Source organism: Micromonospora jinlongensis, from assembly GCF_013410645.1.
Lineage (GTDB): Bacteria > Actinomycetota > Actinomycetes > Mycobacteriales > Micromonosporaceae > Micromonospora > Micromonospora zamorensis.
This window is the reverse complement of sequence record NZ_JACCHK010000001.1, coordinates 3,989,070-4,104,412: the sequence shown is the minus strand read 5'-3', so window position 1 is coordinate 4,104,412 and position 115,343 is coordinate 3,989,070. Positions and strand designations below refer to the sequence as shown.

87 protein-coding genes, 1 tRNA gene, 1 other RNA gene and 3 pseudogenes (1 of these 92 only partly in view) are annotated in these 115,343 nt (G+C 71.6%); 51 read left to right on the top strand and 41 right to left on the bottom strand.

Annotated elements, in window-relative coordinates; all coding sequences use genetic code 11:
• The first annotated feature begins 40 nt into the window (after positions 1 to 40).
• An RNA gene (ffs, locus tag HNR22_RS18140) (signal recognition particle sRNA small type) lies at positions 41 to 130 on the top strand.
• 178 nt (positions 131 to 308) lie between these two features.
• Entirely contained in the window at positions 309 to 3,386 is a 3,078-nt protein-coding gene (locus tag HNR22_RS18135; RefSeq protein WP_179781358.1) for a DNA polymerase III subunit gamma and tau, read from the top strand.
• Between the two features lie 60 nt (positions 3,387 to 3,446).
• On the opposite strand, the gene HNR22_RS18130 is transcribed toward HNR22_RS18135, so the two are convergent.
• A complete protein-coding gene (locus tag HNR22_RS18130) occupies positions 3,447 to 4,130 on the bottom strand; it encodes a DUF998 domain-containing protein (protein ID WP_179781357.1) in 684 nt (227 codons plus the stop codon).
• Positions 4,131 to 4,343: 213 nt separating this feature from the next.
• Here HNR22_RS18130 and HNR22_RS18125 point away from each other — a divergent pair, with 213 nt between their 5' ends.
• The 7 genes from HNR22_RS18125 to HNR22_RS18095 all read left to right on the top strand — a co-directional run bounded on the left by HNR22_RS18125 (position 4,344) and on the right by HNR22_RS18095 (position 11,498).
• Positions 4,344 to 4,652, top strand: coding sequence for a YbaB/EbfC family nucleoid-associated protein (locus HNR22_RS18125; protein ID WP_007466279.1), 309 nt, complete (start codon positions 4,344 to 4,346; stop codon positions 4,650 to 4,652).
• Between the two features lie 8 nt (positions 4,653 to 4,660).
• Positions 4,661 to 5,254, top strand: coding sequence for a recombination mediator RecR (recR, locus tag HNR22_RS18120; RefSeq protein WP_179781356.1), 594 nt, complete (start codon positions 4,661 to 4,663; stop codon positions 5,252 to 5,254).
• 244 nt (positions 5,255 to 5,498) lie between these two features.
• On the top strand, positions 5,499 to 7,172 hold the full coding sequence (locus HNR22_RS18115; protein WP_179781355.1) for an ABC transporter substrate-binding protein: 1,674 nt from the start codon (positions 5,499 to 5,501) through the stop codon (positions 7,170 to 7,172).
• A 97-nt stretch (positions 7,173 to 7,269) separates the two neighbouring features.
• Entirely contained in the window at positions 7,270 to 8,277 is a 1,008-nt protein-coding gene (locus HNR22_RS18110) for an ABC transporter permease (RefSeq protein ID WP_179781354.1), read from the top strand.
• Positions 8,278 to 8,342: 65 nt separating this feature from the next.
• Positions 8,343 to 9,302: an ABC transporter permease gene (locus tag HNR22_RS18105; protein ID WP_218908005.1), complete on the top strand. Its 960-nt coding sequence runs from the start codon at positions 8,343 to 8,345 to the stop codon at positions 9,300 to 9,302.
• Positions 9,303 to 9,414: 112 nt separating this feature from the next.
• Positions 9,415 to 10,401, top strand: a complete 987-nt coding sequence (locus HNR22_RS18100; RefSeq protein ID WP_179781353.1) for an ABC transporter ATP-binding protein — start codon at positions 9,415 to 9,417, stop codon at positions 10,399 to 10,401.
• Positions 10,398 to 11,498 carry an ABC transporter ATP-binding protein gene (locus HNR22_RS18095; RefSeq protein WP_179781352.1) on the top strand — a complete coding sequence of 367 codons (1,101 nt, stop codon included), beginning with the start codon at positions 10,398 to 10,400 and terminating at the stop codon, positions 11,496 to 11,498. Before HNR22_RS18100 ends, HNR22_RS18095 begins: the two co-directional genes overlap by 4 nt.
• Before the next feature lie 62 nt (positions 11,499 to 11,560).
• Here the strand turns inward: HNR22_RS18095 and HNR22_RS18090 are convergent, their stop codons facing one another.
• Positions 11,561 to 11,950, bottom strand: coding sequence for a hypothetical protein (locus HNR22_RS18090; RefSeq protein WP_179783604.1), 390 nt, complete (start codon positions 11,948 to 11,950; stop codon positions 11,561 to 11,563).
• Positions 11,926 to 12,582 carry a GmrSD restriction endonuclease domain-containing protein gene (locus tag HNR22_RS18085; RefSeq protein WP_179781351.1) on the bottom strand — a complete coding sequence of 219 codons (657 nt, stop codon included), beginning with the start codon at positions 12,580 to 12,582 and terminating at the stop codon, positions 11,926 to 11,928. The genes HNR22_RS18090 and HNR22_RS18085 overlap by 25 nt, the downstream gene beginning before the upstream one ends.
• A gap of 107 nt (positions 12,583 to 12,689) precedes the next feature.
• Between HNR22_RS18085 and HNR22_RS18080 the strand changes: the two genes are divergently transcribed.
• Positions 12,690 to 14,183, top strand: coding sequence for an MFS transporter (locus HNR22_RS18080; RefSeq protein ID WP_179781350.1), 1,494 nt, complete (start codon positions 12,690 to 12,692; stop codon positions 14,181 to 14,183).
• 25 nt (positions 14,184 to 14,208) lie between these two features.
• On the opposite strand, the gene leuA is transcribed toward HNR22_RS18080, so the two are convergent.
• Both leuA and HNR22_RS18070 read right to left on the bottom strand, forming a co-directional pair.
• Positions 14,209 to 15,960, bottom strand: a complete 1,752-nt coding sequence (gene leuA / locus HNR22_RS18075; protein ID WP_179781349.1) for a 2-isopropylmalate synthase — start codon at positions 15,958 to 15,960, stop codon at positions 14,209 to 14,211.
• 237 nt (positions 15,961 to 16,197) lie between these two features.
• Positions 16,198 to 17,469, bottom strand: coding sequence for an MFS transporter (locus HNR22_RS18070; protein WP_179781348.1), 1,272 nt, complete (start codon positions 17,467 to 17,469; stop codon positions 16,198 to 16,200).
• A 71-nt stretch (positions 17,470 to 17,540) separates the two neighbouring features.
• Between HNR22_RS18070 and HNR22_RS18065 the strand changes: the two genes are divergently transcribed.
• Complete coding sequence (locus tag HNR22_RS18065) at positions 17,541 to 18,533, top strand: ArsR/SmtB family transcription factor (RefSeq protein ID WP_343059860.1); 993 nt, start codon at positions 17,541 to 17,543, stop codon at positions 18,531 to 18,533.
• Positions 18,534 to 18,545: 12 nt separating this feature from the next.
• On the opposite strand, the gene HNR22_RS18060 is transcribed toward HNR22_RS18065, so the two are convergent.
• Positions 18,546 to 19,076 carry a nitroreductase family protein gene (locus tag HNR22_RS18060; RefSeq protein WP_179781346.1) on the bottom strand — a complete coding sequence of 177 codons (531 nt, stop codon included), beginning with the start codon at positions 19,074 to 19,076 and terminating at the stop codon, positions 18,546 to 18,548.
• Between the two features lie 84 nt (positions 19,077 to 19,160).
• Positions 19,161 to 19,949: a hypothetical protein gene (locus HNR22_RS18055; RefSeq protein ID WP_343059859.1), complete on the bottom strand. Its 789-nt coding sequence runs from the start codon at positions 19,947 to 19,949 to the stop codon at positions 19,161 to 19,163.
• A gap of 259 nt (positions 19,950 to 20,208) precedes the next feature.
• Here HNR22_RS18055 and HNR22_RS18050 point away from each other — a divergent pair, with 259 nt between their 5' ends.
• Positions 20,209 to 21,474, top strand: coding sequence for an aspartate kinase (locus HNR22_RS18050; RefSeq protein WP_088950592.1), 1,266 nt, complete (start codon positions 20,209 to 20,211; stop codon positions 21,472 to 21,474).
• A 5-nt stretch (positions 21,475 to 21,479) separates the two neighbouring features.
• A complete protein-coding gene (locus HNR22_RS18045) occupies positions 21,480 to 22,541 on the top strand; it encodes an aspartate-semialdehyde dehydrogenase (RefSeq protein WP_088950591.1) in 1,062 nt (353 codons plus the stop codon).
• A 135-nt stretch (positions 22,542 to 22,676) separates the two neighbouring features.
• On the opposite strand, the gene HNR22_RS18040 is transcribed toward HNR22_RS18045, so the two are convergent.
• On the bottom strand, positions 22,677 to 24,086 hold the full coding sequence (locus HNR22_RS18040; RefSeq protein ID WP_179781345.1) for a diguanylate cyclase: 1,410 nt from the start codon (positions 24,084 to 24,086) through the stop codon (positions 22,677 to 22,679).
• A gap of 222 nt (positions 24,087 to 24,308) precedes the next feature.
• Between HNR22_RS18040 and HNR22_RS18035 the strand changes: the two genes are divergently transcribed.
• Both HNR22_RS18035 and HNR22_RS18030 read left to right on the top strand, forming a co-directional pair.
• The gene (locus HNR22_RS18035; RefSeq protein ID WP_179781344.1) at positions 24,309 to 25,088 is read left to right on the top strand and encodes a phosphodiesterase; all 780 of its coding nucleotides are present in this window, start codon (positions 24,309 to 24,311) and stop codon (positions 25,086 to 25,088) included.
• Between the two features lie 11 nt (positions 25,089 to 25,099).
• Positions 25,100 to 25,825 (top strand): histone deacetylase, encoded by a 726-nt coding sequence (locus HNR22_RS18030; RefSeq protein ID WP_179781343.1) that lies wholly within the window; start codon positions 25,100 to 25,102, stop codon positions 25,823 to 25,825.
• A 141-nt stretch (positions 25,826 to 25,966) separates the two neighbouring features.
• On the opposite strand, the gene HNR22_RS18025 is transcribed toward HNR22_RS18030, so the two are convergent.
• Entirely contained in the window at positions 25,967 to 26,764 is a 798-nt protein-coding gene (locus HNR22_RS18025; protein WP_343059857.1) for an alpha/beta fold hydrolase, read from the bottom strand.
• A gap of 278 nt (positions 26,765 to 27,042) precedes the next feature.
• On the opposite strand from HNR22_RS18025, the gene HNR22_RS18020 reads away from it, so the two are divergent.
• Positions 27,043 to 28,749, top strand: a complete 1,707-nt coding sequence (locus HNR22_RS18020) for a bifunctional metallophosphatase/5'-nucleotidase (RefSeq protein ID WP_179781342.1) — start codon at positions 27,043 to 27,045, stop codon at positions 28,747 to 28,749.
• A gap of 593 nt (positions 28,750 to 29,342) precedes the next feature.
• Here HNR22_RS18020 and HNR22_RS18015 read toward each other — a convergent pair.
• Positions 29,343 to 30,629 (bottom strand): MFS transporter, encoded by a 1,287-nt coding sequence (locus HNR22_RS18015; protein WP_179781341.1) that lies wholly within the window; start codon positions 30,627 to 30,629, stop codon positions 29,343 to 29,345.
• Positions 30,630 to 30,715: 86 nt separating this feature from the next.
• Between HNR22_RS18015 and HNR22_RS18010 the strand changes: the two genes are divergently transcribed.
• From HNR22_RS18010 to HNR22_RS17980, 7 genes are all read left to right on the top strand, one after another.
• Positions 30,716 to 31,189: a hypothetical protein gene (locus HNR22_RS18010; RefSeq protein WP_343059856.1), complete on the top strand. Its 474-nt coding sequence runs from the start codon at positions 30,716 to 30,718 to the stop codon at positions 31,187 to 31,189.
• A gap of 247 nt (positions 31,190 to 31,436) precedes the next feature.
• Positions 31,437 to 33,899 (top strand): NosD domain-containing protein, encoded by a 2,463-nt coding sequence (locus HNR22_RS18005; protein WP_179781340.1) that lies wholly within the window; start codon positions 31,437 to 31,439, stop codon positions 33,897 to 33,899.
• Positions 33,900 to 34,077: 178 nt separating this feature from the next.
• The gene (locus tag HNR22_RS18000) at positions 34,078 to 36,696 is read left to right on the top strand and encodes a right-handed parallel beta-helix repeat-containing protein (protein ID WP_179781339.1); all 2,619 of its coding nucleotides are present in this window, start codon (positions 34,078 to 34,080) and stop codon (positions 36,694 to 36,696) included.
• A gap of 45 nt (positions 36,697 to 36,741) precedes the next feature.
• Entirely contained in the window at positions 36,742 to 39,342 is a 2,601-nt protein-coding gene (locus tag HNR22_RS17995) for a right-handed parallel beta-helix repeat-containing protein (protein ID WP_179781338.1), read from the top strand.
• A 118-nt stretch (positions 39,343 to 39,460) separates the two neighbouring features.
• Complete coding sequence (locus HNR22_RS17990) at positions 39,461 to 42,079, top strand: right-handed parallel beta-helix repeat-containing protein (protein ID WP_179781337.1); 2,619 nt, start codon at positions 39,461 to 39,463, stop codon at positions 42,077 to 42,079.
• 164 nt (positions 42,080 to 42,243) lie between these two features.
• A complete protein-coding gene (locus HNR22_RS17985; protein ID WP_179781336.1) occupies positions 42,244 to 44,832 on the top strand; it encodes a NosD domain-containing protein in 2,589 nt (862 codons plus the stop codon).
• Positions 44,833 to 44,979: 147 nt separating this feature from the next.
• Positions 44,980 to 47,709: a right-handed parallel beta-helix repeat-containing protein gene (locus tag HNR22_RS17980; RefSeq protein WP_179781335.1), complete on the top strand. Its 2,730-nt coding sequence runs from the start codon at positions 44,980 to 44,982 to the stop codon at positions 47,707 to 47,709.
• Between the two features lie 287 nt (positions 47,710 to 47,996).
• Here the strand turns inward: HNR22_RS17980 and HNR22_RS17975 are convergent.
• Together HNR22_RS17975 and HNR22_RS17970 are read right to left on the bottom strand one after the other, a co-directional pair.
• Positions 47,997 to 48,073 (bottom strand) — tRNA-Pro (locus HNR22_RS17975).
• Between the two features lie 190 nt (positions 48,074 to 48,263).
• A complete protein-coding gene (locus tag HNR22_RS17970; RefSeq protein ID WP_179781334.1) occupies positions 48,264 to 49,157 on the bottom strand; it encodes a metallophosphoesterase in 894 nt (297 codons plus the stop codon).
• A 25-nt stretch (positions 49,158 to 49,182) separates the two neighbouring features.
• Between HNR22_RS17970 and HNR22_RS17965 the strand changes: the two genes are divergently transcribed.
• Positions 49,183 to 49,638 carry a GatB/YqeY domain-containing protein gene (locus HNR22_RS17965; RefSeq protein WP_088950579.1) on the top strand — a complete coding sequence of 152 codons (456 nt, stop codon included), beginning with the start codon at positions 49,183 to 49,185 and terminating at the stop codon, positions 49,636 to 49,638.
• A gap of 118 nt (positions 49,639 to 49,756) precedes the next feature.
• On the opposite strand, the gene HNR22_RS17960 is transcribed toward HNR22_RS17965, so the two are convergent.
• The gene (locus HNR22_RS17960) at positions 49,757 to 52,192 is read right to left on the bottom strand and encodes a penicillin-binding protein (protein ID WP_179781333.1); all 2,436 of its coding nucleotides are present in this window, start codon (positions 52,190 to 52,192) and stop codon (positions 49,757 to 49,759) included.
• Between the two features lie 406 nt (positions 52,193 to 52,598).
• On the opposite strand from HNR22_RS17960, the gene HNR22_RS17955 reads away from it, so the two are divergent.
• Positions 52,599 to 52,919, top strand: coding sequence for a WhiB family transcriptional regulator (locus HNR22_RS17955; protein WP_007466209.1), 321 nt, complete (start codon positions 52,599 to 52,601; stop codon positions 52,917 to 52,919).
• A 6-nt stretch (positions 52,920 to 52,925) separates the two neighbouring features.
• Here HNR22_RS17955 and bagB read toward each other — a convergent pair whose 3' ends face one another.
• From bagB to HNR22_RS31875, 3 genes and pseudogenes are all read right to left on the bottom strand, one after another.
• A complete protein-coding gene (bagB, locus tag HNR22_RS17950; RefSeq protein WP_179781332.1) occupies positions 52,926 to 54,077 on the bottom strand; it encodes an ArsA family ATPase in 1,152 nt (383 codons plus the stop codon).
• A gap of 54 nt (positions 54,078 to 54,131) precedes the next feature.
• Entirely contained in the window at positions 54,132 to 55,109 is a 978-nt protein-coding gene (gene bagA / locus HNR22_RS17945) for an ATPase BagA (protein ID WP_179781331.1), read from the bottom strand.
• Positions 55,110 to 55,135: 26 nt separating this feature from the next.
• Positions 55,136 to 55,723: pseudogene (locus tag HNR22_RS31875) on the bottom strand (Rv0361 family membrane protein); the annotation flags it as partial.
• Positions 55,724 to 56,274: 551 nt separating this feature from the next.
• Between HNR22_RS31875 and HNR22_RS17935 the strand changes: the two are divergent.
• From HNR22_RS17935 to HNR22_RS17905, 8 genes and pseudogenes are all read left to right on the top strand, one after another.
• Complete coding sequence (locus HNR22_RS17935; RefSeq protein ID WP_179781330.1) at positions 56,275 to 56,757, top strand: hypothetical protein; 483 nt, start codon at positions 56,275 to 56,277, stop codon at positions 56,755 to 56,757.
• Between the two features lie 44 nt (positions 56,758 to 56,801).
• Positions 56,802 to 56,957, top strand: coding sequence for a Sp36 family protein (gene sp36, locus HNR22_RS17930; RefSeq protein WP_088950574.1), 156 nt, complete (start codon positions 56,802 to 56,804; stop codon positions 56,955 to 56,957).
• Positions 56,954 to 57,415 carry a RidA family protein gene (locus tag HNR22_RS17925; RefSeq protein ID WP_179781329.1) on the top strand — a complete coding sequence of 154 codons (462 nt, stop codon included), beginning with the start codon at positions 56,954 to 56,956 and terminating at the stop codon, positions 57,413 to 57,415. The genes sp36 and HNR22_RS17925 overlap by 4 nt, the downstream gene beginning before the upstream one ends.
• 133 nt (positions 57,416 to 57,548) lie before the next feature.
• Positions 57,549 to 58,385, top strand: coding sequence for an MBL fold metallo-hydrolase (locus HNR22_RS17920; protein ID WP_179781328.1), 837 nt, complete (start codon positions 57,549 to 57,551; stop codon positions 58,383 to 58,385).
• Positions 58,382 to 59,950: pseudogene (locus tag HNR22_RS32040) on the top strand (adenylate/guanylate cyclase domain-containing protein); the annotation flags it as partial. The gene HNR22_RS17920 and the pseudogene HNR22_RS32040, both read left to right, overlap by 4 nt.
• Positions 59,951 to 60,091: 141 nt before the next feature.
• Positions 60,092 to 62,113: pseudogene (locus HNR22_RS32035) on the top strand (ATP-binding protein); the annotation flags it as partial.
• A gap of 193 nt (positions 62,114 to 62,306) precedes the next feature.
• Positions 62,307 to 62,810 (top strand): hypothetical protein, encoded by a 504-nt coding sequence (locus HNR22_RS17910; protein ID WP_179781326.1) that lies wholly within the window; start codon positions 62,307 to 62,309, stop codon positions 62,808 to 62,810.
• 30 nt (positions 62,811 to 62,840) lie between these two features.
• On the top strand, positions 62,841 to 64,340 hold the full coding sequence (locus tag HNR22_RS17905; protein WP_179781325.1) for a protein kinase domain-containing protein: 1,500 nt from the start codon (positions 62,841 to 62,843) through the stop codon (positions 64,338 to 64,340).
• Here HNR22_RS17905 and HNR22_RS17900 read toward each other — a convergent pair.
• Complete coding sequence (locus HNR22_RS17900; protein ID WP_179781324.1) at positions 64,324 to 64,659, bottom strand: hypothetical protein; 336 nt, start codon at positions 64,657 to 64,659, stop codon at positions 64,324 to 64,326. The genes HNR22_RS17905 and HNR22_RS17900 overlap by 17 nt on opposite strands.
• A 176-nt stretch (positions 64,660 to 64,835) precedes the next feature.
• On the opposite strand from HNR22_RS17900, the gene HNR22_RS17895 reads away from it, so the two are divergent.
• Positions 64,836 to 65,777 carry a transporter substrate-binding domain-containing protein gene (locus HNR22_RS17895; RefSeq protein ID WP_179781323.1) on the top strand — a complete coding sequence of 314 codons (942 nt, stop codon included), beginning with the start codon at positions 64,836 to 64,838 and terminating at the stop codon, positions 65,775 to 65,777.
• A complete protein-coding gene (locus HNR22_RS17890) occupies positions 65,774 to 66,967 on the top strand; it encodes a hypothetical protein (protein WP_179781322.1) in 1,194 nt (397 codons plus the stop codon). The genes HNR22_RS17895 and HNR22_RS17890 overlap by 4 nt, the downstream gene beginning before the upstream one ends.
• A gap of 147 nt (positions 66,968 to 67,114) precedes the next feature.
• On the opposite strand, the gene HNR22_RS17885 is transcribed toward HNR22_RS17890, so the two are convergent.
• The 9 genes from HNR22_RS17885 to HNR22_RS17845 form a co-directional block, all read right to left on the bottom strand.
• Positions 67,115 to 68,278 carry an acyl-CoA dehydrogenase family protein gene (locus tag HNR22_RS17885; protein ID WP_179781321.1) on the bottom strand — a complete coding sequence of 388 codons (1,164 nt, stop codon included), beginning with the start codon at positions 68,276 to 68,278 and terminating at the stop codon, positions 67,115 to 67,117.
• Positions 68,275 to 70,329 (bottom strand): ATP-binding protein, encoded by a 2,055-nt coding sequence (locus HNR22_RS17880; protein ID WP_179783599.1) that lies wholly within the window; start codon positions 70,327 to 70,329, stop codon positions 68,275 to 68,277. The genes HNR22_RS17885 and HNR22_RS17880 overlap by 4 nt, the downstream gene beginning before the upstream one ends.
• A 14-nt stretch (positions 70,330 to 70,343) precedes the next feature.
• Positions 70,344 to 71,945, bottom strand: coding sequence for a carboxyl transferase domain-containing protein (locus HNR22_RS17875; protein WP_179781320.1), 1,602 nt, complete (start codon positions 71,943 to 71,945; stop codon positions 70,344 to 70,346).
• Complete coding sequence (locus HNR22_RS17870; protein WP_088950563.1) at positions 71,942 to 73,138, bottom strand: acyl-CoA dehydrogenase family protein; 1,197 nt, start codon at positions 73,136 to 73,138, stop codon at positions 71,942 to 71,944. Before HNR22_RS17870 ends, HNR22_RS17875 begins: the two co-directional genes overlap by 4 nt.
• Positions 73,135 to 74,751: an acyclic terpene utilization AtuA family protein gene (locus HNR22_RS17865; protein ID WP_246382427.1), complete on the bottom strand. Its 1,617-nt coding sequence runs from the start codon at positions 74,749 to 74,751 to the stop codon at positions 73,135 to 73,137. The genes HNR22_RS17870 and HNR22_RS17865 overlap by 4 nt, the downstream gene beginning before the upstream one ends.
• 56 nt (positions 74,752 to 74,807) lie before the next feature.
• Positions 74,808 to 75,605 (bottom strand): TIGR03084 family metal-binding protein, encoded by a 798-nt coding sequence (locus HNR22_RS17860; protein WP_179781318.1) that lies wholly within the window; start codon positions 75,603 to 75,605, stop codon positions 74,808 to 74,810.
• A 37-nt stretch (positions 75,606 to 75,642) separates the two neighbouring features.
• Entirely contained in the window at positions 75,643 to 76,248 is a 606-nt protein-coding gene (locus tag HNR22_RS17855; RefSeq protein ID WP_088950560.1) for a TetR/AcrR family transcriptional regulator, read from the bottom strand.
• Between the two features lie 429 nt (positions 76,249 to 76,677).
• Positions 76,678 to 77,421, bottom strand: a complete 744-nt coding sequence (locus HNR22_RS17850; RefSeq protein ID WP_179781317.1) for a metallophosphoesterase family protein — start codon at positions 77,419 to 77,421, stop codon at positions 76,678 to 76,680.
• A 108-nt stretch (positions 77,422 to 77,529) separates the two neighbouring features.
• Entirely contained in the window at positions 77,530 to 78,207 is a 678-nt protein-coding gene (locus tag HNR22_RS17845) for a Crp/Fnr family transcriptional regulator (protein ID WP_007466162.1), read from the bottom strand.
• 143 nt (positions 78,208 to 78,350) lie between these two features.
• On the opposite strand from HNR22_RS17845, the gene HNR22_RS17840 reads away from it, so the two are divergent.
• The 6 genes from HNR22_RS17840 (at position 78,351) to HNR22_RS17815 (ending at position 83,640) form a co-directional block, all read left to right on the top strand.
• Positions 78,351 to 79,013 carry an adenosylcobinamide amidohydrolase gene (locus HNR22_RS17840; RefSeq protein WP_179781316.1) on the top strand — a complete coding sequence of 221 codons (663 nt, stop codon included), beginning with the start codon at positions 78,351 to 78,353 and terminating at the stop codon, positions 79,011 to 79,013.
• Positions 79,014 to 79,069: 56 nt separating this feature from the next.
• Positions 79,070 to 80,248 (top strand): CapA family protein, encoded by a 1,179-nt coding sequence (locus HNR22_RS17835; RefSeq protein WP_179781315.1) that lies wholly within the window; start codon positions 79,070 to 79,072, stop codon positions 80,246 to 80,248.
• A gap of 40 nt (positions 80,249 to 80,288) precedes the next feature.
• Positions 80,289 to 81,077 carry an endonuclease III gene (nth, locus tag HNR22_RS17830; RefSeq protein ID WP_088950558.1) on the top strand — a complete coding sequence of 263 codons (789 nt, stop codon included), beginning with the start codon at positions 80,289 to 80,291 and terminating at the stop codon, positions 81,075 to 81,077.
• Complete coding sequence (locus HNR22_RS17825) at positions 81,074 to 81,709, top strand: redoxin domain-containing protein (RefSeq protein WP_179781314.1); 636 nt, start codon at positions 81,074 to 81,076, stop codon at positions 81,707 to 81,709. The genes nth and HNR22_RS17825 overlap by 4 nt, the downstream gene beginning before the upstream one ends.
• Positions 81,706 to 82,398, top strand: coding sequence for an NUDIX domain-containing protein (locus tag HNR22_RS17820; protein WP_179781313.1), 693 nt, complete (start codon positions 81,706 to 81,708; stop codon positions 82,396 to 82,398). Before HNR22_RS17825 ends, HNR22_RS17820 begins: the two co-directional genes overlap by 4 nt.
• A 63-nt stretch (positions 82,399 to 82,461) precedes the next feature.
• Entirely contained in the window at positions 82,462 to 83,640 is a 1,179-nt protein-coding gene (locus tag HNR22_RS17815; protein ID WP_179781312.1) for a MarP family serine protease, read from the top strand.
• 13 nt (positions 83,641 to 83,653) lie between these two features.
• Here the strand turns inward: HNR22_RS17815 and HNR22_RS17810 are convergent, their stop codons facing one another.
• From HNR22_RS17810 to eccCa, 4 genes are all read right to left on the bottom strand, one after another.
• On the bottom strand, positions 83,654 to 84,361 hold the full coding sequence (locus HNR22_RS17810; RefSeq protein WP_179781311.1) for a phosphatase PAP2 family protein: 708 nt from the start codon (positions 84,359 to 84,361) through the stop codon (positions 83,654 to 83,656).
• Positions 84,362 to 84,398: 37 nt separating this feature from the next.
• Positions 84,399 to 85,190 carry a phosphatase PAP2 family protein gene (locus HNR22_RS17805; RefSeq protein WP_179781310.1) on the bottom strand — a complete coding sequence of 264 codons (792 nt, stop codon included), beginning with the start codon at positions 85,188 to 85,190 and terminating at the stop codon, positions 84,399 to 84,401.
• Positions 85,191 to 85,242: 52 nt separating this feature from the next.
• Complete coding sequence (mycP, locus tag HNR22_RS17800; protein ID WP_179781309.1) at positions 85,243 to 86,583, bottom strand: type VII secretion-associated serine protease mycosin; 1,341 nt, start codon at positions 86,581 to 86,583, stop codon at positions 85,243 to 85,245.
• A gap of 74 nt (positions 86,584 to 86,657) precedes the next feature.
• The gene (gene eccCa / locus HNR22_RS17795; RefSeq protein WP_179781308.1) at positions 86,658 to 90,641 is read right to left on the bottom strand and encodes a type VII secretion protein EccCa; all 3,984 of its coding nucleotides are present in this window, start codon (positions 90,639 to 90,641) and stop codon (positions 86,658 to 86,660) included.
• A 101-nt stretch (positions 90,642 to 90,742) separates the two neighbouring features.
• Here eccCa and eccD point away from each other — a divergent pair, with 101 nt between their 5' ends.
• Positions 90,743 to 92,146: a type VII secretion integral membrane protein EccD gene (gene eccD, locus HNR22_RS17790; protein ID WP_179781307.1), complete on the top strand. Its 1,404-nt coding sequence runs from the start codon at positions 90,743 to 90,745 to the stop codon at positions 92,144 to 92,146.
• A gap of 32 nt (positions 92,147 to 92,178) precedes the next feature.
• Here the strand turns inward: eccD and HNR22_RS17785 are convergent, their stop codons facing one another.
• Positions 92,179 to 92,685: an inorganic diphosphatase gene (locus tag HNR22_RS17785; RefSeq protein ID WP_099849144.1), complete on the bottom strand. Its 507-nt coding sequence runs from the start codon at positions 92,683 to 92,685 to the stop codon at positions 92,179 to 92,181.
• 302 nt (positions 92,686 to 92,987) lie between these two features.
• Between HNR22_RS17785 and dacB the strand changes: the two genes are divergently transcribed.
• From dacB to tilS, 3 genes are all read left to right on the top strand, one after another.
• On the top strand, positions 92,988 to 94,724 hold the full coding sequence (gene dacB / locus HNR22_RS17780) for a D-alanyl-D-alanine carboxypeptidase/D-alanyl-D-alanine endopeptidase (protein WP_246380921.1): 1,737 nt from the start codon (positions 92,988 to 92,990) through the stop codon (positions 94,722 to 94,724).
• 103 nt (positions 94,725 to 94,827) lie between these two features.
• Entirely contained in the window at positions 94,828 to 95,898 is a 1,071-nt protein-coding gene (locus HNR22_RS17775; protein ID WP_179781306.1) for a zinc-dependent metalloprotease, read from the top strand.
• A gap of 10 nt (positions 95,899 to 95,908) precedes the next feature.
• Positions 95,909 to 96,901 carry a tRNA lysidine(34) synthetase TilS gene (tilS, locus tag HNR22_RS17770; protein WP_179781305.1) on the top strand — a complete coding sequence of 331 codons (993 nt, stop codon included), beginning with the start codon at positions 95,909 to 95,911 and terminating at the stop codon, positions 96,899 to 96,901.
• A 7-nt stretch (positions 96,902 to 96,908) separates the two neighbouring features.
• Here the strand turns inward: tilS and HNR22_RS17765 are convergent, their stop codons facing one another.
• Positions 96,909 to 97,871, bottom strand: a complete 963-nt coding sequence (locus HNR22_RS17765) for a GlxA family transcriptional regulator (RefSeq protein WP_179781304.1) — start codon at positions 97,869 to 97,871, stop codon at positions 96,909 to 96,911.
• Between the two features lie 150 nt (positions 97,872 to 98,021).
• Between HNR22_RS17765 and HNR22_RS17760 the strand changes: the two genes are divergently transcribed.
• The 4 genes from HNR22_RS17760 to folE all read left to right on the top strand — a co-directional run bounded on the left by HNR22_RS17760 (position 98,022) and on the right by folE (position 102,078).
• Positions 98,022 to 98,159, top strand: a complete 138-nt coding sequence (locus tag HNR22_RS17760; protein ID WP_179781303.1) for a hypothetical protein — start codon at positions 98,022 to 98,024, stop codon at positions 98,157 to 98,159.
• Positions 98,160 to 98,259: 100 nt separating this feature from the next.
• Positions 98,260 to 98,835, top strand: a complete 576-nt coding sequence (gene hpt / locus HNR22_RS17755; RefSeq protein WP_179781302.1) for a hypoxanthine phosphoribosyltransferase — start codon at positions 98,260 to 98,262, stop codon at positions 98,833 to 98,835.
• Between the two features lie 529 nt (positions 98,836 to 99,364).
• Positions 99,365 to 101,383 (top strand): ATP-dependent zinc metalloprotease FtsH, encoded by a 2,019-nt coding sequence (gene ftsH / locus HNR22_RS17750; protein WP_179781301.1) that lies wholly within the window; start codon positions 99,365 to 99,367, stop codon positions 101,381 to 101,383.
• Positions 101,384 to 101,418: 35 nt separating this feature from the next.
• Entirely contained in the window at positions 101,419 to 102,078 is a 660-nt protein-coding gene (gene folE, locus HNR22_RS17745) for a GTP cyclohydrolase I FolE (RefSeq protein WP_088950542.1), read from the top strand.
• A gap of 88 nt (positions 102,079 to 102,166) precedes the next feature.
• Here folE and HNR22_RS17740 read toward each other — a convergent pair whose 3' ends face one another.
• Positions 102,167 to 102,886, bottom strand: coding sequence for a hypothetical protein (locus HNR22_RS17740; protein ID WP_179781300.1), 720 nt, complete (start codon positions 102,884 to 102,886; stop codon positions 102,167 to 102,169).
• Between the two features lie 28 nt (positions 102,887 to 102,914).
• Positions 102,915 to 105,476: an FtsK/SpoIIIE domain-containing protein gene (locus tag HNR22_RS17735; protein ID WP_179781299.1), complete on the bottom strand. Its 2,562-nt coding sequence runs from the start codon at positions 105,474 to 105,476 to the stop codon at positions 102,915 to 102,917.
• A 196-nt stretch (positions 105,477 to 105,672) separates the two neighbouring features.
• Between HNR22_RS17735 and HNR22_RS17730 the strand changes: the two genes are divergently transcribed.
• Entirely contained in the window at positions 105,673 to 106,230 is a 558-nt protein-coding gene (locus tag HNR22_RS17730; protein ID WP_179783597.1) for a hypothetical protein, read from the top strand.
• Between the two features lie 3 nt (positions 106,231 to 106,233).
• Here the strand turns inward: HNR22_RS17730 and HNR22_RS17725 are convergent, their stop codons facing one another.
• The 7 genes from HNR22_RS17725 to HNR22_RS17695 all read right to left on the bottom strand — a co-directional run bounded on the left by HNR22_RS17725 (position 106,234) and on the right by HNR22_RS17695 (position 114,710).
• Positions 106,234 to 106,833, bottom strand: coding sequence for a hypothetical protein (locus HNR22_RS17725; RefSeq protein WP_179781298.1), 600 nt, complete (start codon positions 106,831 to 106,833; stop codon positions 106,234 to 106,236).
• A 13-nt stretch (positions 106,834 to 106,846) separates the two neighbouring features.
• Positions 106,847 to 108,007, bottom strand: coding sequence for a M23 family metallopeptidase (locus tag HNR22_RS17720; protein ID WP_179781297.1), 1,161 nt, complete (start codon positions 108,005 to 108,007; stop codon positions 106,847 to 106,849).
• Positions 108,004 to 108,561, bottom strand: coding sequence for a hypothetical protein (locus HNR22_RS17715; protein WP_179781296.1), 558 nt, complete (start codon positions 108,559 to 108,561; stop codon positions 108,004 to 108,006). The genes HNR22_RS17720 and HNR22_RS17715 overlap by 4 nt, the downstream gene beginning before the upstream one ends.
• Positions 108,558 to 110,513, bottom strand: coding sequence for an MraY family glycosyltransferase (locus HNR22_RS17710; protein WP_179781295.1), 1,956 nt, complete (start codon positions 110,511 to 110,513; stop codon positions 108,558 to 108,560). Before HNR22_RS17710 ends, HNR22_RS17715 begins: the two co-directional genes overlap by 4 nt.
• A 1-nt stretch (position 110,514) precedes the next feature.
• On the bottom strand, positions 110,515 to 113,949 hold the full coding sequence (locus tag HNR22_RS17705) for an ATP-binding protein (RefSeq protein WP_179781294.1): 3,435 nt from the start codon (positions 113,947 to 113,949) through the stop codon (positions 110,515 to 110,517).
• 70 nt (positions 113,950 to 114,019) lie between these two features.
• Positions 114,020 to 114,382: a hypothetical protein gene (locus HNR22_RS17700; protein ID WP_053654782.1), complete on the bottom strand. Its 363-nt coding sequence runs from the start codon at positions 114,380 to 114,382 to the stop codon at positions 114,020 to 114,022.
• Positions 114,383 to 114,395: 13 nt separating this feature from the next.
• Positions 114,396 to 114,710: a hypothetical protein gene (locus HNR22_RS17695; RefSeq protein ID WP_030327982.1), complete on the bottom strand. Its 315-nt coding sequence runs from the start codon at positions 114,708 to 114,710 to the stop codon at positions 114,396 to 114,398.
• 356 nt (positions 114,711 to 115,066) lie between these two features.
• Here HNR22_RS17695 and folP point away from each other — a divergent pair, with 356 nt between their 5' ends.
• A protein-coding gene (gene folP, locus HNR22_RS17690) for a dihydropteroate synthase (protein WP_179781293.1) crosses the window boundary here: on the top strand, positions 115,067 to 115,343 show its beginning. 623 nt of this gene lie beyond the right edge of the window; the window shows 277 of its 900 coding nt (coding positions 1–277); its start codon is at positions 115,067 to 115,069; the stop codon falls past the right edge of the window.

Below are 115,343 nucleotides of genomic sequence, written 5' to 3'. Positions count from 1 at the left end.
ACCCCCTGAAGATCGACGGGCGGTCGGGTAGGCTGGGCGGTACCTCCCGTGCGGCGGTATCTCGTGAACCTCCCCAGGGCCGGAAGGCAGCAAGGATAAGCGAGCTCTGCCGGGTGCACGGGAGGCCTTTTTGTCTGTGGGCCGGTTGATCCACTCGACTTCCGTGATGTCGGCTGTCCCGGCCACGCGGACACCGCGGTTTCCAGGAAGCCGAGTCGATCACGCCCGAAGGCCCAGGCGCCGGGGTGGTGGGTGGTCACCCGCGCCCGACCGGCGCAGAATGGCTCGGTCGAGAGGAGGCGGGACGAGTGACGCTGGCGCTCTACCGCAAGTACCGGCCGCGTACCTTCGCTGAGGTCATCGGTCAGGAGCACGTGACCGAACCGCTGTCGCAGGCGCTGCGCAGCGGACGGCTCAACCACGCCTACCTCTTCTCCGGGCCGCGCGGCTGCGGCAAGACCTCCAGCGCCCGGATCCTGGCCCGCTCGCTCAACTGCGAGCAGGGCCCCACTCCCGAGCCGTGCGGCAAGTGTGAGTCCTGCCGCTCGCTGGCCACCGACGGTGCCGGTTCGATCGACGTGATCGAGATCGACGCGGCCAGCCACGGTGGTGTCGACGACGCCCGCGAGCTGCGTGAGCGCGCCTTCTTCGCGCCGGCCAGCAGCCGCTTCAAGATCTACGTCATCGACGAGGCGCACATGGTCTCGACCCAGGGCTTCAACGCCCTGCTCAAGCTGGTCGAGGAGCCGCCGGAGTACGTCAAGTTCATCTTCGCCACCACCGAACCGGAGAAGGTCCTCGGCACGATCCGTTCGCGGACCCACCACTACCCATTCCGGCTGATCCCGCCGAAGGTGCTCCGCCCGTACCTGGAGCAGCTCACCCAGGCCGAGGGCGTCGCCGTCGAGCCGGCGGTCTTCCCGCTGGTGGTCCGCGCCGGTGGAGGCAGCGCCCGGGACAGCCTCTCGGTGCTCGACCAGCTCATGGCCGGCGCAGGCCCGGAGGGTGTCACCTACGCGCGGGCCGCCGCGCTGCTCGGGGTCACCGACGCCGCGTTGATCGACGAGATGTGCGACGCGCTGGCCGCCGGGGACGGCGCCGCCGCGTACGCCACCGTCGACCGGGTCGCCGAGGCCGGGCACGACCCGCGCCGGTTCGCCGCCGACCTGCTGGAACGGCTACGCGACCTCATCGTGATCCAGCAGGTACCGGACGCCGCCGCGAAGGGCCTGATCGACGGCCCGGCCGACCAGATCGAGCGGATGGCCGCCCAGGCGTCGCAACTCGGCCCGGCCACGCTCTCCCGCTGCGCCGACATCGTGCACGACGGCCTGGTGGAGATGCGCGGCACCACCGCGCCCCGCCTGCTGCTGGAGCTGATCTGCGCCCGGATGCTGCTGCCCGGCGTGGACGACTCCACCGGCGGCCTCCTCCAGCGGCTCGAACGGATGGAACGTCGGCTCACCCTGAGCGGCACCGACGCGCCGTCGGCCGCCGCCGGCTCCGCGCCAGCAGCCCACCCAGGGGTACGCCCACAGCAGGCCCCACCGGTTCCGGCTGCCGCAGGCCCGGCACCCACCAACGCCCCGACCTCCGCACCGCCGTGGGAGGTCGACCCGGCGGCGTCCCCGACCCGGAACGCCGCCGACCTGAGCGCCGCGGCGTCGAGCGCTCCGGCCTCGGCCGGCCGGATCCCGACCGCTCCGGCGTCGAACGCACCGGCTTCTGGCGTCCCGACCTCGGGCGCGCCAGTGTCGGGCGTGCCGGCCTCGGCCGCCGACTCGCCCATCCCGGCGTCACCCGGTGCCACCGTCGGGCCGGCATCCGCTGACCAGGGCGCACCTGTCCCGCCCACCGGGCCGGGCACCGGCTCGCCCGCCCAGCGTCGCGTGGTGCCGCCGTCGGCGGTGCTCCCCGACCCGGCCACGCCCGTGCCACCCCGGCCGGGTGCGCCGGCTGCCGCGTTGGACGCGGTCGCGGTCCGCCGCGTCTGGCCCGACGTGGTCGGCAAGGTCAACCGGACCAACAAGCGGATCGCGGCCCTGATGCGCGACGCGGTGGTACGCGAACTCGACGGCGACATGCTGGTGCTCACGGTGAAGTCGACAGTGCTGGCCAAGATGATGGCCGACCACGCGGCTGTGCTGACCGACGCGCTCTACGAGGAGTTGGGCGGGCGCTGGCAGATCCGCTGCGAGGTGGCCGGCGAGCGCGGTGGCGTGTCGATGTCCGGCTCGCAGCGCTCACAACAGGCCGCTCCGGCCCGACCCGCCGCGCAGCCTGCTCCGCCGAACGCGACTGCTGCCGCCAGCCCGACGAGCGTGCCGCCCGCCGCACCCATCGCTACCAGCCCGACGACCGTGCCGCCCGCCGCAACCGACCCCGCCACCGCGCCGGACCTCAACGCCGTCTCGGGGCGGGCGAGCGCGCCGCCCGTCGCACCGATTGCTACCAGCCCGACGAGCGTGCCGCCCGCCGCACCGACCTCGCCCGTCGCTGCCGGGCCGACTCATGCGCCGTCCGGCGCGGCGAATGCGACCGGCGCCACCGGCCCGGGTGCGCGTGGCGCTGTCGGCGTGAACGGGAGCGGCTCCGGTGGTCACGGTGCGGGTCAGCAGGGCGCAGCACCGCGCACCGCTGCGGATGACCACGGTGCGGGTCGGCAGGGTGGAGCCCAGCCCGCTGCCGCAGACGGTCAGGGCGCGGGTGGGCCGGGCGCAGCGCAGCCCGGCGCGGCCGATGACGAGGACGACTGGCCGGAGGCGGCGCGCCCCGGCGGCGGTGCCTCCGCCGCAGCGGCGACCGATGACGAGGACTGGCCGGAGGCCGCCCGTCCCGGCGGCGCGTCGGCCAACGGGTCAGGCGCGGACGCCGCGTCGGGTGGCTCTGGCTCGGCCCCCGCATCGTCGGGCGCGAGCGGCGGCACCGCGAACGGCGGCACCGCGAACGGCGGTGGACCAGGCGTTGCGGGTGGCGCCGGGGCATCGGCCGGTGGCGGTAAGCCGGGTGGACGGGACAACCCGACACCGGCGGCCCGGCAGCCGGCGACAGCCGGTAACGCACCGGTGAGCAGCGCCATCGCCGCGGCTCGCGCGGCGGCGGCGGGGCGGGGTGCGCGTACCTCAGCGGCAGCCCGGCCCGTCGCGGACGCCGAATGGGCCGGCGAGCCTCCCTACGACCCGGACTTCGACGGCCCGACGCGCGGTGGCCGGCCGGGCGGCGCGGCGCCGGCGACCCCGGTCTACGAGGGGTTCGACCCGGGCGACGAGCCGTTGGACGAGGTCATCGACGAGAAGACCGCCCGGGAGTCCAGCGAGGAGCAGGCGGTACGGCTGCTCCGGGAGACCTTCGGAGCGGAAAAGATCAACGAGGTCGACGCCCGCTAAGGTCCGCCCCCGCGCGTCGATCATGGAGTTGTGGTGGGTGACAAAGCGCCCGGCGTGCGTCTATTCGGGCACCACAACTCCATGATCGACACGATCGGGGGCGGGGTTCTGCTTTTCGGCTAGCAGGACGCCGAGGCAGCAGGCCCAGAGGGGAAAGGGGAGCACGGCGACCCGTTCCATGCCACCCACCCCGATCCCGATGCCCTGCTGGGCGAAGAACAACACCGTCCCGACCAGGGCGATGAGCCCGGCGGTGAGGGTGAGCGGTCGCCACCGGCCGAGCGTCGTGGTGCTCGGCGCGAAGCCGGCGAGGAGCAGGCCGACGTTGCCCAGACCCATGATCAGGAATGCGCCGAGGACGTGCAGGTTCTCGTCGACGTCGGCCGGGTAGAGCGCCGCCAGGGCGTACCCGCCGGTGGCCAGGAGCAGGAGCGTCTGGGCCGAGCGCACCACGCCGCCACGACCGAGGAGTCGCCAGGTCAGCAGGAGCCCGGCGGCGAGCAGCACGGCGGTGAGCAGCATCGCGGCGTTCATCAGCGGGTGCCAGGGTGAGCAGACGTAGCGGGGTCTGGTGGTGTCCCAGATGCCGCAATGGGCGTTGCCGAGGTCGCTGATGTTGTGCAGGGCCCAGCTGTAGGTCGGCTCGCGCCACCGCAGGCCGGTGACCAGACTGGCGACGAGGAAGATCGGTGCGGCAGCGGCCCAGCACAGCGCGCCGACCCGGCCGGTGGGGTTGAGATTCATGCCACGAGCACACCAGCGCGACGGGTCCCGGCGCACTACCGGCAGATGCCCGGTTCGGGGTAGTGGTAGCCGTACCCGTTGCGGGTGGACGGCCCCGGCGTGGGCGGACGCCTCCGAGCGGGGCGGAGTCGGTCCCAGCGGATAGGCTGGGCGGCGGCCGAGCAGACGAGTGCGAGAAGGAGCCATCCCGTGCGCCCAGGTGGACAGCCGAACATGCAGCAGATGCTGAAGCAGGCGCAGAAGATGCAGCAGCAGATCGCCGCCGCCCAGGCTGAGCTGGCCGAGGCCGAGCTGACCGGCACCGCCGGCGGTGGGCTGGTCACCGCGACCGTCTCCGGCTCCGGTGAGCTCAAGGCCATCAAGATCGACCCGAAGGCCGTCGACCCGGATGACGTGGAGACGCTGGAGGACCTGGTCGTCGCGGCCGTGCACAACGCCGCCGAGGCGGCCCGGGAGCTGACCGAGCGCAAGATGGGCCCGGTCGCCGGTGGCATGGGCGGCCTCGGCCTGCCCGGTTTCTGAGCCGGCAGATGTACGAAGGTGCCATCCAGGACCTGATCGACGAGCTGGGTCGGCTGCCGGGCGTGGGCCCGAAGAGCGCTCAGCGGATCGCGTTCCACGTCCTGTCGGCGGACCCTGCCGACGTCAACCGGCTGGCCGGCGCGCTGCGTAAGGTCAAGGAGCTGGTGCGGTTCTGCACGACCTGCTACAACGTGGCCGAGTCCGAGCAGTGCCGGATCTGCCGCGACCCGCGCCGCACCGACGAGGTGCTGTGCGTGGTGGAGGAGCCCAAGGACGTGGTGGCCATCGAGCGGACCGGTGAGTTCCGCGGTCGCTATCACGTGCTGGGCGGCGCGATCAATCCGCTGGAGGGGATCGGCCCGGACAATCTGCGCATCCGGGAGCTGCTGATCCGGCTCGGTGGTGGCGGGGTGCGGGAGTTGATCCTGGCCACGGATCCGAACACCGAGGGCGAGGCGACCGCCACCTACCTGGCCCTGATGGTGAAGCCGATGGGCATCGCGGTGACCCGGCTGGCCAGTGGGCTGCCGGTCGGCGGCGACCTGGAGTACGCCGACGAGATCACCCTGGGTCGGGCCTTCGAGGGTCGCCGGGCCGTCTGATTTGTACCCCCGGGGGGTGGTGTCGTCCATGACGATGCCACCCCCTTACGGCGCCTGGCCCGACACGGATCGATGTGTCGCCCTATGTATTCGCCGTGCCGTCGACTGTCAGACCCTCGCCTAAGGTGTCGGCTTGATAGCGATTGCCTAACGCCCGTTCCGCTGCACGTGTGACATGTCATAGCCTCCCGCACACGGACCGAGCCACAACTCGGTGTGGTCATCCGCATGACAGAGGTGAGAGATGCAGGCGAGAAGGCTAAAAACGGCTGTGGCCATCGCGGCCGTTGCCGCTCTGGCGGTCGGCGCGGCCGGCTGCGCGGAGAGCGAGCGCGACGGTGACACTGGCGAAGCCAAGACTGGCGGCACCTTCATCTTCGCGGGTGCCGGCGATCCGAAGAACTTTGATCCGATCTTCAACGATGACGGCGAGTCGTTCCGGCCGGTCCGGCAGATGTTCGACACCCTGGTGAGCCACAAGCCGGGTACGGCGGAGCTTCAGGGCGGTCTGGCCGAGACCTGGGAGCACGACCCGGCCGGCAAGGTCTGGACGTTCAAGCTCCGCCAGGGAGTGAAGTTCCACGACGGCACCCCGTTCAACGCTGCCGCGGTCTGCTTCAACTTCGACCGCTGGTACAACATGAAGGGCGCTGCCGCCCAGTCCCAGATGATCTACTACATGGACACCTTCGGCGGGTTCGCCAAGAACGAGGCCGAGGGCGCCGGCGAGTCGATCTACAACAAGTGCGAGGCCAAGGACGACGGGACCGCCGTCCTGACCCTGAACAAGTACAAGGGCGCCTTCCCGGGTGCCTTCGCGCTGACCTCGCTGTCGATCGCGAGCCCCGAGGCGCTGAAGAAGTACGACGCCGACGCGGTGAAGCAGAACGGCGACTCGTTCGAGTACAGCGCCTTCGCCACCACCAACCCGGTCGGCACCGGGCCGTTCACCTTCGGTGGCTGGGACAAGGCCAAGAACGAGATCACCCTGAACCGCAACGCGGACTACTTTGGCGACAAGGCCAAGGTGGACAAGATGATCATCAAGGTCATCAAGGACGAGAGCACCCGCAAGCAGGAGCTCCGTGCCGGCACCGTCCAGGGCATCGACTTCCCGGCCCCGGCCGACCGCAAGGCGCTTGAGGGCGAGGGCTTCCAGGTCATCAACCGCCCGGCCTTCAACATCCTCTACCTCGGCATCAACCAGAAGAACCCGAAGCTGAAGGACCTGCGGGTGCGCCAGGCGATCGCCTACGCGCTCAACCGTCAGCAGCTGGTGCAGACCAAGGGCCCGGGTGGCGCGAAGGTCGCTGACGAGTTCATGCCGGACACCGTGCTCGGCTACGCCCCGGACGTGCAGAAGTACGAGTACAACCCGGAGAAGGCCAAGCAGCTCCTCAAGGACGCTGGCGCCGAGGGTCTGACGCTCAACTTCTACTACCCGCCGGACGTCTCCCGGCCGTACATGCCGAACCCGCAGGAGATCTTCACCGTCCTCGCCAACGACCTCCAGGCCGTCGGTATCAAGGTCAACGCGACGCCGCGCCCGTGGAACGGTGGCTTCAAGGACGACGTGCAGCAGTTCGGCAAGCACGACCTGCACATCCTCGGCTGGACCGGTGACTACAACGACCCGGGCAACTTCGTCGGCACGTTCTTCGGCCGCGCCAAGGCCGAGTTCGGCGACCAGGCGATGACCGAGATGTTCGACGCCATCGAGAAGGCCGACGCCACCGTCGACGACGCGGGCAAGAAGGCGGCCTGGGAGCAGGTCAACCGGGACATCGCCGCCAAGTGGCTGCCGGCCGTGCCGGTCTGGCACGCCCCGCCGGCCATCGTCGTCACCAAGGATGTCAAGGGCCTGGTGGCCAGCCCGCTGACCGACGAGCGATTCAACACGGTCAGCATCAGCAAGTGACGTCCCTCGGCTGAGGCCGTAGGCGTGATCGGCCCGGGTCCGGGGTTCCTCCCGGCCCGGGCCGATCCGCGATCTTTGAGAGTCTGGTGTGTGAGAGATGTTGCGAGTCATAATCCGCCGCCTGTTGCAGCTGGTGGTGACCCTGATAGCGCTGTCAGCGCTGATCTTCATCTGGCTGCGGAACCTACCCGGCGGCACGGTTGAGGCGTTGCTCGGCGAGCGGGCCACGCCCGAGCGTCGTGAGCTGCTGACCAAGGCGCTCGGCTACGACCAGCCGATCCTGGTGCAGTACGGCAAGTTCATGCAGCGGGTGGTGACTGGCGATTTCGGCAACTCGATCCGGACCGGTGACCCGGTCACCGAGGTCATCAGCCGAGCCTTCCCGGCCACCATCGAGCTGGCCCTCGCCGCGATGATCATCGCCGTCGGCCTCGGAATACCGCTCGGTTACCTCGCCGCCCGCTGGCGCGGACGGTGGCCGGACAACCTCACCATCGCCGGCACCCTCCTCGGCATCTCCATCCCGATCTTCTTCCTGGGCTACCTGCTCAAGGACGTCTTCACCCAGAACATCCACTGGTTCCCGCCGTCCGGGCGGCTCACCACCGGCCTGGACAACACGAACGTCACCGGGTTCTTCGTCCTCGACGGCCTGTTGACCCGGGAGTTCGACGCCAGCGCAGACGCGTTGTGGCACCTGATCCTGCCCGCGATCACGCTCGCCACCATCCCGCTGGCGGTGATCGTGCGGATCACCCGGGCCAGCGTGCTCGACGTGCTCAACGAGGACTACGTACGGACCGCCGAGGCCAAGGGCCTGCGGCACCGCACCATCCGCGGTCGGCACATCCTGCGCAACGCGTTGCTGCCGGTGGTCACCACCATCGGCCTGCAGACCGGTGCGCTGCTCTCCGGCGCGGTGCTCACCGAGAAGGTCTACAACTGGGGCGGCATCGGCACGCTGATCACCGACTCGATCAGCGGCGGCCGGGACTATCCGGTGCTCCAGGCGATCATCCTGCTGGCCGCGCTGGTATTCGTGGTGGTCAACCTGTTGGTCGACCTCTCCTACGCCTTCATCGACCCGAGGGTGCGTGTGCGATGAGTGACCCGATCACCCAGGCCGGCACGCCGGCTCCCCGCCCCGGGGACGACAAGCCCCGCCCCGGCATGAGCGAGCGCAGCATCGGCCTGCTCGGCGACCGCAAGAAGGCACGGCTGGACGAGCTGGCGCAGGCGAGTGCGGCCGACCGGGGCGGAATCAGCCTCGTCCGCGATGCCGTACGCCGACTGCGGCGCAACCCCGTCGCCATCGTCGGGGCCGTCATCGTGGGGCTGTTCGTCCTGGTGGCGCTCTTCGCTCCGCTGATCGCGCCGCACGATCCGGTGCAGCGCTTCGACGAGCTGACGAAGGGCCTCACGGTGGACACCATCCCGGGGGCCAGCAGCGAGTTCCCGTTCGGCTCCGATCCGCTCGGCCGGGACTTCCTGTCCCGCATGATCTACGGCGCCCGGCAGACGCTCTTCGTGGGCGTGCTCGCCACCCTCATCGGTCTCGCGCTCGGCGTGCTGATCGGCGCGATCGCCGGTGCCTTCGGGGGCTGGGTCGACGTGGTTCTGATGCGCCTCACCGACGTGATGCTGGCCCTGCCGAGCCTGCTGCTCGCGATCACCCTGGTCGCGATGGCCAGCCGGTCGAGCCAGTGGACGGTCATCTTCGCGGTGGCCATCGTGAGCGTGCCGATCTTCGCCCGGCTGCTCCGCGGCTCGATGCTCGCCCAGCGGGAGAGCGACCACGTGCTCGCCGCCCGCGCGCTCGGCGTCAAGGAGCGCAACATCGTGCTGCGGCACATGCTGCCCAACTCGCTCACCGCGGTGATCGTGCAGGCCACCCTGACCTTCGCGGTGGCCATCCTGGACGCTGCGGCGCTCTCCTTCCTGGGCCTCGGTGACCCGGACATCAACCGGGCCGAGTGGGGCCTGATGCTCGGTGTCGACGGTCAGCGTTACTTCGAGGTCCGCCCGGAGCTGGCGTACTACCCGGCGCTCGCGATCATCGTGGTCGCGCTCGGCTTCACCCTGCTGGGCGAGGCGATGCGCGAGGCCATCGACCCGAAGAACCGGCGGTGACCGCCGTGCGCGCAACCAGCACGGCCGCACCCTGCCTCGGGCGAGCCCGAGGAGTGAGCTCGCGAGCCCCACAGTCGCGAGCGAAGGACCACAGCAGTGAGGAAGTGACCCGATGAGCCTGCTCGACGTCCGTGACCTGAGCGTCGTGTTCCAGCGGCGAGGCGAGCGACCCTTCACCGCCGTCGACAAGGTCAGTTTCACCGTGGAGCCTGGGCAGACCGTCGGCCTGGTCGGCGAGTCCGGCTGCGGCAAGAGCGTGACCAGCCTGGCCATCATGGGCCTGCTGCCCAAGCGGGGCAACAAGGTCACCGGGGAGGTGCTCTTCGAGGGCACCGACCTGCTGAAGCTGCGCCCGGACGACATGCGCGACCGGCGCGGCCGGGAGATCAGCATGATCTTCCAGGACCCGCTCTCCTCGCTGAATCCGGTCATCCCGATCGGGGTCCAGGTCGCCGAGGTGTTGGAGCGTCACCAGGGCCGGGACCGCAAGCAGGCGCTGCGGGAGTCACGGGACCTGCTCGATGCGGTCGGTATCCCCGACCCGCAGCGGCGGCTCTCGGAGTATCCGCACCAGATCTCCGGAGGTATGCGCCAGCGCGCGCTGATCGCCATCGCGCTGGCCTGCAAGCCTCGGTTGCTGATCGCCGACGAGCCGACCACGGCGCTCGACGTGACCATCCAGGCGCAGATCCTCACTCTGCTCAAGCAGTTGGTTGATGACACCGGCACCGCGCTGGTCATGATCACGCACGATCTGGGCGTGGTGGCCGGGCTCTGCGACACGGTCAACGTGCTCTACGGCGGCAAGGTGGTCGAACGGGAACGGCGGCACGAGCTGTTCGCGCACGCCCGGCACCCGTACACGCACGGGCTGCTCAGCTCGGTGCCCCGGCTCGACTCGCCCCGGGGTGAGCGGCTGCACGCGATCCGCGGGTCGGTCTCCGACAACATCCCCTGGGTCGAGGGGTGCGCGTTCGCGCCGCGCTGCGACAACGTCGTGGACGCGTGCCTGGAAGGGCCTCCGCCGCTCGAACCCACCGCCACCGGCGGCGACCTCCGCTGCAACAACCCCGTCTCCGAGGAGGTGGCGGTCCGATGACCGAAGAGACCACTCCGCTGATCGAGCTGCGCGACATCAAGGTCCACTTTCCGATCAAGAGCGGCCTGCTCTTCGACCGGACCGTCGGTTACGTCTACGCAGTGGACGGCGTGTCACTGAGCATCCGCAAGGGTGAGACGTACGGCCTGGTCGGCGAGTCGGGCTGTGGCAAGTCGACGTTGGGCCGGGGCCTGCTGCGACTCGTCGAACCCACCGAGGGTGAGATCGTCTTCGACGGCACCGACGTCCGTGCTCTCAAGGGCGAGGCGATGCGCCAGGCCCGCCGCCGGATGCAGATGATCTTCCAGGACCCGCTGTCCAGCCTCGACCCCCGACAGTCGGTGGAGTCCCTGCTGGTGGAGGGGCTCAAGGCGCACGGGCTGGCCGGCGACAAGGCGGAGACGAACCGGCGGCTGCGCGAGACGCTGGAGGCGGTCGGCCTGCCCGCGTCGGCGCTGGGCAAGTACCCGCACGAGTTCTCCGGCGGCCAGCGCCAGCGGATCGGCATCGCCCGGGCGCTGGTGCTCAACCCGGACCTGATCGTCGCCGACGAGCCGGTCTCCGCGCTGGACGTGTCGATCCAGGCGCAGGTGCTCAACCTGCTGGAGGACCTGCAGAACGAGCGTGGGCTGACGTACCTGATCATCGCGCACGATCTGGCGGTGGTCCGGCACATCGCCGACACGGTAGGCGTCATGTACCTGGGCGGGCTGGTGGAGGAGGCGTCCAGCGACGACCTCTACCGCGAGCCGATGCACCCGTACACCCGGGCTCTCATGTCGGCGGTGCCGGTGCCCGACCCGCTGGTGGAGGACCGCCGGGAGCGCATCCTGCTCGCCGGTGACCTGCCCTCCCCGACCAACCCGCCGTCGGGCTGCCGGTTCCACACCCGGTGCCCGTGGGCCCAGCCGACCCGGTGCTCCGACGAGCGGCCGGCACTGCGCGACGTGGTCGGCGGGCACCGGGTGGCCTGCCACTTCGCCGAGGACATCGCCGCCGGCCGGATCCGGCCGCACGAGGTCGAGGTCGAGTTGGTCCGTCCGGTGGAGGGCACAGGTCCAGTCGACCCCCCGGGCGAGCTGATCCCGACCCCGTGACACCGCCAGGGGCCGTCCCGTCCCGGGACGGCCCCTGGGCGGTTCAGCCGTGCGGCGGCGGTTCAGCCCTGCGGGCGGTTGAGCAGGCCCACCGCGACGCCGTGCACCGCGTCCAGCCCTGCCGGGTCGGCCAACGCCACCGACGCGCCGGTGACCACGTACCACTCGTCGGCGTCCTTGTACTGCACCCGCAGGGTGACCTTGCCGTCCGCGTACTCGGTGCGCAGGGTCAGGTCGCCGGTGACGACGCCGACCTCGTCGGTCATCACCCCGCCAGGACCGGGCACGATGTCGGCGGTGCGGCTCTGCGGGCCAGCCGCGCCGCCCGAATCGGCGACCATGCCGGCACCCGGCACGGCGGCGGGTGTCTCGGCGGTGCCGTCCGCGGTCATGCCGGCGGCGGCCGGGCCGCTCTCCTCGGCGGCCGTCACGACTCGTTTCCCACTGTGCAGCCCTCCAACATGTCGGTCAGGGCAGCCTTCTCGGCGCTGGTCACCGTCAGCCGCCAGTAGTGCTTGACCGTCACCCAGCTTTCGGCGTACTTGCACCAGTACTCGCGGTTCGCCGGCTTCCACTGGGACGGGTCCTGGTCACCCTTTGCCCGGTTCGAGGACGCGGAAACCGCGAGGAGCTGCGGACGTGTCGTGTCGTTGGCGAAGTCGCCGCGCTTGCGGTCATCCCACTCGTCGGCACCCGAGCGCCACGCGTTGGCCAACGGCACCATGTGATCGATGTCCACATCGGCGGGATCGGCGGCACTGCGGCCGTCGTACACGCTCTCCCAGCGACCACCGACCACGTTGCAGCCGGAGAGTTTCACGTCCTTGCCGTCGCGCTGGAGAATGCTGTCCCGCACGTCGCAGTTCTTGCCGGTGTCCCGCCAGTGCGGGAAGTGGTCCCGGCTGTAGCCCTTCATCGAGCCGGCGGTGGCGACGGTGAGCTGACCGAGCTGCTGCACGGCATTGCCGCCGTCACTCGACGGCGGAGTGTCCGGCTCGTCCTGCGGGACGCAACCGGCCACGCCGAGCGCCAGCGTCGCGGCGAGCGCGACCACCGCCGCTCGCGGTCCTGATGTGGTACGCACAGACGACACCTCTCCAGCTTGCGGTCTCCCGGCGATTGCGCACAGTACCCGGGGATGGTTTTGGCATTTCGTGGCGTCTCCCACATCATGCAGGGCAGATTGGTGGGATGACCGCACCCGTACCGGCGTCTGCCCTCCGGATGGGCACTGCCGCCGGCCGTGGGACGCTGCTCGCCGCTGTACTCGCCTCAGGCATGGTCTTCCTCGACAGCACTGTCGTCAACGTGGCGCTGCCGAAGCTCGGGCAGGATCTCGGCGCGAACGTGGCCGATCTCCAGTGGACCATCAACGGCTACCTGTTGATGCTGGCGGCGTTCGTGCTGCTCGGCGGCGCACTCGGGGACCGCTTCGGTCGGCGACGCATCTTCCTCATCGGCGTGGTCTGGTTCACCGCCGCGTCCGTGCTGTGCGGGCTGGCCCAGGGCACCGGTTGGCTGATCGCGGCCCGGTTCCTCCAGGGTGCCGGTGGCGCGTTGCTCACGCCCGGGTCGCTGTCGGTGCTCCAGTCCGGCTTCCACCCGGACGACCGGGGCCGGGCGATCGGCGCCTGGGCCGGGCTGTCCGGGGTGTCCACCGCGCTCGGCCCGTTCATCGGCGGCTGGCTGATCGACGCGCTCTCCTGGCGCTGGATCTTCTTCCTCAACCTGCCGATCGCCGTGCTGGTGGTGCTGGCCGCGATGCGCTGGGTGCCGGAGAGTCGCGACGAGAGCGCCTCCCGGACCGAAGACCCGGGGCGGACCCGACGGCGGTTCGACGTCGCGGGAGCCCTGCTCGGAGCACTCGCGCTCGCCGGCGTCACGTACGCCCTGATCGACGCCCCGGCGCGCGGTTTCGACTCCGCGCCGGTGCTCATCGCGGCGCTGGTCGGAGTGCTGTCGGCGGTGTCCTTCGTCCTGTTGGAACGGCGGCGTGGCGACGCCGCGATGCTGCCCACCGGGCTGTTCAGCAGCCGGCTCTTCTCGGTGCTGAACATCTTCACCGTGGTCGTCTACGCGGCGCTCGGCGGCTTCACCTTCTTCTTCGCCGTCTACCTGCAGAACGTGGTCGAGTGGTCGGCCTTCCGCACCGGCATCGCGCTGCTGCCGATGACCCTGCTGCTGTTGGTCGGGTCGGCCCGAGCTGGGGCGTTGTCGGCCCGGATCGGCCCGCGGCTGCCGTTGGCCATCGGGCCGGTGGTGGCCGCGATCGGTCTGTTGCTGCTGCGCGGCGTGCGACCGGGCGCGTCGTACTGGACCGACGTGCTGCCCGGGGTGCTGCTCTTCGGCATCGGGCTGACCCTGGTCGTGGCACCACTGACCGCGTCGGTGCTGGCCGCCGTGCAGGACCGGTTCTCCGGTGTCGCCAGCGGCTTCAACAACGCGGCGTCCCGGGCCGGTGGGCTGCTCGCGGTGGCGGCGCTGCCGCTGCTGGTCGGCCTGTCCGGGGGCGGGTACGAGCAGAAGGCCGAGCTGACCGACGCGTTCCGGGGCGCGATGGAATGGTGCGCCGGCCTGCTCGTGGCCGGGGCGGTGCTGGCCCTCGTGCTGGTGCACCGACCGCCCCGGGCAGCCCCGCCGTCGCAGCCCTGCCACTCGATGCCCGCCGCGACACCCCCGAAGTAGCTGCCCCGGGGGTGTCGCGCGTCGGTCAGCGGCGGGCGCGGTTGACGGCGCTGGTGACCGCCTTGATCGAGGCGGTGACGATGTTGGCGTCGGTGCCGACACCCCAGACCGTCCGACCGTCCACCTCGCACTCCACGTACGCGGCGGCCTGCGCGTCCCCACCGGAGGAGAGCGCGTGCTCGTGGTAGTCGAGCACCCGCACGCCCACCCCGATCGAGTGCAGCGCGTTGACGTACGCGTCGATCGGGCCGTTGCCGACCGCGGCGAGCGTGCGCCGCTCGTCGCCCACGCCGACCTGGGCCTCGATCTCGACCTTGCCGTCGATCGTGCCGATCGTGTAGCTGGCCAACCGGACCGCCGGGTCGGGCTGGTGGTCGAGCAGGTAGTGCGTCGCGAAGATCTCCCACATGGCGCCCGGGTCGACCTCGCCACCGTCGTGGTCGGTGACCTGCTGCACCACCCCGGAGAACTCGATCTGGAGCCGCCGGGGCAGGTCCAGTTGGTGCTCGCTCTTCATGATGTACGCGACGCCGCCCTTACCGGACTGCGAGTTGACCCGGATGACCGCCTCGTAGGTGCGGCCCAGGTCCTTCGGGTCGATCGGCAGGTACGGCACGGCCCAGGTGTGCTCGTCCACCGGTACGCCGGCAGCCTTCGCGTCGGCGGCCAGGGCGTCGAAGCCCTTCTTGATGGCGTCCTGGTGGGAGCCGGAGAAGGCGGTGTAGACCAGGTCGCCCGCGTACGGGTGGCGCTCGTGCACCGGCAGTTGGTTGCAGTATTCAACCGCGCGCCGGATCTCGTCGATGTTCGAGAAGTCGATCATCGGGTCGATGCCCTGGGAGAAGAGGTTGAGCCCCAGCGTCACCAGGTCCACGTTGCCGGTGCGCTCGCCGTTGCCGAACAGGCAGCCCTCGATCCGGTCCGCGCCCGCCAGCAGGCCCAGCTCGGCGGCGGCCACCCCGGTGCCCCGGTCGTTGTGCGGGTGCAGGCTCAGGATCACGCTGTCGCGGCGCGGCAGGTGCCGGTGCATCCACTCGATAGAGTCGGCGTACACGTTGGGGGTGGCCATCTCGACGGTGGCCGGCAGGTTGATGATCAGCGGCCGGTCCGGCGTCGGGTCGATCACGTCGATCACCCGGGAGCAGACCTCCAGCGCGTACTCCAGCTCGGTGCCCGTGTACGACTCCGGCGAGTACTCGTAGAAGATGTCGGTGTCCGGGGTGTGGATCTCCGCGTACTTCTGGCAGAGCCGCGCGCCGGTCGTGGCGATGTCGGAGATGCCGTCCCGATCGAGGCCGAAGACCACCCTGCGCTGGAGGGTGGAGGTCGAGTTGTAGAAGTGCACGATGGCCCGCTTCGCGCCGCGCAGCGACTCGAAGGTCCGCTCGATGAGGTGCTCCCGGCACTGCGTGAGCACCTGGATGGTCACGTCGTCCGGGATCATGTCCTGCTCGATGAGCTGCCGGACGAAGTCGAAGTCGGTCTGGCTGGCCGACGGGAAGCCGACCTCGATCTCCTTGTAGCCCATCTGGACCAGCAGCTGGAACATCCGCCGCTTGCGCTCGGGCGACATCGGGTCGATCAGGGCCTGGTTGCCGTCGCGGAGATCCACGGCGCACCAGCGAGGGGCGGCCTCGACGGCGCGGGTGGGCCAGGTGCGGTCGGGCAGTTCGACCCGGAACTGCTCCTGGTACGGCTGGTAGCGGTGGTACGGCATCCGGCTCGGGCGTTGCCGAGCGAACGGGTCGGTCTCGGCGTCGGTGACAGGTTGAGCCATCTCAGAGTGCTCCCTGGAACATGTGGCGTCAGCAGATCGGAAGGTGTCGGCGAGATGCCGGGCAACGGTGCGCGGCGGTGCCGAGAAGAAACTCGGATGTGCTGGACGGCGCGATGCAACTCCGCGACGAGGTGCCGGCCGGTCAGGCCTCGTCGCGGCGGCTAAGGAGAACAAGCGCCTGCCACATGACCAGGTCACCCTACGTGATGAAACGGGGGGTGGGAAGGTCGGTCCGGACTATGGGACCGGCGTCATGGTCCGCTCCGGCGCCGCAGCACCCAGCCGCGGTGTCCGCCCGGCCCAACCCACCACGGGTACGATCGCCAGCCCGACCAGCACGAAGATCGCTGCGGCCGGTAACCATCCCCACCCGCCGGTGGTCACCCCGAGCGCGGTCAGACCGACTGGGGCGATCAGGTACTGCACCTGGGAGCCGAGCCGGAACGCCCCCACGTACGCGCCGCGCTGGTCGGCCGGCGGCAGGGTGGCGGTGAGGCCCCAGGCGCCCGCCGACTCGATCAGCTCGGCCAGGATCAGCACCGTCGCGGCGGCCACCAGCACCACCACGGTGAGCGCGCCCCGGGTCAGCCCGGAGATCGGCAGGACCAGGCAGAACAGGGCGATCAGCAGGGCTCCCCGGCGAGAGGCCCGAGCCGCGCCCGACGCGGTGTCGGCGCCCCGGCTGGCGCGTACCTGGAGCAGCACGATCAGGACCGTGTTGAGCAGCACCAGCCCGGCGATGATCGTCTTCGGGGCGTCGGTGTGGGTGAGGATCCACAGCGGCATCACCGTCAGGTAGAGCGTCTGGTGCGCGGTGAGCAGCCCGGAGAGCAGGGACACCACCATGAACGGGCGGTCCCGCAGCACGGCGAGGCGACTCATCGGCTCCGTCGGCCGGGCCACCTGCGGCAGCCGGGGCAGTCGCCGCACGAAGATAGCCGTGACCAGGAAGACCATCGAGATGAACCACACCATCCCCCGGTACGCCTCGATGGTGTCCACAGCCAGCACCAGGCCGCTGATCACCGCTCCCAGCCCGAAGCCGACGTTCAGCGACGAGCGCTGGTACGCCATCGCCGTGACCCGTTCTTCCGGGGCCAGTGCGTTGATCGAGTAGACCTGCACCGCCACGCCGCTCGCCGATTCCACGGCGGCCAGCGCCACCACCACGGCGAGGAACCCGGCGAAGCCGCCCACGAACGGGTAGGTCGCGAAGAGCGCCGCGTCCAGAACCAGCCCGACGATCCAGACCCGCTGCGGTCCGTACCGGTCGGTGAGCCCGCCCAGCGGCACCGTGCCCAGCAGCGACACCCCCGCCGCGATGGACAGCCCCAGCCCGACCTGGGCGGCGCTGAGCCCCAGCGCCCGGGTGAAGAAGACGGCGCTGCCGGCGTGGAACAGGCCGCTGCCGACGGCGTAGACCATCGCCTGCACGGCCAGGGCGCGGGTCAGCCCGGCCGGCGGTACGACGTTTCGGACAGCGATGCGGATGGTTTCTCTGGCCCCCATGGCCCGGCAGTGAACCGTGCCCCCACGACCTCGGTCGAGCCTTTTAGGCTGAGTCAAATCCTGCGCCGGGGGTGCCCTTGTCCGAGTTGCGGTTCAGTCTGGCCGACGTTGCGGGAGTGCGACTCGCCGTGTCGCCGGTCAACGAGACGGTCATGAGCATGTGGGCGCTGGCCAGCCCGATTCACTACGCGGTGCATCTGCCCTGGATCGACCGGGCCCGGGCGACTCTGCGTCGTCCGGAGGTGGCCGACCGGGTCCGACCGCTGGTGGAGCTGGCCCGGCCACGTTGCTGGCTGCCCGACTTCCTCACCCCGGCGGCCCGTCCGAACGTGGAGATCGCCGAGCAGCTCGACCAGATCGCGGCGACGCCACCGGACGTGGTGGTCCAGGATCTGCTGGCGACCACCCCGCGTCGGCCGTTGAGCGCGTACGGGCGGGCACTGCTAGCCGAGCCCCGCGAGCTGCTGCCGCAGCTCGTCGACGCGGTGCGGGTCTGGTACGACGAGGCGATCGCCCCGGACTGGCCGCGGATGCGCGCGCTGCTCGACGCCGACGTGGCGTACCGCGCCGCTCAGCTCGCCGAGGGCGGAGCCGGTCAGTTCTTCGAGCAGCTCCACCCGAGTCTGCGCTGGCACGGTGACCGGGTGGTCAGCGACGACCCGTTCGAGCGGGACTTCGACCTCCGCGGTCGTGGGTTGGCGCTGAACCCGACGGTGTTCACCGAGCGGCGGGTGCTGTGGAACCTGCTGGAGGATTCCATGCCGGCCGGCGCGTATCCGGTCCGCGGGGTCGGGACGCTCTGGGAGGCGACCGGCACGCCGCCCGGCGACCCGCTGGCCCGGGTGATCGGCCCTGGCCGTGCCGCCCTGCTGCACCTGCTCGACGCCGCGGCCACCACCACCGGCCTGGCGCGACTCACCGGGATGTCCGCCGGGAACGTCTCCCAGCACCTGGCCGCGCTGCACGCCGCCGGGCTGGTCCACCGGTCCCGACAGGGTCGGCACGTCCTCTACCGCAACAGCGACGCCGCGAGGGTCCTGCTCCGGGCCAGTCGGGGCGGATGACCGACGGGTTGATCAGGCGAGCAGCAGGTCGGCGACCGGGCGGCGGCGGCGCAGGCCGATCTCCCGGGCACGCAGGTCGGGCGGGAGGGCGAACGGGTCCCCGAGCCGGCCCACGGCGGCGACCACCAGTGGACGGACGTCGCCGGGCAGGTCGAGCTCGGTCGCGAGGCTGGCCTGGTCGAAGCGGGTGAGCTGGCGCACGTGCAGGCCGAGCGCGGTGGCCTGCAACGTCAGGTGGGCGATCGCCTGACCGAGGTCGTACGCGGCCCGCTCGGCGTCGCCGCCGGTGTGTGCGCCGACCACCAGGGTGGCGGCGTGTCGAGCCCATCCCTGGTCGCTCCCCGGGAGGCTGATCAGGATGCGCTTCCATGTCTCGTCTTCCCGGTGGCCCACGGCGAACCGCCAGGGCTGCCGGTTCTCCGCCGAGGGCGCCCAGCGCGCCGCTTCCAGCAGCGAGGCCGCCTCGTCCGGGGTCAGCTCGGCGCTGGGGTCGAAGGCCCAGGGGCTCCAGCGGTAGGCGAGCAGCGGGGTCAGGTCAGCCATGGCATGAATCGTCCTGTATGGGTGATTCGCGGCTCAGGGCGGGTTTGCAAAATGTGGTCAAACGCACCCGTAACGGGACGAAGATCAGGACGTTCCCGCGCTCGGGCTCTCCGACGGGTCCGGGGTCGGCGGCGCCGCGGTGTCGAGCGGCTCCCGGTCGATCACCACCGGGCCGGCCAGCTGCACGGTGGCCGGTGCCGGGCCGGGTGCAGCGGCCAGCCGCAGCGTCCCGGCTCCGGTCCGCACGCCGGTCGGCGTGCCGTCCCGGTCGTAGCAGTAGATGCCCACGTCCAGCGGGGCGTTGAGCGACGCCGAGGTGGACTCCACCGAGTAACAGGTGCCGGTGACGCCCTCCGGCGCGCTGGCCGGGGCCACCGCCAACGGCGCGCGTCGGTCGGTGAGCACGTCCAGCCAGTCGGTGAGCGGATGCTGGATCCGGGGGTCCGACCGGCGCGGGATCGCGTCGTCGCGGTCACCGAGGCGTACGCAGCTCGCCGACTCCGGTCGGCCGGCCGACGGCAGGGCGCACTGGAACAGCCCGTCGGCCGTGGCGGCCATCGAGACGTCGGCGGCGCCACCCAGGGCGCCGCCCGGCACGTCGACCCGCCAGCTGCCGTCGTTCGCGCTGGTGAAGACGATGGTGCGGTCCGGTTGACCCGTCCGGCTGTACACGTACTGCGCCACCAGGTGGCGGTCCTGGGCGGCCGCGGCCAGCGCGGCAAGCTCGTCCCGGGCCGCCTCCACCTCGACCGCCCCGGTTTCCGTGGGCGTCGGGCTCGGGGGCTGCGAACTGGTGCAGGCAATCAGGAGTGCTGGCAGGGCGATCACGAGCGGCCAGAGCACGCGGCCGGTCGGGCGGATGAGGGCGGGCACCGGCCCATTCTGGTGGGTGCCGGCCGTTGGTGGGTGCCGACGCGTACCGGGCTCGTTCCGGCGTGTCGGACGGGGTCGTGCCCGCGTACCGCCCGACCTGGTGGGACCGGCCCTCGCCGGCCCGTGCGGGCCGGATGGTGGGATCACCTGACCCGCCGTCGTCGCCCGCCGGATACCCTCAAGGGGTCTGACACGCGCCGCCGGCCCCGGTTCCGGCGGCGTCGGCACGCTCAGGGTCACTGGGAGGGAGTGCACCGTCGTGGCACTCGTGGTGCAGAAGTACGGCGGGTCCTCCGTCGCCAACGCCGAGCGGATCAAGCGGGTGGCCGAGCGCATCGTCGCCGCCCGCAAGGCCGGCGACGACGTGGTTGTGGTGGTCTCCGCGATGGGGGATACCACCGACGAACTGCTCGACCTGGCCAACCAGGTCAGCCCGCTGCCGCCGGGCCGCGAGCTGGACATGCTGCTCACCGCCGGTGAGCGGATCTCCATGGCGCTGCTCGCCATGGCCATCCACAACCTGGGGTACGAAGCCCGCTCGTTCACCGGCTCCCAGGCCGGCGTGATCACCACCTCGGTGCACGGCCGCGCGCGGATCATCGACGTCACCCCCGGGCGCCTCAAGGGCGCGCTCGACGAGGGTTCGGTGGTCATCGTGGCCGGTTTCCAGGGCGTCTCCCAGGACACCAAGGACGTCACCACCCTGGGCCGGGGCGGCTCGGACACCACCGCCGTGGCGCTCGCCGCAGCCCTGCACGCCGACGTCTGCGAGATCTACACCGACGTGGACGGCATCTTCACCGCCGACCCTCGGATCGTGCCCAACGCCCGGCACATCAAGCACATCACCTACGAGGAGACGCTGGAGCTGGCCGCGTGCGGCGCAAAGGTTCTGCACCTGCGTAGCGTGGAATACGCCCGGCGGGCGGGGTTGCCGATCCACGTCCGTTCGTCATACTCGACCAACACCGGCACGATGGTCACCGGATCGATGGAGGACCTTTCCGTGGAGCAGGCACTGATCACCGGGGTCGCGCACGACCGCAGCGAAGCCAAGATCACGATCGTCGGGGTGCCCGACGAGCCGGGCGCCGCCGCGCGGATCTTCGACACGGTCGCCGGCGCCGAGATCAACATCGACATGATCGTGCAGAACGTCTCCACCGAGGGCACCGGCCGGACGGACATCTCGTTCACCCTGCCCAAGACCGACGGCCCGACCGCGATGGCCGCGCTCAGCAAGATCCAGGAGCCGGTCAAGTTCAAGGGCCTGCTCTACGACGACCACGTCGGCAAGGTCTCGCTGATCGGTGCCGGCATGCGCTCGCACCCCGGTGTGGCCGCCGGGTTCTTCGCCGCGCTCGGCGCGGCCGGGGTCAACATCGAAATGATCTCCACGTCCGAGATCCGGGTCTCCGTGGTCTGCCGGGACACCGACCTCGACGCCGCCGTCCGCGCCATCCACGACGCGTTCGAGCTGGGCGGCGACACCGAAGCCGTGGTCTACGCGGGGACGGGTAGGTAGCGCCGATGACGGCGCTGCCCACCCTCGCAGTGGTCGGAGCGACCGGTGCCGTCGGCACCGTGATGTGTGAGCTGCTCACCGGGCGTCGCAACGTCTGGGGCGAGATCCGGCTGCTCGCCTCCGAACGCTCGGTCGGGCGCCGGGTGCGCTGCCGGGGCGAGGAGATGGTCGTCCAGGCGCTGACCCCCGAGGCATTCGACGGGGTCGACGTGGCCATGTTCGACGTGCCCGACGAGGTCTCCGCCGAGTGGGCACCGATCGCCGTCTCCCGAGGCGCGATCGCTGTCGACAACTCCGGCGCGTTCCGGATGGACCGGGACGTCCCGCTGGTCGTGCCCGAGATCAACCCCGAGCAGGTCCGCAACCGGCCCCGGGGCATCATCGCCAACGCCAACTGCACCACCCTCGCGATGATCGTCGCGGTCGCGCCGCTGCACCGCGAGTACGGCCTACGGGAGCTCGTGCTCGCCTCGTACCAGGCGGTTTCCGGCGCGGGCAAGTCCGGCGTCGACATCCTGCACGACCAGCTCGCCAAGGTCGCCGGCGATCGGGCGCTGGGCTCGCGCACCGGCGACGTACGGCAGGCGGTCGGCGACGACCTGGGCCCGTTCCCGGCACCTATGGCGCTCAACGTGGTGCCGTGGGCCGGCTCGCCGGCAGACGGTGGCTGGTCGTCGGAGGAAATGAAGATCCGCAACGAGTCGCGGAAGATCCTCGGCCTGCCCGACCTCAAGGTGTCCGCCACCTGCGTCCGGGTGCCGGTCGTCACCGCCCACTCGGTGGCCGTGCACGCGGTCTTCGCCACCGAGGTGGACGCCGAGGGCGCCCGCGAGGCGCTGCGCAACGCACCCGGGGTGATCCTGGTCGACGACCCCGCCGCCGGGGAGTTCCCGATGCCGATCGATGCCGTCGGCACCGACCCGTCCTGGGTCGGCCGGATCCGCCGTGCCCTGGACGACCCCCGCGCCCTCGACTTCTTCGTGACCGGCGACAACCTCCGCAAGGGTGCGGCCCTCAACACCGCCCAGATCGCCGAGCTCCTAGCCAAAGAACTCCGCACCCCCTAACCAGCGCTCCCCGCCCCCGCCCCCGCCCCGCCCCCGCCTCCGGGGTCGATCATGGAGTTGTGGTGGGCGATTTAACACCGGCAGCGGCAAATATTCCCCACCACAACTGCATGATCGACGGGGTGGGGGTTGGGCTTACGCGGCGGACAGGTGGACTCCGTCTCGGCCTTGGCGTTTCACCGCGTACAGGGCCTGGTCGGCTCTTCTCAGGGTGCGGTCGGGGGTTTCGCCGGGGCGGGGTAGCGCGACGCCCACGCTGATCGTGCGGCCGACTCGCCGGGCCGCCTCGGTCAGCCGCTCGGCGATCCGGACCGCCTCCTCCGGGCGGCTCACCTCGATTACCGCGACGAACTCGTCGCCGCCGATGCGGTACAGCTCGTCACCGTGGCGCAGCGCCCCCTCCAGCGCCCGGGCCAGCCCGACCAGCACGCGGTCGCCGGCCTGGTGGCCGTACGTGTCGTTGACGGTCTTGAAGCCGTCCACGTCGATCGCCAACAGGGCCGTACGCCCCGGGGTGGCCGCCGCGATCCGCTGCCCGAACGGGCCGGTGTGCCGCAACCCGGTCAGCGGGTCGGAGCTGGCCTGCTCGCGCAGCCGGGCCAGGGTGCGCAGCCGGTCCAGGCTCGTCCAGGCCTGACCGGCCAGCAGTTCCATCAGGCTGACCGTGGTCGGATCCGGGCGCAGTGCCCGCTCGTCGGCGACCAGCAGCACCCCGCCGACGTCCGGCGGCCCGACCGGAACGGCGACCAGCGTGCGCACCCCCGCCCGGGTCAGCGGTCGATAGTCCTCGGTCGGCGGGTGCCCCGCCTCGCCCAGCGTGTACCCCGCGCCGTACCGGTGTGCCCGGTCGACCATCCGGACCAGTGCGGCCGGACCCGCCTCGGTCAGCTCGGCGCGGATCCGGGTCTCCAGGTCGCTCGGGACCGCCGGGGGTGCGCCGAGCTGCCCCGCGATCAGCAGCACCGCTGTGGAGAGGCCGGAGACCTCGCGCGCGGCGCAGGCCGCCACGTCCAGCACGTCCGCCTCGGTCGGTGCGGAGGAGAGGGCGGCAGCGTGCCGGAGAAGCTTCTCGCTGCGGCTCTCCGCCGGTGGGCCACCGAGGGCGGCGATCCGCGCGCCGAGCTGGTCGGCCAGCTGTTGCGTCGTCTCCCGCCACGGCTCCAGCTCGATCGGCTCACTCCACTGCAGGTCGAGGACGCCGATCGCCCGGCCCGTCGGGTCCAGCACCGGTACGCACAGCTCGGCGGTCACGTCCGGGCGTACGGGTAGGTAGTCCGGGTCGACGGTGACGTCCGGGACGACAGCCGGGGTGCCGGTGTCGTACACCCGGCCGACGATGCCGGTCCGCGCCGGCACGGTCGCGAAGACCTGCCAGGCCCCGGTCGCCGCGACGCAGCGCAGGCGGTCGTGGACCGCGAGCAGTACGGAGATGGTCGCCGGGGTGTGGCGGGACAGTGCGCTGACCGTCCACCGACAGGCCTCCGGCGTGCTCGACGCCATCGGCAGGCGGACGGTGACGTCACGGATGACTCGCTGATGATCCACTCGCACGTCGTTCCAGGTAGGGGAGGGAGCCCGGCGTCGCCGAGCCGCGCGATCAAGCGTACTTCCGGCTTCGCGGAGTCGACGGGCGTCGTACACATGTTCTATCCACAGGCTGTGGACGCAGCCTGTGGGCTTCGGGCTTCGGGCTGTGGGTCCTGGTCGCGGGCAACGCGAAACGGTGACCGGCGATAGCGTGGAGATCCCGGCGCGGAGGAGCGACCCATGATCATCGCCCAGCTCAGTGACCCGCACCTGACCACCGGCCTGCTCGCCGCCGCACCGGCTGCGGGCCTGCACCGTGCGCTCGGCCGGGTGCTCGCGTCGCGGCCCCGACCGGACTGCGTGGTGATCACCGGTGACCTGGTCGACCACGGGCGACCCGACGAGTACGCGGCACTGCGCGAGCTGATCGGCCGGTTCCCGCTGCCGGTGCACCTCGTTCCCGGCAACCATGACGACCGGGAGTCGCTGCTCGACGCCTTCGGGGGTACGCCGTGGCTCGGAGGCGGCTTCTCCGCCTACTACCACGTCGACCACGAGGCGGCGACGGTCGTGGTGCTCGATTCGCTCGTCACCGGCAGCGACGGCGGCCAACTCGGCGAAGAGCAGCTCGGCTGGCTCGACGGGGTGCTGGCCGGGCGACCCGAGGTGCCCGCCGTGGTCTGCCTGCACCACCCGCCGGTAGCTGTCGGTTTCCCCGCGGCCGACTCCATCCGGCTCGCCGACGGTGACGCGCTCGCCGAGGTGATCGGCCGGCACCGGCACGTCGTCCGGGTAGCCGCTGGCCACCTGCACCGCGCCGTCACCACGGCGTACGCGGGCACTGTGCTCACCGTGGCGCCCAGTACCTGGAGGCAGAGCGCCCTCACCATGAGCGCCGACGAGCAGTTCGGTTGGGTCGACGAGCCGACCGCCTTCCTGCTGCACCTGGTCGACGCGGGCGGCTGCGTGACACACACCGTGCAGGTGAGCCACGCCGCCGGCCAGACCGGCGGCTTCTGACGGCACCCCTCATGGAGGTCTGGTACGTCGCGTACGGCTCGAACATGCACGCCGCCCGGCTGGCGTGGTACATCGGGGGAGGCTGCCCGCCCGGCGGAAAGCGGACGTACCCGGGCTGCCGGGACCGACGCCCACCGAGCCGGTCGGTGCCGGTGTCGCTGCCCGGCGGCATCTACTTCGCCGGCGAGTCCGGCGCCTGGACCGGCGGGATGGCCTTCTACGACCCGCACCTGCCGGGCGAGGCCGCCGCACGCGCCTACCTGGTCACCCTGGAGCAGTTCACCGACATCGCGGCACAGGAGATGTACCGCCCAGTGGATGACGCCACCGACCTCATCCCGGCGACCGGCGCGGCCATCGACGCCGCCGTCTCCAACGGGCGGGCGACGCTCGGCCCCGGACGGTACGAGACGCTGGTCTGCCCCGGCAGCCGCAGCGGCCTCCCGATGCTCACCTTCACCGCACCCGAGGGCGCGTCCGGCGTGCGTTGTCGGCCACCCGCGCCGACCTACCTCGGCATGATCGCCCGTGGCCTGCGGGAGTCGCACGGCTGGTCGGCCGAGCGGATCGCGAGCTATCTGGCAGGCCGGCCCGGCGTGGCGGACGCCTGGTCGCCGGACGCCGTCGCGGCCCTGGTCGACGAAGCGCTGGTCAGCGAGGCGCTGGTCAGCGAGGTCCTGGTCAGCGAGGCGTTTCCCGAGGGCTCACCGTCGGCGTCAGGCCGGCCCGGCGATTGACGCTGCGTCGCGTGCCGGCCCGGCGGTTGGCCCTGCCGGCGTCGCGCCGGCCCGGCGCTTGAGCCTGCGGCGTCGCGCCGGCCCGGTGGTTGACCCTGCGTCGCGCGCGCCCGGCTGGCGGGCCGTGCGCCGGGGTGGTCGTCAGCCGAGCAGGAACTCGCGCAGTGCGGGAGCGAGCGTCGCGGGCGGCACCTCGTGGTTGCCACCGTCGAGGCTGATGGACCGGCCGCCAGGGACTGCCTCGGCTGCGGCCCGGCTCCCATCCCGCAACCACTGTGGACTGCCGGTGCTGTCCACCGCGAGGGTCGGAGCGGTGATCGCGGCCAGCCGGTCAGCCGGCAGTCGCCCTCCCGCGCTCACGATGGCGTCGTACGGCAACGTGTGCGCGATGGCGGTCAGTGCGCCCCACACCGGTTGTGCCCGCATCCCGGTGATCGCCTCGGCGGGCAGCCCGACCGAGACGCTGAGGAAGGTCTCCACAGCGCCGTCCCGGTCGTCGACGGCGATCAGCTCGATGAGCTGCGCGGTGATGTCCTTCCGGACGCCCAAATGCGAGCCCACCTGAAACGGCGGCTCGAACAGGACCAACCCGGTCACCGGCAGACCCTGCGCCGCGGCGAGGGCGGCCAGGATCGCCCCCGAGGAGACCCCGTAGACAGCGGCGGAACCACCTGCCGCCGCGATCACGGCGGCCAGGTCATCTATCTCGCGGCCGATCTCGTAGGGCAGGGTGTCGCCGCTCTGGCCCCGACCCCGGCGGTCGTAGCCGAAAACGGTGAAATCCGGTGCCAACGCCGCACCCAGTGCGCGGGTCGTGTTGCGGTCGTTGAACGCGCCGCCCACCAGAACCATCGCAGGCCCGGTCCCGGCCCGTTCGAAGGCGATGGGCGTGCCATCCGCGGATCTCACCTGCTCGACCACCGGTGCCGTTCCGCTCACGATGCCGCCTCCGTCCGCGCTGACCGTCCCGTCCTTTCTAGACCCTGGGTCCGACACTGTCTGGCAGACCCACCGAACGGCGGTCGATCCGTGGTCGAGGCGTACCCGCAGCTCTGATGTGCTGCCTGGGTCGACCGGGCGGCGTCCGGATGAGAGGCTGTCGGGGCGGGCGGCCAACCCCAACCGCCGCCAATCGCGACCCTTTCGACGGCGCTGGCCGGCGGCCCGGTCGACCCAGAGGCCGGGCACCGCACGCGCCGATTCTCACAAGGAGATCCATGTCCATAACCAGGATGCGTCGGGCCGCTGTCGGTCTGACCGTGCTTGCGGTGGCCGCGTTCGGCGCGGTCGCCACCAGCCCTGAGCAAGCCGACGCACGGCCGAAGCCGGTCGACGTCACCCTGCTGGCCCTCAACGACTTCCACGGCAACCTCGAACCGCCGAGCGGGTCCAGCGGCACCATCGCCGGGCAGACCGCGGGTGGTGTCGAATACCTGGCGACGCACCTGGCCGAGCTGCGCGCCGCCGCCAAGAAGAAGAACACCATCACCGTCGCCGCCGGTGACCTGATCGGGGCGTCACCGCTGCTCTCCGCCGCGTTCCACGACGAGCCGACCATCGAGGCACTGAGCATGGCGGGGCTGGACTACGCCAGCGTCGGCAACCACGAGTTCGACGAGGGTGCCGCCGAGCTGCTGCGGATCCAGAACGGCGGCTGCCACCCGGTCGACGGCTGCGCCGACGGCACCCCGTACCGCGGCGCCGGCTTCAAGTACCTGTCCGCGAACGCCTTCAAGACCGCGACCGGCAAGCCGCTGATGGCGCCGTACGCGATTCACAAGGTGCAGGGCGTCAAGGTCGGCTTCATCGGGATGACCCTGGAGGGCACCCCGCAGATCGTCAGCCAGCAGGGCGTCGCCGGCCTCAGCTTCGCCGACGAGGCGGACACCGCCAACCGGTACGCCCGTGAGCTGCGCCGCAAGGGCGTGGAGACGATCGTCGTGCTGCTGCACGAGGGCGGCACGCAGGCGGCGACCGGTGGGATCAACGACTGCGTCGGCATGACCGGCCCCATCGTGGACATCACCAACCGGATGGACCCGTCGATCGACGTGGTGGTCAGTGGGCACACCCACCAGGCGTACAACTGCGACATCAACGGCAAGCTGGTGACCAGCGCCAGCTCGTTCGGTCGCCTGGTCACCGACATCGACCTCAAGATCGACCGCCGGTCGGGCGATGTCATCTCCGCCGCCGCGAACAACGTGGTGGTCACCCGGGACGTCGCCAAGGACCCGAAGCAGACCGCGCTGATCGACCGGTACAAGACGGTGCTCGGCCCGGTCGCCGACCGCCAGGTCGGCGAGACCACCACCGCGATCACCAAGACCCAGGAAACCCTCTTCGGTACGAGTCTGGGTGAATCGCCACTGGGCAACCTGATCGCCGACGCGCAGCTCGCCGCCACCGACGACGAGCAGAATGCCGTGGCCGCCTTCATGAACCCGGGTGGGGTCCGGGCCGACCTCAACGCCGGCCCGGTCACCTACGAGGAGGCGTTCACGGTGCAGCCGTTCGCCAACAACCTGGTGACACTCGACCTGACCGGCGCGCAGCTCTACTGCGTCCTGGAACAGCAGTTCGTCACCGGCCGGACGCTGTACCCGTCGTCCACCGTGGCTTACGTGGTCGACCCGAACGGCACCACCGGCACGGTGGCCGACCCGTGCGCCGGCACCCGCGTGGTCCGGGGCAGCCTCACCATCGGCGGCACCGCCGTCGACACCGCCGCCACCTACCGGGTGACGGTGAACAACTTCCTGGCCGGCGGTGGTGACGGGTTCAGCGCCCTCACCGGCGGGACGAACCTGGTCACCGGCCAGATCGACCTGGACGCCTTCGTGGCGTACCTGACCGCCCAGTCGCCGGTCTCCGCGCCGACGCTGGACCGGATCCGCACCACCGCCGAGGTCCCCGCCGCCTGACGGCCGACCCCGCGCCACGTCGGGCCCCGGAGCATCCGCTCCGGGGCCCGACCCGTCCCCCGCCCCGGGCGGACACCCTGCCCCGCACCTGCCCCGCGCCTGCCCGCGGCCGCTCCGCGCCTGCCCGCGCCTGCCCGCGCCTGCCCCGCGCCTGCCCGCGGCCGCTCCGCGCCTGCCCGCGCCTGCCGCGCCTGCCCGCGCCTGCCGCGCCTGCCCGCCCCTGCCCCGCCCTGCCCCGCGCCCGCTCCGCGCCCGCCCGTCCCCGCCCTGCGCCCGCCCGTCCCCGCCCTGCGTCCGCCCGCGCCTGCCCGCGCCCGCTCCGCGCGCCAAGATCGCGCTCGAACGTGGATGTAGTGGTATCAGCGCCCGGGGATGCCACTACATCCCGGATCGAGCGCGATCTTGGCGAGCGGCGAGATGAATGGGGAAGATCCGCACAACATCAGGGATGTTGCTGTCTCCTGCGCGTCGGAGGCAGCAACATCCGGGAAGTTGCTCGGATCTTGGCGCGGGGGCGCGGGGGCGCGGGCGCGGGGGCGCGGAGGCGCGGGCGCGGGGGCTCGGGGTGCCACGGGCCCGTGGAGTGTTCGAGGTCAGGCGGGGGTTGGCGCCGGAGCGGGTGACGCCGGGGTGGTCGTCGTCGTTCGGCCGTCCTGTTCGGCGCTGAGCAGTCGGCGTAGGGAGAGCGCTACCAACGAGGCGACCAGGCAGCCGCCGACCACGGTCGCCACCCAGACCCTGCCGTTGGCGGCGCCGAGGAGCGGACCGGCGGTCACCGGCCCGATCACGCCGCTGATCCCGAAGATCATTGAACTCATCGCGTTGTATCGGCCGCGCAGCTCGTCGGTGGCCAGCGCGTTCGTCAGCGCGGGCATCACCGGCGACAGCATCGTCTCGCCGAAGCCGAAGATCGCCGAGCAGGCCACCACGCATAGTGCGGCAAAGACGGCGTTCTCGGCGCTGACCAGGCCGCCGGCACCGAGGACCAACCAGGCGGCGGCGAACACCGCCCCGACCACGGCGAGTGCGCCGGTGCGGCTACGCCCCTCGATGCGGCGGATCACCAGGAGTTGGGCGAGCACGATCATTACCGTGTTGGCCGCGAGTGCCCAGGCGACCACCTGGGGGGTCACCTCGACGACCCGCACCGCGTACGCGGCGAAGCCCACCTCGATCTGGGCGTACCCGCAGGTGGTGAGAATGAGACCGAAGATCACTAGTCGGCGGAACGGGCGGTCGCGGAGCACTGTCAGATAGCCGCCGGAGGACGGCTCGTCGCTGGCCCTGGGGCGGACGAGTCGGTGGCCGACACCCGGCAGGGTCAGCAGGATCAGCGCCGGCATCAGGTAGCTGACCGCGTCGAGTACGTAGATGATCTGGAACGTGCCCGGCCGGGCGGTGTCGACGATCGCGCCGGACGTCATGCCACCAATGCCGATACCGAGGTTGAGCAGGGCGAAGTTCAGCCCGAACACCCGTTGCCGTTCGTCGTCGGCGGTCAGCGAGGCGAGAATCGTGTTCTGCCCGGACCAGATCGCCGAGCTGCCGATGGCGACCACCGTCATCACCGCGAACGCGGAGGCGCTCGAATCAACCAGCGCGAGCGAGCCGGTGCCGATCGCCTCGATCACCAGGCACGGCACCACGACGCGGCGGGCACCGAATCGATCGATCAGCGTCCCGCCCAGCGGTGACAGCGCCAGGGTGACCGCGCCGTACCAGCCGATCACCAACCCCGCTCGGGTGTCGGTGAGTCCGCGTACGTCGGTGAAGTAGATGAACAGGAACGGCAGGGTCAGACCGCGCCCGATCGCCGACAACAGGGTGCCGATCAGGAGTCGGCGAGCTTCGGAACGGCGGGGCAGGGCGCGGCGCAGCATGTCCGGCATTCTGTTCGCTGGGTACGACACCGCGCGAACCGTTTACCGAGGCGGTGGCTGTCGGGGTGCTCTGCCATGCTGGCTCGGTGAGCGTGACCTGGCGACACCTGCCCGCATCCGCCCGCGAGATCGCCTGCGCCGCCACCGAGGCGGTCGAGACCGCAAAGAGCCAGGACACCGAGGCGTACGAGGTGGCCGTCGGCCGGCTCGCCATGGCCGAACGCTCGGGGCTGGTGCTCGGTGCCGTGGTGCGGCAGCTACTGGAGGCGACCCATCCGGACGGGCTGGACGGCGACGACGTACGGCAGGTGCTCCAGCGGTGCGTCCGCGCGGCGGCCCCCTGGCGACCGGACGTCGACCCGCACGTCGTGCTGGTCCTGCTGGCCGGGGCGCTCGGCGTGTACGACCCCGGTGAGGACGACTCCCCGCCCGGCCCGGCTGCGCTCGCCCGGCACGCCCCACTGCTCGTGGCCGACCTGCTGGCGGTGACGGGTCGGCCGCTCGACGGCTACCTGAGTGCGGCGTTCACCGAGATCGAGCGCACCGAACGGCACGACTGACACGCCCGGCCGAACGGGGGAAGGCGCCGACCGATCGGCGCTGATCACATCGCTCGGCATCACGCTATGCTCGCTCCCGCATGATCGACTTGCACGGGGGTGCGTGATGGAAAGACGGATGTGGGCAGGGCTGGCGGTCGTACCGCTGCTTGGTGGTGTTGGCCTGGTGGGGCCGGCGACGCCCGCGGTGGCGGTGGCCCCGGTGCCGGTCGCCTAGGCGGCGGCCAACCCGGCGAACGAGCTGTACGTGAGCGGCAAGGACTGCGCGTCGGGTGCCGACGGCAGTGAAGGGGCGCCGTACTGCACCATTTCGGCGGCGGCCGCGGTGGCGCAGCCCGGCCAGACGGTACTGGTACAGCCGGGCGACTACCCGGAGTCGGTGACCCTGACCCGGTCGGGTGCCGAGGGCGCTCCGATCACCTTCCGTGCCGTCAACAGCGTGAATGGTCGCATCACTGTCGGCAACATCGGTGAGACCGTCGTGGGTACGGTCTTCCGGTTCAGCGCTGTGCATGACGTCGTGGTCGAGGGCTTCGTCGTGGAGGACACCGACACGGTGGTGCCCGTCGTGGTCGACGCCTCGACGAGAGTCACCATCAACGACATCGCCGCGCGGGCTTATCGTGCTCCGGCAGCCGTGCACGTCACCGGTAACTCCACCGACGTCACGATCAGCCGGGCGTTCCTGACTCAGTCGGCGGCCCCCGCCATCCGGATCGATCCGGGTGTTCGCGGGACGGTGGTCGTCAACAACCAGCTGCACATGGGTGGTCTGCTGGCCACCGATGCTCCGGGCACGGTCATCACCAACAACACGGTGCTCACCAATTGCGTGCGGGGCATCGACGTGGTCGGCAACTCGACCGGGCTCTCGGCTCAGAACAACATCGTGCGCACGAGCGTGGGTCACTTCGCCTGCAAGACGCCGCAGGACGCCATCGCCATCGCGGTCGCCGCGCCGGCCACGGGAACCGTCAGCGACTACAACCTGATCGACCCGATCAGCGGCGGTCCCGTCTATCAGTGGGCGGGCACGGCCTACTCCGACCTGGCGTCGTTCCGGGCCGCGACCGGGCAGGGCGGCAACGACATCACCGCCGACCCGCTGATCGCCGGGAGCACGAGCGGAGGACCCAAGACCTTCTTCCCGGTCAATCCGACCTCGCCCGCCGTGGACTCGGCGAACGCCCTCGCGCCGGGTGTCACGCGTACCGACACGCTCGGCAACCCGCACAGCGACAACCCCGCCGTGGCGAACACCGGCACCGGATTCCACGACCGGGGCGCGGTCGAGGCTCAGGGCTACCCGGGGAACGGGCAGTACGACATCCGGCAGAAGCCCGGTGACGACTCGTTCGCCGTGACGGCGACGGTGACACCGCAGTTCGCCTGGCCGGTGGACGGAGAAGGTGGCACGATCTCCTACCGGTTTGACGGGAAGCGCTACCTCACTGTCACGTCGGCCCGCTCGGTGGCCTCGTCCTTCAAGGAGGCTGGCGAGGGCTGCGTCTCCATCGCGATCAGCTACACCGGGTTCCGGTGGGCCGAGGCGACGAGTGGCAGCGTCTGCACCAGGGTCGGAACGCGGTACACGCCGTCCGCCCCGACGCGGTTGCTGGACACCCGGGCGGCGATCGGTACCGCCACCACCACCCCGGTGCCGGCCAACGGCGAGGTCACCGTGCCGATTCCGGCGGTCAATGGCGTACCGGCGGCCGACATCATCGCGGTGGTGCTGAACGTCACCGTCACCGCGCCCACCATGCCCGGCTTCATCAGCGTCCGCGCCCCGAACGGGCAGCTCGGCTCCTCGAGTGTCAACTTCGTCGCCAACGAGACGGTTCCGAACCTGGTCATGACGCAGGTGAACGGTGGAGTGGTCCGGCTGGTCAACCGCAGCGGCGGCACCGTCCACCTGCTCGCCGACCTGCAGGGGGTCTACAGCCGGCAGGGCTCCGGGTTCAAGACGCTCGACCCGACTCGGGTGCTGGACACCCGTACCGGCACCGGCGGCCCACTGGCCGCGAACGGTGAGCGACGTCTGGACCTCTCCGGAAAGCTGCCGGCGGACGCCACCGCCGCGGTCCTCAACGTCACCGTCACCGCACCGACGACGGCTGGTGTCCTCAGCGTCTACCCGGACGGTTCCCCGGCGCCGCTGGCGTCGAACCTGAACTTCGTGGCCCGGCAGACCATCCCCAACCTGGTCGTGGTGCCGGTGGTGGCGGGCAAGGTGATGATCCGCAACGTCAGTTCGGGGACCACCCACGTGGTTGCCGACCTGGCCGGCTACTTCGGCTCGGCCGCGTCGGGTGCGGACCAGACCTACGTGCCGTCGGAGGGCCGGGTCGCGGACTCCCGCGACGACTCCGGGTGGCTCAGGGTGCTGCACCCCGGCCCGTTCCCCGCCTTCGCCGTGGGTGGTGCCCCGATCTCCAGCGGCTGGTGCGGAACGGGATGTCCACTGGTAACCGCCGGGGTGTTGAACCTGACCGTCACCGCGCCGACGGCGGCGGGTGTGCTGACCGCGTACCCGCGCGGGGCGACGAGGCCGACCGCGTCGAACGTGAACTTCGTGGCCGGGGAGACCGCCTCCAACCTGGTCGTGTCGAAGTCCGGCGGCGACTATGTGGATGTCTTCAACAACAGCTCCGGTACGGCTCACCTCATCGCTGACCAGGCCGGATACTTCATCGCCTCGGCCTACTGAGGCGCGGCGTCCCGCAGCGGCCGGGTATCGGATCGATCCGATACCCGGCCGCTGCGTCGATCGACCCGGATGTCCAGCCGATCGGCCAGCCCGGCGACCCAGTCGGGGACGTCCACATCGGTATTGGTCACGGTATTCTCCGCGAGCTTGAATGATCGACTTTGGCACGGGGGCCAATATGGACATCCGACGTTGGGCGCAGCTTGCGCTCGTACCACTGATGGGCGGCGCGGCCCTGGTGGGTCCCGCGGCGCCCGCCGCAGCAGCGCCCGCGGCCGCACCGCTCACCGCGGCCGCCACCGGCGATGAGCTGCACGTCAGCGAGCAATGGTGTCAGGGCAGCGGCGACGGCAGTGAGCTGCGCCCGTTCTGCACGATTTCCCAGGCGGCGGCGGTGGCCGGCCCCGGCCAGACGGTCCTGGTGCATGAGGGGAATTACAACGAGAAGGTGCGGTTCACCCGGTCCGGCACCGAGTCCGCGCCTATCACCTTTCGTGCGGTGAACGTCAACTACCGGATGGCGCAGGTCGGTGCCGTCAGCGGTGCCGCCAATACCGTCGCCAGCAACCCGGCCATCCTGGACTTCAGCGGTGTGCACGATGTGACGGTGGAAGGCCTGGTCGTCATCGGCGTCAGCTATGCCGACGCCGTGACGGTGCGGGACTCCCAGCGGGTGCGCCTCGACAAACTGACCGTCCAGACTGGTAGCTACGGTCCCAGTGGCGTACGGATCAGCGGCACCTCAAACCGGGTGACCCTCAGCCGGAGCTTCGTCCGCACCTGGCAGGGCCAGTCCGTGTCCGTCGAGCCCGGCGTCACCGACACGACGATCACCGCGAACCAGCTCGACAGCTCCGGACTGGCGGCAGCAGACGCCCTCCGACTCACGATCACAGGTAACACCCTTCACACCGACTGCAGCCAGGGCGTCGTTCTGGCTGGGCGTTCATCGGGTGCCTCGATCCGCAACAACATTGTCGTCACGACCCGGCGGCGCCATGTCTGCGAAACTCCGGCGGACGCCACCGGCATCCGGGTGTCCGCCGAGTCGGCGGAGGGAACCAGCACCGACTACAACCTCTTCGATCCCACCAGCGGTGGTAGGCCCTACACCTGGGCGGGCTCCGATCACCCGACCCTCGCATCGTTCGTGGCGGCGACCGGCCAGGGCACCCACGACCTGTGGGCCGACCCGAAGATCGTCTGGGTGGGCGGAATGAGCCGGAGCTATCTGGAGACCAGGGAGGGCTCGCCTGCCCGGGACTCGGCTGACGCGAGCGCGCCCGGTGTTCTGGACACCGACATGCTCGACGCCTCCTTCGCCGACGATCCGGCCGTCGCGAACACCGGCACCGGCAGGGGGTATCGCGACCGGGGAGCGGTGGAGGCTCAGGGACCCGTCACGCAGGACCCGCTGCGTGTCGAGCGCAAGGTCGGCGGAGGCCCGTTCGACGTGGTCGCGCGGTCGGGTGTGCACTCCGCCTGGCCCGTCGAGCGGGAGCGGGCCCAGTACGCCTTTCTCCTCAACGGCGAGAAATTCTGGCGGGTGAGCACCTCCGCCACTGCGGAGTACACGCTGCGGCGCGCCGGCGACGCCTGCGTCCAGGTGCAGGCATCCCAGACCGATTTCCGGCTGCCCAAGGAGTACGAAGAACCGGTCTGCACCCAGGTCGGCGCGCGTTTCGTCCCGATCACCCCGACCCGACTGCTGGACACCCGTGCACCGATCGGGGTGCCCGCCTCGGGGCCGGTGCCGGGCTTCGGGACGATCGAACTGGGGATCGGCATCATCGGCGGCGTCCCTGACACGGATATCAGCGCGGTCGTGCTCAACGTGACGGTGACCCAGCCGGCTTCCGCCGGCTTCATCAGTGTCTATCCGGGCGGCGACTCGAGTGACGCGTCCAGCGTCAACTTCGTGGCCGGGGAAACGGTGCCGAACCAGGTCACCGTGCCGGTCCGCAACGGTTCGGTGATGTTCCGCAACGCCGGCTCGGGAACCGTCCATCTGGTCGCTGACCTCCAGGGCTTCTACGCCGCGACCGGTTCCGGTCTCGCGTCGGCGCCACCGACGCGGGTTCTGGACACGCGGGACGGTGGGGGAGCACCGATCCCGGGCAAGGCCACCCGAACCCTCGACCTTTCCGGCCGGATACCCGCCACCGCCACTGCGGCCGTGCTCTCCGTGGCGGTCACCGCACCGACCACCAGCGGCGTGCTGACCGTCTACCCGTACGGCTGGACGGCGCCCGCCGCGTCCAGCCTCAACTTCGTCGCCGGGCAGACCATCCCCAATCTGGTCACCGTTCCGGTGGTGGACGGCCAGATCAACATCTTCAACAACAGCTCGGGCACCACGCACGTGATCGCGGACCTGGCCGGTTGGTTCAGTCCGGAGGCCACCCATACGTTCGTTCCGATGACGCCGAAGCGGATCGTCGACTCCCGGTCCAGCCTGGGCCTTCCCGGCCGTACTCCGGCTCCGCTCGCTGCCCGCCAGACCGTCCGGTTCGCGCCGTTCCGCGGCGAGGTGACCTGCAACCCTGCCTGCCCGGCTCCCACCGCCCTGCTGGGGAACGTCACCGTCACCGCGCCGACCACGCCGGGCGTGCTCACGCTGCACCCGGGCGGTGCGGCACGGCCCACCGCGTCGAACGTCAACTTCGTTGCCGGCGAGACGGCGTCGAACGCCGCCGTGGTCGCGGTGGGCTCGGGCGTCGACCTCTTCCACAACAGCGGGGGTACGTCCCACGTCATCGTCGACCAGGCGGGCTACTTCATCGCCGCCGCGTCCTGACCTGATCTGTCCGCTCTCAGAGCCATTTACCTTGGGAAAAGCTTGATGAACCGATCTGTGCTGGCGCGGTTCGCGCTCGTACCACTCACCGTTGGCGTGGGCCTGGTGGTCCCGGCGGTGCCGGCGGCCGCCGCTCCCGCGTCGGCTGCTGCCGCCACCACAGAGTGGTACGTCGACTCGGCCAACTGCCACAACAACGGCAGCGGCAGCGCCACCAGCCCCTTCTGCACCGTCTCGCAGGCCGCGGACGTGGCCCGACCCGGCCAGACGGTCCTGGTTCGGCCCGGTGACTACCGGGAGTCGGTGGTGGTCACCCGCTCGGGGACGGAGGGTGCGCCGATCACCTTCCGGGCCGTGAACGGGCCGGGCCGCAGCGCCACCGTCGTCAAGGTGGGCAAGCGACGCGGCGCCAACGGCAGCGAGAGCGCCTTCACTCTTCGCGGCGTACACGACGTGGTCCTGGATGGCTTCGTCGCGTCCGGTGACGGCGCGGCCGAGGCCGTCCTCGTCGACGGCTCGTCCCGCATCACCCTCGACCGGCTCGTCGCCTCCGAGTACGACGCCCCGGGTGCGGTCCGGATCACCGGCGCTTCCGTGGACGTGACGGTGAGTCGTGGCGCCTTCCGTCCGGGCAGCGGCCTGATGGTGGATCCGGGGGTGCGCGGTGCGCTGGTGACCGCGAGCACCTTCACCCAGAGCGGGATCACCGTGCGGGACGCGCCGGGCACGAAGATCGTCGGGAACACGCTGGAAACTGACTGCACCCTCGCCGTGGACGTCACCGGCACGTCGCCGGGGGTGTCGATCCGCAACAACATCCTGGAGACCGCCACCGGCGCGCTCAGCGACGCGGTGGCCTGCGAGGTGCCCTCCGAGGCGACTGCCATCGCCGTCTCCGCCGGCAGCGTGCCGCAGACCGTGGCGGACTACAACCTGATCGAGCCGGCCAGCGGCGGTCCGCTGTACCGGTGGGGTGGCACCGAGTACACCAGCCTGCCCGAGTTCGTCGCCGCCACCGGTCACGGCGCGCACGACATCGCCGCGACCCCCTGGCTGCGGTCGACGGACGCGTACGACCGGCCGTACTACGAGATCGCCCCGAACTCACCCGCCGTCGACTCGGCCGATGCCACCGCCGAGGGTGTGTCCCGGACCGACCTGCTGGACAACCCGCACACGGACGACCCGGCGAAGCCCAACACGGGCACCGGCTCGGGTTACCACGACCGGGGCGCCGTCGAGGCCCAGGGGCCGGTGACGGTCAAAGATCTGCCGATCCGACGGAAGGCGGGCGGCACACACCTGGATGTGACCGCCGAGCTTTCCATCACCACCGCGTGGACCACCGACGGTCCGTTGGGCAAGGTGTCGCGCAACTGGAGCGATGAGTACAACCGTCGGGTGCTCCCGCTCGGGTCGGAGGACCACCGTTTCCCCCGTGCCGGCCGGGTGTGCGAGGCCCACCAGGTCAGCCTCAACGACTTCCGCCAGTTCCGGGAGACCCCGGTGACGACCTGCCTGGTGCTGGGCGCCGCCTACACGCCGGTGCCGCCGCGGCGGGTGCTCGACACCCGTGCCGGAATCGGAAGGGTCGGTACCGTGCCGATCCCGCCGAAGCAGGCGGTCAACCTGGCGTTCTCGCCGCTCAACGGGGTGCCGGAGCAGGACGTCAGTGCCGTCGTGCTGAACGTGACCGCGACCGCGCCGACCACCGCCGGGTTCCTCCAGGTGTATCCGGCCGGCGGCCCCGCCGGTGTCTCCAGTGTCAACTTCGTCGCCGGTGAGACGGTGCCGAACCTGGTCACCGTGCCGGTCCTGAGCGGCAACGGGGTGGTGATCGTCAACAACTCCAGCGGCACCGTGCACGTCGTCGCGGACCTGCAGGGGTACTACGCGGCGAGTGGGTCGGGGTTCCGGTCGGTGGCTCCGTCGCGGGTGTTGGACACTCGCAGCGCCGGTGGTTCGGCGTTCGCGCCGAACACGGGTCGGAGTGTGGATCTGTCTGGTCGGATTCCGTCGGGCGCGACGGCGGTGGTGCTGAATGTGACCGTGACGGAGCCGACGACCAGTGGGGTGTTGACTGTTCATCCGTACGGCTCGGCGGTGCCGATGGCGTCGAATCTGAACTTCGTGGCGGGGCAGACCATTCCGAACCTGGTGATGGTGCCGGTGGTGGACGGGAAGGTGTCCATCCAGAACGTCAGTTCCGGCCGTACCCATGTGGTCGCCGACCTGTCCGGCTGGTTCGGCGGCGGTGCCACCGACGTCTTCGTGCCGTTCGGCCTACGCCGCATCCTGGACACCCGGGGAGCCGCTGGTGAGGGATGGCCGCAGGCGCCCATCACCTCGTCGGGTGTCCCCGTTCCGTACCTCGATTCGCTCAGCGGGACAGGGGCGAAGCCGACGGCCGTGGTGGCGAACCTGACCGTCACCGCGCCGACCCGGGCGGGCGTGCTCACCGCCTACCCGAACGGAGCGGACCAGCCGACCGCGTCGAACGTCAACTACGTCGCCGGTGAGACCGCCTCGAACCACGCCATCGTGGGCGTCGGTGAGGACGAGAACATCGTGCTGTTCAACAACAGTTCCGGCTACACGCACCTGATCGTCGACCAGGCGGGCTACTTCATCGCCGCGGCGTCCTGACTCCAACGCACCAGTTGCACGGCCGTCCATCGCCTCGGCGACGGACGGCCGTGTCATCCGCTCGGCGTCACACCCATCGGGTACGCCGGCACACGTTCACCACGGTTTGGGATGGTTGATGAGGACTTCTGTTCTGGCGCGTTTCGCGCTCGTACCACTGACCGTCGGTGGGGGCCTGGCGGTCCCGGCGGCGCCCGCGCTGGCGGCGGCAACCGACGCCACCGTGGCGCCGGTGCCGGCTGCTGCCGTCGGAGCCGAGTTGCACGTCAGCAACACGAGATGCGTGACGGGCGGTGACGGCAGCCTGGCAGCCCCGTTCTGCACCATCTCAGCGGCCGCCGCCGTGGTCGAGCCCGGCCAGACCGTCCTGGTCCACCCGGGAGTCGAATACCGGGAGTCGGTGGTCATCAGCCGCTCGGGGACCGAGGGCGCGCCGATCACCTTCCGGGCGGTGAACGGGCCGGGCGAGGCCGCCACCGTCGTCAAGGTGGGCAAGCGTCGTGGTCCCGGCGGCAACGAGAGCGCCTTCACCGTTCGCGGCGTCCACGACGTGGTCCTCGACGGCTTCCGGGCGGCCGGTGAGGGTACGGCCGAGGCGGTACTCGTCGACGGGTCCTCCCGGATCACCCTCGATCGGCTGGTCGTCACCGAGTACGAGGCCCCGGCCCGGGTCCGGATCACCGGTGAGTCCGCGGAGGTCACCGTGAGTCGTGGCTCCTTCGTGGGCGGAAGCGGTCTGGTGGTGGACCCGGGTGTGCGTGCCGCTCTGATCACCGCCAACACCTTCACCGTCAGTGGCGTCACGGTGCGGGACGCGCCCGGCACGAAGATCGTCGGTAACACACTGACGACCAACTGCACGTCCGCCGTGGACGTCACCGGCACCTCGCCGGGCGTGTCGATCCGGAACAACATCGTGGAGACCGCCGGCGGCCCGCTCGATGACGCGCAGCCGTGCAGGTGGCCGGCACTGGCGACCGCCATCGCCGTCTCCGCCGGAAGCGTTCCGCAGACCGTGGCGGACCACAATCTGATCGAGCCGGCCAGTGGCGGTCCCCTGTACCGCTGGGGTGCCACCGAGTACACGAGCCTGCCCGAGTTCGTCGCCGCCACCGGCAACGGCACCCACGACATCGCCGCGAACCCCCGGCTGTCGACGGTGCCCATGTATGACCGGCCGTACTACGAGATCGCCCCGAACTCGCCGGCGGTCGACTCGGCCGACGCCACCGCCGAGGGCGTCTCCCGTACCGACCTGCTGGACAACCCGCACAGCGACGCCCCGGCGGTGCCCAACACGGGCACCGGCTCGGGCTACCACGACCGGGGTGCGGTCGAGGTGCAGGGCCCGACGACGGTCACCGAGGTTCCGGTCCGGCGCAAGCCCGGCGGTAACCCCCTGGACGTGAGCGTCGGCCTCTCCGTCACCACCGCCTGGCCCACCGACGGCCCGCTGGGCAAGGTGTCCCGCAGTTGGAGCGACGAGCCGTTCCGCCGGATCGTTCCGCTCGGGCCGGAGGAGCACCGCTTCCGCCGGGCCGGCAGGGCCTGCGAGACCCATCAGGTGACGTTCACCGACTTCCGGTGGACCTACGGAGCGCCCAAGACCAGCTGCACGGTTGTCGGTGCCGCCTACACGGCCCTGACACCGCAGCGGGTACTGGACACCCGTGCGGCGCTCGGGGTGCCGGGCACCGTGCCGATCCCGGCGAACACCGAGGTCGTGCTGGCGCTGCCGCAGATCAACGGGATGCCGGCCGCGGACATCAGCGCCGTGGTGCTGAACGTGACCGCCACCGCGCCGACCACCGCGGGGTTCCTGCGGGTCTACCCGGACGGCACCACCCTGCCGGACGCGTCGACAGTCAACTTCGTACCCGGCGAGACGGTGCCGAACCTGGTCACCGTGCCGATGTCCAACGGCAACCTGCGCATCCGTAACACCGCCAGCGGTACGGTGCACGTCGTCGCGGACCTGCAGGGGTACTACGCGGCGAGCGGGTCGGGGTTCCGGTCGGTGGCTCCGTCGCGGGTGTTGGACACCCGCAGCACCGGTGGCTCGGCGTTCGCGCCGAACACGGGTCGGACGGTGGATCTGTCCGGTCGGATTCCGTCCGGGGTGACGGCGGTGGTGCTCAATGTGACCGTGACGGAGCCGACGACCAGTGGGGTGTTGACTGTTCATCCGTACGGCTCGGCGGTGCCGATGGCGTCGAATCTGAACTTCGTGGCGGGGCAGACCATTCCGAACCTGGTGATGGTGCCGGTGGTGGACGGGAAGGTGTCCATCCAGAACGTCAGTTCGGGCCGTACCCATGTGGTCGCCGACCTGTCCGGCTGGTTCGGTGGGGGCGCCACGGACGTCTTCGTGCCGTTCGGCCCGACCCGGATCTACGACACCCGTGACGGCGAGGGAGCGCTCGGGCCGAACGGCTGGGGTTCGCTGACCGTGCCCTACCTCGACCCAAGAGACGACAAGAGCGCACCCCAGCCGACGGCGCTGGTGGCGAACCTGACCGTCACCGCACCCACCAGGGCCGGCGTGCTCACCATCCACCCCAACGGACCGGACCGGCCGACCGCGTCGAACGTCAACTACGTCGCCGGTGAGACCGCCTCGAACCACGCCATCGTCGGCGTCGGTGAATACGGGATCGTCGTGCTGTTCAACAACACCTCCGGCTCCACCCACGTGATCATCGACCAGGCGGGACACTTCATCGCCGCCGCGTCCTGACCCGTCGAATACCAGAAGAGCCAGCGCCCTCCACACCCAGCGGGTGGGCGCCGGCTCTTCCTGCCGGAGGGTGACGGGACAGCCGGCACGACAGAGGTGAATATAGGCTGCGTCGAGAATTGCTCGACTTCCACGGGGGACAGTTGATGAAAAGACACAGATCAGTGCAGCTTGCGGTCGTACCGCTGCTGGCGGGTGTGGGCCTGGTCGGGCCCGCCGGGCCGGCGGTGGCGGCGCCCGCGCCAGCGGCGGCCAGGGCCGCGAGCGCCGGCACCGAGGTGTACGTCAGCCGCTCCAACTGCAAGCCGGCTGGCGACGGCAGCGAAGCCGCGCCCTACTGCACGATCGGCGCCGCTCTCGCGGTCGCCCAGCCGGGTCAGACGGTGCTCGTGCAGCCGGGGGACTACGCGGAGAATGTGACGGTCACGCGGTCCGGCACCGAGTCCGCGCCGATCACCGTGCGTGCGGTCAACACCTCGCGGGGCCTCGTCCGTCTCGGTCACTACACGCTCAGCGGTACGCCGCTGACGATCTCCGGCGTGCATGACGTCGTGGTCGAGGGCTTCACGCTCACCGGCCGGGGCGACGCGGTGCCGGTTCTGATCAGCGGAGCCCAGCGGGTCACCGTGGACGGCATCGCCACCGGCGTGGGGACCCTGCCCGCCGTCCGTGTGACGGGCTCGTCCAGCGCTGTCACGGTCAGTCGGGGCTGGTTCTCCGGCTCGGGCACGGCCGCCACCGGCGTGGCCGTCGAGGCGGGCGTCACCGGCGCGGTGGTCACCGCCAACACGTTCTTCAAGACCCGGGTCGCCGTGACCGACGCGCCGGGAGCCCGGATCACCGGCAACACCGTGGTGACCGACTGCACGACCGGGATCGTGCTGGCCGGTGCCTCGACCGGCGCGAGCATCCGGAACAACATCCTGCGTACCGGATCCGGTCCCGTCCCTGCCCCGGGGGCCTGTGCCGACCCGGCGACCGCACCCGCGATCTCGGTTGCCGCCGCCGCCACCGGCAACACGGAGGCCGACTACAACCTGGTCGACCCGGCCAGTGGTGGGGCCGTCTACCGCTGGGGCGACACCAATCACGCCGACCTGACGTCGTTCCGGGCGGCCACCGGGCAGGGCGGCCACGACATCCTGGCCCCGGTCCTGCTGGGAGAGCAGCAGGGCACCCAGCGCGGCTGGATCCCACTGACCGCCGCATCGCCGGCGGTCGACTCCGCCGACGCGACGGCACCCGGGGCCACCCGCACCGACCTGCTGGACAACGCACACGCCGACGCGCCCACCGTGCCCAACACCGGTACCGGTAACGGCTACCACGACCGGGGCGCGGTCGAACTCCAGGGTGGCCGGACGGTGAGCGGGTACGGGGTCCAAAGCAAGCCCGGCGGTTCTTCGCTGGACTACACCGCTCCTCTGACGGTCAGCCACGCGTGGCCCACCGATGGTCCGGTGGGCAAGGTTGCCCAGCGGTTCACCAACGATCGGTTCTACCGGGTGGGTCCGATCGTGCCGGCCGATCGCCAGCTCCAGCGTGCCGGCACCGCCTGTGTGAGCAACGACATCCGGTTCGACAACTTCCGGGTGCTCCCGCCGAGCGTGCTCGAGCCGCTGGGTGGAGACTGCGAGGTCCTCGGCGCGATGTTCACCCCGGTGGCACCGACCCGTCTGCTGGACACCCGCTCCGCCGTCGGGATCAGCACCACCGTTCCCGTCGCGGCCAACTCCGAGATCGTTCTGCCAGTCATGTCGGTCAATGGAGTCTCGGCCTCGAACATCACGGCTGTGGTGCTCAACGTGACGGCCACCCAACCGACCAGCGCCGGTTACCTCAGCGTCTACCCGGACGGGACGACCACACCCCAGGCGTCGAGCGTCAACTTCGTCGCCGGTGAGACCGTGCCGAACCAGGTCACGGTGCCGATGTCCAACGGCAACCTGCGCATCCGTAACAACGCCGGCGGGACGGTGCACGTCGTCGTCGATCTGCAGGGCTTCTACTCCGGCTTCGGTGACGGCTTCAAGCCGCTTGCGCCGACCCGCGTGCTGGACACCCGGGCCAACGGAGGCGCGCCGGTCCCCGCGAACACCTACCGGGTGCTGGATCTCTCCGGGCGGGTGCCGTCGGGTGCCAAGGCCGTCGTGCTGAACGTGACGGCCACCCAGCCGACGGCGAACGGGGTTCTCACCGTGTACCCGGCCGGTTCGCCCGTGCCGACGGCGTCCAACCTGAACTTCGTCACCGGCCAGACCATCCCCAACCTGGTGACGGTGCCGGTGGTGAACGGCCGGCTCGTCATCCAGAACGTCAGTTCCGGCACCACCCACGTGCTCGCGGACCTGGCCGGTTGGTACGGCAGCGGCGCCACCGACGGTTTCGTCCCGTTGGGCCCCCAGCGGATCCTCGACACCCGGTCCGGGAGCAGACTGGCACCGTTCGCGTCGGTCGACCGGATTGTGCCCTTCCTGGACCCGAACGGCAACGACAAGACGCCGAAGCCGACCGCGTTGGTCGCCAACCTGACGGTCACCGGGCCGACCGCTCCGGGTGTCCTCATCGCACAGCCCAAGGGCGAGGCGCCGTCGGCCACCTCGAACGTCAACTTTGTGGCCGGCGAGACGGCATCGAACGCCGCGGTGGTCCGAGTGGGCGCCGACGGTTCCGTGACGTTGACCAACAACAGCAGTGGCACTACGGATGTGATCGTCGACCAGGCGGGCCACTTCATCGCCACCACTCCCTGACCGAACCGATCCGACCCGGAGCCGGCACCACGTGATGGTGCCGGCTCCGGCCGTTCCGGCGACGGTGACCGATCGACTGACGTGACCGGCCGGGCAATGCCGGTAGTCTCCGGCCTGATCATGATCGATAGAAGACGGGGATGGTCCATGGGTGGTCGCTGGTTCGCCGGGTTCCTAGTCGTACCCCTTGTCCTGGGTGCCGGAGGCCTGGCCGGGCCGGCCGCGCCGGCCCACGCCGCCGTGCCGGCCCACGCCGCCGTGCCCGCTCGTGCCGCGGTGCCCGCTCGTGCGGCGGTGCCCGCTCGTGCGGCGGTGCCCGTGACCGCCCAGCCGGTCGCCCAGGCCGTCCCGCCGACCGAGCTGTCCGTGGACCAGAACCGCTGCTCCGCTGGCGGTGGCAGCGGCACCGGCAACGACCCGTTCTGCACGATCTCCGCGGCAGCGGCCGTCGTCCAACCGGGCCAGACCGTGCTCGTCGAGCCGGGGCACTACGAGGAGGTGCTGACGATCACGCGTTCCGGTACGCCCGAGGCACCGATCACGTTCCGCGCCTCGGCGGTCCGGGGCGACGTACGCATCGGCAAGGTCCGGTCCATGGCGGGGCCGACCACCGGCAGCGTCATCATCGTCGCCGGCGTGCACGACGTGGCCCTGCGGGACTTCGTGGTGGAGGGTGTGAGCGGGGCGCCTGCGGTGACGGTGGACGGCTCCACCCGGGTCACCATCGACGGCAACGGCGTACGGGGTGCGACAGCGTCCGGGGGCGTGCGGATCACCGGTGGATCCCGTGACGTCACGGTCAGCCGCCAATGGTTCCTGATCGGCGGCGGGCCCGTGGTGGCCGTCGGGGCCGGCACCGTCAACGCGGTGGTGGTCGGCAACCAGGGCTACAGCCGTGCCGGGATGGTCGTCACCGACGCCCCGGACACCGTGGTCACCGGCAACACCATCATCACCACCTGTGGGAGGGGCATCGACGTGGCCGGCGACTCGCCGGGCGCGAGCATCCGCAACAACATCATCGCGACGGCGGGCAGCGTCAGGCAGGTCTGCGCGGATCCGGCGGCCGCCGCCGCGATCACCGTGTCCGCCGGGTCGACCGCTCGCAGCGTCGTCGACCACAACCTGATCGATCCGGTCAGTGGCGGCCCGTTCTACGTCTGGGGCGGCACCGCGCACACCGCGCGGGACAGCTTCGTCGCGGCCACCGGCCAGGGCGTCCACGACCTGACGACGAACCCGGGGATCGACATCGTCGACATCAACTACTGGCGGAGCTGGATCACGCTCCGGCCGGGATCTCCCGCCATCGACTCGGCGGACGGCTCCGCCCCGGGTGCCCTGCCGAGTGACATTCTGGGCAACCCGTACAGCGACGACCCGGCGGCCGCCAACACCGGCACGGGCAGTGGTTACCGGGACCGCGGCGGCTGGGAGCGCCAGGGGACGCTGGACCCCGGTTCGATCGATATCCGGCGGGCGGCTGGCGGCGGTCCACTGGACACGGTGGCGACCATCACCCCGACCCACAGTTGGCCTGTCGAGCGTGAAGAGGGCCGGTACGCGTTCCGGTTCGGCGACCAGACCGCCCCGCGCATCAGCGACGTGCCGCGAGCCAGCTACACGTACCGCCGGGCGGGGGTGGCCTGCGTCGCCTACTACGTCAGCCCGAACGGATTCCGCCGTGTCAACGGCGGCGTCGGGCGCACCGATCAGGCCTGCACGGTGACCGGCTCGCACTACACGGCGGTCGCGCCGACGCGGCTGCTGGACACCCGCACCGCTCTCGGCATTCCGACCACGGTGCCGGTCGCCGCCGGCGGTCGGGTGACCCTCGACCTGCCCCAGGTGGGTGGCGTTCCGGCCGCCGACATCAGCTCGATCGTCCTGAACGTCACCGTCACCGGCCCCACCACCGCCGGATTCGTGAAGGTCTACCCCGACGCCGGCACTCCCACCACCACGTCGAGCGTCAACTTCGTGGCCAACGAGACCGTGCCGAATCTGGTCACCGTGCCGGTGCGCGATGGCCGGGTCTACCTGGAGAACGCCAGCGGGGGAACGATCCACCTGGTCGCCGATCTCCAGGGCTACTACAGCGCCCACGGCTCGGGCTTCGCGCCACTCGCGCCGAGGCGGGTGCTGGACACCCGCTCGGCAGCTCCGGTCGCCCCGAACGCCGACCGGCACGTCGATCTCTCCGGCGTCCTCCCCGCCGACGCGACCGCCGCGATTCTCAACGTCACGGTGACGCAGCCGACGACCGCCGGGGTGCTCACCGTCTACCCGGACGGAACGCCGGTGCCGGTGGCGTCCAACCTGAACTTCGTGGCCGGGCAGACGATCCCCAACCTGGTCACCGTGCCGGTTGTCGGCGGTAAGGTGGCGATCCGCAACGTCAGTTCCGGCACCACCCACGTCGTCGCCGACCTGGCCGGCTACTTCGGGTCCGCGGCCTCCGGGGCGACCCAGAGCTACGTGCCGTGGGGGCCGTCCCGGATCGCCGACAGCCGCACCGGCGACGGCCTGATCGGTCGCACCGCCGGTCCGCTGGAGAAGCAGGCGGTGGCCAGCCTCGAGGCTTGGTACTACGAGGCGTTCGACGGCGGTGACTGCGGGTCGGACTGCCCCGCCCCCACGGCCGTCGTGGCCAACCTGACCGTCACCGCGCCGACCACCGCCGGCGTTCTCACCGCCTTCCCCTACCGGACGACGCCCCCCACCGCCTCGAACGTCAACTTCGTCGCCGGCGAGACGGCCTCGAACCTCGCGGTGATCAAGACGAGTGACGCGAGCATCTCCCTCTACAACAACAGCTCCGGCAGCAGCCACGTGCTCGTCGACCAGTCGGGCTACTTCATCGGGCCCGCCGCCTGACGACTACCGCAGCGGCCGCCGCCGGGGCTCCGGCGGCGGCCCGTAGGGGTGAGGAACATGGGCACGCCGCACACGCCCGGGTGCGCCCTACTCGTGCCACGTGCTCACCACCAACGGCCGCTGGGCGTTCGACCACGATGGCTGGACGCCCCCGCCCGGGCTGCTGCGCGCCACCGCCGAGCACGATCCGGAGCCGGGGTGGGAACTGCTGCCGATTGCGCGGACCGTGGTCGCCCCCAGGACGCACAAGAGGGCACATCCATGGATCGGACGTGCCCTCTTACCTCTGGTCGGGGTGGCCGGATTCGAACCGACGACCTCTTCGTCCCGAACGAAGCGCGCTACCAAGCTGCGCCACACCCCGAGGCGTGCCGACAAATAGTAGCCCACCCGCCCCGATGGTCAAACTCGGTACCCCCGCGCCCTGACCCCCGGGCGGAGAGCCAAGATCCGCGCAACTTCCCCGATGTTGCTGCCTCAGCGCGGGGTGAGGCAGCAGCATCCCCGATGTTGCGCGGATCTTGAGGCCCGCGCGGCGCGGGAGGGCGGGCGGGTCAGCGGGGGTGGAGGGTGAGGATGCTGGCCTCCGGGGGGCAGGCGAAGCGGATCGGGGCGGTGGGGTGGGTGCCGAGGCCGGCGGAGACGTGCAGCCAGGAGTCCGAGCCCGGCCAGCGGTGCAGACCGCGCGCCATCGAGCGGGGCAGGCCGCAGTTGGTCACCAGCGCACCGAAGCCCGGTACGCAGACCTGACCGCCGTGGGTGTGCCCGGCCAGCATCAGTCCGAAGCCGTCCGCCGCCATCTGGTCGAGCACCCGTGGCTCCGGGGAGTGCGTCAGCGCGATGGACAGATCGGCCGACGACGAGACCGCGCCAGCCACCGAGGGGTAGTCGTCCCGTTCGATGTGGGGGTCGTCCACGCCGACCAGGTCGAGCTGCCGACCGCCGGCCTTCAACGTGGTCCGGACGTTGTTGAGGTCCGCCCAGCCGGCGCCGGTGAACACCTGACGCAGCTCCTCGTAGGGCAGCTCGACGCCCTCGGTGTATTCACGGTCGGGCAGGAAGTAGGTGAACGGGTTCTTCAGGACCGGCCCGGTGTAGTCGTTGGAGCCGAACACGAACGCCCCCGGATAGTCCAGCAGCGGCTGTAGGGCGCGCAGCACCCCGGGCACCGCGTCCGGGTGCGCCATGTTGTCGCCGGTCACCACCACCAGGTCGGGGTCCAGGGCGGCCAGCGACGCCACCCAGCGCTGCTTGCGCGCCTGGTCGGGCATCATGTGCAGGTCCGACAGGTGCAGCACACGCAGCGGTTCCGCGTCGGCCGGCAGCACCGGCACGTCGTACCGCCGCAGGGTGAACATGTTGCGCTCGATGAGCGACGCGTACGCGAGGGTGGCCGCGCCGACCGTGGCGGTTCCGGCGGCAAGCCGGAATAGTGTGCGCTTTCGCATGGCGTTCAGGGTAGTTTGACCGTCCATGAGCACGCTGAAGGACCGCCTCACTGCCGACATGCGTTCCGCGCTCAAGGCGCGCGACGAGCTGACCACCTCCACGCTGCGGATGGCCCTGGCCGCCGTCGGCACCGCCGAGGTCGCCGGCAAGGCCAAGCGCGAGCTCACCGATGACGAGGTGCTCGCGGTGTTGACCAAGGAAGCCAAGAAGCGCCGGGAGGCGGCCACCGCCTTCGCCGACGCCGGCCGCGCCGAGCAGGCCGCGAAGGAGTCGGCCGAGGGTGAGGTGCTGGACCGCTACCTGCCCAAGCAGCTCTCGGACGCCGAGCTGGCCGAGCTGGTGTCGGGGGCGCTCGCCGCGGGCGGCTTCACCGGCAAGGCCCAGATGGGCCCGGCCATGAAGGCGGCCCAGGCCGCGGTGGCGGGCCAGGCCGAGGGCGGCCGGGTGGCTTCCGAGGTACGCCGACAGCTCGGCCTCTGACCCACCAGCGGCACCGCGACTGCCGCCCTCGGAATCGGCGCCGGTAGCCGGTCGACCGGACAGACGAACGGGCGGGCACCCGAGAAGGGTGCCCGCCCGTCGTGTCCTGCTCGTCGGCTCAGCCGCCGGGACGACCACCGGGTCGACCGGGCGGGTTGCCGGGCTGCCCAGGGCCACCGGGACCACCGGTGTTGCCCGGCGTGGTGCCACCACCGCCGTTGCTGACCTGGATGGTGACCACGCCACCCTTGATGGTGCGCCCGTCCGGGCTGGTGCCGTGGGCGGTGCCCGGAGGACAGGAAGACTTGACCTTGGTGTCGGAGACCACCGGCTCGAAGCCGGCACCCTTGATCCGGGACTTCGCCTGATCCAGCGGGATGCAGCTCACGCTCGGGATGCTGCGCTGGTCACCCTCGGAGATCTTCTGGCCAGGCGGCTCGAACTGGATCGCCTTCTTGCCCTTCATCGCGTCCCGCAGCGTCTCCCACACCGGCGGGTTGATGCCGTCCTTCTCCCCGTGCTTCATCTTCACGTTGGTCTGCGGCCAGTCCGGGTCGGCCATGATGCCCGCCACCGCGTACTGCTTGGTCATCGCGACCAGTGCGGCGGTCTTCTCCGAGTCGGTGGTGCCGGACTTGCCGGCCACCGGGTAACCGACGTCGTTGCGGACGTTGCCGGCGGTGGCTCCCGAGCACCGGGAGGACGACGACTTGTCACCGACCGGGCATCGGGCCGCGTCCACCGCGGCGCGGGCCACGTCGGTGCTGAACCGCTTCTCGCAGCGCGGGTTGGCGATGTCGAGCTTGTTGCCCTCCGGGTCGCGGATCTCCTGCACCGGGATCGGTTCGCAGAACGTGCCGTCCGCGGCCAGGGTGGCGTAGGCGTTGGCCAGATCCAGCGGGGTGGTCTGCGAGACGCCCAGGGTGAACGCGCCCCACTGGTGCGCACCCTTCTCCAGGTCCAGGTCCTCCTGGGCCCGGAAGTTGATGCCCAGCCGCTTGGCGGCCTTGACCACGTTCTCCGCGCCGACCTGCTGTTGCAGAGGCACGAAGTAGGTGTTCACCGAACGGCCGAACGCGGTCCACATGTTGTGTGGGCCGGCCATGCTCTCGGTCGAGTTGGTGGGGCAGTAGAAGTTGGTGCCTGGGCAGGCTGCCGGGCCCGGCTGGATGATGTATTCCGATTTGAACTGCTTCTGCGCGTTGATCGGGTAGCTGAGCGGGATGCCCTTCTCCAATGCCGCCACGATCGTGAACATCTTGAAGGTCGAGCCGGCCTGATAACCGGTGATGCCGTCGCCACCGGTGAGCAGGGGGTTGACCGTCGCCGGGTAGTTGCCCCGGATCTTCTTCTTGCTCTTCGCGGGATCGCTGGAGATCTTGTTCTTCGGGTTCTTCGGGTCGTCCAGCTTGAACTGCCGGTTCACCGCGAGCGCCCGGACCCGGCCGGTGCCGGGCTCGACCACCGCGACCATGGCGGCTTCCTTGCTGTTCTCGCTCTTGGCCTTCCGGACCGCCTTGTCGGCGCCCTTCTGCGCCTGGACGTCGATCGACGTCACGACGGTGTAGCCGCCGCTCTTCAGCCGCCGCTCCCGGTCGTACGAGGTCGAACCGAACGTCTCCTGCTGCATCCACCAGCGGTAGAAGTAGTCGCAGAAGAAGCCCCAGCTGTTGACGTTGGCGGAGACGCAACCGTTCGGGGTGCGCTTGTCCTTCACCTCGAGCTTGACGGCCTTGGCCGCGTCGGCCTCCTGCTGGGTGATGGCCTTGATCTCGACCATGTTCTGGATGACGTAGTCACGGCGGTCCAGTGCGAGCGGGTAGCCGGCCTTGGTGGTCGGGTCGTTCGTCGTCGGGGCCTTGACCATGCCGGCCAGCAGTGCCGCTTCCTCGATCTTGAGCTTGCTCGGCGGCTTACCGAAGTAGACCTGGCTGGCGGCGAAGATGCCGTACGCGCCGTTGCCGAACGAGGCGAGGTTGAGGTAGCGGGTGAGGATCTCGTCCTTGGAGAATTCCTTGTCGACCTGGAGGGCCAGCCGCATCTCGCGGAGCTTGCGGGCGCTGGTGTCCTCGGTCGCCGCGACCACGTCGGCCGGGTGGGTGGCCGAGTAGGCGATGGCCAGCCGGACGTACTGCATGGTCAGCGTCGAGGCGCCCTGCCGGCCGGAGCCCTCGGCCTGGTTGTTGACGAACGCGCGTGCGACACCGTTGATGTCGACGCCGTTGTGCTTGTAGAAGTCGTGGTCCTCGGCCGCGATGATGGCCTTCTGCATGTAGGGAGAGATGTCGGCGAGCTTCACGTCGCGCCGGTTCTCGTCGTACATCGTTGCGAGCGGTGTCTTGCCGTCCGAGGCCAGCAGGTAGCTGATCTGCGGCGCTCGGGCCACCGTCAGCTCCGTGGGCAGGTTGCCGAATGTCTCGGCGCCCGCCTTCGCGGCCAAGCCGGACATCGCCACCGCGGGGAAGGCCGCCGCAGCGACCACTACGCCGGCCAACAGGCCACACACGAGTAGCGATGCGGCGTTGGTCAGCACATTGTGGTCACGTTTCCGCATCCAGGTCACCTCAGCAGGGTACGCGAGTAGGGAACGAGGTGCGCTGGGGCGTTCTTTCCCCATTTCCTGCGTGCGCTGCCCTCGTTGTGCTAAACGCACGACCCCCGGTGCTTGGTTGCGTGTGACCTGGCGTGAGTCTCCTCCGATTCAGGGAGGCGGCGCGGCGTTATCGCTGACCTCGGCGGGGTAACCGGCGGTCGAAGGCCCGGGAAGCCGGGAGTGTCCGGAATGATGGATTTCGCCGACAACGTTGCGTAATCGGGTGACTACAGAGCATGATGGGGGCGGCGACAGCGCCACATGTCGTCCGCGCCGCCTTGGGGAAGGCAGGCCGGGCGATCGGGGGGATTGCCGGCTGACGTGCATCGACGAGGTCGGTAGGTACTGCAAGGGGGGACGTGTACACATGGGCATGATCACTGACTGGCCGTCACTGGCGGCATGTCAGAACGGGGACCCGGACGCGTTGTTCGTACAAGGCGCCGAACAGAACGTGGCGAAGCGGATCTGCCGGAGCTGCCCAGTTCGGTACGAGTGCCTGGCCGACGCGCTGGACAACCGGATCGAGTTCGGTGTGTGGGGTGGCATGACCGAACGCGAACGGCGGGCGCTGTTGCGTCGTCACCCGCAGGTGACGAGCTGGCGCAAGATGTTCGAGGCAGCGATGAAGAAGAACAGCAAGGACAAGGCCGGCAAGGACAAGATCCTCGTCAGCGCGGCCACCTGACGCCGGTCACGGCCGGCTGATCGCCGCGCCGATCGTTCGCAGCCCGTCGACGTCGTGCACGTCGGCGGGCTGCGCCGTCACCGACACCGCCGGCACCGCCGGGAACGCCTCGGTGAACCGCGCGGCGACCTGCTGCTCGCGTACCGCCTGACGAGCCAGCGCCGCGTGCGCCCGCAGCACGTCGGCGGTGGCCTCGTGCCCACCCAGCTCGGTCAGCCGCTCGGCGGCGAGCCGGCTCTGCTCGGCGTCCAGCTTTGGCACCGCCGGTCGGTGCACCCGGTTGAGCACCAGGCCGGCGAGCGGCATCCGCTCGTCCCGCAGACGGCCCGCGAAGTAGGCGGCCTCCCGGACCGCGTCCGGCTCGGGCGCCGCGACCAGCAGGAAGGCCGTCTCCCCGGCCTGGAGGATGCGGTACGTCTGCTCGGCGCGCTGCCGGAAACCACCGAACATCGAGTCCAGTGCGGCCACGAAGCCGGACAGGTCGGTGAGCAGTTGTGCGCCGAGCACCTTCTGCACCACCTTCGAGAACATCCCGAACGAGGCCGTGACCAGGCTGAACATGCTCCGTCCGCCGGTGCGGGCCGGAGCCAGCAGCAGTCGCAGCATCCGGCCGTCGAGGAAACGGGAGAGCCGGGCCGGCGCGTCCAGGAAATCCAGTGCCGAGCGGGACGGAGGCGTGTCCACCACGATCAGGTCCCATTCGCCCCGGGCGTGCAGCTGGCCCAGCTTCTCCATCGCCATGTATTCCTGTGTGCCGGCGAAGGTCGAGCTCATCGCCTGGTAGAACGGGTTCGCGAAAATCTCCGCGGCCTTCGCCGGATCGGTGTGCTGGAGCACCACGTCGTCGAAGGTGCGCTTCATGTCCAGCATCATGGCGTGCAACTCCCCGCCGCTGCTCTCGACGTCGATGCCCTTGACCTGGCGAGGGGTGTTGTCCAGCTCGGTCAGGCCCAGCGACTGGGCCAGCCGGCGGGCCGGGTCGATGGTGAGCACCACGGTGCGTCGGCCGTGGTGCTCGGCGGCCCGCAGGGCCAGCGCCGCAGCCGTGGTCGTCTTTCCCACTCCGCCGGCACCGCAACACACGACGATCCGCACGCCGGGGTCGGCGAGGATCTGGTCGACGTCCAGCTGCGGCGCCGCGTCTTCGGAAGGCACCAATCGAGCGTATCGGGCCGCGTCGGTCCATGCGCCGGTGCTGAGCTCAGGTGTGAGTCAATCGGCGCTGACGAGGGCGCGGGCCAGTGTCGTGAGGCCCGCCCGGTCCACCCCGTCGGGCAGCAACGGCAGCTCGACCATCGGCAGCCCCAACTCCACCAGCTCAGCGCGGAGCGAATCTTCCAGTTCGCGACGGATGACCTGGTCCCGGGCCTCGTCGTGCAAACCGGCCACGATGTCCCGATCGGCCGGCAGGCCGGCGGCGACCAGCCCACGCCGCAGCTCAGCGGCGGTGACCGCCCGGCCGGCGGGCAGCGGGGGCCGGGCGCCGTTGACGATCACCTTCCCGATGCCGAAGCCGAGCGAGGTCACGTCGGCGATCGCGTCCACCGTCTCCTGTACCGGCATCTCCTCCAGCAACGTGACCACGTGCACAGCGGTCATCGGGGAGCGCAGCAGTGCGGCGACCCCCTCGCTCTGGGTCTTGATCGGGCCCACCTTGGCCAGCCGGGCGGTCTCGGCCGTGACGTTGAGGAAGCGACCGATCCGCCCGGTCGGCGGGGCGTCCAGCACCACCGCGTCGTACACCCGCCGCTGCCCGGAGGTGCGGGTGGTGGCCTCTTTCACCTTGCCGGTGAGCAGCACGTCCCGCAGCCCCGGCGCAATGGTGGTGGCGAAGTCGATGGCACCGAGCTTGCGCAGCGCCCGGCCCGCCGCGCCCAGCTTGTAGAACATGTCGAGGTACTCGAGCAGCGCCTCCTCGGCGTCCACCGCGAGAGCGCGTACCTCGCCGCCGTCCGGCGCGTCGGCGAGGTGCCGCTCCTCGTAGGGCAGCGGGTCGATGCCGAACAGCTGGGCGATGCCCTGCCGCCCCTCGACCTCGACCAGCAGGGTGCGCCGGCCGCCGGCGGCGAGCGCGAGGGCCAGGGCCGCGGCGACGCTGGTCTTGCCGGTGCCCCCCTTGCCGGTCACCACATGAAGGCGGGCGGACCATCCGGTACCGGCCGGCTCGATCGGCCGCTCAGCTGCACACACCCGTCGAGCCTATCCAGGCCCGGCGGTCACGCGACCTCGCAGACCCACCAACCCGTCTTCTGCACCACAGTGAAGCGCAGGTCCTGGTCGGCCACCTTCTCGTCGGAGGTGGTCATGGTGATCCGAGTGGAGACGGTGGCCCGGTCCCCGGTCTGGTTGTCCACCTTCGGGGTGGTCCACCGGAAACGAGGATTCTGGTGCGCTGAGGCGTATTTCTGCACCTCGGCGACCTTCGCGGCGATCTTCTCGTCGTCGCGGGAGGCGGCACAGACCCGATCGGCAGCCTTGGAGGCGTCGCGATCCTTGTAGACCGCGGTGAGGAACTCGTCGACGGCGATCGCCGGTTCCTTGGCGCCCTCGCCGGTCTCGGCATTGCGCAGGGTCAGGAACGCCACCACGCCGCCGCCCACGCAGAGCACCATGATCACGACGAGTGCGATCGCCGCGATCAGCAGGCCGCGCTTCTTCTTCGGCGCAGCCGTGCCCTGGTAGGGCGGGTATCCCGACGGCGGTGGCGGGATCTCCGGGCTGCCCGGCGGTGTCGGTGCCGCGGTCGACGTGGAGCCACCCGGTCCCTCCGGCTGCCCAGCACCGTCAGCGCCGCCCGACTGGCTGGGGAAGGCCGGTTGGGAGGGAGCGGCCGGCTCAGCGGGGGGCGCCGGCTGGGCCGGGGATGCGGGGAGGGCGAGCCGCCCGACCGGTGCGGCGGGGGCTGGCTGGGCGGGAATGGTCGGAGAGCCGGGCTGACCGGCGGGATCCGGGTGGGCCGGCGGGTGAGCGGGTGGGCCGGCCTGGTCGCCGCTGGGCGGTTGGGTCATGGTCTTTCCCCCGGGGGTGCGGCGCCCGCCGCCACCCCTGGCGCCGAGCGTGATCGAGCGGGCGTCCGGGCGCAGCGCGACCGTCCGACCGGAAGGGTAGCGGTCGGTGAGCGGATCGGCGTTGCCCCTGCCATGCCGCGGGGCTTGCCGGTTCGGGCGGCGATGCGCCTGGCAGCCCATCCCCCGACTGTCGATCTGTCGCATATGTGACTGTTAGTGACCGGTTGTGCGCGTCCTATTGGCGGGACTGCGGCCACCGACCTACCTTCGTCCCGGTGCGGGGGCCGGAACGGACGAACGGGTTCGGACCGGAAGCATGATCCGAGAGGTACGACCGGAGGCAGTGCATGCGCGACGCGGACAACATCCCTCGCACCCAGTTTCCGACCAACGACCGGCCGCGCCGGCCCGGGTCCGTGGTCGAGACCGGCGGGCCCGTCGGCACCCAGCCGGTCAACGAACGGTCGTACCGCCGGATGCCGGAGCAGACGGAGGCGGCTCGAGCGCCAACCCGCGCCGCCGAGCGGGCCCGCGACGACGACGAGGCGGGCTTCGTCATCCACCTGCCGATCCGGGTGCCGAGTCTGGCCGCGGCGACCGTGCTGGCCGGCCGGGTCGCGGTGTCCCTGGGCTTCCTGCCCGAGCTGGACGCCGGCGAGACCACCGTGTCCAACGCCGACGACCAGAACAACCGGCACCGGGTGTTCTGCGACCTGCTGCTGCCCGACCGGTCCCGCTGCCCCCAGGGATACGAGCACGAAGGGCTCTGCGGGGAGCTGCCGGCCGCGCCGGAGCAGCGTCCCGCACCTCGCCCCGCCAGCGGACCGTAGGCTGTCCCTCGAACAATTCCGCACCGAGAGGGAGCCCTTCAGCGATGCAGAAGTGGGAATACTCCACGGTCCCGCTGCTGGTCCACGCGACCAAGCAGATCCTCGACAACTGGGGCGAGGACGGGTGGGAGCTCGTCGCCGTGATCCCGGGGCCCAATCCGGACCAGCTGGTCGCCTACCTGAAGCGGCCCAAGGCGTGAGCAACGGTCCGCACGCAAAACTCGCCGAGCTGGGGCTGGAACTGCCCGAGGTCGTGCCACCGGTGGCCAGTTACGTGCCGGCCGTGCAGTCCGGGCAGCACGTGTACGTCTCCGGCCAGCTGCCGATCGCCGAGGGCAAGCTGCTCGCGACCGGCAAGGTCGGCGCCGGGATCTCCGCCGAGCAGGCGAAGGATCTGGCCCAGCGGTGCGCGCTCAACGCGTTGGCCGCTGTCGACTCGCTGGTCGGCCTGGAGAACGTCGTCAAGGTCGTCAAGGTGACGGGTTTCGTGGCCTCCGCGCCCGGCTTCACCGGTCAGCCGGCGGTGATCAACGGTGCCTCCGACCTCTTCGGGACCGTCTTCGGCGAGGCTGGCCGCCACGCCCGCAGCGCGGTGGGAGTGGCCGAACTGCCCCTCGACGCCCCGGTGGAGATCGAACTGATCGTCGAGGTCGCCTGACGCGTCGCCAGCACCCCGCGATCCGCGCTCAGGAGGGGCCCCTTCCTCGCCATCAGGCGTCGACGGGGCCCTTCCTCCGGGTTCGGTGGGCAAGATCGTGGGGTGTTGCGGGCGGGGTCGTACCATCGCAGCCATGAGCGGGCACGTGACGGCACCGGCTGCGGCGCTGGCCGACGAGCTGCCGACCTGGGTGACACTGCTGCGCGCACCGAATCCGGGGCCGATGACCCTCGACGGCACCAACACCTGGGTGCTGCGCGCCCCGTCGGCCGAGCACGCCGTCGTGGTCGACCCGGGGCCGGCGGACGAGGGACACCTGACCCGGATCGCCGAGCACGGCCCGATCGGGCTGGTTTTGATCACCCACGGCCACCCCGACCACACCGAGGGCTCCGCCCGGCTGAGCGAGCTGCTCGGCGGCGTGCAGGTCCTCGCCGTCGACCCGGCACACACCATCGGCGGCGAACCACTGACCGAGCCGGGCGAACGCCTCGGCGGTTTCGGCTTGGAGATCAGCCTGCTGGGCACGCCAGGGCACACCGCCGACTCGGTCTGCTTCCTGGTCGGGCACGGTGACGAGCGGGTGGTGTTCACCGGTGACACCATTCTCGGCCGGGGCACCACGGTGGTCGCCCATCCGGACGGGCACCTCGGTGACTACCTGACCAGCCTGGAGCTGCTGTCCGCGTACCGGGGGATCCCGGCGCTGCCCGGGCACGGCCCGGCGCTGGCCGACTGCGCCGCCGCCGCCGACTTCTACCTCGCGCACCGTCGCGCCCGGCTCGACCAGGTCCGGGCGGCGGTCGCGGCCGGCGCCCGCACGCCCGCCGACGTGGTGGCGGCGGTCTACGCCGACGTGGACCGCTCGCTCTGGTGGGCGGCCGAATGGTCGGTCCGTGCCCAGTTGGAGCATCTGGGTGTCGACACCGGGGAATCTGCGCCGGGGGTCAGTGGGTTGGAGCACATGTGACCTGCCCCGTGTGTGGAACCGTCGCCGTTCCCGGCGCGCGGTTCTGCCACAACTGCGGTGCCGCGCTGCCGGCCGCCGCAACGTTGCCGGCAGCCGAGCGCCGGGTGGTCACCGTGCTCTTCGGTGACCTCTCCGAGTTCACCTCCTGGTCGGAGGATCTCGACCCGGAACGGGTCGGCGCGGTCACCGACCGGGTGCTCGCCGCGCTCGCCGGCGCGGTGAAGACCTTCGGCGGGCACGTCGACAAGCTGACCGGCGACGGGATCATGGCGGTCTTCGGCGCCCCGGTGGCACACGAGGACGACGCCGAACGCGCCGTCCGGGCCGCCCTGTCCATGCAGCGGGCCGTCCGCCGGGTGCTCGACGACGAGCGGGGCGGCGGCGCGCCGCTCGGGCTGCGCGTCGGGTTGAACACCGGCGACGTCATCGCCGGCATCCAGGCCGCCATCGAATACACGGTCATCGGCGACACGGTGAACACCGCCGCCCGGCTGGCCGACGCCGCAGCGGTCGGCGCGGTCTACGCCGGCGGGCGCACCGCCGCCGCCACCCGACACGTGTCCTCCTGGCGGGCGCTGCGTCCACTGCGGCTCAAGGGCAAGCGGGAGCCGGTCGAGGCGTACGAGCTGCTGGGCCTGCTGGACGCACCGGGCACCCGCTCCGGGCTGGGCGACGAGGCCCCGTACGTCGGTCGGGAGACGGAGATCGGCCGGGTCGCCGGTCGGCTCGCCGAGGTGATCGACCAGGGTGACCCCCGGGTGCTGCTGATGACCGCCGAGGCGGGCATCGGCAAGTCCCGGTTCGCCGCGGAGGTCGAGCGCCTGGCCGCCGGATACGACGTGGGCGCCGGTCGGTACGCGGCGCACACGGGCGCGCGGGTGCTGTCGGTGCGGTGTGCCGCGTTCGGTGAGCGACGTCGGCTCGCGCCGCTGGCCGACCTGGTGCGTGCCGCCGTCGGCCTGCCCAGCGATGCCGCCACCGCACTGACCCGGCCGGCGGTGGACGAGAGGCTGCGGCGGCTCGGTCAGCGACTCGCCCGCTCCGGCGGCGAGACCGCCCCGATCGCCGTCGAGCAGTTGCTCGCCCTGCTCGGGTATGGCGAACTCCCGGCACACGGGGGCACCGACTCGGGCGAGTGGGGTGGGTCGGGCGTCCCGGCCGCGGACGCCGAGGCGGTGCCGAACGCGGTCGCCAATCTGCTCAGCGGGCTCGCCTCGGAAGCGCCACTGGTGATCGTGGTGGACGACCTGCACGACGCCACCGCCGAGACGATCAGTGCCCTCGGGTTGACCCTGTCCAAGCTCACCGGCCCGGTGCTGGTGCTGCTGCTCGGCCGGCCGGAACTGGTGCGTACGGCCGGCGCGCTGACCCGGGTCGCGGACGCCGAGGTGCACTCCCTGCCGCCACTGCGCGGTGCCGACGCGGCGCGGCTGCTCACCAGTTACCTCGGCGGCGGCAAGTTGCCGCAGGCCGACACGGACCGGCTGCTCGCCACCGCGCAGGGCAACCCCTTCTATCTGGCCGAGCTGGTCACCCTGCTCATCGAGCGCGGAGCGCTCACCACGGAGACAGCGCGCGGTATCCGCGCCTCGGAAGCAGCGCATGGTGTCCGCGCCTCGGAGTCGCCGCTCGGTGTCGGCGCCCCGGAGCCGGCGCGCGGTGCGCGTGCCTCGGTGGATCGTCCCGGCTCCGGCGAACGTGACCAGAGCCCGTCGACCGGTTGGCGGCTGGTGCCCGGGTCGCTGGGCAGCCGGCTGCTCTCCCGGGACCTCGCCGCCGTCCTCGCCGCCCGGATCGACGCGCTGCCGCCGGACGCCCGTTCGGTGCTGCGCGACGCCGCGGTCATCGGTGACACGGTGCCGACCGGGGCCCTGGAGGCGATGCGCGAGCAGCGCGCCGGCCGCGACGGCCGGCCGTCGGCCGTGGTCGCAGTGGAACTCGACCGGGCTGTCGAGGAGCTGCTGCAACGCCGGATGCTGCACCGCTCCCGCACCGGCTACTCGTTCGCGACCCCGCTGATGCGGGAGGCCGCGTATGCAGGGGTGAGCAAGGCGGAGCTGGCCGAGCGGCACGCCGCGCTGGCCCGCTGGGCGGCGCCCGCGAACGAGGCCGCCGCCGGTGCGCCGGGCGGGTTCACCGACGAGGCCCGGGACGACTTCGTGGCGATGCACGTCGAGCGGGCCGCCACGCTCGCCGACGCGGTGAAGCTGCGTCCGGACGCGCCGGCCCGGGCGGTGGTCCCGCTCGGCGTCGCCGCGCTCGGCCGGGCCGCACGTCGGTCGCTGTCCGCCGGTGAGCCGGTGCTGGCCGTCGAGTACGCCGAGCGCGCCACCGACCTGGCTCGCGACGGCATGCCGGCGGCCGATCGGGTGGTGCACGCACGGGCGCTGCTCCAGGTCGGCCGGGTCGCCGACGCGCTGGCGTACGCCGAGAAGATCGCCGCGAACGCGGGGGACGAGGTCACCCGGGTCAGCGCGCTGCTGCTCGCGGGGCAGGCCCAGGAGACCCTCGGTGACCAGGGTCGGGCGGTGACCGCCTGGCAGGAGGCGTTGCAGGTGGCCACGGCGGGCCAGTTGCCCATCCAGCGCGCCACGGCGATGCGCCGGCTCGGCATGGCCGACTTCGTGGCCGGCCGGCTGAGTCAGGCGAGCAGCCGGTTGGCTGCCGCGTACCAGGTCAGCCTCGGCGCACAGGACCGACGCGGGCAGGCCTGGTCGTTGCAGAACCTGGCCTGGGTGACCACCACCCGGGGTGACTTCGCCGGCACCGACGCGGTGCTCGGCCGGGCCGCCCGGCTCTTCGCCGAGCTGAAGGACCCGTACGGGCGGGCCTGGCTGCGCGGCACCACGGCGTTCGCCCGACTGCTCGCCGGCCGACTGCGCGAGGCGTGTCGGATGGCGCAGGTGTTCCTGCCCTTCGGGGAGCGGGTCGGTGAAGCGTGGGCGGTGGGCACGCTGCGTGCGGTGGCCGCCTTCGCCACCGCCGAGCTGGGTGACCTGGCCGAGGCGGACCGGGAGGCCCGGCGGGCGTACCGCGAGTTCGCCGCCGCCTCCGACGACTGGGGGCGCGGGTTCGCGCTGGTGGTGCGCGCGGTGGTGGCGCGTGGGCTGGGCGAGCCGGAGCACGCGGCGGACCTGCTCACCGACGCCCTGGCGTACGCGGAGCGCACCTCGCACCCGTTGCTCACCGGGATGGCCGGCACGCTGCGCGGTTTCGTCGCGTTGGACATGGGCGACTGCGAGACGGCCGAGCGGGTGGCCCGCGCCGTGCTGACCGCTGTGGAGCCGCACAACCCGCAGGCCCCGGCGCAGGTGGCGCCCCGGGTGCTGCTGGCGACGGCACGCCTCGCCGCCGGTGACTCGGCGACCGCGGTCGGGTTGCTCGCCCCGGTGGCCACGGCCGCCGCGAACGCGCCCTCGCTGCTCTTCTCCCGTCGCCAGACGATGGCCCAGTACGCGGCGGCGCTGCTCGCCCACGGTCAGCGGGAGCAGGCGTTGGACTGGGCCCGCCGGGCGGTCACCGCGCCGGCCGAGGACGTGCGCAGTCAGGTGATCGCCGCCAGCGTGCTGGCCGAGGCGCTGGCTGCCTGCGGCCAGCCGACGGAGGCTCTGGCCAGCGCAGACGAGGCGGTCCGCCTGGCGTACGCGACCGAGCAGCGCAGCGAACGCGCCGCCGCCGACGCCCTCCGCGCCCGCCTAACCCCCACCCCCACCCCCACCCCCACCTGACCCTCGGTGATCAAGAGGTTTGCGTCAGGAATCAGGCTCCCGGTGACCGAAACCTCTTGATCAACGGGGCAGGCGCGTGGGGGCACGGTTTTTGCCGGTTCTGGGGATGTGGCGGTCGGGGTGAGCGGCTAGCGTGTCACCACCGTGTGCCGGTCCGCCGTGTGACCGTCGCCGTGCCTGGGGGAGGCCCTTCATGAAGCTGCCGCGTTCCATCGCTGGCTGGACCATCGCGGTCTTCGGCGTGTTGGCGCTGGTGATGGGCACGGTCGGGCTGCTCTGGCCGGAGGTGCAGTTGCGCATGCTCGGGTTCGAGGTGCCGGAGACGCGTGCCGTCGGTGACCACACCGGCACGTTCCTGCTGGCGTCCTCGATGGCGGCGTTCAACATGGGCGTCTACTACCTGCTGGCCACGGTCACCGAGTGGCGGGTGTTCTACCGGTTCACCGTCGTCTTCCGGCTGGTCACGTTCACCGTGTTCACCATCGCGGTACTGGCCGACATCGCTCCTGGCCGGTTCTTCGGCGTAGCTGCCTGGGAAGGGCTGGGGGCGGTGGCCACCGCCGTCGGCCTGCGCCTGGACGCCCGCCGGGGCGTGTCGGCGGGCGACGTGGTGACGTCCGACGGTGCCGGGGCGACTGCGGGCGCTGAGGAGGGTACCGGTCCGGCCGGTGCCGCTCCGGCGGACGCGGTGCGCTGAGCCATCGGTCGGGTTGGGTATTTTCGAGCGGTGACCGACACCCCGACCGGCGGCTTGCGAGTTCCGATCGTGCCCGGTCTGACGGATTTGCGGGTATTTGCCCGGGGAGGCTACGCGACCGTCTACCAGGCCACCCAGATCTCGGTCGGTCGCGAGGTCGCCGTCAAGGTGGAGAACCGGACGTTGGACAGCGAGCGGGATCAGGCCCGTTTCCTGCGCGAGGCGCGGGCTGCCGGCCGGATGTCGTCACACCCGCACGTGGTGGACCTCTTCGACGTCGGGGTCACCGTCGACCAGCACCCCTACCTGATCATGGAACTCTGCGACGGCTCGTACGCCGAACGGATGCGTACGTCGCCGCTGGGCCCGGTGGAGGCCCGTGACCTCGGCATCAAGATCGCCGACGCGCTGGCCCACTCGCACGGGGCCGGAGTGCTGCACCGCGACGTCAAGCCCGCCAACATCCTCCACTCGCACTTCAACTCGGCAGTGCTCGCCGACTTCGGGCTGGCCGTGCTCGCCGAGCACCGGGACGCCTCGGTCACCCTGGAGGTGCTCACCCCGGCGTACGCGCCACCGGAGATGTTCAGCCACAGCCCACCGTCGCCGGCCGTCGACGTGTACGCGCTCTGCGCCACCCTCTACGCGGTGATGCACGGCCGGCCGCCCCGCTGGCAGTCCGAGCGCAACCCCAGCCTGGTCACCGTGCTGGAGTTGTTCAACCAGCCGCTTCCCGCCCTGCCCGGCGTACCGGACGAGCTGATCGACGTCCTGCGCCTCGGCATGGCCAACGACCCGGCCGAACGTCCCTCCGCCCTCGAACTGCACGACCTGCTCGCCAACCTGCCCCTCGGCTCACCGTCGGCACCGGTCAGCGGTGCCCCGGTCAGCGGCGGCGTGACCCTCTCCGGCCCGTACGCGGCCAGTCAGCCCGCGCCCCGCCCGCCCATTGAGGACACCCAGCAGGTGGTGACCGGTGGCCGGCGCTGGCGGCGCTGGTTCCTCGGCGGCGCGGGAGTGCTCGCGCTCGCCGCCTCAGCCACCGCCGGGGCCTGGGTCGCCGACCGGGCACCATCACCCACCCCGAGCCCGTCGGTCACCCAGGTCGCCGCCCCGGCCACCGGCCCGCTGCCCGGCTGCGTGACCGGTGCAGGCTCGCCGACCGCCCTGCCCGAGGGCGCCCGCTGCCTGCCCGAGCTGGAGTGCTTCGGCCCGGTACGGATCCGCGGGAGCCGCGCCGAGGCGGCGCGGCTGCCCTGCGCCGGCCGGCACACCTGGGAGACGTACGCCGAGGGGATCCTGCCGGTGGCGCTGGTCGGTGCCGACTACGACGAGGTGGTCGCCGCTGCGCCGGTGCGGCAGGTGTGCAGCGCCACGACGTTCCGGTTGACCACCGGGATCGCCGAGCCGACCGGCTGGCACCTGGAGGTGCTACCGCCGGTCGACGGCAGCATCGACCGGACGTACCGGTGCCTGGCCGGGCGGGGCGTGGACGCGCTTGCCGCGCCCACCCTCACCGGCCGCCGCTGAGCCCGTTCGACCCGCGCCGCCGGTCACGTACCGCATGCAAGGCGGCCCGGCTGTCCAGGGCGTCGAGGGTGTCCGCGTCGATCCCGTACGGCATCAGCTCGGGCGGCCCGACGGTCGCCGACCGGTCCGCCGGCTCCGGGTCTTCGACCTGACGGGCGGCGGAGACGGCGACCCCGGCCACCATGGTCAGCAGGACGCAGAGTAGCGCGAGGACCACGCCGACAAGATCTTGCCGGCGCCAGATGACCAGCATGACGAGCGGCGCGAGGGCTCCCAGCGCCGCGAGCACCGCCACCGTCCGCGCATCGGGTCTGGGCAATCGACTCACCTGTCCAGCATGTCGTCACGGGGCCGGCTGTCAACCGCAGAACCGACCGCCGCGCCGATCGACGTCGATCTGCCGGGCCCGCCGACATGGCCGATGACGTCCACACTCATTGGACAAGAGCCGCTACTCTCGGTGTCCCGCAGGCTCTTCCGGCAGCGAGGTCGCCCATGAACGTAGGCAGTTCGCAGTCCCGGCTCCGCTCGGTCGCGTCCACGCTGGCGGTGGCCCTCACTCTCACCCTTGCCGCCGCCGCTGGGTGCGACAGCCGGCAGGAACCGGACCTGTCCTCGGTGCAGGAGAAGATGCGCGAGACGCACATCTACGGTCAGTCGAAGTTGCGCATCGGCGTCGCCACGAACGAGCCGCTGATGGGTGAGCTGCGCAACGGCCAGCACGTCGGGTTCGACGTCGAGATCGCCAAGTACATCGCGGCCTCCCTCGGCTACGAGGGGGACCAGCGGCTGGAGTTCGTTCCGGTGGCCACCGAGGAGCGGATCCCCGCGTTGCAGGGCGGCACGGTCGACCTCGTGGTGTCCAGCTTCTCCATCACCGAGGAGCGTAAGAAGGTGGTGAGCTTCGCCGGGCCGTACTTCGTCACCACCCAGGAGGTGATGGTGCCGACCCGGCTGAGAGGCAAGATCAGCACCATTGAGGACCTCCGTAACCCGGACTACAAGATCTGCACCAGTGGCGGCTCCACCTCCGAGGCCGAGCTGGGAGGTCACCAGGTCAAGGCCCTGGTCGTGAAGACCGTCGGTGACTGCGTCGCCGGCATTCGGGCGGGCCGCTACGACGCGGTCAGCTCCGACGAGACGATCCTCGCCGGCTTCCTGGCCCGCCACCCGAAGGAGTTCGAGATCGTCGACATGCCGTTCGGCACCAGCGAACTGCTGGGCGTCGGCGTGCCGATCGGTGACCCGGCACTGCGCGACCTGGTCGCGTTCTTCCTGCAGAAGAGCTACCAGCAGGGGCGCGACGAGCAGGCGAGCCCGTGGCAGACCTCGTACAACCGGACGCTGGGTCCGTGGCTCAAGGCCGAGAAGCGCCAGCCGCAGCCGCTGGAGGTGCCGAAGCTGGTCGACTTCGACGACAAGGCGCCCGCGAAGTGAGCGCGGCGACCACCGCCACCGGCGGCGACGGCACGGTCCCGCCGCCCCGCAGCTCCGTGCCGGGCGTCGCAGCCGCGCCGACAATCGACGGTACGGAGTCGGCGTCGCCCGCCGCCGGGGTGGACGGTGTCGACTGGCCAGCCGGTGTGCCCGTCGCCGAACCCGCCAAGCCGATCGTCGCCGACGTCGAGCCCGGGCGGGTCCGCTGGGACCCGGCGGAGCGACGCGCTCGCGCCAGCCAGTCGTTCTGGACCGCCGTGGTGGGCGTGCCGGCGATCTTCTCGGTGCTCCGCCTCGGTGTGGAGGCGGGCGGCGAACTCCAGACCACACTGCTGCTGGTGGCCAACGTCGGGCCGGTCAACCTGCTCGCCGGGTTCCTGACCACGGCGGCCCGGCTGCTCTCCACCGGCCTGGTCGCCGTCTTCGCACTCGGCGCGGTGCTGGCCGTCAGCGCGGATCGACTCCCGCCAGGCACCCGTCGCCGTCCGCTCTTCGCCCGCTGGGCCGACATCACCCCGGCCTGGGTGGTGCTGGCCAGCTTCCTGCTCGCCCTGATCACCTGGCCGCTGCTCTACCTTCCGCTGCTGTTGCCCGCGTTCGTGGCCGCGTTCCAGCTGCGCCCCGCGCGCCTGCACGAACGGGTGCTGCCGAGGCTGCTGGTCATCGTCGCGCTGCTCGCCGGGTACGGCTGGCTGATGCTGCCGACGATGCGCGACGCGATGCGGCAGGGCGACGAGTGGCTGGTGCTGGCGCTCATCGTGGTGCCCCCGCTGCTGGCCCTGTTCATCGCGGGGCCGCTGCCGGGTGTGGTGATCCGGCCGCTGGCGTCGGTGACCGAGGTGGCGGTGCTGGCCACGCTGGTCTGGGCCGCGGTTCCGGTGATCAGCACACCGGTGTTGCCGCTGACCGTCACCACCGTGGGCGAGGAGAACGGGCCGACCGAGGACGTACGCGGGCACGTGGTCACCACGGACGACGTCAACATGGTGATCCTTCAGGAGCAGGGCGGGGTCCGGTACGTCCCGGTCGATCTGGTCCGCGCCCAGGTGCTCTGCCCGAGCGAGGAGGAGCTGCCCCGCCATCAACTGCGCATTCACGACTTCCACGTCGAGGATTCACTGTTGGAGGGCATGGGTCGGCGGGTCCGCCCGGTCCACCGCATCGATGCCACCTGCCGCACCCCGGGCTGACCGTCACGCTGATCGACTCGGCTTCCTGGAAATCGGGGTGTCGCTGGCTCTCGGACACCCCGGAATCAAGGAAACCGAGTCGGTCATGCAGCGTGGGGGTCGCGCGGCCATGGCCCGGCACGACCGCGCGGGCGCGGTGGCCACGGGTCAGTACGACTTGTCCTGGCCCAGGACGTGTTGCGCCACGAAGTTGAGGATCATCTCCCGACTGACCGGGGCGATCCGGCCGGCCCGCACCGCTCCGAGCAGGGTCGCCACCCCGTACTCGGTGGTCATGCCCGCCCCGCCGAGCACCTGGACGGCGGTGTCCACGGCGAGCGCCGCGGCCTCCCCGGCCGCGTACTTCGCCATGTTGCCAGCCACCCCGGCCTCCAGGTCACGGCCGGCGTCGTACAGGGTGGCCGCCTTCTGGATCATCAGGCGGGCCAGCTCCACCTGCACCGCCGCGTGCGCCAACGGGTGCGACACCCCCTGGTGGGAGCCGATGCTCCGACCACCCCAGACCTTGCGGGTGGCGGTGTACTCGCTGGCCCGCTCGATGGCGTACCGGCCGGTGCCGGCCCCCATCGCGGCCACTGTGATCCGCTCCGGGTTGAGCCCGGCGAAGAGCGCCGGCAGCCCGGCGTCCAGCGACTCACCGAGCAGTGCGTCGGCGGGGACCCGCACGTCGTCCAGGTAGAGCAGGAACTGGTTCTCCGGGGACACGATCTCCATGTCCAGCTTGGACCTGGTCAGCCCGGCCGCGTCGGTCGGCACGAGGAACAGAACGGGCTTGAGCTTGCCGGTGGAGGAGTCCTCGGTCCGGGCCACCACCAGGACGTGATCCGCCTCGTCGACGCCGGAGATGTAGCACTTGCGGCCGTTGAGCACCCAGCCGTCACCGTCGCGGCGAGCCACCGTGCCAAGGCGGTGGAAGTTGGAACCGGCCTCCGGCTCGGTGATCGCGAAGACGATCTTCTGGGAGCCGTCGGCGAGGCCGGGCAGGTGCCGTTTGCGCTGCTCCTCGGTGCCGTGGCGGCTCAGCACGGTGGCCGCGATCGCGGGGGAGACCACCAGCAGCAGCAACGGGCAGCCGGCGGCCGCCAACTCCTCGCAGACGATCGCCAGCTCGGTGATGCCACCGCCCCCGCCGCCGTACTCGGTGGGGATGTTGACGCCCAGGTAACCGAGCCGTCCGGCGTCGGCCCAGAGTTCGGTGGTGTGTTCGCCGGCCTTTGCCTTCTCGACGAAGTAGCCGTGGCCGTAGCGACGGCCCAACGCCCGCACGGCGTCGCGCAACTGGTCCTGCTCGGGGGTGAGGTCGAAGGTCATCGGGGGTCCTCCTCGGGATTCGACGGCTCCAGATCGCCGGGTGCGGGGGAGCTGTCGATGACGGCCAGCACGGCGCCCGTCTGGACCTGACCGCCGGCCGGCACCGGCAACTCGGCGACCACACCTTCGGTCGGGGCGAGCACGGGATGTTCCAGCTTCATCGCTTCCAGCGTGAGCAGTGGTTCGCCGGCCGTGACCCGCTGGCCGACCTGGACGTGCACCCGGGTCACCGCGCCGGGCAGCGGCGCGAGCAGCGACCCGGCGGCCACCTCCGCCGTGGGCAGGGGGAGACGCGGCAGCTCGGCCAGGCTCGCCGCCCCGTCCGGGCCGTCCACGAAGACCGCCGACCCCACCCGGTTTACGCGGTACGCGCACCGCACCCCGTCGACGTCGAGCACCACCCGCTCCGGGGTGGCCTCGACCAGCGCCACGCTGGGCTCGACGGCCGGCTCGGGAGCTTCGGGCCCATCTGCGGAGTCGGAGGCTGCCGAGGTGCTGGACCACTCGGCGAGCCGGCCGGCCCGATCCAGGCGGTAGCGGACCTCGATCTCGTCGCCGCCCGTCACGGCGAAGCGGGTGGTCTGGGGAAATGCGGGCACGTTTCGCCAGCCGGACGGGAGCCCGGCGAGCACCGGTGCGGTCGCCCGACGCTGGGCGGCCGCAGCCAGGGCCGCGGCGAGCGCGGCCAGCGGGAGCCGATCGGTGGGCAGCAGCGGGGCGAACACCTCCGCGTGCCGGTCCAGGAATCCGGTGTCGATCTCCACGGCGGCGAACGCGGGGCTGCGCAGCACCCGCACCAGCAGGTCCCGGTTGGTGGTCACCCCGTGCAACTCGGCCCGGGCCAGAGCGGTGGACAACAACCGGGTCGCCTCGGCACGGGTACGCCCCCAGGCGATCAGCTTCGCCAGCATCGAGTCGTAGTGCACCCCGACCACCGAGCCGGCCACCACGCCCGAGTCGAGCCGAAGACCCGGCCGGGTCAGCCCGCCGAACTCGGCTGCCACAGCGGGGACCGTGAACCGGTGCAGAGTTCCGGTTGCCGGCCGCCAACCCGCCCCGGCGTCCTCGGCGCAGAGGCGCACCTCGATCGCGTGCCCGGTGCTGACCGGCAGCGTCGCCGGCAGTGGCTCACCCTCGGCCACGAGCAGTTGCAACCCCACCAGATCGAGGCCGGTGCACAGCTCGGTGACCGGGTGCTCCACCTGGAGGCGGGTGTTCATCTCCAGGAAGAAGAACTCGCCGCCCGGGGCGAGCAGGAACTCCACAGTGCCCGCGCCCAGGTAGTCGACCGCGCGACCGGCGGCCACCGCAGCCTCGTGCAACGCCGTACGCACCTGCTCCGGAACGACCGCCGGCGCCTCCTCGACGATCTTCTGATGCCGGCGCTGGATCGAGCACTCCCGGTCACCGAGGGCCACCACCCGGCCGTGCGCGTCGCCGAAGATCTGCACCTCGACGTGCCGGCCGCGTTCGACGTACCGCTCGATGAAGACCGTGCCGTCGCCGAACGCCGCAGCCGCCTCGCGGCGCGCGGACGCGACGGCCTCGGCCAACCCGGCGGCGTCCCGGACGATCCGCATCCCCCGCCCACCACCGCCGGCGGACGCCTTCACCAGCACCGGGAAGTCCGAGATCCCATCGGTGTCGGTCCAGCTCGGCAGCATCGGCACGCCCGCCTCGGCGAGCATCGCCTTGGCCGCCAGCTTGTCGCCCATCGCCGCGATCACCTTGGCCGGTGGACCCACCCAGGTCAGCCCCGCGTCGGTCACCGCCGCCGCGAACTCGGCGTTCTCGGCGAGGAAGCCGTAACCCGGATGGACGGCGTCCGCGCCGCTGCGCCGGGCCGCGTCCAGGATCTTCTCGATCCGAAGGTACGTCTCGGCCGGCGTGGCCCCCGGCAGCCGGACCGCCTGGTCGGCCTCGCCGACGAACGGCTCGGCGGCGTCCGCGTCCGAGTGCACGGCGACCGTCTCCACGCCGAGCGCGCGACAGGTCGCGAAGACCCGACGCGCGATCTCACCGCGATTGGCAACGAGCAGTTTCCGAATCATCATCAGTTCGCCCCTCACATCCGGAAGATGCCGTAGCCGTCGGCGCCCTTCACCGGGCCGTTGTGGATCGCCGAGAGGCAGAGCCCGAGGACGGTCCGTGTGTCCCGGGGATCGATCACGCCGTCGTCGTAGAGCCGGCCGGAGAGGAACAGCGCGCCCGACTGGGACTCGATCTGCTGCTCGACCATCATCCGCATCGCCGCGTCGGAGTCCTCGTCGTAGTCGCGCCCCCGTGCGGCCGCCGCCTGCCGGGCCACGATGGACAGCACCCCGGCGAGCTGCGCCGGGCCCATCACCGCCGACTTGGCGTTCGGCCAGGTGAACAGGAACCTCGGGTCGTACGCCCGGCCGCACATGCCGTAGTTGCCGGCCCCGTAGGAGGCGCCCAGGTTCACCGTCAGGTGCGGCACTGTCGAGTTGGACACCGCGTTGATCATCAAAGCGCCGTGCTTGATGATGCCGCGCTGCTCGTACTCGGTGCCGACCATGTAGCCGGTGGTGTTCTGGAGGAAGATCAGCGGGGTGTTCGAGGCGTTCGCGAGCTGGATGAACTGAGCCGCCTTCTGCGCCTCCTCGCTGAACAGCACCCCCCGGGCGTTGGCCAGCACACCCACCGGGTAGCCGTGCAGCTCACCCCAGCCGGTGACCAACGCGCCCCCGTACGCGGGCTTGAACTCGTCGAAGTCACTGCCGTCGAGGATCCGGGCCAGCACCTCACGCGGGTCGAACGGCACCTTCAGATCGGCGCTGGCGATGCCGAGCAACTCCTCCGGGTCGTACTTCGGTGGCTGCGGCACCGCCGTACGCGGCGACGGGCCGTGCTTGCGCCAGTTCAGCCGGCGTACGCACTGCCGGGCCAGCCGGATGCCGTCCCGCTCGTCCTCGGCCAGGTGGTCGGCGAGCCCGGACGTGCCGGCGTGCATCGCCGCACCGCCCAGCGACTCGTCGTCGGTGACCTCGCCGGTCGCCATCTTCACCAGCGGCGGCCCGGCCAGGTAGACCTGTGACCGGTCCCGAATCATGATCACGTGGTCGGACATCCCCGGCACGTACGCGCCACCGGCCGTGGCGTTGCCGAAGACCACGCTGACCGTCGGGATGCCCGCGGCCGAGAGTCGGGTCAGGTCACGGAACACCCGACCACCCGGGATGAAGATCTCCGCCTGGGTGGGCAGGTCCGCCCCGGCCGACTCGACCAGGTTGACCATCGGCAGCCGGTTGGCCAGCGCGATCTCACCGGCCCGCCGGGTCTTCGCGAGCGACCACGGGTTGACCGCCCCGCCGCGTACCGTCGGGTCGTTCGCGACGATCAGGCACTCCACGCCCTCGACCACGCCGATGCCGGTGACCACGCTGGCGCCCACCGGGAAGTCCGTGCCGTACGCGGCGACCGGCGACAGCTCCAGGAACGGGCTGTCGGCGTCCACCAGCAGCTCGATCCGCTCCCGGGCCAGCAGTTTGCCCCGCTTGTGGTGCCGGGCCACGTACTTCTCGCCGCCGCCCGCCCGGGCCTGGTCCAGTGCCGCGTCCAGCTCGTCGAGCCGTTCCAGCAGCGCCGCCCGGTTCGCCACGAAACCGGGCGCGGACGGGTCGACCGTGGTGTCCAGTGTGGTCACAGCCCCATCCCCTTCACGATGATCTCGTTCATGATCTCGGTGGCGCCGCCGCCGATGCCGAGGATCCGGGCGTCCCGGTAGTGCCGCTCCACCTCGGCGTCGCGCATGTAGCCGAACCCGCCGTGCAACTGCAACGCCTGGTCGACGACCTCGTCGCAGGCGGCCACCGCCACGTTCTTGGCCATCGCCACCTCGGTCACCACCGGCTCACCGGCCGCCACCCGGACAGCGACCTCGTGCACGTACGCCCGGGCGGCCTCGGCGCGGGTGTGCATCTCGGCCAGCCGGTGCCGGACCACCTGCCGGCTGGCCAGCGGACGCCCGAAGGTCTCTCGGTCCCGGCACCAGCGCACCGCCAACTCGACGCAGCGCTGCGCGGTGGCGTACGCCTGGGTGGCCAGCGAGAGCCGTTCCGCGGCGAAGTTCTGCATGATCGCCAGGAAGCCGGTGTCCTCCGCGCCGATCCGGTTGGCCACCGGCACCCGCACGTCGACGAACGACAGCTCGGCGGTGTCCGAGCAGTGCCAGCCCAGCTTCTCCAGCCGGCGCCCGACCGTGAACCCGGGCAGCCCCTTGTCGATGACCAGCAGGGTGAGCTCGCCGCTGCCGGGGAAGTCGGTGCAGACCGCCGTGGTCACGAAGTCCGCCCGGTGCCCGCTGGTGATGTACGTTTTCGACCCGTTCACCACGTAGTGGTCGCCGTCGCGGCGGGCGGTGGTGCGAATGCCGGCCACGTCCGAACCGCCGTCCGGCTCGGTGATCGCCAACGCCCCGATCATCGTGCCGGCCAGGGTCGGCCGGACGTACCGCTGGACCAGGTCGTCGTCGCCGGGCGCCGAGGTGCCGCCGAGCCGGCCGCCCAGCGAGCCGCCGATGCTCACACCTGCGGCCGCGACCATGTGCGGCAGGGCGATGCCGTGCGTGAACAGGGCCGCGATCAGGCCGGACGAGCCGCCGGAGCGGATCACCTCCTCGGTCACGATGATCGAGTCGAGCAGGTCACCGCCGCTGCCGCCGACCGATTCGGGGAAGCCGACGCCGAGCAGGCCGAGCTTCGCGGCGGTGGCGTGCAGGGCTCTCGGCACCTCGCCGGCCCGTTCCCAGTCGTCCAGGTGCGGCAGCACCTCGCGGGTCACGAAGGCGCGGGTCAGCTCCCGCAGCTGCCGCCGCTCCGGAGTGTCCACGATGCTCATCGCGCCACCCCCGTCGGCACATCGGCGGGCAGGTCGACGATCCGGGCGCGCAGTAGCTCACCGAGCGCCTTGGCCTGCGGGTCGAACCGGGTGGACGCGGCCACCCCCGCACCGAGCAGACCCTCGATCACGAAGTTGACCGCGCGCAGGTTCGGCAGGTCGTAGCGCCGCACCGACAGCGGCGCGGTCTCCGGCAGCAGCTCGGCCAGCCGCGCGACGGTCAACCAGCCGCGCAGCCACGCGTACGCCTGGTCGTTGCGCGCCCAGACGCCGAGGTTGGCGTCCCCGCCCTTGTCCCCGGAACGCGCACCGACCAGCTCGCCGAGCGGGCCGCGCCGGGTCGGACGGTCGTGGGTCGCGCCGCCGCCCGGAGCTGTCTCGGCCGCGGGGATGGACGCGGTGCGGATCGGTGGGGCGATCGGGACCCGTGCGCCGCCGGGTAGCACCGCAACGTGTGGCACCGCGTCCTGCGGCACCACGTCGGCGGTGAAGACGCCGTACGGTGTCGCGTCGCCCGGCAGGGTGGTCAACGTGCAGCCCGGGTACGAGGCCAGGGCCAACTCCACGGCAGCGGCCGAGAAGGCCCGGCCGGCCCGCGCCTTGTCGCCGTCGCGCAGGTGGACGTGCAGCAGGGCGCTGGCCGCCTCGGTGTCGGCGGCGTCCGGGTGGTCGGTCCGGGCCAGCACGAACTCCAGCCCGTCCTTGCCGACCGCCTCCTCGACCTGCCCGCGGACCAGCGCCGCCTTCGCCTCGATGTCGAGCCCGCAGAGGACGAACGTCATCGAGTTGCGGAAGCCGCCGAGGTTGTTGACGCCCACCTTCAGCGTGGGCGGCGGCGGCGTGCCCCGGACGCCGGAGACCCGGACCCGGTCCGGCCCGTCGGGGCGCAACGTCACCGTGTCCAGACGGGTGACCACGTCCGGCCCCAGGTACGCCGGCCCGCCGACCTCGTAGAGCAGTTGTGCGGTGACCGTCTCCACGGTGACCGCGCCACCGGTGCCCGGATGTTTGGTGAGCACCGTCGAGCCGTCGGCGGACACCTCGGCGATCGGGAAGCCGGGCCGGTGCCCGCCGTCGGGCAGCTCGGTGAAGAAGCTGAAGTTGCCACCGGTGACCTGCGCGCCGCACTCGATGAGATGCCCCGCGACCGTTGCCCCGGCCAGCTGGTCGAGGTCGTCGCGGCCCCACCCGTACCGGGCGATGGCCGGGCCGACCACCAGCGACGCGTCGGTGACCCGGCCGGTGACCACCACGTCCGCGCCGCCGTCCAGGCAGGCGGCGATGCCGAACGCGCCGAGGTAGGCGTTGGCGCTCAGCGCGTCCGGGCGTTGGATCGTGTCGCCCTCGACGTACCCCACCTTGGCGGGCAGGCCCAGCCGGGTGGCCAGGGTGTCGATGGCCGCGGCCAGGCCGGCCGGGTTCAACCCGCCGGCGTTGGTCACGATCCGCACCCCACGGTCGAGGGCGGTGCCGAGACAGGTCTCCAGTTGACGAAGGAACGTCTTCGCATAGCCCAGGTCGGGGTCGCGCAGCCGGTCCCGGGCGAGGATCAGCATGGTCAACTCGGCCAGGTAGTCACCGGTCAACACGTCCAGCTCGCCGCCGTCGAGCATCTCCCGCCAGGCGGTGAACCGGTCACCGTAGAAGCCGGAGGCGTTGCCGATCCGGATCACGCTCGTGCTCCGTCCGCGCTGGCCGGCTCGCGGCCGTTACCCGGCGGGCCGGCGAACGCCTGCGCCACGTCGAGCCACTCGTCGGCGACCGGACCGGTGGCGACCAGGGCGAGGTCCGCACGGTGCCGGCGCTGGGTGACCAGCAGGCAGAAGTCCCGTGCCGGGCCGCTCAGTCGGTCGGCGGCGTCCGCCGGACCCCAGCTCCACGTGTCGCCGCCGGGCCCCAGCAGCTCCACCCGGACCGGCGACGTCGGCGTCGCCCGGCCGTGGGCGGCGAAGCCGTGCCCGAGGGTACGCACACCGAGGTGCGCGACGTGCCGGAGCCGGTCAGTGGCGGGACGGACGACGCCGAGCGCGTCGGCCACGTCCTCACCGTGTGCCCAGGTCTCCATGATTCGGGCCGTCGCCATCGAGGTGGCAGACATCCGGGTGCCGTACCAGGGCAGTTTCTCCCCGGCCGGAACGGCGGCCAGCGCGTCGGCGAGCGCCGTCCGGCCGGCCCGCCAGCGTTCGAGCAGCTCCACCGGCGGGGCGAGGAACTCCTCGGCACCCGCGTCGACCAGCCGGGTCGCGTCCGGCGCGGTGGTCACCGTCGCGTAGAACGCCTCGGGATCGGTGGCGGCGAGCAACGCCACATTGTCGGTCCAGGCGAGGTGGGCGATCTGGTGCCCGATGCTCCAGCCCTGGGCAGGGGTGGGCCGTGCCCAGTCGGCGGCCGGCAGCGGAGCCACCATGGCGTCGAGCTGGGCGGACTCGGCGGCCAGATCCGCGAGCAGGTCGGTGAGGTCGACCATGGTGCCTCCGGTCGGTGGTGGCCGGTGCGGCCGGCGGTCAGGGCGTGAGCAGGGTGGCGAGCTGGCGCTTCCAGGTGGTCAACAGGGCGGTACGACGGGCCGAGTCATCACTGAGCAGGTTGGCCACCCCGAGCCCGCGCAGCAGGTCGAGGGTGGCCTGCACCGCCTCGCGGACGCCGGGTCGACGCTCGTCGACGCCCAGCAGAGCAACGGTGAGTCGGTGCATCTCCCGGCCGACCATCGCTTCCAGCGGCACCAGAGCGTCCCGGAGTTCCCGATCGGTGCGGGCGGCGACCCAGAGTTCGAGAGCGGCCACGAACAGCGGCCCGGTGAACGCCACGCCAAGCAGGTCGATGACCCGGTCCAGCCGCTGCGGCCCGGCCGGCAGGGCTTCGGCTTCGCTGCGCAACTCGGCGGCCCGCCGCTCGGCGAGATGGGCAACGGCGGCCGTGACCAGCGCGGCCTTCGTCGGGTAGTGGTGCAGCTGGGCCCCGCGCGAGACACCGGCCCGCGCGGCGACGACGGTGGTCGTGGTGCCCGACCAGCCGTGCTCGATCAGGCAGTCGACGGTCGCCTCCAGCAGCCGGGCCTGAGTGGCGCGGCTGCGTTCCTGTTGAGGGACGCGGGTTGATGCGGGGGACACGCGATCAGCCTGCGGCCTGAGAAACAAACAGTCAAGACTGACTTTTTCTGTGTCGCTCGGCGCGGGCGAAGTGGGACGGGACCTGTGTGGCACAGCTCCTGTAGAGCTGCCCCATGGATGGGGCAGGTGCCGACGTCACTGGCGGAGCGATCCTGCCTTCAGCTGTCCAGTTCGTGGTGCGGAGCGATCCTGCCTTCAGCTGTCCAGTTCGTGGTGCGGAGCGATCCTGCCTTCAGCTGTCCAGCTCGTGGTAACGCCGGTCGGCGATGTCGCGTACTTCGGCCAGATCCGCGCGGGTCTGCAACTCGTGCTGAGTCGCCCCAGATCCGGGGCAGCTCTACAGGCGGCTAGGACCACTCCCTTACGTCCGACCCGTGGCTGAGCCGGACCGTGGAACCGAGGGCGTCTCCCTGGTCGAGGCGGACCGGGTCAGCGGCCGTCGCGTGGGCCGAAGACGGCCAGCGCGTCGGCGTCGCTGTGCTGGGAGCGCAGGTACTCGTCGGCCCACGCGGCGGCATCCGGGAAGGTGGACTCCGCCGCCACCCGGGCGCACGCCGCGTCCACGTCGAAGGCGGTGCGGCGCAGCTCGACGCCCGGTCCGAGCAGTGCCCACCACCCGCCCGCGCCGCCGTACGGCATGCCGATGCTGCCCGGGTTGACCACCAGACGTCGATCGACCAGCCGGGTGAAGGGCATGTGGGTGTGGCCGCAGACGACCGTCGAGACCTCGGCCGGGAGCCCGGCGAACACCTCAGCCCAGCGCGTCATTCGGGAGTCGACGAGCACGACCTCCTCGTCGTCGCGGGGCGTCGCGTGGCAGAACAACGTCGGCCCGAGGCCGTGGATCTCGAACGTCACCGTCGCCGGCAGAGCCGCGAGGCGGGCCACCTGGTCGTCGCGGAGCTGCGCGGCGGCCCAGTTCGACACGTCGATCGACGCCGGCTTACCGGCCCGCGCCTCGACCAGCTCCCGGTCGGCGTTGCCGCCCACCCAGCAGACCCGGTCACCGAGGCCGGCGAGCACGTCCAGCACCTCGACCGGCTGCGGACCGGCCGCAATGTCGCCGGTGAGCACGATGAGGTCGGCGGCGTTCACGTCCGGCTCGGCCAGCACGGCCTCCAGAGCGGGGAGTACGCCGTGGATGTCGGAGAGCACCGCAACGCTGTTCACCATGGCCCCACCCTCACCGCTTCGGCCGCCCCGAGCCAGCATTTCTGCGCCGGGCAGACGAAACGTCCCCGCCGTCCGTCGGTGACGGAAGGCGGGGACGGGACGTACCGCTCAGACGCGGGCGCGACGGGCCAGGCGCTCCGGGTCCAGGATGATGATGCTCTTGCCGTCCAGGCGCAGCCAGCCGCGCGAGGCGAAGTCGGCCAATGCCTTGTTGACCGTCTCCCGCGAGGCGCCGACGAGCTGGGCGATCTCCTCCTGGGTGAGGTCGTGGGTCACCCGCAGGACACCGCCGTCGCGGGTGCCGAACCGTCCAGCCATCTGGAGCAGGTTCTTGGCGACCCGGCCCGGCACGTCCGTGAAGATCAGGTCGGCGAGCGAGTCGTTGGTCCGACGCAGCCGCCGGGCGAGCACCCGCAGCAACTGCTCGGCGATCTCCGGGCGGTTGTTCAGCCACGGCCGCAGCGCCTGCTTGCGCAGTCGCACCAGCCGGGTGTCGGTCACCGCGGTGGCGGTCGCCGTACGCGGGCCAGGGTCGAAGAGCGACAGCTCACCGACCATGTCCGACGGCCCCATCACCGCGATCAGGTTCTGCCGGCCGTCCGCTGCGCGGCGACCAACCTTGATCTTCCCGGACAGCAGGATATAGAGGCTGTCACCGGGCTCGCCCTCATTGAAGACGATCTCGCCCTTACGGACCTCGATCGTCTCCATCTCCTTGGCAAGCGCCTCGGCAGCTTCCGGGTCAACACCCTGGAAGATCCCGCTGCGGGCCAGTACCTCGTCCATCGCGCACCTCCGCTTACGCGTGCCGTCCGTCGGCCGGGTCCGCCGTCCGCTGATCCCCTCGCGCGCCGCCAAGTCTAGGCGCACGTGAGCACGAATCAGAGGTCGCCCCTGGAATCTTGATCGGTGGGCGTAACCTGCCCGACGTGCTGAGCGAGCCGACCCTGACCAGCCGCGCCGAGAATGGGCTTCACATTCCGCTGCTCGTCTGGCGCGCGGAAGTGCCCCTACGAGCTGTCAGCAGCGGCCCACTGGGCGGTGGCATCGGCGTCCGGCACTGGGTGCTGAACGCGACCGTACCGATGTCGTACGACCGGGATGACCCCGCCGCGCACCTGACGGCCCTCGCCGCCGACCTGGCCCTCGACGGGCCCGGGGTAGGCCTGCTGACCGGCGTGGACGTGGGCGAGGTCGTGGCGCGCACCGACACCGGCGTGCGGGCCTGGGCGACGGTCGGGCTCGGCACACCGGTGCTCGCGGCCGCGCCAGCTCCGGCCGGGCTCGTCCAGCGGGTCGGCACGGTCAACATCGTGGTGTACGTGCCGGCACGGCTCGCCGACTCGGCACTGGTCAACGCGGTGGCCACCGCGACCGAGGCGAAGACCCAGGCGATCAGCGACCTGGGACTGCCGGGGACCGGCACCCCGACCGACGCGGTCACCGTCCTCTGCCCGGTGGACGGGCCGGAGGCCGCGTACGGGGGACCGCGCTCCAGTTGGGGCGCCCCGCTGGCTCGCGCGGTGCACGCGGCGGTGCTCGCCGGGGGTTCCCGGGAAGTCGTGCCCTGGTCGGACCAGCTGACCAGCTGAAGATTCGACCGATCGGCTGTCGTCGGCGCGTTTGCCGACCGGTAGGGTCGCGGACGATGTATGCTCCCGCCCCCCTTGCGCCCCGTCCGCGTCGCCGCGTCGCCCTCGGCCTCGCCGCGCTGCTGGCCGCCCTGCTCGTCGCCGGCTGCTCCGACGCGGGCGGCGAGGCCCCCGTGTGGCAACCCGGCGCCGGCGGCGGTGGCACTGGCGCACCGGTGGCCACGGCCGGCCCGGATGCCAGCGGGGGCGCGACCTCCGGCGCGGGTGGCGCGATCTCGCTCTCCGCCACCGGCGACATCATCATGGGCAACGCGCCGAGCCGACTGCCCTCAGCCGGCGGCAAGGGCTTCTTCACCTCGGTCACCGAGGCTCTCAAGGCAGACCTGGTGATGGGCAACCTGGAGGAGCCGTTGACGGTGGACACCGGCACCGGCAAGTGCGGGGCCAACTCCACCCGTTGCTACCAGTTCCGGGCCCCACCGGAATACGCCGCACACCTGCGTGACGCAGGTTTCGACGTGCTCAACCAGGCCAACAACCACGGCTACGACTACGGGCCGAAGGGCTACGAGAACACCCAGAAGGCGTTGGAGAAGTACGACCTCAAGCACACCGGCGCCCCGGACCAGATCACCGTGGTCGACGTCAAGGGCGTCAAGGTCGCCGTGGCCGGCTTCTCGTCGTACGTCTGGTCCAACAGCCTGGTCGACATCGCCAAGGCGAAGACGGTGGTCGCCAAGGCCGCCACCATGGCCGACCTGGTCGTGGTGCAGGTGCACATGGGTGGCGAGGGCGCGGAGAAGACCCGGGTGAAGCCGGGCACCGAGATGTTCCTGGGCGAGAACCGGGGCGACCCGGTCAAGTTCTCCCACGCCATGATCGACGCCGGCGCCGACCTGATCGTCGGGCACGGGCCGCACGTGCTGCGCGGCATGGAGTTCTACCAGGGGCGGCTGATCGCGTACAGCCTGGGCAACTTCGCCGGCGGCGGCAACTCGCTGAACAACGACGGCCGCCTCGGCTGGGGCGGGGTGCTGAAGGTGTCGCTCAAGCCGGACGGCACCTGGGCCGGCGGCTCGTTCACCTCGACGTACATGAACGACGCCGGCAAGCCGACGATGGACCCGAACGACCGGGGCCTGGGCCTGGTCACCGAGCTGAGCCGCACCGACTTCCCCAAGGGTGGCGCCCGGCTCGACGGGCAGGGCAAGATCTCGCCGCCGGCCGGCGGTTGACCCGCCGGGAACGTCCGGGGCGCGACGTAGGCTGACCGTCGTGACCGACAGTCCTCCCGGCGCCAGCGAGACCGACCTCGGGCGCACCCGCCGTGCCCGCAAGATCGGTCGAGTGCTGACCGAAACGCACCCCGACGCGCATTGTGAGCTGGACCACTCCAACGCCCTGGAGTTGGCCGTCGCCACCATCCTCTCCGCGCAGTGCACGGACAAGAAGGTCAACGAGGTCACCCCCAAGCTCTTCGCCCGCTATCCGAGCGCCGCCGCGTACGCCGGGGCCGACCGGGCCGAGATGGAGGAGCTGATCCGGCCCACCGGGTTCTACCGCAACAAGACCGACTCGCTGCTCAAGCTCGGCCAGGCGCTCCTCGACCGGTACGACGGCCAGGTCCCGGGCCGGCTCGTCGACCTGGTGACCCTGCCCGGCATCGGCCGCAAGACCGCCAACGTGATCCTCGGCAACGCGTTCGACGTCCCGGGCATCACCGTCGACACACACTTCCAGCGGCTGGTCCACCGGTGGCGGCTGACCACCGAGACCGACCCGGTCAAGATCGAGCATGCGGTCGGCGCTCTCTACCCGAAGCGCGACTGGACGATGCTGTCGCACCGGATCATCTTCCACGGGCGACGGGTCTGCCACGCCCGCAAGCCCGCCTGCGGGGCGTGCACACTCGCGAAGCTCTGCCCCTCGTACGGCACCGGGCCCACTGATCCCGCAGCCGCCGCGAAGCTTCTCAAGGGCCCTCGGGCGCGTGATCTGGCGGTGGCGGCCGGGGTCGACCCGGAGCTGGTGCCCGCACAGGCGATCGCCGCGGAGGTGCCGTGAACAGGCGGCTCACCCTGCTCGTCCTGCCGCTGCTGCTGGTGGTCGCCGGCTGCACCGCAGGAAAGGCCGACGACGACCCGGCCCCCCGGCCGCCAGCCGCCGCTGAGCGGCCGTCGCCGTTCCGGGACTGCTTTAAGCTCGGCACCGCGCCGACGTCGACCGCGACGACGGCTCCCACCACGACCGGCGCGACGGCCGCCGCCGGTGGGCAGGCCCTTCCGGAGCTGACGCTGTCCTGCTTCACCGGCGGCGCCCCCGTCGCCCTGCGGGACGTGGCCGGGCCGGCCGTGATCAACGTCTGGGCGTCCTGGTGTGGGCCGTGCCGCAAGGAACTGCCCGCCTTCCAACGGCTGAGCGAACGGACCGCCGGCCACCTCCAGGTGGTCGGGGTGAACACCCGCGACAGCCGGGGCGGCGCCCAGTCCATCGGCGAGGACTTCGGCGTACGGTTCCCGATCCTGGTCGACCAGGGCGACGCGCTGCAACGGGAGCTGAAGCGCAACGCCTTCCCGCTCACCCTCTTCGTCGACGCGCAGGGTCAGATCCGGCACATCGACGCCACCGGCGCGCTCGACGATGCCCAGCTCGCCAAGCTGGTCCGCCAGCACCTCGGCCTGGCGGTGCCGGCGTGACCCGTCGACCACCCGAGTGGATCGAGCCCCTCCTGACCCGGCTCGGCACCGCCCGCGCCGAGGACTTCACCCGGCTGACCACCCCGGCCGAGGGCGGTCGGGAGAGCGCCGTGCTGGTGCTGCTCGGCGAGCAACCGGGTGCCGGCCCCGACGTGCTGGTGCTGCAACGCGCCGTCACCCTGCGCAACCACGCCGGCCAGCCGGCCTTTCCCGGCGGCGCTGCCGACCCGGAGGACGCCGACGTCCGCGCCACCGCGCTGCGCGAGGCGAACGAGGAGGTCGGTCTCGACCCGACCAGCGTGACCGTGCTGGCCGAGCTGCCGAAACTGTGGATCCCGGTCAGCGACTTCGTGGTCACCCCGGTGCTGGCCTGGTGGCACGACCCGCACCCGGTGCACCCCCGGGAGCCGGCCGAGGTGGCGCACGTCGCCCGGCTGCCGGTCAGCGAGCTGGTCGACCCGGCCAACCGACTGCGGGTCCGCCACCCGAGCGGCTGGATCGGGCCGGCGTTCTCGGCGCGCGGGATGCTCGTCTGGGGCTTCACCGCCGGGGTGCTGGCCACCCTCCTGGAGATGGGCGGCTGGGCGCGTCCGTGGCCGCACCACAGGGTGGTCGAGCTTCCGCCGAGCGGGGCGACACCCGCGCCCTCGGCGGGCACCGACAACGCGGACGAGACAGCCCTGCGCTGACCGCACGGTCACCTTCGGCAAGCGATGGTCATCTGGGAGGCGCACTGCCCGTACGCTTGACCCGTGTCCGTCGTGGATCTCGTCCTCCTGCTGCTCATGCTCGTGTTCGCGATCAGCGGATACCGCCAGGGTTTCGTCATCGGCATCACGTCGCTGTCCGGCTTCTTCCTGGGTCTGCTGCTGGGCCTCCAGCTCGGGCCGCTGTTCGCCCGACAGTTCGTGGATGCCGGCACCCGCGTGCTGATCTCGCTCGTGGCGATCTTCGGGTTGGCCGTGGTCGGACAGGCGCTGGCCGGTTGGCTCGGCTCGCACCTGCGTAAGACCATCACCAGCGACGTGGGCAAACGGGTCGACGACGTCGGTGGGGCGCTCGTCTCACTGCTCGCGGTGCTGCTGCTCGCCTGGCTGGTCGCGGTGCCGCTCGGCTCGTCCTCGGTGCCCTGGCTCGCTGCCGCGGTGCGCAACAGCGCGTTGATCTCGGTGGTCAACCGGGTCGTGCCGGAGCAGGCCCACCAGCTGTCCACCGCGCTGGAGGACACCGTCGACACCGACGGGTTCCCGGACGTCTTCGGTGACCTCACGCCCACCCGGGCCCGACAGGTCGACCCACCGGACCCGGCGCTGGCCGGCTCGCAGGTCGTCGTCAACGGTCAGCGGTCGGTCGTCAAGGTGCTCGGCTCGGCCCCCAGCTGCTCGCGCCGCATCGAGGGCTCCGGCTTCGTGTACGCCGACGACCGGGTGATGACCAACGCGCACGTCGTCGCCGGCACCCGCTCGGTCGCTGTGGAGCTGGGCGGCGAGCGGTACGACGGCAAGGTGGTGGTCTACGACCCGGACCGGGACCTGGCCGTGCTGCTCGTGCCCGGGCTGCCCGGCCCGTCCCTGCGGTTCGCCGCCGGCAACGCCGGCAGCGGCTCCGACGCCATCGTGCTGGGCTTCCCGCTCGATGGCCCCTACAACGCGCAGTCGGCGCGGGTCCGCGACGTCGACCGGATCAAAGGCCCGGACATCTACTCCTCGGGCGACGTCACCCGGGAGATCTACACCATCCGAGCGCTGGTCCGCAGCGGCAACTCGGGCGGCCCGCTGCTCTCCGCCAACGGCCTGGTGCTCGGCGTGATCTTCGCGGCGGCAGCCGACGATCCGAACACCGGCTTCGCGGTGACCGCCGCGGAGGCCCGCCCGGTGGCGTTGGCCGGCGCCGAACGCAACCGGCAGGTCGCCACCGGCGAGTGCACCTGAGCGTCGCTCGGGGTCAGCCCCGGGCCGGCATCGCCGGCCGCCCCACGGTCGGCAGCTTCGCCCGCCCCCACCGCAGCCCTCGGTCGAGGACGGCACGAGCCATGATCACGACGCAGGTGCCGCCGTTGAGGAAGGACGCCACCACGTCGCTCGGGTGGTGCATACCCCGGTACATCCGCGTCAGCGCCACCCCCAGCGGCACCGTCAGCAGCAGGCTCCACCAGGCGACCTTCGCCCCGGTGCTGCGCACCCGCAACGCCATCAGCACGGCAATGCCGACGTAGAGCGCCACCGCCGCCGAGGTGTGCCCGGACGGGAAGCTCGACGTGGGCGGCGAGACATCCATGTGCTCCACCGCCGGCCGCCGTCGGTCGATCGCCAGCGTGGTCAGCAGGAACACCAGCGCCTGGGCGATCACCGCCGCGCACAGGAACAGCGGCTCCCGCCAGCGCTTCAGCCAGAGCCTCAACGCGAGGGCCACCAGCACCGTGACCACGACGATCATCTGGGTGCTGGCCAGTGTGCTGAACACCAGGGAGACGTCGTTCCAGCCGCCGGTGCGGTCGGCGGCCAACTCCCTGTTCACCGCGTCTTCCACGGTGAACGGCCAGGTCCGGGCGAACACGCGGGTGACCAGCACCCCGAGCAGCACCATGAGGCCCAGCAGGAGGGACACCGGCAGCAGCACCCGCCGGACGATCTGAAGCGCGGTCTCGGACATGCGCCGCTCAATACCCGGCCGACCTCGGCGGCACGCCTCAGGCCGATCCCGGGTGCCGCTCCACTTCGGGAGCGACGCCGTCGCGGGTCGGCCGGACCGGCCGTAGGCCGGTGTGTGCCCGCCAACTGGTGAACGCGGCGGTGGTCGCCGCCAGCACCGCCACACCGAGCAGCCAGCCGCCCAGCACGTCGCTGGTGAAGTGCACGCCGAGCGCCACCCTGCTCAGCCCGGTCACCACGGTGAGCAGCAGCGCGGCGACCCAGAGCGCGACCCGCGCCGCCCCCCGCCCGGCGAACGGCAGGAACACCAGCAGCAGCACCCCGGCGGCCAGGGTGGCGTTCAATGCGTGCCCGGAGGGGAACGAGTAACCGGCGGCCCGTGCCACCGGATCCAGCAGCTCCGGTCGGTCCCGGCCAACAAGCAGCTTGAGGAGGGGACTGAACAGCCCACCGACCACCATTGTGGTGGTCGCCCAGAGGGCCAGCCGGCGGGCACCCCGGCGCAGCAGCCAGATCACCAGGAGCAGTGCGACGGCGCGCAGCGGCATCGGGGCGAACACCTCCGTCCAGATCCGCATCAGCGTGACCCAGGCCGGGTGGTCGAGCGCGTAGCCGTGCAACGCGTGGGTGACCGCCGTGTCCAACCGGTGCAGCGGCGCCCAGGCGCCGAGCACCAGCAGTGTGAGCAGCGCGAAGGGCACCAGCACCAGGAACGCCGCCGTCGCGGCCAGGGTCAGCCGCAGACCCAGCGAATGGTCCGGATCAAGTCGGCGCCGCCGCCAGGACGGCTGGCCGGCGGGGGCGAGGGTGGGCGGCCGATGCGTACTCATGCCTCGGTTCTACCCGACCGGGTGGTCGGTCAGGCCTGACGGTGGGCAGCGATCAGCGGGCCCGTTGACGGAGCCGGCGCACCACCAGGGCGGCGCCCCCGACCAGGGCGACGATGAGCACGACTCCGGTCCACAGCTGTTCCGGTGCCGAGGTGTCCTGGCCGCCCGCCGCCCGGGCCGTCCACCTGGTCTGCTGCCGGGGTGCGGCGAGACCGAGCGGGTCGCTGCCGGCGCCGGCCACCGGGTCGTCGTCGGCCGAGCCGGGAGCCGGGCCGAAACCCGTCACGCCCGGCGACGTCTGATCGTCCAGTGGGTTGGCGGTCACCGGCGGCACCTGAGCGGTCAGCGCGGCCACCGGGTCGACCACCCCGTACCCGAAGCGGTCGTCCCGCCCGGTCGGGCCGAGGTCCCGGGCGGTGGCCAGCAGCCGGTTGACCACCTCACCGGCGGGCATCTGCGGGTAGCGGGACCGGACCAGCGCGGCGGTGGCCGTCACCAGTGGCGCGGCGAAGCTGGTGCCCTGCACCCGCCAGTACCCGTCGGGAGACTTGGCGCCGACGAGCCCGCTGGCGGGAGCGGTGAGCACCGTCGCCTGACCGGTGATCGACCCGGACCACAGGTTGTCGCTGCTGCGTTCGAGGCCGGCGACCGCGATCACGCCCGGCTCGCGGGCCGGGTACCAGACCTTGGTGCTGGTGGAGGTCGCCAGGTTGCCGGTGCAGGCGATCACGACCACGTCCCGGACGAACGCGTAGTCCAGGGCCGCGGCCAGGGCCGGGCTGTCGCCGCTGCCGCCCAGCGACAGGTTGATCACGCGGGCCCCGTTGTCGACGGCCCAGCGGACCCCCTGGGCGACGATCAACGCGTCGTCGTAGCGGTTCTGCTCGTCGAGCACCCGGACCGGCAGGATCCGGGCGTCCGGTGCCAGGCCCACCACGCCTCGTTTGTCGTCGCTGCGCCCGGCGATCAGGCCGGCGACCGTCGTGCCGTGCCCCACCGGATCCGGACCAGCCCCACCCTCGGGGCCGACCAGATCCTTACCGGGCAGCACCTGGCCGACCAGGTCGGGATGATTGCCGTCCACTCCGGAGTCGACCACCGCGACGATCACGCCCCGGCCGGTCGAGCTGCGCCAGGCCGTGTCGGCCCGCAACTCGTCGAGCTGCCACTGCTCGTCGCGGACCTGGTCGGTGCGGGTGACGGTGTCACCGGGGGCGAACGCCATCGGCGCGCCGGCGAGCTGTCCGCCGTTGGTGGGCGCGGCGACGGGCGTGGCCGCCGCGGTCGGGGCCACGACAGCGAGCGCCGCGGCCACACCGAGCAGCGCCCGGCCCGCCGTCCGGCGGGCCACTGACGGACCGCTGTGCCGAACCCCAGTCACATCCTCAGCCATTCATCCCGACAGAACCATGACGATCGGAGATTACCGGTTTCCCCACCTGTCACGGGAAGAACCGGCGAGTCAGGTCATGGTGGCGGAAGTTGTGCGAGCTGAACGAGGCGGACGCCCTCTCGCCGGGTGACCAGTCGGCCACGGCCCGGCGGCAGCGGGCCGGGTCGCACCGGCCCGACGAGCGCGCCCTCCTCGGGGCTGCCCGCCATCACCAGACCGGCGGTGGACAGCTCCCGCAGTCGCTGCACGATCGGCTCGTACTGGGCGCGGCCCGCGCCGCCAGAGCGGCGGGCCAGCACCAGGTGCAGCCCGACGTCGCGGGCGTGCGGCAGGTGCTCCTCCAGCGCCCGCAGCGGGTTCGCCGGACCGGACGCCACCAGGTCGTAGTCGTCCACCAGCACGAACAACTCCGGCCCGGACCACCAGGAGCGGTCCCGCAGCTGTTGCGGGGTGACCTCCGGCCCGGGGGCCCGCCGTTCCAGGTAGCCGGCGGCCGACTCGACCAGGTCGGCGGTGTGCGCCGCGGCGGTGCCGTACCCGATCAGGTGTGGCGTCTCGATGGCGCCCAGCAGGCTGCGTCGGTAGTCGACCAGGATCACCCGGGCCTGCTCGGGAGTGAACCGGGTGGTGATCGACGTGGCCAGCGCGCGCAGGAACGAGGACTTGCCGCACTCCGAGTCCCCGAAGATCACGAAATGTGGCTCGGTGGCGAAGTCGAGCAGTACCGGGCGCAGGTCCGCCTCCGCGATCCCGATCGGCAGGCGCAGCCCGGTCGTCGCGGCGAGGTCCAGATCGGCGTACGGCAGCACGGGCGGGAGCAGCCGGACCCTGGGCGCCGGAGGACCCGTCCACCCGTGGGCAGCCCGTTCGACCAGGTCGGCGGTGTCGGAGTTGGTGGCGGCGAGCTGAGGTAGCGCGGTGAGGAAGTGCAGCCCCTCCGCGGTCACGCCTCGACCTGGGCGCTCCGGCACGTTCGCCGCCGCACGCCTGGCCACGAGCGAGTCGGACGGGTCGCCGAGGCGCAACTCCAGGCGGGAGCCGAACAGGTCCCGGATCGCCGGGCGGAAGTCCAGCCAGCGCAGCGCGGTGGCGACCACGTGCAGCCCGTACGACAACCCCCGGGTGGCCAGGTCGGTGACCAGGGGTTCCAGGTCGTCGTACTCGCCTCGGACGGTGCTCCAACCGTCGATCACCAGGAACACGTCACCGAACGGATCGGTGCCCGGCTGGTTGGTTGTTCCCGCAGCGGCGCGGCGCTGCCGGTACGTGGCCATCGACTCCACGCCCAGCTCCGCGAAGCGGCGTTCCCGATCGGCCAGCAGGGTGGTCATCTCGCCGACGGTGCGCCGGACTGCGGTCGGGTCGGCCCGGCCGGTGACCCCGCCCACGTGCGGGAGGTCGCGCAGCGCGGCCAACCCGCCGCCACCGAAGTCCAGGCAGTAGACCTGCACCTCGGCCGGTGTGTGGGTGAGTGCCAGCGCGCAGATCAGCGTGCGCAGCGCGGTGGACTTGCCGCTCTGCGGCGCGCCCACCAGCGCGACGTGCCCGGCGGCGCCGTCCAGGGCCAGCCAGAGCAGGTCACGGCGTTGCTCCAACGGTTTGTCCACGACGGCCAGCGGCACGCCGAGTGCGCCGTGCAGCTCCGGGTTGCCCACGTTGAGGCCGCGTTGCGGGTCCACCTCGACCGGGCCGAGCAGCTCGTCCACTGTGGGCGGCTGACCGAGCGGCGGGAGCCAGACCTGGTGCGCCGGTGGGCCCTGCCCGACGAGCCGGTCCACCAGCAGGTCGAGCAGTGTGCCCCTGCCCTCCTCCTCGGGGACGACGGGCACCACCGGGGCGGTCGGCTCGGGCACCGGCACGACGTGGGTGGTGAAGGTGAGCAGCCGTACGCCGCCCTCGACTGCGACGCCGGCCGTCGCGCTCCGGCGGCGGACGGCACCGGAGACGTACGCGGCCTTGAACCGGGCCAGCGGATCGGTGCCGGCACGCAGGTAGCCGTGGCCGGGCGAGCGGGGCAGCTCGTGCGCGTCCGGCACCCCGAGGACCGTGCGGGACTCCAGCGCGGAGAAGGTACGCAGTCCGATCCGGTAGGACAGATGGGTGTCCAGCCCGCGAAGCCGTCCCTCCTCAAGTCGCTGACTGGCGAGCAGCAGGTGCACACCGAGGGACCGGCCCAGCCGGCCGATCTGCACGAACAGGTCGATGAAGTCGGGCTTGGCGGAGAGCAGCTCGGAGAACTCGTCGCAGATCAGCAGCAGCGACGGCAGCGGGGCCAGTGGGCTGCCGGCCGCCCGGGCCCGCTCGTAGTCGCGCACGCTGGCGAAGTTGCCGGCGCGCCGCAGCAGCTCCTGGCGGCGGACCAGTTCTCCGTTGATGGCGTCGACCATCCGGTCGACCAGGGGCAACGCGTCGGCCAGGTTGGTGATCACGGCCGCGGTGTGCGGCAGCCGTTCGAACGAGGCGAAGGTGGCACCGCCCTTGAAGTCGACCAGCACGAAGTTGAGCTGCTCGGAGCTGTGCGTGGCGGCCAACCCCAGCACCAGCGTGCGGAGCAGCTCGGACTTGCCGGAACCGGTCGCCCCGATGAGCAGGCCGTGCGGGCCCATCCCGTCCTGGGCGGACTCCTTGAGGTCCAGCTCGATGGCACCGCCGTCGGTGCCCACCCCGATCGGCACCCGCAGCCGCTCCCGGGCAGACCGTGGCAGCCAACCCTGCTCGGCCGTGAAGCTCTCCGGATCACCGAGACCGAGCAGCTCGGGAAGGCCCAGGTCGGCCTGGAGCGGGGCGTCCGGCCCGCGTGCCGTACCGGCGAGCCGGAGCGGCGCCAACCGTCGGGCGACCGCCTCGGCGTCGGCGAGGTCGAGCTGGTCGGCGATGCCCACCTCGGCATGCCCGTCGGACGACCGCGAGTGCAGTCGCCGGCCGTGCAACTCCAGCAGCAGCGCGTACCGGTCGAGCAGCCGGGGCGGCGGAGTGTCCAGGTCCAGCACGGTGACCGCGTCGATACCGCCGTCACCGGTCAGGTCACTGGCCCCGGTCAGTTCGCCGCCGTCGAGGACAACCACCACGTGCGGGCCGTCGGTGGCCGGGCCGGCCGGGCTGAACCGGGAGCGGCTGGCCAGCACGTCGGCCAGCAGCGCTTCCAGTTCGGCGGCGGAGCTGGTCACCAGTCGTACCGGGCCGAGCGCGTCGGTGCGGCTGGGATGGTGGGCGTGCGGGAGCCATTTCACCCACTCCCAGCAGGCGCGGCGTTCCGGTCCGGCGCACACCGCGACGAGCAGCTCGTCGGGGGCGTGGAAGACCGCCAGTTGGGTCAGCACGGCCCGGACCAGCGCCTGCGCCGCCGGGTCGCCGGTGGGTGGCCCGCTGGTGGCCGGCCCGCCACCCCCGGTGCGGCCGGCGGGACGGACGTGCACCCGGGCGAAGCTGCGCAGCGACAGCGCCACCGGCAGGTCCGGCACCACGGAGTACGCGTCCAGGAAGCGACGCAACGCGCCGGCGGTCATCGGCTCCAGCTCCTCCAGTGGCCGGGTGACCGGTGGGACGAGCGGTGTGGCCAGGGTCTGCGGCCCGACGGCGACCCGCACCACCGCGAAGTCCGGGTCGGCGGGGCGCCGCTCCCAGACCCGGTGGCTGTCCACCGTCGACCAGAGCCCGCCCGGGTCCGGGTGCCGGTAGAAGAGCCCGGCCCGCTGCTGCCCGGCGGTGCGCCGCACCCGCCGACGCAGCGTGGCCAGGTGCCGCAGGTACTCCCTGCGGGCGGCCATCATCTCGGACTTCTTCGGGGTGCCGGAGGCGCTGCCCCAGGACGTCACCAACATCGCCAGTGAGGAGAGCCCGAACATCCCACCCACCACGTACGAGTAGGCGCCACCGCCCCGGCCGAACATCATCGCCATCGCCACAGTGCCGCCGAGCATGGGCAGCAGCATCAGCATCTGCTGCCACCGCCCGCCGGCCACCACGGGAATTTCCGGTGGCGCCTCGACCGGCAGCTCGCCGCCGGGGATCTCCGGCGCTGGTCGACGTGGCGGACGCTTGATGACGACGGTGGACACTCGGCCTCCTGACAGCGCTGGGTAACCCGAGCCGGACTCATGGTAGGTAAAGTCCTGTCGTCCGCGCAGCCTCCGATCCCTCTCGATATGGAGACCAGTCGATGACTACCGGGCTGGCCCGCGTCACCATCAGCGCGCCGCAACGACGGGTGGACGTCGCCCTGCCGGAGCAGGTGCCCCTGGCCGAGCTGCTGCCGGACGTGCTCCGGCACGCCGGTGTCGGGCTGGCCGACGACGGCGAACAGCACGGCGGCTGGGTCCTGCGCCGCACCGACGGCGCGTTGCTTGCGACCGCCCAGGCGCTGCTGCCCCAGGGCGTCCGCGACGGCGAGGTGCTGCACCTGGTGCCGGCCCGCGCGCACTGGCCCGAGCTGGAGTACGACGACGTGGTCGAGGCGATCGCCGACGGCGCCCGTCGCCGGGGCGGCGCCTGGTCGCCCACCGCCACCCGGGCCGCCGGTCTGGCCGGTGCCGCCGTGCCGCTCGCCGTCGGGCTGCTCGCCCTGCTCGCCGGTGGGCCGACGTACCGGCCCGGCTGGCTGGCGGCCGCTGTGGTGGCGCTGCTGCTCACCGTGGCCGGTGCGGTGGCCTCCCGCGCCAACGGCGACGGCACCGCCGGGGCGACGCTCGGCGGCTACGCGCTGCCGTACGCGTTCACGGCCGGCGCCCTCGCGGTCGGTTCCGGCGACCCGGTCGTGCCGTTCGGGCCGGCCCGCTGGGTGGGCGCTCCCGAACTGCTGGCCGGCTCGGTGGCGCTGCTGCTGGTGGCGTTGATCGGCCTGCTCGGGGTGGCCAGCCGGCTGCGGGTCTTCGTGGCCGGTGTCACGGTCGGGCTGACCGGCGCCGGCGCAGCGCTCGGCGGGTTGCTGCTGACCCCGGCCGGCACGGCGGCGGTGCTGCTCAGCGCGCTGGTCTTCGCCGTCGGCGTGATCCCGCTGCTGGCCATCCGGCTGGGCAAGTTGCCCCTGCCGCCCATCACCCTGCCGACCTCGGCCCCCGCCGAGGAGCCGGAGCGGGCCCGGGACCTGCCGGACCGGAGTCGGGTCCACGCCGCGGTGACCCGCACCGAGGAGATGCTCACCGGGATGTTGATCGGGCACGCCCTGCTGGCGGTGGCCGCGGCGGTCGTCCTCGGGGCGGTCGGCGGAACGGCCGGACGGGCGCTCGTGGCGGTCACCTCGGCCGTGCTGCTGCTGCGGTCGCGGCTGTTCGTGGCGCTGCGACACCGGGTCCCGACGGTGCTCGCCGGGCTGGCCGGCTACGCGGTGCTGGGCGCGGCACTTGTCGGCCGGGCCGACGACACCGGGCGGCTGGCGCTGGTCCTGGGCGGTGCCGCGCTGGCCCTGGTGGCCGTCGCGGCCGGCACCTCGTACGCCCGTCGGCCGGTCTCGCCGTACGTCGGAAGGGTCGCGGACCTCACCGACACGGCCCTGGTGGTCGCCGTGGTCCCGATCGCCTGCGCGGTGCTCGACCTGTACGACCGGGCCCGGGGGCTGCTCGGTTGAGCGGCCCCCGGGCCCGGTGCGTCAGCGGTCGGTCAGTGCATGGATTCGCCGCGCGCCTCGGCGTCCCGGGCACGCTTGTAGGAGGCGTGGATCTCGGCCTCGGCCTCGGTGCGGCCGACCCAGGTCGCGCCCTCCACCGACTTGCCGGGCTCCAGGTCCTTGTACACCTCGAAGAAGTGCTGGATCTCCAGCCGGTCGAACTCGCCGAGGTGGTGGATGTCGCGCAGGTGCTCCTGGCGAGGATCCTCGTAGGGCACGCAGAGGACCTTGTCGTCCCCGCCCTTCTCGTCGGTCATCCGGAACATGCCGATGGTGCGGCAGCGGATCAGGCAGCCCGGGAAGGTCGGCTCGGGGACGAGCACCAGCGCGTCCAGCGGGTCGCCGTCCTCGCCCAGAGTGCCCTCGATGAACCCATAGTCGGCCGGGTACTGAGTAGAGGTGAAGAGGGTGCGGTCCAGCCGGATCCGGCCGGTCTTGTGGTCCACCTCGTACTTGTTCCGGTGACCTTTGGGGATCTCAACCGTCACGTCGAAATCCATCTGCACGCTCCCTCGTCTGCCCACGCTGGCTAACGGAACCACTGGCGGCCCTCCGGACAGGTGAATGCCCACCCGCCGACTCCGGCCGCCGCATAGTCTTCGGACCGAAGTAGTGTCACCCAAGCCAAATTTCGCTGGGGGAGGAGGGGGTCGTGGGGAGGGAAGATTCACACTACCGCCCGGACGGGGGCTCCGCGCACGGTACCGGACGATCCGGATCCGGCGGTGCGACGGGGCGGGTCCCGGTGCCCGACGCGCACCTCCCACGGGCCCCTGAGCCAGCGAATCCGGCCTCGGAGCGGATGCCCGAGCGGCCCGCGCCGCTGCCTTGGCGCTCGCCGACCGAGTCACCCCCGCCCAGCCCTAACCCGGGTCGCTTTCCGGTGGTCGGTGGCGACCGGCCGGTGAGCGGTCCGTCGCGCGGCAGCGCCTCCGTTCCGGTCAGCCCCGCCGCGGGCGGTCCGTCGCGTGGGAGCGCTTCGGTTCCGGTCAGTCCGGCACCGACCGGCCCGCCGGGCCCCGGTCCGAACGAACCCGGCCGGGTTCCACCGCTGGGTCCGCCGGTCTCCGCGCTGCCCGCGCCCGGTGACGCCGGGCCGGCGCCCGCGCCCGTCGCGTCGCGCCGCCGACGGCTACCTGTGGTGTTGGCGGTCGTGCTGCTGCTGGTGCTCGCCGGCGTCGGAGTCGTCGTCACCCGGCCCGGCCCGGTCGCCGGGTGGCTGGGCGACGACCCCGAGTCTGCGTCGACCGCCGCCGGGGCGACCCCGGAGCCCAACCCGTCGGACGTGCTGGCCGGCCCGGACCCGAACGCCCCGGTGCCCACCCCCGACGGCGTACGCGCCGCGCTCGATCCGCTGGTCGGTGCCGCCGTCCTGGGCGACCGGGTGAACGTCTCGGTGGCCGACGTGATCTCCGGCCAGACGCTGTTCGCCAAGGGGGCGGACGACGGCACCGTGCCCGCCTCGGTGACCAAGCTGGCGACCGGGGTGACCGTCCTGGCGGCCCGAGGACCCGGTTACCGGATACCCACTCGTGCGGTGGCCGGCGCGAAGACCGGCGAAGTGGTGATCATCGGAGGCGGCGACCCGACCCTGGCGATCGACAAGAAGGGCTACTACCCGGGCGCTGCGCGCCTCGACGACCTGGCCGCCCAGGTGCGCACCGCGCTCGGCGGCACCACCCCGACCAGTGTGACAGTGGACGGCTCGGTCTATTCCGGCCCGGTCTACGGCCCAGGCTGGGACGCGGACATCCCCACCGGCGGGTCCGGGGGCGCGGTGACCGCGTTGATGACCGACGGCGGGCGCAGGGACCCGGGCGCCGAACACGGGGCCGCCGAGCGGTTCGCCGAGCCGGACCTGGCCGCCGGCAAGTCGTTCGCCCGACTGCTCGGCGTGCCCGCCGACTCCGTGAAGCGTGGCGCGGCCCCGGCCCAGGCCGCCGCCGGTGGCACCCCGGCACCGGGCACCGAGCTGGGCGTGGTCCAGTCCCCACCGCTGATCCGGATGGTCGACATCATGATCAGTGAGAGCGACAACCTGGTGGCCGAGGCGCTGGCCCGTCAGGTCGCGCTGGCCCGCAACCAGCCGGCCTCGTTCGACGGGGGCGCCGCCGCCATGGACGCGGAGGTGGCCGAGCTGGGCCTGCCGGCGGACGAGATCACCCTCTCCGACGGCAGCGGGCTGTCCCGACGCAACCGGATCAGCCCGTCGCTGCTGACCGACCTGGTCCGGCTGGCGGCCAGCCCGGACCACCCGGAGTTGGCCGGCGTGTTCGGTGGTCTGCCGGTGGGTGGTTGGTCCGGGACCTTGGACGAGCGCTACCGCACCGCACCCGGCACCGCTCCCGGTGCGGGCAGCGTCCGGGCCAAGACGGGCACGCTGACCGCCGTGCACTCCATCGCGGGCCTGGTGACCACCGCCGACGGTCGGCTGCTCACCTTCGCGGTGCTCACCGACCAGGTGCCGGGCGGCAAGGAAACCGCCCAACCGGCGCTGGACCGGATCGCCGCCGCCCTGGCCGGCTGCGGCTGCCGCTGACCGCCGCCGGTCGCGGGTTTCCGCGCCAGCCGCCGACCGCCATCGGCGTCGATCGGGGACGCGAGGCCGGGCCGGGGTGTCGCGGCGCGGGTACGGTGGGTCCATGGCGCAGTTCGTGGACTGGGATCTGGCCGCCGCCACCGCGGGGGCGCTGAGCAAGTCGGGCCCCCGGGTGTCGTACACCGAGGCCACCGACGTGGTCGGCGACCTGCGCCGGCTGACCGATGAGGCGGCCGGGCACGTGGCCGACTACACGGGGCTGAAGGCGCAGGTGGCGCACCCACCGGTGCGGGTGGTCGACCGCCGCGACTGGGCCGCGACCAACATCGCCGGTCTCCGTGAGGTGATCACTCCGCTGGTGAGCCGGCTCTCCGGTGACAAGCAGCCGGGCGCGTTGACCGAGGCGATCGGCTCCCGGTTGACCGGGGTCCAGGCCGGCACCGTGCTGGCGTACCTCTCCGGCCGGGTGCTCGGCCAGTACGAGGTCTTTTCGGCCGACCCGGGCCAACTGCTGCTGGTCGCACCGAACATCGTCGAGGTGGAGCGCAAGCTCGGCGCCGACCCCCGGGACTTCCGGCTCTGGGTCTGCCTGCACGAGGTGACCCACCGCACCCAGTTCACGGCGGTCCCGTGGATGCGGGCGTACTTCCTGAGCGAGGTGCAGGCCTTCGTGGACGCCTCGTCCAGCGGCGGCGAGCACATTGTCGAGCGGCTGCGGCGGGGGGTTTCCACCCTGTCCGACGTGGTCCGCGACCCGGACAGCCGCACGAGCGTGCTGGACATCGTGCAGACCCCCGCGCAGCGGGCCGTGCTGGACCGGCTCACCGCGCTGATGACCCTGCTGGAGGGGCACGCCGAGTTCGTCATGGACGGCGTCGGCCCCCAGGTGATCCCCAGCGTGGAGCGGATCCGGGCGTCGTTCAACCGGCGCCGGGAGGCGGGCAACCCGGTGGAGAAGGCGATCCGCCGGCTGCTCGGGGTGGACGTCAAGATGCGCCAGTACGCCGAGGGACGCAAGTTCGTCCACGGTGTGGTGGAGCGGGTCGGCATGGAGGGCTTCAACTCGATCTTCAACTCGCCGCTCACCCTGCCCCGGCTGTCGGAGTTGGGTGACCCGGACGCCTGGGTCGCCCGGGTGCACGGCCCGGCCGGCACCTTCCCGGCCGCTGGCTGACCACCCGCCGGTGGCCGCGCTCGCCCCGCCGGTGGCCGCGATCCGGGTGGCGGTTCGCCGCGCTCTGACCGGTCTGTCGTCCGACGGGCCGGTGCTGGTCGCCTGCTCCGGCGGCGCCGACTCGCTCGCCCTCGCGGCGGCCACCGTGTTCGTGGCGCCTCGGCTGGGCCGCAGCGCGGTGCTCGTCACCGTCGACCACGGCTTGCAGGACGGCTCCACCGAGCGCGCCGAGACCGTGGCCGCCTGGGGCCGCGAGGTCGGGTTCTCGTCGACGACCGTGGTGCCGGTGAAGGTCGCCGGGCGCCCAGGTGGGCCGGAGGCGGCCGCCCGGGAGGCCCGCTACGAGGCGTTGGCCGAGGCGGCCCGGCAGCAGAAGGCGGTCGCGGTGCTGACCGGGCACACCCGCGACGACCAGGCGGAGACGGTGCTGCTCGCGCTTGCCCGGGGCGCCGGCCCCCGCGGGCTGGCCGGGATGCCGGCCCGGCGGGAGTTGGACGGTGTGCCGCTGCTGCGCCCGCTGCTGGAGATCAGCCGGGACCAGACGCGGGCCGCGTGCGCCGTGCTGGGGCTGAGCCCCTGGCAGGACCCGCACAACGCCGACCCGTCGTACGCCCGGTCCCGGGTGCGGGCAGACCTGCTGCCGGCGCTGGTACGCGCGCTCGGGCCCGGCGTGGTGGACAACCTCGCGCGTACCGCCCGGATGGTGGCGGCCGACAACGCCGCGCTGGACGAGTTGGCGGAAACGGCACTGGCGGCGGCCCGGCACCCTGCCGGTGGCCTCTCGGTGCCGGAGCTGGTCGGTCTGGTTCCCGCGGTGCGTGGCCGGGTGCTGCACTTCTGGGCACGTGAGCTGGGCGCCCTGCCTGGGGCGCTGTCGCACCGGCACGTCGCCGCGCTGGACGCGTTGGTCACCGACTGGGACGGCCAGGGCCCGACCGATCTGCCGGGCGGTGTCCGGGTGCTCCGCCGCGCCGACCGACTGTCACCCGTCGACCCGGGCTGAGTCCTGATCAGGCGCTGTGCGTCCGGTCCCGGAAGGTGGTCCGGTAGCTGTGCGGGGTCGCACCGACCCGGCGGCTGAAGTGGTGCCGCAACGCCGCCGCGTCGCCGAAGCCGGCCTGGTCGGCGACCGCCTCCACACTCAACGGGGTCTCTTCGAGCAGCCGTCGGGCGAGGAGCACCCGCTGGTTGGTGAGCCAGTCGTGCGGGGTGGTGCCGGTCTCGGCGCGGAAACGGCGGGCGAACGTGCGGGGCGCCATCCCGGCGCGGGCGGCCAACTCCTCCACGGTGATCGCCCGGTCCAGGTGACCCATCAGCCACTCCAGCACCGGCTCCAGGGTGGGTGCCTCGGGTGCCTTCGGGATGGGCGCCTCGACGTACTGGGACTGACCGCCGTCGCGGTGCGGCGGGACCACCATCCGCCGGGCCAGCCGGGTCGCGGTGGCCGAGCCGTGCTCCTGGCGGATCAGGTGCAGGCAGGCGTCGATGCCGGCCGCGGTGCCGGCACTGGTGAGCAGGCGACCGTCGTGGACGTAGAGCGAGTTGCAGCGCACCCGGGCGAGCGGGTGGCGGCGTTGCAGCTCGTCCACGTACCGCCAGTGGGTTGTGCACTCCCGGCCGTCGAGCAGGCCGGCCTCGCCGAGCAGGAAGGCACCCGAGCAGACGCTGAACAGGTGCGCGCCGCGGGCGTCGGCCCGGCGCAGCGCGTCCAGGACCGGGCCGGGAACGGTGGTGCCCTGGCTGTGCGCGGGGATGGCCACCAGGTCGGCCTCGTCGACCGGGCCGAGGTCGGCGTGCGGGGTGAGGTGGAAGCCGGACGACGTACGCACCGGAGCACCGTCGGGGCTGCACACCTGGAAGCGGTAACCGGGGAAACCGTCGGCGGTGCGGTCCGTGCCGAACACCTCGGCGAGCACGCCGAGCTCGAAGGGGGCGACCTGGTCGAGAGCAAGAACGGCGATGGACCGGAGCATGTGACGAGGGTAACCCGACAGGTGGCAGTAAATCGATGACCAATGGCATTGCTGCCACTGTCCGGTCGGCGCGAGTGGTCGCAGACTGGTCTCAGTCCGGTGCGCACCGGCGGCGAAACCGACAGCAATCATGCGAAAGCGAGCGCCGCCATGGAGTTCCTGCTCTTCCTCCTGTTCCTCGTCCTGCTCGTCGCCGCCTCGGCCGCCGGCCTCACCGTCGACAGCCACGACTCGGCCGACTGGAAGCCCACCGACGACGGCCGCCGCTGGCGGTCACGCACCAACTGATGTGATTAGCGTAATTTGCCGAGAAAATCCCCGGCGGGACCGCGCCAAAAGGTGCGGCCCCGCCGACGGAGGCCATCCGACGTACGGCAGGCTAGGAGTCATGGCTGACGGCTCCTGGTACGACGCCGACATCGACCACGTGATCATCTCGGAGGCGCAGATCCGCGAGAAGACGGCGGAGCTGGCCAAGCAGGTCTCCGCCGACTACTCCCACGTGACTGACGGCCTGCTGCTGGTGTGCGTACTCAAGGGCGCGGTGATGTTCATGGCGGACTTCGCCCGGGCGTTGGGCCGCAACGGCCCGCCGGCCGAGCTGGACTTCATGGCCATCTCCTCCTACGGCCAGGGCACCACCTCCTCCGGGGTGGTCCGCATCCTCAAGGACCTGGACCGGGACATCGCCGGCCGGCACGTGGTGGTCGTCGAGGACATCGTCGACTCCGGGCTCACCCTCTCCTGGCTGCTGCGCTACCTGGAGTCGCGTTCGGCGGCCAGCGTCGAGGTGGTCGCGCTGTTCCGCAAGCCGGACGCGGTCAAGGTGCCGGTCCCGGTGAAGTACGTCGGCTTCGACATCCCCACCGAGTTCGTGGTCGGGTACGGCCTGGACTTCGGTGAGCGCTACCGGGAGCTGCCGTACGTCGGCGTGCTCAAGCCCGAGGTCTACGCCCGCTCCTGACGCGGGACGCGAGCTGTCGGGACAACCCGGCGGCGTAGTGAGGGCAACTCGCATCGGCATCCATCAAGCCGACGTTCAGCGCGCTCTCAGCTCTTGCGGTTACCGTGGACCACGGTGGCCCGGAGGTTACTCCGCGCCCGACCCCCTCGACCGCGTGACCGGGCGTTCAGGTGGCCGGGCAGGACTCCCCGCCACGCCGGTTCCTACCCGGACCCGCCGTACGTTCGGTGCCGGGCTGGTGGGCCTGCCCACGGTGCGTGCCGTCGATCCCGACGGTGCGCCTGGTGCGGAGGCTCGCAAGCTCGCTCCTCGCGTACGCGCGGCTTTTGACGGTGCACGACTGCGGGGCTCGCAAGCTCACTCCTCGCGTACACGGTGTACCGTCGAATGACCGCGGCGCGGCAGTTTCGCGCCTCGGGGTCGAGGCCGGCCCGCACGGCGGCTCCGGCTGCCGCTCACCGCGGCGACACCATCAGACGGTCAGGACGTCGATCAGGAGGATGCGGGCGCCCCGGCGCTCGACAACAGTATGGAACGTACGCGTTTCTTCCGCCGACCGGTGGTCTGGATCATCCTGGTCATCCTCGGCGCCGTTGTGCTCAGTCAGCTGTTCACCGCTGGTCCCAGCTACCACCGCGTGGACACTTCCGTTGCGCTCGATCAGCTGCACACCGCCAAAATCAACAAAGTTGTCTTCCAGGACAAGGAGCAGACGCTCCAGCTCGACCTGGCCCAGAAGACCAAGTTCGGTAAGACCGAGACCAACAAGATCGAGGCTCAGTTCCCGTACCAGGCTGGCGACCAGATCTGGAACGAGGTGCTGGACGCCAAGGCGAACAACCGGGTCACCGGCCCGGCCGACGCCAAGGTCTCGTCGGACAGCATCTGGGTGAGCCTGCTGGTCAACCTGCTGCCGATCGCGCTGCTCGTGCTCCTGCTGCTGTTCTTCATGTCGCAGATGCAGGGCGGCGGCTCCCGGGTGCTCAACTTCGGCAAGTCCAAGGCGAAGATGATCACCAAGGACACTCCGAAGACGACCTTCGCGGACGTCGCGGGTGCCGAGGAGGCCGTCGAGGAGCTGTACGAGATCAAGGACTTCCTGCAGAACCCGGCGAAGTACCAGGCCCTGGGCGCCAAGATCCCGAAGGGCGTGCTGCTGTTCGGCCCGCCCGGCACCGGCAAGACGCTGCTGGCCCGCGCGGTCGCCGGCGAGGCCGGGGTGCCCTTCTACTCCATCTCCGGCTCCGACTTCGTGGAGATGTTCGTCGGCGTCGGCGCCAGCCGGGTCCGTGACCTGTTCGAGCAGGCCAAGACGAACGCCCCGGCGATCGTCTTCGTCGACGAGATCGACGCCGTCGGCCGGCACCGAGGCGCCGGCATGGGCGGCGGCCACGACGAGCGGGAGCAGACGCTCAACCAGCTGCTCGTCGAGATGGACGGCTTCGACACCAAGGGCGGGGTCATCCTGATCGCGGCCACCAACCGGCCGGACATCCTCGACCCGGCGCTGCTGCGCCCGGGCCGGTTCGACCGGCAGATCCCGGTGGACGCCCCCGACATGGAGGGTCGCAAGGCCATCCTGCGGGTGCACGCCAAGGGCAAGCCGTTCACGCCCGACGTCGACCTCGACGCGGTGGCCCGTCGCACGCCGGGCTTCAGCGGCGCCGACCTGGCCAACGTGATCAACGAGTCGGCCCTGCTCACCGCTCGCAAGGAGCAGCGGGCGATCACCAACGACTCGCTGGAAGAGTCGATCGACCGGGTGGTCGCCGGTCCGCAGCGGCGGACCCGGGTGATGAGCGACCAGGAAAAGAAGATCACCGCGTACCACGAGGGTGGGCACGCGCTGGTCGCCTGGGCGCTGCCGCACGCCGCGCCGGTGCACAAGGTGACGATCCTGTCGCGTGGCCGCTCGCTGGGCCACACCCTGGTGCTTCCGACCGAAGACAAGTACACCCAGACCCGCGCCGAAATGATCGACACCCTGGCGTACGCGCTGGGCGGCCGGGCCGCCGAGGAGCTGGTCTTCCACGAGCCCACCACCGGTGCCGGCAACGACATCGAGAAGGCCACCCAACTGGCCCGCGCGATGATCACCCAGTACGGCATGAGTTCCAAGCTCGGTGCGATCAAGTACGGCACCAGCGGAGACGAGCCGTTCCTCGGTCGCAACATGGGCCACGAGCGGGACTACTCCGACTCGGTGGCCGCCGAGATCGACGGCGAGATGCGGGCACTGGTCGAGCTGGCGCACGACGAGGCCTGGGAGATCCTGGTGGAATACCGGGACGTCCTGGACAACATCGTGCTCGAGCTGATGGAAAAGGAAACCCTCTCCACGGCCGACATGGCGCGGATCTGCTCCCGGGTGGTCAAGCGCCCGCCGCTGGCCCCGTACAACGGCTTCGGCAAGCGCCAGCCCTCCACCGAGCCGCCCGTGCTCACCCCCGCGGAGAAGGACAAGCTCAAGGCGCAGGCCCAGGCTGACGGCGCGCAGGCGTCCGTCGGTGGCGGGGCGCCGTCCAACAACTCGGACGGCACGCACTGAGCAACGACCCGACGGCCAGCTCCCCACCCCGGGAGCTGGCCGTCTCCGCGACCGAACCCGACGACGAGCTCGACTTTGTGGCCGCGCGGCTGATCAGCGGCAAGCTGACCGGTCGCCCGGTCGAGGACGCCGTCGACCTGGGCCGGATCGAGAAGGCCGTCCGCGAGATCCTGATCGCCGTCGGTGAGGACCCGGACCGCGACGGGCTCCAGCAGACCCCGGCCCGGGTCGCCCGCGCGTACGCCGAACTCTTCGCCGGCCTGCGGGTCGACCCGGCACAGGTGCTCAGCACCACCTTCGAGGCCAACCACGAAGAGCTGGTGATCGTTCGGGACATCGACGTGATGAGCCTCTGTGAGCATCACCTGCTGCCGTTCCGCGGCAGCGCGCACATCGGCTACATCCCCGGCCCGGACGGGCGGATCACCGGCCTGTCCAAGCTGGCCCGACTGGTCGAGGTCTTCGCCCGTCGACCCCAGGTGCAGGAGCGACTCACGTCGCAGGTCGCCGACCTGCTGATGAGCAAGCTCGCCCCACGCGGCGTCGTCGTCGTGCTGGAGTGTGAGCACATGTGCATGGCGATGCGCGGCATCCAGAAGTCCGGTGCCAAGACCATCACCTCAGCTGTGCGCGGCATCCTGCAGACGGACTCCAAGTCGCGGGCCGAGGCGATGGCGCTGATCATCCCCCGCTGACACCCCTGGACACACCACGGCCGGCCGACCCCTCCCGGGCCGGCCGGCCGGCTCCGTTGCTGGCCGATCTCCCGCAGACCCCGGCCGGTCAGCCGGCCAGCAGGGCCAGCAACAGGCCGGCCGTGACAAGCACCGCCGGCACCAGGCACACCAGCGCGCCGAAGCGCACCGTACGGTCCAGCCGCTCGGCGGGGCCCACACGGAACAACCGCCCGATGCCCACCCAACCGGCGACGAACGCGACCGCCGGCATCGGCAGCCCACAGATCAACGCCGCCACACTGGCCGGCCCGATGCCCGTGGCCGCGTACACCGCGACCTGGATCAGCGGCACCACCAGCGCGAACGGCCCGTACACCAGGAGGTTGCGGGCCCGCGCCGGCCACGACCCCGGCCGGAACCGGCCGCGCGCGGCCAGGGCCGCGTCCGCCGCCTCGGCCCGACCCCGCGCGGCCCGCAGCGCCGCCAACACCGCCGCCGGGCCGCCCGCCATCGACCGGGCCGCCTCGGTCAGCTCCGGCGGCGACGGCACCAGGGAGATCGCCGGTACGCCCAGCTCCCGCAGAAGTTCCTGCTGACTCGCGAGCCCGCTACGGACCACCGTCAGCTCCTCCCGGGCGGCCTCCGCCGACCGGGCCTGCTCACCCGCTGCGGCAGCCGCGCTGCGGCGTACCCCATCCAGCTGACGTGCCGCCGCCAGATACTCACCCCAGGCCGCGCCGGGCTCGACCACCGGCGGCGTGGCGTCTCCGCCCGCCGCAGCGGCACGCTGCCGCCCCGGTCCGGTCACCGTCGCGTTCGGACCCATCTCGACACCCCCCGCTCGCGTCACCGGATCAGCCGGCCTCGTCGGCGAACGGCACCAGGACCCTGCCCCGCTCGTCCGGACCGTCCCAGAGCACCGCCCGGTCGGGGCGGGCCCGCCACTCCACCGGCCGCCCGAAGACCGGAGTGAGCTGCGCGACCGGCACATCCAACACGACCACGGCGGCCAGCTTGTCGACCTCGCCCGCCGGCTCGAACAGCGCGGCGAACGGCGGCACCGCCCGCCACCAGCCCAACAGGTGTCTCCCGGCCGGCGGCCCGTCCCGCAGGAGCGCCCGCAGCCGATCCACCGGCAGCTCCCGGGGGCCCGGCCGGTCCAGACCGAAGACCACCAGGTACGTGGGCAACTCGTCGGCCGGGTCCGCGAGCAGCGCCGGCAGATCCACCATCTCGGCCGAATGCCGGGCCGCCAACTCGGCCGTCAACGCCTCCGCCAGCGCTCGGGAGCCCGGGTCCGGTGCCGCCACCAGGAAACGGGCGGTGCCCGGCGGGTGATGGTCCGCGGTGCTCCGGGCCGCCGTGGCCAACAGCCCGCCCGCTGCGGCACCCGACCCCAGCACCGCCAGGTTGCGCCCGGCCGCAGGCCCCAACGGCACGGCGACCGTCGAGCGGGTCACGTCCACCGCACGGCCCAGCAGAGCGGCCGGACCGTGGGCCTGCCCCGCCAGGGCAGCCCGGTGTCGCGGATCGTTGCTCAACAGGGGTCGGGCGTAACCGGCGAAGACCACCGGTGGCACCGAACCGGCCGGCCGGGCCGCCCACAGCTCGTGCCGCAGCGCCTCCACCACGTCCGGGTGGTCCTGCGGGTCGGGGTGACGGATCAACCGTTCGTGACCCCGGATCGCACCTCGCGGACCACCGAGCCCACCAGCGGTGTTGACCACCGCGCTGCCCACCGGCAGACCAGCCGCCGAATCATTCGTCGGCTCCAGCACCGGGCTGCCACCCGGCAACGCCACCCGCACCGGGAACTGCCCGAGGACCGAATCCCGATGACCGGCATCCGCGCGGGCACTCAACCCCAGCTCACCCGCACCGGCCAGCACCAGATGCACGCCGTACGCCCGACCGGCCCGGGCCAGCCCGTCCAACTGGGCCGCCACCTCGGCCGCCAGCCGGTCCCGTTCGGCGAAGAGCAGCGGCACATTGTCCAACACACAGACGATTCGCGGCAGCTGCCGATGCTGACGCAGCTCCGCGAAGCGCTGCCCGCCAGCCCGCGCACCGGCCTCCGTCCGCCGCTGCACCTCGGCCGTCAGCTCGTCGAGCAGATCCCGGACGTACTCCCGGTCGGCGGCCATCGCGGCAGCACGCACCTGCGGAATCCACGACCGGTCGCGCTCGGTCTGCAGGAACTCCACGAAGGACTCACCGTCGCCGAGATCCACCAGGTAGAGCGCCAGGTCGTCCGGGCCGTACCGGGCGGCCAGACCGAGCAACGCGGTCGTCAGGAACGCCGCGCGACCCCCCGCGGACCGGCCGCTCACCAGCCAGTGCGGAGTCAGCTCGGTGAAGCCCAACGGCACCGACCGGCCCCCGGCATCACCGACCGTGGTCGTCAACCCGTCCGCGGAACTCGACTCCCACAGCCGCTCATCCGTCGCCGGCAACAGGGCCGCCAACCCCAACCGGGAACCCGCCTCCACCTGCTCGGCGAGCCGCCGACAGACCGCGTCGACCAGCTCAGCCGGCGGGTCCGACTCCACGAAGACCGGTGAGTTCAACCCACCCGGGGGATCGGCGCCCGGCCCGGCGAAGGACGCCCCCGGCGGGTCACCGAGCAGCGCGTACGCGTTGCGCAGCGCCAACGGGGTGGTGTGCGGCAGCGGCGCCCGCGCCGAATACGGGCCCGCCGGCGGCCAGCCGGCCACCACCAGGTGCAGCCCCGCCGCAGGCCCCTGCTCGGCCAGCGCCTCGATCCGCGCCAGATCACTCGGACCGGTCGAATCCGGCAGCGCCGCGACCACCAACAACAACGTCCGGTCGTGGCGGCGTCGCCCACTCGCACCCGGCGTGACCCACTGCTCCGCCTCGGTCAGCACCGCACGCAGACCCGCCACGTCCACCGCCGGCGGCGGCAGCAGGCCAGCATCAGCGAGCGCCCCGAACGGCGTCAGCACGACACCCGTGGCATCCACCGCGCGAATCAACAGGGCACCCGCCGGTGCCGCGCCCAACAACCGCAGGAGTACGGCCCGGAGCAACCCCGCCACCCGCGGCTCCCGGGCGTCAGCGTCCACGCTCAGATGACCGGTGCCGACCAGTGGCACCAACGCGGGAAAGCGGGCGTCGTCCAACGGCGCCGCCGTGCCGACCCGGACGAACGGCGGCGGACAGTCACCAGCCGGAGTGTCCACGGTGAGCGAGTCCAGTGCCGCGCCCGACCAACCCGGCGCCAGTCGGGCCGCAACCTCCCGCAGGCGGTCGGCCACCTCGTACTGGCGGCGCTGATCGGCCGGAGCGGGTCGGGTCTCGTCAAGGATCCCGGCAGCGGCGGTCGCGACGGCCGCCGCCCGGCGGTGCAGAGCTGCGGCGCGGTTCGTACGTGCCTTCGGACCGGCCACCGCGTCCACCCCCTCTGCCCGAGGTTGGCAACCCCTCCCCGAGCAGAGACGGTATCCCAGCCGGGTCCGCTCCTCCGGGAGGTGCCTCGGCGATGCGCCGGGGATGTCGTGGATCTCACCAGTGGGGAGGGGTCCGTCACGATCCGCTGGATCTGAGGCTATTGGCTCCGGGGCGTCCAGCCGATAACTTCAGGAGGTGGAATCAGTGCAGCCCCCCGCCGGTTCCCAGGTCTCCCGCGTACCGGCCCAACGGACACCGTCCGAGCAGCTGCCGCCGGCCGCGCCAACGCCGGCGCCGCAGCCGCCGCGCCGCCGAATGCGGACGGTGCTCACGGTCGTGGCTGGGGTGCTGGCGCTGCTCTGCCTGGGCGGGGTCGCTGCGGGATATGTGCTGTACAACCGTGCGGCAGCCCCGGATCGCAGCGCACCCGACGTGGCGGTGGACAACTACCTGCGCGCATTCCTCGTGGATCGCAACGACGCAAGGGCCGCTCTCTACACCTGCGAGCGCGGGTCGCAGCTGGAGGCGCTAGACGCCCTGCGGACCGACCTTCTCGAGCGTGAGAAGCGTTTTGCCGTAGCGATATCTGTCAGTTGGGCGAGCCTCAAAGTCCAAAAGCAGGGCGACAACGCTGCTGTCGAGGTCACATTGATCATTTCTGCTCGTGTGGACGGTATAAATCAAAGCGATCGTCAGCCCTGGCGGTTCGAAACACAGAATGACGATGGTTGGCGAGTCTGCGGCGGCACACGAGCCAGCTGACTCTCATTCGATCCACAACAGATGGACCGGGACCTCCAGCGTGGTGGGTGACTGACCGCGCCAGGCCCAGCGGTACCACTCCACCTCGGGCGTGATCCGGACGCAGATGTCCCCTTCGGCACCGGAGTAGGTCTCGGTGACCGCTCGCAGGTCGCGGTGCTCCAGACCGTTCTCGACGTGCACGACCCGGCGTCCGGTGACGGCGTCTGCCTCGAAGACCGGTGTGGGGGTCCGGTGTGCCGGACCGTCCAGCGAGACCAGCCGGATTCCGGTGTCCCGGCCGCCTTCCGAATCAACCTGCCTGCCGACCGTCTCCACCCAGACCCGCTCCACCGGCACCAGCGGCGCGAACACCTCGACTTGGTCGGCCTCGGCCCGGTACCACTCGTGCTCGGGGATCACCGGCACGTAGGTCCGGGCGCTCTGCACCACCCGGTCGTCCGCGCGCAGGTCGCCGCGCCAGCCCAGGCCCGGCAGCCCGACCAGAACCCGGCGCCCGCGGAGCTCCACCCGCTCGGTCGCGGGGACGATGGACAGCGGACGGGGTGGCCGGGGTGCCCAGTCGGGCTGGTCGGCGAACGGGTCCGGCAGCGGTCCGGTCATCCCCGTGGCGGTCTCACTCGGCGGCGCGCAGCGGGGCACCCCGTGCGCGCATGAACGGGACCGGATCGACCGCGCCCCGACTGGACCGGTCGTTGCGCAGGTGCACCTCGAAGTGCAGGTGCGGCCCGGACGAGTTGCCGCTGCTGCCAACCTGCCCGATGACCTCACCGGCCGGGACGATCTGATGCAGTTTGACGCGGGGCTGAACCACCATGTGGCAGTACCGGGTGATGTAACCGCCAGCGTGCAGCAGGTCGACGAACCAACCGCAGCCGCCCTTGTCGGGGTACCCGTCCACGTCACAGTCCCGCCGGCCCCTGTTGTCCGGGTCGCAGCGGGCGACGAGCACACGACCGGCTGCGGCGGCGCGGATCTCGGTGCCCTTGGCCGCGCCGATGTCCACCCCGTTGTGGCTGGGCCGGCTGGCGGTGCGAAAGCCGGAACCGACGTCGCCAGGGATCGGCGCGGTCCAGCCGGAGGCAGCTATCTCGCCACGCTCGGCCGCGTCGCACACCGCCTTGCCGTTGATCTCGACGGTACGGGCCGCCCCACCGGCCAGCGCATCCACGATCTTGCTGGCCAACTCCTCGTGCTTGGCGTATGCGTCCGGGTAGGCGCTGATCTGAACCTGCTGCGCCACCACCGTCAACGGTCGGCGTTGCCAGCTCCGGACCTTGACGAGTTTCTCGTAGAACTTGCGAGCCGTGTACGAGGGGGTCATCCGCTCGGCGACCGAGCCCCACCCCGGCCGCTGCTGGAACAGCCCCAGCGAGTCGTGGTCCGCTCCGACGCCCTCGTGTGGCAGGGCCAGGGACTCGGGCACGTCACTGTTCGCCAGGTTGCGCAGCGCGGACTCCTGCATCGCCGTCGCCAGCGCGATCACCCAGCCCCGGGAGGGCACCCCCAGGTCCTGGCCGACTTTGATGATGATGGCGGCGTTGCGGACCTGTGCGTCGCCGTACTCGGTGAACCGCGGCAGCTCGCCCACGATGTCCACAGGCCGGACCGGCCCGCAACCCCAGCCGGCCAAAGTGTCCCCGTTCTCCGCATCGCCACCGAGCCCACTGAGGAAGAACGCCGCGGTACCCCCGGTGCAGCAGAGGAGGAGCAGCATACCGGTGAGGATGCTGGCGATCACGCCAATCCGAACCGGCCGCCGGCCGGCGGCGGTCATGGCCGTTCCCAATCCACCACGTCGACCAGCCAGCCGCCATCCGCAGCCACCAGCTCCAGTCGCAGCTGACCGTTGTCGAGCGGCAGTAGTACCTCGACGAACGTCTCGGTGCGCGCCCGCACCGACGGTGGGCCGCTTACCTTCTCGGCCGGGACGCCTTCGGGATCAACACCGGCGAGTTTCTCGGTCAGCGCCGGCGTGGACAACGGCTTGAGGCCGTCCTGCCACTGCTCAGCGGTGATTCCAGGTCGGCCGAGCCAGGCTGCGGCAAAACGGTCGGAGGTCTGCTCCGGCGTGCCGGCGCCGGGCGACGTCACGGGTGACGGTGGCACCGCGCTGGTGAGCACGCCATCGTCGCCAGCCGTCGGGTCCACGGTGGTGATCGGCCGGTTCGGCCGGTTACTCAACCCATCTGCGGGATCGGTCGGGTCGGAGATCAGCCGTGCCGCACCGAGCACACCGAGGACGATCACCGCGATGACCAGGGCCACGCCCAGCCGGGACCGCAGCGCTCGGGTGAAGAGAAACTCCAGGACCCGTCGCATCGCCGTCACCGTGCCTCTGAGCGCACCCGTGGTCCGGTCCGGTCCGGCGCGCGCTCAGAGGAGCCCGGACGGTAGACCACGAACGACGGGTTCTCGGCCGGCACGTCCGGCTCGGTCCACGTCGCCGGCTGCCGGCGGCGAGGTTGGGGGGCGACCGGGCGGCCTCGGCCTTTGGTCTCCTCCGCCGGGGCCTCGTCGGGCCGTTCCCGACCGTCGGGTCGTCCGGCGCCAGAACGCTGGCCCTCGGCAACAACCGTCGGCGTGGAGACCGGGTCCTCCCGGCGGGCCTCCGGGCGCAGTCGGGTCTGCTCCGCGTTCGGCGACCGTCGACGCCCACCCACCGGTTCGGCCGTGCCGCCCGGCTCGGCCACGTCCAGTCTCGCGGCTGTCCGCATGTCCCGGAAGAACCGGCGGTGCCAGGACCCGGCCGAGCTGACCGCTTCGCTGCTGTCCTTGCCGCCGAGTTGGGTGATTCGCCGGTACGGCCGCAGCAGCAGCCAACCGACCACGCCGCAGAGCCAGACCAGCACCACCTGGAGCCAGCCCGGCAGGGTGGGGGTACTCATGATCAAGTCGACGGCGAACAGATAGATGGCAGCCCCGGTGCCGAAGATGGCGATGTTGAAGACCGCGGCGACGACCGCGTTTGCCAGCCGGCGCAGACCAGCACTGGCCGGCCGGAGTAGACCGACCGTGCCGAGGATGGGTGCCGCGATCACCGCCCACCGGAAGATGAGGAAGCCCAGCAGAACCAGCAACGACGCCGTCAGGTCGAACATCGCGAACAGAAACGCGGCCAGCACCGCGATGAAGCCCGCGCCCACCCGATCCATGTCCCGCACACCCTGGAGGTATTCGTACGCCTCCGGGTCTTCGGTCTGGATCTGCTGGGCCACCCGCGCCCACTGCTGCTGCTTGGCCTTGATCGTGGCCTCCCGGGTAGCCGGGTTGGCGCGCAGCTTCTCTGCCTCGTCCCAGGAAAGTGCCTTCGCGTCGTACAAGGCTGGTCCGTACTTGCGAGCGGTCTCGCTGTCGGCGGAGCCGAGTACTCCACGCAGCCAGTTCCGGTAGAGCATCGCCTCGGTGGCTGTGTCACTAGCGCGCACAGCGGGTGGCCGCTTGTCCACACAAGCGTCTGGATTGGGGACGGCGCAACGGTCCGGTGGGGTGTCCCGGGCCGCAGGACCCACGGCGTCATGCACCACACCCAGTGTGGTGACCAGCGTGCCGTCCGCGATGTTCGCCGACTTGACCGGCCAGGCTGCCAGCGCCGTGACCGCGACCATCACGAGCAGCGCCCAGCCTGCGGTGGTCATCGCGTTACTCATGTCCGACTGGCGGGACCGCCAGAGCAGATAGAGTCCCACCACGCAGAGGGTGACGATGCCGAAGACGCTGAAGACCTTCTGGTACACGGCCTTGGTTGCCTGCTCGACCAGCGGATCGGCCCAACCCCACATTGAACGCGGATCCCAGGCCCGCTCCCGCAACGCGTTCGAAGCACCCACGATTGCGGTGGCGATCATGAACTCCCCGTTCGCCACTGTGGTGGTGAACTTGTAGTCCGGATGCAGGACCGACGACGCGCAACCGCCCGGGATGTCGTAGGTCGGGTAGCTGTAGCCGGCGTAGCCGTAGTCGCTGTAAAGCCCCTTCGGTCCGAGTTCCTTGGCGGAGTCCGGCCGGCCGGCGAACCAGCCGGCGAGTCCGGAGTCCGGCGTGCCCGGGGTCGGCGCGTTACGGCACTTGACCTCGTCCTCACTGACCGCTTGAAGCTTTTCCACGCAGGTCCGGAAGTCGGCCTGCCACTCGGCTGTGGTGCAGAGGTCGGCGCGGGCCTGGGTTACGGGCGGTGCGGCGGCTGCGGCCTCCGCTCCTATCAGCGGCCAGCTGAGGGAGGCCCCGGCCAGTACGCCGAGGGCGAGCAGGAACGACACGATCCTCGCTCGGGCCCTCGCCATGTCACGCCTCCAGATCCGGCAGGGGGATGCTCGGCAGTACTCCGGCCGCCGCGGCGATCGCGGCGGGCGTCGTGTCGAGGTGGTCCAGGAGCCCTTCGACGTACGAGACGTCGACGCGGACCTTCTGCACCCGCCCGTCGACGTCGCGCATCACGAACTCGCGGAAGCCGAGCCGGCTGGACGAGCTGGTGTCGGCGGCGGAGAGTGAGGCGAGCGTGGCTTCGTACCCGTCGTTGACGGGCACCCGCAGCAGTCGTAGCGCTTCGGAGGCGATCTCGGCGTCCTCGGCGATCCGGCCGACGAAGACGGTGGAGACGAGGTTCTGCACGTCGAGGCCGAGGATGTCGCGGGGGTTCTGCGAGGCGACCAGCGCGGCGAGGTTCCACTTGCGGGAGTCGCGGGCGAGCCGGACCAGGAACGAACGCCCGGATCGCCAGCCCTCCATGAAGTGCGCCTCGTCCAGGCCGACGAGCTTGCGCGACGACATCGAGCCGCCGTAGCAGCGGCGTACGGCGAGCCGGTGCGCGGTGTGCAGCATCGGCAGGGCCAGTGCCTCCTCGGCTGACCAGTACTCCCGTTCGATCTTGAGATCGGGCAACCGCAGCCCGGCCATGGTGATCACGGTGAGTGCGGCGTCGGCGCCGAGCAGCCCCTCGGGTGGCCGGCCGAAGAAGAGCATGGCCAGGGGCATCTCGGCGGTGTCCAGCAGGAGGTTGGCCAGCTCCTTGCCGGCGTCGTCGTCGAGGCGCCCGAGGCAGCTCACGACGTCGTCCAGGGTGGACGTCTCCTCTGCGGGGACCTGACGGACCGCGTGTCGGAACAGGGTGGCCGTCGAAGCCTCCCGGGCCACCTGCGGCGGAACGAGCATCATGCAGATGTCCTGGACCAGCATTCGCCGTTCGGCCCGCGCGTTGGAGACCGCGATCTCGAACTCCCGGTCACCGGCGGCCCCGGCGCCGAACTCGCTGCGCAGTGGCGTCGGGATGAGCGAGTAGGGCGCCAGGGTGCCGTGCTCCGAGCCGGTCAGGTTCAAGACCCGGGAGTATGGCCGCAGCTCGGGCATGGCGCAGAGTCGGGCCAGCGGCCCGGACGGGTCGAGCAGGGTCACCTGGACACCTCTGCGGGCGGCCAGGTAGCCCAGCGCGCCGAGCAGGGTGGACTTTCCACCGCCCGGTTCGGCGACGAAGACAGCGAGCCCGGAGCGTTCCCGGACCTCCATGGGGAAGTGCAGGTCGAGGAAGACCGGGCGGCGGCAGGTGCCAGCGGTCCGGCCGATGAGGTCGCCCCGCCGGTCGCCCACGTTCGATGCGGCCTGCGGTAGCGCGGCGGCCAGCAGCGGCACCGGCATGCGGCGGACGTAGCCGGTGTTGGCGATCGGCTCGCCGGGGATGAACTCGCGGGCCAGCCAGTCCTGATTTTTCGGGTGTTGCAGCGAGATGCGCAGCTCCCGGGAGTAGAGCTGGATGAGCCGGCGGGCCCGCTCCATGCACTCCTCCCTGGTCCGGCCGCCGACGGCGATCCGGTGCCAGCCGTGCGCGCGGGCCGAGTCGACCGGCAGGCCGGTGGTCATCTCGTCGCCGATCACCAGCGCCCGCTTGGCCAGTCGCTCCAGCTCCGGCGGGGCGTCGATGCCGTGCTCGGCGTAGTCGAGCTGCTGGGAGCGGATCATCCGTAGCCGGTGTTCGAGGTTACGGAAGGAGTCGCCGGAGCCGAGGATGTCGACGCGGGTGGAGATTTCCATCGGCCAGGGCAGACGCTCGTGGAAGTGCAGCCAGGGCTCGTGCCGTTCTGGGATCTCCAGCGGCTCCATCCGGCCGACCGCGAGCACGGCCACGTGTCGTTCCTCGCCGGTCATCCGGTTGACCAGCTTGACTGTGGAGCCGTACGGGGTGCGGTAGCGCTCCACCTGCTCGGTCAGGGCGAGCAGGTCGCCGCGCTCCCAATGCCCGTTGGTCACCGGGGAGAGCCGCCCCGGGGGTGCCATACACAGCGCCACCGAGCGGTAGAGCAGCCATTCGAGTTCCTGTGCGGTGACCCGTCGACCGCGCATGCCGAACGCGCCGAGCACCTCGTCGAACTGCTCCACGGTGCGGCCCAGCTTGCGGCGTTCGCCGTCGGCGGTGCCCCGACCGAAGGTGCGCAGCAGGCGTTCGGTGAGCGAGTCGCCGAGGGACCGGCGGGCGAAGGTGACACCCAGGTAGGTCTGGCCTTCGGCGTGGTTGACCGCCATCAGGTGCCGCTGGGCGGCGACCAGGTGGTCGGCCCAGCCGGTGGTGCCGGGAACGTCGGCGAGCGGTGCGGCGGTGTGGGCGTCGATGGTGCGTGCCCACTCGTCGGCGGGGAACGGCCGGGTGGTGCGGCGAAGGTGCAGCCGGAAGCCGGCCAGGCCGGCGTACTGCTCGGAGATCGCTGACAACAACGCTTCGCGTTCGGCGTCCGGGCGGAACGCCCAGCGAACCTCGGGCAGCCAGTACCAGGCGGTGACCGTGTTGGGAGTGAAGGTCAGGTGACCGGCGATTTCGGTGATGGCCAGCTCGACCGACGGGTCCCGATCACCGAACTTGATCTTTGGGGCGCGGATCCGGGTCGGCTTGGTCGGTCGGTCCTGGCGGCTCGCGCCACGCTCGCGGGGCGGGGCGACCTCTTTCCCGGCACCCTTGGGCCGCTCCGAGCCGGCGGTGCGGCTCTGGCTCCCTGCCAAAGCTGGCCGGCCCGCTCTCGCGGGCACTGCCGGGCGGTCCACCGGGGCGGTTGGTCCGCCAACCGGCGACACTGGCTGGTCCGCATGAGCCGTCGGTCGTTCCGCGGGGGCCGTTGGTCGGCCCGACGTCGTCGCCGTCGGCCGTGCGGTGGGTGCGGTGTCAGGTTGCCGGGTCGTGGGGTCGTTGCGCCTCGACCCGGATGTGCCATCGGCGGTGACGTCGGGCTCGCGCGACGGACGGACCATCGGCAGCCGGTCACCGGCCTGATGCGGCACCCGTGACTCACCGCCCGGGTGAGCGCCACCGTGTCGGGGCTCGACACTGCGGCCACCGGGCTGGTCGTCGGGCGTCCACGGTGGCTCCAGCTCCGGAGTCGGTCGGGCTGGTGCCGGGAGCTGCTGCTGGGGGATCGCCGGCTGCTCCCGGGTGCTCGGGCCGGCCGTGACGGCTCGCGCCCCGGCGGGCCGGGCCGAGCCGAAGAGGTCCAGGAAAGGGGAGTCGATGTCGGCGTTCTCGCCGGCCGCGACTGCGCTCGGCTCGGCGGGCGGCGTCCGGCGCGGAATCGGCCGGGGTGCCTGGAACACGCCGACCGCGCCGTGGCCGGGTGACGTCACCAGCGCGGGGTCGAGCGCCACCTCGTCCTCATCCTCGGTGTAGTCGAACGAGTGCGCACGGTGACCTGCCGACCCGGCCGGGCGGCCGGCCGGAGAACCCGGCGTGGAAGAGCGGCTCATGCGACCGCCTCAGCGACTGTGGGCACAGTGTCACCCGCGTCGTGCGACGGACCGATCGGCGTACGCCCGGTCATGCCAGCTCCTCCCGAATCCTGATCCGGCTGCCGACCAGACGCGGATCGCGCTGCTCGACCGCCGGCTCCCGGGTGCGTCGCCAGTCGGTCAGCGCGGTGCGGATGACCACCCGCGCCGGCCGATCGGGGTCGACGTGCCGGAAGATGAACGACGTGGTCACGATGGCGAGCGCGATCTCCCAGGCTGGGAAGAGCTCGACCGTCAACGTGAACAGCCAGTGGATGAACATGTAGAGGGGGACCAGCAGCATGAAGAGCCCGTACTGGGCGTAGGGCAGGTGGACCGGAAGGGTGTAACCGGGCGGCCCGAGGTAGACCAGGCGGGCCCGGTAGATGTCGTCGTCGGTGCGCAGCCGCATCTGGTGAACGCGCCTATTCGAAGATCAGGTCGATCAGGTAATCGCCGACGAAGAAGAGTGTTGCCGCGCCAGCGATGAACGCGAGCCCGACGATGGCGATGGCGGAACTGGTCAGCACCTTGGAGATCTCGCCCCGGCTGGCGCGACCGATGAAGATGACGCCCAGGACGGCGAGCAGGATCGGCGCGATCTTGCTGGCGAAGAAGGTGACGACACTGTTGGTGTCGATCCCCTTCGGTGCCGGCTCCGCGAGTGGAGCCGACGCCAGAGTGGAGAGCGCGTGGGCGACGCCCGAAGACGCCGTCTCCATGAGCTCGAAGGCGATCACTGGAACCTCCCCATAGCGCGGCCGGCGGTGCCGCGGCGGTGCAATGGACGAGCCTGGCGGGAAATGTGCTCCACAGGGCGCAGCGTTCTTGACCCTGCGTTCGTTACTCACCACGGAGGGTGGCGAGGTTTGGGCGGTTTTCCCCCGCTTCGGCCCTCCCTCCAAGCTTCGCCATCTCGATGCTGGCCAATTCCAAAGCGTACGGGCCGCCCCGGATTGCGACAAGCCGCGAAGGGCCTGCCCGATGCTGCCCGAATGACCGATCGTACACCTGTTCTAACGAGCACGTCAGGGGTGGTGATGGGAGCCCGACCCGGGGCGGCGAACGCCGCTGCCGCGACCGGTACCGTCTAGTCGTGACCGATCTGGTGCGGGCTCCGGGCCCGGTGGTGATGGGCGTCCTCAACGTCACACCGGACTCCTTCTCCGACGGCGGACGGTACGCCGACCTCGAAGCCGCCGTCGGACACGGCGTCCGTCTGCGCGACGCTGGCGCGCACCTGGTCGACATCGGCGGCGAGTCGACCCGTCCGGGCGCCGAGCGGATCGACGCCGCGACCGAGGTCGACCGGGTCCTGCCGGTCATCCGCGAGCTGACCGCGGCGGGCGTCGTGGTCAGCATCGACACCAGCC

What these genes read in the sequence shown, in the direction of transcription:
- HNR22_RS17705 (WP_179781294.1), bottom strand. Translation starts at nt 113,949, where the DNA reads ATGAGCCGCTCTTCCACGCCGGGTTCTCCGGCCGGCCGCCCGGCCGGG.
- HNR22_RS17845 (WP_007466162.1), bottom strand. Translation starts at nt 78,207, where the DNA reads ATGGACGAGGTACTGGCCCGCAGCGGGATCTTCCAGGGTGTTGACCCG.
- HNR22_RS17765 (WP_179781304.1), bottom strand. Translation starts at nt 97,871, where the DNA reads ATGCTCCGGTCCATCGCCGTTCTTGCTCTCGACCAGGTCGCCCCCTTC.
- HNR22_RS17725 (WP_179781298.1), bottom strand. Translation starts at nt 106,833, where the DNA reads ATGACCGGACCGCTGCCGGACCCGTTCGCCGACCAGCCCGACTGGGCA.
- HNR22_RS18035 (WP_179781344.1), top strand. Translation starts at nt 24,309, where the DNA reads ATGATCATCGCCCAGCTCAGTGACCCGCACCTGACCACCGGCCTGCTC.
- HNR22_RS17895 (WP_179781323.1), top strand. Translation starts at nt 64,836, where the DNA reads ATGAACGTAGGCAGTTCGCAGTCCCGGCTCCGCTCGGTCGCGTCCACG.
- HNR22_RS18020 (WP_179781342.1), top strand. Translation starts at nt 27,043, where the DNA reads ATGTCCATAACCAGGATGCGTCGGGCCGCTGTCGGTCTGACCGTGCTT.
- HNR22_RS17995 (WP_179781338.1), top strand. Translation starts at nt 36,742, where the DNA reads ATGAACCGATCTGTGCTGGCGCGGTTCGCGCTCGTACCACTCACCGTT.
- HNR22_RS18080 (WP_179781350.1), top strand. Translation starts at nt 12,690, where the DNA reads ATGACCGCACCCGTACCGGCGTCTGCCCTCCGGATGGGCACTGCCGCC.
- HNR22_RS17835 (WP_179781315.1), top strand. Translation starts at nt 79,070, where the DNA reads ATGTATGCTCCCGCCCCCCTTGCGCCCCGTCCGCGTCGCCGCGTCGCC.
- HNR22_RS17920 (WP_179781328.1), top strand. Translation starts at nt 57,549, where the DNA reads ATGAGCGGGCACGTGACGGCACCGGCTGCGGCGCTGGCCGACGAGCTG.
- HNR22_RS18130 (WP_179781357.1), bottom strand. Translation starts at nt 4,130, where the DNA reads ATGAATCTCAACCCCACCGGCCGGGTCGGCGCGCTGTGCTGGGCCGCT.
- HNR22_RS17810 (WP_179781311.1), bottom strand. Translation starts at nt 84,361, where the DNA reads ATGTCCGAGACCGCGCTTCAGATCGTCCGGCGGGTGCTGCTGCCGGTG.
- HNR22_RS17960 (WP_179781333.1), bottom strand. Translation starts at nt 52,192, where the DNA reads ATGCGGAAACGTGACCACAATGTGCTGACCAACGCCGCATCGCTACTC.
- HNR22_RS18000 (WP_179781339.1), top strand. Translation starts at nt 34,078, where the DNA reads ATGGACATCCGACGTTGGGCGCAGCTTGCGCTCGTACCACTGATGGGC.
- HNR22_RS17740 (WP_179781300.1), bottom strand. Translation starts at nt 102,886, where the DNA reads ATGGGTCCGAACGCGACGGTGACCGGACCGGGGCGGCAGCGTGCCGCT.
- HNR22_RS18030 (WP_179781343.1), top strand. Translation starts at nt 25,100, where the DNA reads ATGGAGGTCTGGTACGTCGCGTACGGCTCGAACATGCACGCCGCCCGG.
- sp36 (WP_088950574.1), top strand. Translation starts at nt 56,802, where the DNA reads ATGCAGAAGTGGGAATACTCCACGGTCCCGCTGCTGGTCCACGCGACC.
- HNR22_RS17935 (WP_179781330.1), top strand. Translation starts at nt 56,275, where the DNA reads ATGCGCGACGCGGACAACATCCCTCGCACCCAGTTTCCGACCAACGAC.
- hpt (WP_179781302.1), top strand. Translation starts at nt 98,260, where the DNA reads ATGGCTGACGGCTCCTGGTACGACGCCGACATCGACCACGTGATCATC.
- mycP (WP_179781309.1), bottom strand. Translation starts at nt 86,583, where the DNA reads ATGGCTGAGGATGTGACTGGGGTTCGGCACAGCGGTCCGTCAGTGGCC.
- HNR22_RS17965 (WP_088950579.1), top strand. Translation starts at nt 49,183, where the DNA reads ATGAGCACGCTGAAGGACCGCCTCACTGCCGACATGCGTTCCGCGCTC.
- HNR22_RS18100 (WP_179781353.1), top strand. Translation starts at nt 9,415, where the DNA reads ATGAGCCTGCTCGACGTCCGTGACCTGAGCGTCGTGTTCCAGCGGCGA.
- HNR22_RS18115 (WP_179781355.1), top strand. Translation starts at nt 5,499, where the DNA reads ATGCAGGCGAGAAGGCTAAAAACGGCTGTGGCCATCGCGGCCGTTGCC.
- HNR22_RS17775 (WP_179781306.1), top strand. Translation starts at nt 94,828, where the DNA reads ATGGCGCAGTTCGTGGACTGGGATCTGGCCGCCGCCACCGCGGGGGCG.
- HNR22_RS18015 (WP_179781341.1), bottom strand. Translation starts at nt 30,629, where the DNA reads ATGCTGCGCCGCGCCCTGCCCCGCCGTTCCGAAGCTCGCCGACTCCTG.
- HNR22_RS17970 (WP_179781334.1), bottom strand. Translation starts at nt 49,157, where the DNA reads ATGCGAAAGCGCACACTATTCCGGCTTGCCGCCGGAACCGCCACGGTC.
- HNR22_RS17700 (WP_053654782.1), bottom strand. Translation starts at nt 114,382, where the DNA reads ATGCGGCTGCGCACCGACGACGACATCTACCGGGCCCGCCTGGTCTAC.
- HNR22_RS17870 (WP_088950563.1), bottom strand. Translation starts at nt 73,138, where the DNA reads ATGAGCATCGTGGACACTCCGGAGCGGCGGCAGCTGCGGGAGCTGACC.
- HNR22_RS17805 (WP_179781310.1), bottom strand. Translation starts at nt 85,190, where the DNA reads ATGAGTACGCATCGGCCGCCCACCCTCGCCCCCGCCGGCCAGCCGTCC.
- HNR22_RS18095 (WP_179781352.1), top strand. Translation starts at nt 10,398, where the DNA reads ATGACCGAAGAGACCACTCCGCTGATCGAGCTGCGCGACATCAAGGTC.
- HNR22_RS17910 (WP_179781326.1), top strand. Translation starts at nt 62,307, where the DNA reads ATGAAGCTGCCGCGTTCCATCGCTGGCTGGACCATCGCGGTCTTCGGC.
- HNR22_RS18070 (WP_179781348.1), bottom strand. Translation starts at nt 17,469, where the DNA reads ATGGGGGCCAGAGAAACCATCCGCATCGCTGTCCGAAACGTCGTACCG.
- leuA (WP_179781349.1), bottom strand. Translation starts at nt 15,960, where the DNA reads ATGGCTCAACCTGTCACCGACGCCGAGACCGACCCGTTCGCTCGGCAA.
- recR (WP_179781356.1), top strand. Translation starts at nt 4,661, where the DNA reads ATGTACGAAGGTGCCATCCAGGACCTGATCGACGAGCTGGGTCGGCTG.
- HNR22_RS17990 (WP_179781337.1), top strand. Translation starts at nt 39,461, where the DNA reads ATGAGGACTTCTGTTCTGGCGCGTTTCGCGCTCGTACCACTGACCGTC.
- dacB (WP_246380921.1), top strand. Translation starts at nt 92,988, where the DNA reads ATGCCCGAGCGGCCCGCGCCGCTGCCTTGGCGCTCGCCGACCGAGTCA.
- HNR22_RS17785 (WP_099849144.1), bottom strand. Translation starts at nt 92,685, where the DNA reads ATGGATTTCGACGTGACGGTTGAGATCCCCAAAGGTCACCGGAACAAG.
- HNR22_RS17955 (WP_007466209.1), top strand. Translation starts at nt 52,599, where the DNA reads ATGGGCATGATCACTGACTGGCCGTCACTGGCGGCATGTCAGAACGGG.
- HNR22_RS18045 (WP_088950591.1), top strand. Translation starts at nt 21,480, where the DNA reads ATGACGGCGCTGCCCACCCTCGCAGTGGTCGGAGCGACCGGTGCCGTC.
- eccD (WP_179781307.1), top strand. Translation starts at nt 90,743, where the DNA reads ATGACTACCGGGCTGGCCCGCGTCACCATCAGCGCGCCGCAACGACGG.
- HNR22_RS17880 (WP_179783599.1), bottom strand. Translation starts at nt 70,329, where the DNA reads ATGATTCGGAAACTGCTCGTTGCCAATCGCGGTGAGATCGCGCGTCGG.
- HNR22_RS18105 (WP_218908005.1), top strand. Translation starts at nt 8,343, where the DNA reads ATGAGCGAGCGCAGCATCGGCCTGCTCGGCGACCGCAAGAAGGCACGG.
- HNR22_RS17760 (WP_179781303.1), top strand. Translation starts at nt 98,022, where the DNA reads ATGGAGTTCCTGCTCTTCCTCCTGTTCCTCGTCCTGCTCGTCGCCGCC.
- HNR22_RS17980 (WP_179781335.1), top strand. Translation starts at nt 44,980, where the DNA reads ATGGGTGGTCGCTGGTTCGCCGGGTTCCTAGTCGTACCCCTTGTCCTG.
- HNR22_RS17720 (WP_179781297.1), bottom strand. Translation starts at nt 108,007, where the DNA reads ATGACCGCCGCCGGCCGGCGGCCGGTTCGGATTGGCGTGATCGCCAGC.
- ftsH (WP_179781301.1), top strand. Translation starts at nt 99,365, where the DNA reads ATGGAACGTACGCGTTTCTTCCGCCGACCGGTGGTCTGGATCATCCTG.
- HNR22_RS17850 (WP_179781317.1), bottom strand. Translation starts at nt 77,421, where the DNA reads ATGGTGAACAGCGTTGCGGTGCTCTCCGACATCCACGGCGTACTCCCC.
- HNR22_RS17860 (WP_179781318.1), bottom strand. Translation starts at nt 75,605, where the DNA reads ATGGTCGACCTCACCGACCTGCTCGCGGATCTGGCCGCCGAGTCCGCC.
- HNR22_RS18110 (WP_179781354.1), top strand. Translation starts at nt 7,270, where the DNA reads ATGTTGCGAGTCATAATCCGCCGCCTGTTGCAGCTGGTGGTGACCCTG.
- HNR22_RS17865 (WP_246382427.1), bottom strand. Translation starts at nt 74,751, where the DNA reads ATGCTCGACGGCGGCGAGCTGGACGTGTTGACCGGTGACTACCTGGCC.
- HNR22_RS18125 (WP_007466279.1), top strand. Translation starts at nt 4,344, where the DNA reads ATGCAGCAGATGCTGAAGCAGGCGCAGAAGATGCAGCAGCAGATCGCC.
- HNR22_RS17885 (WP_179781321.1), bottom strand. Translation starts at nt 68,278, where the DNA reads ATGACCTTCGACCTCACCCCCGAGCAGGACCAGTTGCGCGACGCCGTG.
- HNR22_RS17710 (WP_179781295.1), bottom strand. Translation starts at nt 110,513, where the DNA reads ATGGCGAGGGCCCGAGCGAGGATCGTGTCGTTCCTGCTCGCCCTCGGC.
- HNR22_RS18060 (WP_179781346.1), bottom strand. Translation starts at nt 19,076, where the DNA reads ATGGCTGACCTGACCCCGCTGCTCGCCTACCGCTGGAGCCCCTGGGCC.